This is a genomic window from Arthrobacter sp. 01L42 (assembly GCF_056400005.1).
The window spans coordinates 1-115,343 of record NZ_JBFTSL010000017.1; the positions used below are offsets into that span (position 1 = coordinate 1).

Below are 115,343 nucleotides of genomic sequence, written 5' to 3' on the forward strand. Positions count from 1 at the left end.
AACTGCCGGGCTCTGTACAAACCGCGCCGGCCAACCCTGAACCGCCAAACGCCAGGGACGCCCGCCCGGCAACACAGTGAGTCTGTGAGTCCGTGAGTCTGTAGGCCCGTCCAATTCAGAGGTCCTGCTGGGAACCGCAGCCCACCCTGTACCCTGACACTCCGGACCCCGGAAGTCACGAACTCCGGGAGTCTGTAGGCCAGCAAAGTCAAACGACTCCGTGCCCCTATGTCCACCAAGTTCCAACAGAACGTGACTAAAAGTGCTCGGTGGCCTTGTAGTCAGGGGGCGGATAGCTGTCGGGCGCGATTCATTGGCCTTGAACTGAATCGCGGGGGAGTGGTCTGTTGAGCCCACCAGATGCCTAGGGTGATACAGAAGTACAGAAGTACAGAGTTACAGAGTTACAGAGAAACGAAGTCACTGACTCTGTGCGTCTACGGCGTTTCTTCCGACTGAAGGGGAGTGGGGCTGGTAATTTTGGCGTAGCGCTTGCCGGCGACGTGGATACAGATGTTCTCTGCCTTTGATCGAGCTGACCCATTTTCTCGGGTTGTGAAGCTTTGGTGAGGTCCCAATCCGCCGTCGGTCCGAGTGCCATGGAAACCAAATTTAAGGAAGCACTCATGAGGGTCGTAGCTGTCGTCAACCAAAAAGGCGGCGCCGGGAAAACCACCACGGTGATGAATCTTGCCGCCGTTGCCGCCCAGAGCTCGAAAGTGCTCGTCGTCGACGCCGACCCGCAAGGGTCAGTAACGATGTGGGCAACCAATGCAGAGGAACTTCCTGAAAAGGAACAGCTGCAGTTCGACGTCGCGACTGAGACGGATCCGGAAGCGCTCACACAAATGCGCGATCTCGACTACGACACGGTCTTCGTCGATACCCCCGGTAACTTGGAAAACATTCAGGTACTCAAGGCCATCGTTAGCCAGTCGGACTTCATTGTGATGCCTACAGAAGCAACTCCTTTGGCCCTTCTGCCTCTCGTCTACACATTCGAGAAGATAGTCCAGCCCTCCGGTCGGGACTACAGGGTCGTCGTCACAAAAGCCGATTCGCGTTCCCCGCAAGATGCACTGGATGCACAGGAGATGTTGCGAGAGCAGGGGATCCTCGTATGCAACTCGTTTGTTCGAGCCTATAAAGCACACGAGCGGGCACCCATGTACGGAACGGTGGTTACTTCTTACGAGAAGACCCGCAACTCCGAGAAAGCAACTATGGATTACAAAGACGTCGCCCTGGAGCTGTTTAGTCTCTGGGCCAAGACCAGGAAGGGCTGACCTCGATGGCGCTCAAAGGTGGATTCAAGAACTTTGCCAACCAGACCCGGGAGATCAAAGAAGCCCCTCCCATTGACCTAAGTGGAGTTGCGCCCGTCCTGCACATTGTCCATGAGGCCGCTGCATTGCATAATGGCTCACAATCGCCCTCGACAGCACAAGTTGCCACGCCTGCGCCGGCTGCTGAGCCTGCACGAACTGAGACAAATGGGGGAGTGGAGTCCGAGGTCGCGCCCAGGCTCGAGAATGCCCTGGTGCAGCCCCCTTTGACCCAAGAGATACAAGAGGTTAAGGGACCCGTTGTTTCGAGCCATACCCACTACACAGATCTGGTCCGTAAGGAATTGCGGCTGCACGCAGACCAGGCTGATGAGCTGACAGCGCTCGCTTCGAAGGTTCAACGTGCCCGTAGGGAAAAGGGGGAGCGGATCACCGATAACACGCTGATCCGCGTTGCCGTGGACCTGCTGATGGAGCGCCAGAAGGAACTGGTGGGTTCTACAGAGGATGAGCTCCGCGTTGCCTTGGGCCTGGCCCCACGGGCCTAAAAAATCGCCGTTTCCTGTCCCCAGGAGGACCTGACTCCTGGGGATAGGACCCTAATGCTCTGTGCCTTCGTTTTGGTCCGATCATCCTGCCTGTGTGAACGCCATGTCCGTCAGGGCCCACTCGTCCGGTGGACCCTCAAATGCCTCCCACGGATAGTCCTCACCGGGGGAGAGGAGCTCGGCGACGGTGTTGACGTTCTTGGACAGCCATTCCTTCCACAGGATCCGTTCGATCCGGTAGCGCTGCAGCTGCGCCGCCACAGCTTCCATGACCCCGAAGTGCTCGGCGAGGTCTTTCAGTGACGTCGATGCCACCACCGACCAGGCCCGTGCGTTGTTCCGGGCGATCATGTTCCAGGCGGCCATCACCTCAAGCGCCTCACTGACAGCTGTCCTCGAGAGCCTGGTCAGCTTTACGATCTCGGATGTTGACAGGCCGGGAGAGTGTTCCAGTGCCTCGTACACGAAGGCCGCCGGCAGTCCCAGTTCCCTGAAAACTGGCCGAAGTGCGTGGATTTTCCCCTTCCGCCAAGTCAGGTCTTCAGCCGCCGTCTTCACCTCCTCCGGCACGGTCAGCATGTAGAGGTCTCCCTTGGTACCGCGGCCCCGTTCAACGAGGGTCACCAACGGGTCCTTCTCGTTGCGCAGGGCTCTGAGGTGTGATCCGACCGTGGTGTGGTCGAGGCCGGTGGCCACCGCGATGGACCGGTCACCGAATTCAATGAATCTGGACGCCGTCATGTGTGCTGCCTCCCCCAGCGACCGCAGCACCATTCTCCTGGCCAGCCCTGTCCTTGACTCGGTGTAGGCATGTTCCTTCAACCGCAATGCATTTCGCCAGGTCCGGATGAACCGATGCTCCACATCGGGATTCGATGAAATCGGATTTCCCTGCAGTACGGGGGGCTGTGTATTTGGCTGGCTTGTGGGGGATATACGGGCATTGTTCTTTCCGTCCCTGGTCCCGGCGTTTTTGCTCAGATACGTGACCGCATTCAGCCAGTCCCTGCGCAATGCCGGAACCCGGTGCCGGGAGGCGTAGCGGGCATAGAAAGATGCCAGTCCGGGCCAGGTCCCCTGCATCATCCGGCGTTCGACGTCGACGAGCTCCAGCCCGGCGGCCGCAGCCCCCGTGACAATGGCCTGTCGTGCCTCCGAATCGGAGGCGTACCGGTTCGTGTCGTACAGCCCCGTCTGGGCCATCAGCTGCATGGCCCGGGACATCCGCCCGGCCGGGTGCTGGAATCGGGACGTCTCGGCGGTGGCCGGTGTGACCGCGCCTTCCAGACGGAGCGCCCTGACCGCGGTGATCTCCCCCGCCAGGTCGGCCTTCATGGCTGCCCATGCGGTGGCCGAGTTGGGCCGCCGGGCAACGTCGTAGGCCATCGACAACGACATCGCCAGTTCCTGGTGGCCGCCGCGCTTGTGCGGGGATCCGGGTGTGCGCATGCAGCCATGCAGGAGGTTCTGGTGCGGGGTCTTGTCCAGGCTCCGGTAGCGGGTGCCCAGCGCCTCGACAAGATCACGCGCTTCAGAAAAGGTGACCCGCTGCTCGAGCGGGATGTAGACGTGCCGGCCGCCGTTGGGGGAGTAATCCTCAATCCACCGCGCACCGACCGAGTGCAGCCACGTCTGGACGGCCCGGACATCGGCCTCGACCCAGTCAACACCAGCAACGGACGAGTCAAAGTCAAGGAAAATCGCAGCGCACGTGCCGTCCTTGCCAAAAATCCGGACGGCAGCGGGGAAGGCCGGAAGCGCTGGCGTTAGGGTTCGTTCATGTTTTTGCGGGTAGGACTTTCCGCCGTCGCGGGAAAGGCGCATGCGAGGCTGCCCGGCAAGCAAGAGAGCTAGTGCGGCCCAGGCTTCGGCAGGACGGCATAGTGCATGCGGCGCGCCCGAACTCTGTGAGTCTGTGCATGCGCGCATCTCGTGGGGTACGATGATGCTATTCCTCTCAAGGGATAGGAAGATGCCCGGACCGCAAGGCCCGAGTTGATTCTCAAGGACTCTCTACCTCGTCGCCGGCAAGCAAAAAAGGTAGTGAGTCAAATGCTTAGAAGGCCCGCCTCGTGCGGGCCTTCGTCATTTAAGAAGCGATGCGGCCAATGGGCAGCTCCTCCTGAAACTTAGGGTGGTCGTGACGCTCCAGATCGACTTCAAGCTGCTTTGCTACAACCGAAGCCACGTAGTCCGTGATCGTGACCCCCTCCGCTTCGGCCACCTGCGCGACCTGGTCGGCCATCTCGGCAGGCACACGAAAGCCAATGTATTTGCGGAGGCCCTTACTGGGGCGCCCGCCTCCCCGATGTGCAACAGCAGTCATGTGTCATGTCCTTTGAATCTCGTACAGACTGTCTTCACCTGTACTGGCTTCAGTGCTGTAAATCGTTCGTACCCCTCAACAGGTTTTAGTTACTGTTTTAGGTTCCTCCGAACCTAGCATTCAGGGGACCGCTGGAAGCGGATTTGGTTACTGTAACTACTCGGCGTGTCGCCTTCGTTACATTGCCATTCCCTTTCGGGTAGGCGACGCCGTGACGAGCCGCTTACAGGGTCTGGCCGTCGATTGCCCTCGGTGGCGCGGATGTCGACGGATATGCGGTTCGCGCCGAAAGTAGCGTCTACGCCGCGGGGCCGCACGAAACCTCAACGACCATGTCTGCCTTCTGATAAGCGACGAGTTGCGCGGGGGCGGTCGCTCGCTTCCCGATGACCTCGCTCAAAACGCGTCTCGATCATTGCTGCTCAGGTGTCCAGTTCTGGGTCATCGGGATTCCTGTTCCTTCTTTGACTGCTGCTGTTTTCGGAAGCTTGGTAGGGTGGCTCCTTGCCAAGGCGCGTCTGGCGCTGATTTCATAGTACACATTACTGAAATTTTTTCAGTTGATTACCGGAGCAGCTTAGATATGGAACAGGCCGCACTGACCGCGGACGTCATAGAGACCTTGAATCTTCCGGCGTACCCGGATCTGGGCGACGTGGTGTATGCGGTTGAAGAGAAGTACGGCAAGCGTCTGATCTTCGAGGAAGGCACAGTGGAAAGCCTTGGAGAAGGTGTCACTGGCCAGTGGCTCGATACTCCCGGCTATGGCATCGTCCGTTACCTGCGTGGTGCCAAGGCTTGGAGTGTTCACGTCATTCTGCATGAACTTAGCCATATCCTTTTGGGCCATAAGGGGAAGCCTCTCGACGGCCTTATCGCAGGGTCTTTCTTTTCCGGTATCGGTAAGCGGAACGGTGTCAGCTGGATGTGCCGCGCAGTGGACGTTCCCCTAGACGAGGCGGAGGCTGCAGCCGAAAGATTGGCCTTTGGCCTGGCGCAGGTTCTGCATGCCACGCCCATGAAAGAGGCCACGAAGGCCGAGCGAGTGTTTGGCCTATGATCGCTGCTGCGTTCTGGATCCTGGCAACGGTATTTGTTTTTCGCCTGTATTTTGCCGCTCGGTGGGGCTCTTCCACGGCCTTTGTTGGTGCGATCGGGATCGGTGTCCTCGGCCTCTTTTTTACGGGCGTCGTCTTACCCGAAGAATCCATGGACGCTGCTCTCGGCGGCGTCAACTTTCTGCACCTTGTTCGCAATATGTGTGTCACGTGTGCCGTCTGGCTGGTACGGGAGGGAATCTTCGCTGCCTACTCACCTGACGATAAGTACCGAATCCGCTTCAGCCACGGCCCAATTGCTGCTGGCCTGGGGGCAGTTGTGATCACGGTTCCATTCCTGTTCCAGCAGTTCGTTCCGACGACTTTGAGCTACGTGCCGGAAAATGTCCAGCAGCTGCCGGTCTTCATCTATGCCAGCGTCTACATGGGCATTTTGGCGTTGCTGGCTGTTTCCGTCCTTCGCATTTGCCTCCGGCCTCAGGAAAGCCTGCCCGTCCGTGTGAGTTCCCGGGTTGTCGCATTCGGCATGGCGATGGTCGCACTCGCCTCCTTCGAAGAGATCGCGTACATGACCGCCATGCACATCGATGTGGGCGGTTACTATCTCCATCAGGCTTTGTACGCCCTGTTCAGTCCGCTGTTCTACGGCGGGGTTCTGCTCACCTCTCTCGGTCTGGGCATCCCCCCGCTTGTTAAGGCGTGGCGCCGGCTACAGCTTTGGGACCGGGTCGCCTTGGTCTTTCTTACAGCCACGCTGGGGAGAGCCTACTGGGGGCACTCCCGTGCAGCGTGGTTGGCAGGCATTGCGAGCAGCTTCTACGACACGTGCCCCTCCGCGCGCCTGTATGAGTACGTTATTCGCTCCAGCGATCACAAGGTCGTTCTCTCCGGGCGATCCACACCTATGCTTGCCAGCCGTGTCCTCGACGCGGTCCAAGCCCGATTTGATGGCGGCGTCGGTTCCCTGGAATCGGTGCTGCCGGTAAAGGCACCTCAGTGACAGCAGCAACCACGACCCGAACCACCGCAGAGAGGTCCTCCACAGCCGTTGGGCGTGTGGCCAGGTCCGCAACCGAGATTGCGCAGCCGCCCTTGGTGTTGTCCCTCCTGTTGATATTGGCTTCTCTGCTGAGTGACCGGTGGGCGGTCTCTATCTGGTCGGGCATTATCGCTGCACTCTGCATCTGCCTTGTGCCATTTGCTGTCGTACTGATGCTTGCCAAGAAAGGCCAGCTGACGGACCACCACGTGGGAGACAAGAAACAACGCCGCCCGGTCATGCTCTGGACCTTGGGTTCGTCACTGCTTGGCTGCGCAATCCTCGACGTCATCGGGGCACCCCAGCCCGTCTGGGGGCTAATTGGCGGGATTCTTTGCGGGATTGTAGCCCTCATTCTGGTCAGCCCGATCTGGAAGATATCGGGCCACGCAATGACGTTGGGCGGCGCGACCGTGTCAGCGGTACTGATGTTCGGCTGGCTCGGTCTTCCGTTCGTCGTGGCGGCCCCGCTTGTCTGCTGGTCCAGGGTCTATCTCCGGGATCACTCAGCTCCTCAGGTCATTGCCGGGTTCATAACCGGTGTAGTCGCATTCGGAGCCTCATATACTCTCATTGTCGGTTGATTTTCACGTGGCACTCCACGAAGCCGCCAAGGCCTCACAGGGGGTCTCAACGATGACGGAATTAGAAGGAGGGCTGTGACTTTGCTACCGGTGGCAGAGCGCTTCCCTCGGGATGTGGCCGCCCTGGTTGGCCGGGAGCAGGATTACGCGTGAATTCGAACGTCAACCCCATAGATCCTCGCAGCGATAAAGAGGTTCTCGCGTCGAAAATCCAACTTCTTCTGGACATCGTTCATGCCAAAGACGCCGACAGCTTCACGTACGAAGACGTTCGACAAGGTCTCGCGGAACATGGGCTCACGCTCACCAGAACGCGCTGGCATCGGCTACTGGCCGGTTCCCCTGATAACCGCTGGGATCCGGAGCTACTGAAGGCACTGGCGTACTTTTTTGACGTTGACGAGAACTACCTGCTTCAGCGAAGCGGTCCCATCCCGGAGCGCGTCGAGGCTGAACTCCGCCTGATAGAGGCTTACCGCATCGCCGAGGTAGAACACTTCGCAGCGCGGGTTTTGGGAGAAGTGAACATCGACGCCCTTCGCGCGGTGACTGAAGCACTCCGAAACCTTCCACCCAGGCACGAGAAGAAACGCCCGACGGACTGAAAAATTTTCACTACTGAATTTTTTTCAGTAGACTCAGGGGCATGACATGCTCTAGGCGCCCGCTCCGGCCTGACCATGCGCATTGAGTGGCACTAAAGGTGCGGCCCCTACGACAGGTTTGGGGGGTAGTAGGGGCTGCACCTCCGCGGCGACCGCCGCTCAGATGCGCACTCGGGTCGCAGCCCTCATGGGCCCAAATCTCGTTACCCACGCCCTTGATCTACAGGCTGACGGGGTGGCCCGCCGTCTCGAATGCGGCCACATTGAGCGCTTATTCTCCCGACAGATATCTCATGTAGATGAGGCCCTGCGCCCGCAGCCTGGCCAAGTCTATGGAGTAGTGAACGCGTTGCCCGCTGCGGGCCCCAGCTTCGCCTGCGGCGGAGACGAGCCCTTCAGCCTCAAGCGTCTTGATATGCGCGTAGACCTGCCTGTAGTCCACGCCGATACGTTTAGCGATATTTCCGGTGGTGTCGCCGTCAAGATGCTGGGCCAGGTCCCTGATAACAGCCGCTCTCAGCGTGTTGGCGTTGAACACGTTCAAAGCCCTTCCGGCCTCGTGAGGCGGCGCAGGGAGCGGCTTGTAGATGCGGGGCATTCGTCAATTCTCACGCACCGTCGCAACTTGAAAAAGCATCAACGTATTTTTGGTGATGCTAGCATCATTTTAAAAATGATGCTTCTAGTCCGTTTGAGAGAGCCGAAAGGGGAGCAAGAATGAAGCCGAAAGGGCTAGCGATCGGTGCGGCACTGCTGGTGCCAGCGATGTTCCTGGGGCTGGCCTTGTCGATCGTTCTGCTCTTCAGGTCGCCACCGGCAGCGGCCGATTGCAGCCCCGCGGTTTCCGTCTCGATCAGCGCCGATACCAAGGTCGACGGGTACTCATCTGAGCAGGTGAGGAACGCTGCGGCGATCATGAATGCGGGCAAGTCCCTGAACCTGTCGGTCAAGGGCCAGATGGTCAGTGTGATGGTGGCCCTGGGGGAGTCGGGCCTGCGGGTTTTGGATATCGGCGACGCGGCTGGGCCGGATTCCCGGGGTCTGTTCCAGCAGCGGGATAACGGCGCCTGGGGTTCCTACGCGGACCGCATCGACCCGTCGATCAGCGCGGCCAACTTCGTCAAGGCCCTGCAGAAGGTCGAGGGTTGGGAGCTGCTGGAACCGACGATCGCGGCCAACCGGGTCCAGCGCAACGCGGATCCGTATCACTACCAGCGGTACTGGGACCCGGCAGCGAAGATTGTCCAGGCGCTCTCGGATGCGAAGTTTTCCCCCAGCGGCGCAGGCTGTGCGCTTCCCGGCGTGTCCGGTGAGGGCGATGATCTGCCGTGGGCCACCGCCGCCATCTACCAGCCCAGCGCGCTGGGGATGTTCAACCGTGAGTGCGTGGACTTCGCCCTGTGGCGGGTCAACCAGCAGCTCGGCAGCACCACGGCCCCGTACAAGATCCTGAACAGCACGTTCCGGCCGGACGGGGTGAATCTCGGCTCGGCGCTGTCGTGGCGGGACGGCTGGAACGCCCGCGGCTGGCCCACCGGCCCGGCGCCCCGGGTCGGCGCGGTCGTCTGGTACGCACCAGGTGCCGGGGGAGCGGACCCCACCTACGGCCACGTCGCCGTGGTGAAGGCCGTCAACGCCGACGGGACCTATCTGGAGGAGGGCTACAACGGCAACCCGGCCCCGGAGGACCACAAGTACTACACCCGCACCGTGAACAACGATGTGCCCAGCGCGTTCCTGTACGTGCCGGGCGGACAGGAACAGACATGAAACGCACCCTGACAACCCTGGCCACCGCGCTCCTGTGCACCGCGTGCGCACCGACGGCGCCCACCGGCGGCGGTCCGGAACGCCAGCCCGTCCCCACGTCCCCCGCAGTGGTATCCGTGGCCCCATCCCTGAGTGCCGGCGGCAGGTCCCAGGCCCCGGGCGGGACCGTCCCGCCCACATCCGGCATCGCCTGGGATGACGAGAGCAAGACCGAGGCCATCGCGGTCGCGACTCGGGCCATGGCCGACTTCGCTCGGCCACAAGCGGAGGCGACGCAGTGGGCGAACGACTTCGCCCGCTGGCTCACCCCGCAGGCCACGGCCGACTACTCCACGGTGGACCCGGCCAACATTCCCGTCTCCCGGGTCACCGGCCCGGCGACTATGGCCGTGGATGAATCCAACGGCTACGGCGTCACCGTCACGCTCCCCACCGATATCGGCCCCTACGCCGTCCAGCTGCTCCGTACGTCTAAAGACTCCACCTGGAAGGTCAACCGGATCACGCCGCCGGCCGACCGCCGCTAGTCCCGACTCCTACTCATTAAAAGGAAGAAACTCATGGGTCTCACCCCGACAGAGGTACTGGCTTTCCCCAGGATCCAGGCCATCGTCCGAGACAACGGCACCGCCGACGTCATGGTGGCAGGGAACTCCCGCACCGTTGCACGCGCAGGATCCCTGCAGCAGCTCCGCGAGAACGCCCTGGCCCTCGTGGTCGGGGAAGCCCGGACGCTGAACCGGGCCGTCCGGGTGGCTATCGATGACCCCGAAGGACACGGGGAACTCATCGTCAGCCCCGACGGCAGCAAAGAATCCGTCAGCTACACGCCCAAGCCCGCCAGGCGCCGGGCCGAGGCCCCCACGACCACCGACGCCGCCGCGACGGCCGTCATCGAAACGCCCCCGGTCGAACCCGACCAGCTACAGACCGACACGGCTAACACCACAGCAACAACAGGAACAACGATGACGCCCATCACCGCAACGGCCCCGGCAGTGGAGGACGCCCCGACGCGCCGGAGCCTGAAAGACACCTCCTTCCTGGTCAGCGCCCCGGTCCTGGAACCGGCCACAAAGGGCTGGCGCGGAACCCTTACCCGGTTGGGCTTCCGGATGGACCCCTCGGCGCAGGAGATGGCCGAACGCGAAGACATCCGCACCGTCAGTCAGCACTGGCCCGGCCCCCGCACCATCGCGGTGGTGAACCGCAAGGGCGGGGCCAATAAGACTCCCACCGTGGTGATGCTCTCGGCCATCCTCGCCCGCTACAGCGGCGCGGCCACGGTCGCGTGGGACAACAACGAATCCCAGGGCACCTTGGGGTGGCGGACGGAAAAGGGCTCCCATGACCGGAGCGTCCTGGACCTGATCGATGCCTCCACCGAACTGCTCTCGCCGTCAACGAACGCGGCCGAAATCGCCAAGTTCGTCCACCACCAGACCGCGGACAAGTTCGACGTCCTCCGCTCGGATGAAAACGAAGAAGGCGACCACGAAGTCACCGCCGAGGAAGTCGACATTGCCCACCAGGTCCTCACCCGGTATTACCGGCTCGTGGTCATGGATTCGGGCAACACCGCCCGGGCAGCGAACTGGCGGCGGATGATCGACCACACCAGCCAGCTCGTCGTCCCGGTGACAGCCATCGAGGACCGCGCAGAAGCTGCGCGGCTGACCCTGCAGACGCTGGAATCCCGTGGCGGCCACGACGCGGAGCTGGCACGCAACGCCGTCGTCATCGTCTCCGAATCCACCGACGCCAAACGCAGCATGAGCGGCGAGGCCCTGAAGCGGGCCAAGGACGAGGCCCAGCGGATCGCTGACGGCTTCGCACCCTTCGTCCGGGCGGTCGTCCGGATTCCTTACGATCCGGCCTTGGTCAACGGGCCCATCCGCTACGAAGCCCTCCAGCCCGCCACCCAGAGGGCATGGCTCGCGGCCGCGGCCGCCGTCGCCGCCGGCTTCTAAACCACCCACCACCGGACTCTGAAAGGAGGCAACAATGCAGCAGTCCCTGAACCCCTGGATCACAAGCCCCGCCACCGACAACGCGGAGGAGGAGGCGCAGGACGTGCACCTGCCGCCGGCGGCAGTGATCAGTGCACCGCTGAGGGGAGTGGTTGAACCGGACGCCGCAGACCGCCTTGGCCGCCGCACCGTCGCAGGCTCCGCGGCGCTGTGGGTCACCGGCGCCCATGGAGGATCCGGCGAAAGCCGAATCGCTGACCTCATCGGCGGGGGACGGGCCACCGGTCACTGCTGGCCGGTTCTCCAGGACGGCAGCAAGCCACGGGTGCTGCTGGCCTGCCGTGCAGATATGCGCGGCCTGACAGCGGCCCGGAGCGCCCTGACGCAGTGGGTATCAGGCGCGGCGCCGGCGGTTGATCTGCTCGGCCTCGCTGTCCTGGCGGACGCACCGGGGAAGACTCCCAAAGCCTTGCGCGATTTCGCCGCCATCGTCGGCGGGGGCGCACCCCGGCTCTGGACACTGCCCTGGGTCGAGGCCTGGCGACACGGAGACTCCGCCCCGCCGCCGGCCCGCGAATACCAACGCTTCATCACTGACTTGGCCGCCCTGGCTAGCAACGCCACACCCGGCACCACGCACTGAAAGGTCTCACCATGAACTCCATCTCCGCAATTGCAGCAAGCGTCATCCCCAATCCCACCCCGGTTGTCCCGGCACAGGCAGGTGGCCTGCTCACGATCCTGAACTGGGCATCGGGCATCGGTCTGGTCCTGGGCGTCCTGGGCGTCATCATCGTGGGCATCGGCATGGTCATCCAGCTCCAGCGCGGCGAAGGAGCCCAAGCCATCGGCAAGCTCGGCTGGGTCCTGATGGGCTGCATCATCATCACCGGCGCCGCCGGCATCGTCCGCGCCTTCGTCTAAGCCAGCACCAACCACGGGAGGTTCACCATGAGCCAGTCAACAGAGAGCACCACCGGCAGCAATCCGTTCACCAAACCCGGTTTCATCATTGCTGCCGCGCTGGTGGTCGCGCTGATTGCAGCAGCCATCGTCATCTTCCTGCTCCCCAAAGGACAGGACACCGCCCAGCCCGCGCCGGGAACAGCAACATCCACCAACCCGGCCACAGCCAGCCCCAGCGCCACGACAGTTGCAGGCAAAAGCGTCTGCGGACTGCCCTCAAGCACGGAAACAGCACTGGGAGCAGCGCCTAAATCCAAATGGGACTTGCTCGGAACCATGGCCGTTCCCAGCGATCCATCAACGGCCGGCCCTGGCACTGTGGCAAAAGACGGTCTGAGGTCGTGCTTTGCTCATTCCCCCACAGGAGCCCTGTACGCAACGGTAAACATCTGGGCCGCGTCGTTTAACGGCTATGCAAAACAGGTTTACCTGGAGCTTTCAGCTGATAGCCCTTCGCGGGACAAGGCTGTACAGGCCATAAAGGACGGGAAAGACGTCGGCAGCTCCACCTCACCGAAGGTTCAGATCGCCGGCTTCATCATTCATTCGTACACTCCCGGAACGGCCGTCGTGGAACTGGCCATCAAGAGCGCCGACGGAGGATACGGTGCTTTCTCGACGTCGCTGCTTTGGGAGGACGGCGACTGGAAACTGGATATGCCGGCCGCTGGCGGAGGCGCAGTGCGCCAGATCAGTGACCTGAGTTCATTCATCCCCTGGGCCGGCGTCTGACATGGCAGATAAAGCATGTGAAGTCTGGGACGGGGCCTGCTGGGCCGCAGCAGGGGCCAGCAATATCGCGGCAGGGATTGCAGACGACGCCATCAACAATCTCGCAAAAGCCATCATGGAGGGCATGAGCCAGATGGTGACGACACTGTCTACCTTTTGGGTGTCGATGCCCACGGTGAACCTGGCCAGCTCCGACGGTGCGACGCCGAGTCCCATCGTCTCCATGGTGAACAGCGAATTGATGCTCTGGTCTCTGACGCTGGCTGTCCTCGCGGTCATTCTCGGTGGCATCCGGATGATCTGGGAACAACGCGGAGCACCACTGAAGGATCTGCTCCGGTCCCTCATCACACTGGCTTTAGTCTCGGGCCTTGGGCTGGGGGTCATCTCCATTCTGGTCATCGCCGCGGATGCTTTCTCGGCAGCCATCATCGACCGATCCACGGACGGTAAGGGCTTTGCCGAGTCGATGAATATCCTCGTGCTGACCAACCAGACAGGTGTTGGCGTATTCATCCTCATCGTCCTGGGATTAATCGGTCTGATTGCCTCCCTCGTCCAGGTCGTTTTGATGGTGGTCCGCAGCGGCATGTTGGTGATTCTGGCGGGCATCCTGCCCACCACGGCGGCTTTCACCAACACCGAAATGGGGAGGCAGTGGTTCCAGAAGGTAGTTGGCTGGACTATCGCGTTCATCCTCTATAAACCTGCGGCGGCCATCGTCTACTCGGTCGCATTCCTCCTCATGGGTAACAACAGTGGGAAGGACGGTTTGATCGGCTCCATCACGGGCTTCACGTTGATGATCGTCGCGCTGTTCGCTTTGCCGGCGCTGATGCGTTTCGTGACGCCGATGGTCGGTGCCGTCGCCTCTGGCGGGGGAGCGGGAGCAGGAGCTGCCGTGGGGGCGATGGCCACAGGCGCTGTGTCCATGGGTCGCAGTGGCAGCGGTAAGGGCAATGCCGCGCCGACACCGGCAAGTACACAAAGCAACCAGTCCGGGGCATCTCCGAAGGGCAGTAACGGAGCAAACGGACCCCGGGGGAATGGCGGCCAGCCGACACCGGGGGCTACCGGTCCGGGTGGGGCAGCCGGCTCCGCAACCGCGGGGACAGCAGGCAGCACCGGGGCAGGAGCTGCCGCCGGCAGCGCAGGCGCCGCGTCGGGTGCGGCGAAGGCCGCAGGTCCGGCTGGCATGGCCGTCGCCGTAGGGGCACAAGCAGCGTCCAGGGTTTCTCATGCCGCACAACAGACCGCGCAGGATTCAACCGGCCAATCAGAAATAGTGGAGGGCCCCAGTGGCAGTAATTAATACCGAGTACAAGGAACCGTCCTACGGCAACTGGCGTGTCCCGCGTTCTGCCGGGTTGGGTAACCTCGGCGCGATCGGCACCGGCATTGTTATGGCCGGGTTGTTGGCCGGGATCATCACCTTCGCGTTTCTTGGCCTCTTCCCGGGCCTTGCTGTCCTGGCTGTGGCCGGGGCCAGCGCGCTGTTGCTGACGGTCAAGGACAAGCACGGTCAGTCCGTTGTTGACCGGTTCGGAACACGGATGAGTTTCCGTCTCTCCAGGTCCTCCGGAACGAATCTCTACCGTTCCGGCCCCCTCGGGGTGACGCAGTGGGGCATGTACCAGCTGCCCGGCCTTGCCGCGAAGTCGACCCTGTACGAGTTCACCGACTCCTACAAGCGCCCGTTCGCGCTCCTGCACGTCCCTGCCACCAGCCACTACATCGTGATTTTCTCTACCGAGCCCGACGGTGCGTCCCTGGTGGACCCGGAGCAGGTCGACGCGTGGGTGGCGAACTGGGGCGGCTGGCTCGCCGGCCTCGGGGACGAAGCGGGCCTGGACGCCGCGGCGGTGACGGTCGAGACCGCACCGGACTCCGGCTACCGGCTCCGCAATGAGGTCATGATGAACATCGACCCGAACGCCCCGGATTTTGCCAGGAACGTGCTCAACGAGGTCGTGCAGACGTACCCGGAAGGATCGGCCACGGTCCGGGCCTGGGTGTCCCTGTCCTTCAACGCCTCCCTGCGGGCAGGCTCGAAGAAGCGCACACCGGAGGACGTGGCCCGTGACCTCGCGTCCCGGATCCCCGGCCTGTCGGCCCGGCTGCAGTCCACCGGCGCCGGCATCGCCCGTCCGATGTCCGCGCAGGAACTCTGCGAGGTCGTCCGGATCGCCTACGATCCTCCCGCTGCCCTGATCATTGATCAAGCTCACGCCGCCGGTTCCCCAGTGTCCCTGACCTGGGGCGACGTCGGTCCCTCCGCGACGCAGGCGTCCTGGGATGATTACCGGCACGATGCCGCGTTCTCGGTCTCCTGGACCATGACCGGTGCCCCGCGTGGGTCGGTGAACTCCTCGGTCCTGTCCCGGCTGCTGGCCCCGCACGGGGACATTGACCGCAAGCGGGTCTCGCTGCTGTACCGTCCGATGGATTCGGCCCGCGCCGCCGCCGTGGTGGAGCGGGACCAGAACAACGCCAACGTCCGCATCACCTCCGGAAACCGGCCCTCCGCCCGCGCCCTGGTCGATGCCCGCTCCGCTGTGCAGACCGCGCAGGAAGAGGCTCAGGGCGCCGGGCTGGTGAACTTCGGCATGGTCGTCACGGCCACCGTGACCGACAAGGAACGCCTCCCCGACGCGGTCGCCGCCGTGGAACAGACCTCCGGTACTGCCCGGGTGTTGCTGCGCCGGGCCTACGGCACCCAGGACACCGCGTTCGCCGCGTCGCTGCCGCTGGGTCTGGTCCTTCCCAAGCACAGCATGCTGCCCTCCGAAATCAAGGATGCCCTGTAATGGCCCGCATGAAACTCTTCACCCGCCCTGCCAGGAAAGCTGCAGCACCGGTCAAAGCTGCGCCGAAGAAGAAGGCCGGAAAGGAACCACGTCAGGCCGGGCCGGCTGCCCGGGGCTGGACCGGACGCGGCGGCGGCATGGCCCAGCTCGTTCCGTCCGTGAAGGAATACCGGGGAACCACGGTTCAGGTCTGCGGGCTGTGGCCGTTTTCCTCCGGGGCGTCCTCGCCCATGATCGGCGTCCCGCTCGGACGCCATGAGGAGACTCAGGCCACGGTCTGCTGTGACCCGATCAGCTGGTTCCAGCGCGCACGGCTGATTTCCAATCCGTCGGCGTTTATCCTGGGCAAGCCGGGGCTGGGGAAGTCCACCGTGGTGCGCCGGATGTTCATTGGTCTCTCCGCCCAGGGTGTCCACCCGCTGATCCTGGGGGACTTGAAAGGCGAGCACGTCAAAGCGGTCCAGGCGCTCGGCGGCCAGGTCATCAAGCTTGGCCGCGGTGTCGGGTACCTGAACATTCTCGATCCCGGCCAGGCCGTCGAAGCGGCGCAGCTGCTCGAAGACAGCGGCCACCATGAGGACGCCGCCCGGGTCCGCGCTGACGCGCACGGCCGGCGCCTGACGATGGTTGTCTCCCTGATCACGATCAGCCGGAACAACCCGCCCACCGATCAGGAACAGACCATCCTGGACCGTGCCCTGCGCGTCCTTGATGACCGGTTCGACGGCGTTCCCGTCCTGAAGGACCTGCTGGACGTGATCATCTCCGCACCCGATGAGCTGCGGCAGGTCGCCTTGGACCGCGGCGACATGAACGTCTACTTGCAGGAAACACGGGCCCTGGAAGCAACCCTGCTGGGCCTGACCGGAGGCGGGAAGCTCGGAGAGATCTTCTCCCGGCACACCACCAATCCCATGATGCGTGACCGCGCCGTGGTCTTCGACGTCTCCAGCATTGACGAGACCGAAACCGACCTGCAGGCGGCAATTTTGCTCGCGTGCTGGTCCTACGGGTTCGGGACCGTCAACGTCGCCAACGCCCTCGCGGACGCCGGCCTGGAACCGCGCCGGAATTACTTCGTGGTCCTCGATGAGCTCTGGCGGGCGCTGCGCGCCGGCAAGGGCATGGTGGACCGGGTGGACGCCCTGACCCGGCTCAACCGTTCGGTCGGTGTCGGGCAGATCATGATTTCCCACACCATGTCCGACCTGCTGGCACTGCCGGCGGAAGAGGACCGGATGAAGGCCCGCGGCTTCGTTGAACGCTCCGGCATGGTGATCTGCGGCGGCCTGCCCGCCTCTGAGATGCCGTTGCTGACCTCCGCCATTCCGCTCTCCCGGCAGGAACAGCAGAAGCTCATCTCCTGGCAGGACCCGCCCGCATGGGACTCCCGCGGGCTCGACGTCGAACCTCCCGGACGGGGGAAGTTCCTCATCAAGGTCGGCGGACGGCCCGGGATCCCGGTCCTGGTGGGACTGACGTCTTTGGAACAAGGCCCTGAGGGAGTCAACGACACCGAGGGGAAATGGCGTGATGCCCCGGAAACCCTCCTCGAGCCACTGGCCCCTGACGTACCCCTTGAAGGAGGATCGCTGTGAGTGCGCCGAACCGTAAAGGGATGGGCTTCGGGGATGCCCTGCTTATCTGGCTGGCCATCGGGTTCGTCGTCGTCTTCGGCGGCGGGACCTACGCCGCCGCCCACGTCGGCTCCTGGATGGCCGGCCTCGACGCCCCGCCTGCCCATCCTGTTGATCTGATCGCCGGGCTGATCAAGGGACGGGTGCCCTGGCCTGTCCAGTCCACGGTTGCGGGCGCCCTCATGGCAGGGGTGGTCGTGGTTCTGGCCGTCGTGGTGCTGGTGGCCTGGCGGCAGGGTGCGTCCAAGCGGGCCCGGGTCGATAAGGCCGCCCGGTACCTGGGTCGAGGGAAGTCGCTGGCTGCGTTCTCCGAGCAGGGCGCGAAAGCCACCGCCGACCGGCTGGGCGTGAAAGACACTCCCGGGGTCGTGGTCGGCAAGGTGGTTTCCACCGGGCAGACGTTCATTCAGTCCTGGGAAGACCTCAGCCTCGATATCTGGGGTCCCCGTACCGGTAAGTCAACCTCACGGGTGATGCCGGCGATCCTGGACGCGCCCGGCGCTGTCGTCTCGACCTCGAACAAGCGCGACGTCGTGGACGGCACCCGTGGCGTCCGCGAGGCAACCGGCCCGGTGTGGGTGTTTGATCCGCAGAAGATCGCACAGGACGAACCGGACTGGTGGTGGAACCCGCTGTCCTACGTCACGGACGAAGAGAGGGCCTACAAACTCACGCAGCACTTTTCAGTGGGTTCACGGGTTCCGGGGTCCAAGCCGGATGCCTACTTCGACCCCAAAGCCGAAGACATCCTCTCCTCGTATTTCCTCGCGGCCGCGCTCGGCGGGCTGCCCATCACTCAGGTGTATCTGTGGGTGACGGAGCAGGTCAGCCAGGAACCCATCGAAATCCTCAAAGAGCACGGCTACGAGCTGCAGTACAAGGGCCTGGAGTCCACGCTGAAGCTGGCTGATAAGCAGCGTGACGGGATCTTCGGCACCGCCGAGAAGATGATCCAGTGCCTCAAGAGCAGGAACACGCTGCGCTGGGTCGCCCCGACAGGTGGCGCGAGGGTGGCCAGTGATGCCCGCCCCCGGTTCAACCCGCACGCGTTCGCCGCCTCGCAGGAGACGATCTACATCCTCTCCAAGGAAGGGGCCGGCTCGGCCGCCCCGCTCACGACAGCGTTGACGGTGGCCATTGCCGAGGCGATGGAGGAACGGGCCGAGCGCAGCGGCGGCCGGCTGCCCAAACCTGCGCTGTTCGCCCTCGATGAGCTGGCGAACGTGGTGCGCTGGGCCGGCCTGCCGGACCAGTTCAGCCACTACGGCTCCAAGGGCCTGATCGTCATGGGCATCCTGCAGTCCTGGTCCCAGGGCGTCGAACTGTGGGGCGAGGCCAACATGCGGAAAATCTGGTCCGCGGCCAACGTCAAGGTCTACGGCGGCGGCGTGGCCGAAGAAGGCTTCCTCCGGGCACTCTCGGACCTGATCGGGGACTACAGCTACACCAACGTCTCCATCTCCTCCGGAAAGTCCGGATCCTCCCGCTCCCGGCAGGAGGGAAAGGAACGCATCTTCGATGTCTCCAACCTCGCCGAGCTGGACCGCGGCCGCGCCGTGATCCTCGCCTCCGGTGCCCCGGCCACGTTGGTGCGCACTATGCCCTGGTACACCGGACCGCACAAAGACGCTGTGGAGGCATCCATCAAGAAGTACAGCCCCCGGCCGGAGCAAGACGAAGTGCCCCTCGCTGCAGCAGCCGCCGCCAACCCCTGGGTCACCGGGTAGGAAATTCTGAAATGACCATCAACATCGGCCGATTCAGTGAAGCTCCCGGCACGAGCGCAGAAGAGCCCGCCCGCACGGCTGGAGACGAGCAGAAGCCGCTGGAACTGGTCTACGGCTCAGCCGAAGAGTTCCTGCACGAACAGCTGCTGCCCACCTACGTCCGCGACGTCGACGGCCGCGCAGCCAATTGGTGCATCGAATGGTACTTCCACCCCGAAGCAGTCTCCCGAATAGAAGCGCTGTGGCGGGTCTGGGAACACCTCAGACTCGACGGGGCCACCGGCATCAGCGTGTGGTTCAAAGACCACGCAGACCACCACATGAGCGTGCTCCTCGACCCACGCGGACCGTTCTACAAATGCGACATGCAAAAACACCGCGACCCTGAACACCTTGAGCCAAAAAAGGCCCCGAACGGCTGGTTCCCCGACGTGCGAGTCCAGGAGAGGTAGCTCTGGCAGAACCAGGCGACTCTAAGCTGTCCACGGTTGGGGTCAATCCGGGTTATCCACGGCTGGAAATCGGGAGCCTTTGGGGAGCTCCCTCAGCAGCAGTAGCGGTGGATAACCCATCAGGATCGTCCCCGCCTGTGGGCAGCGGGCCCTGCCTTCACCCCAAAGACCCGCAATCGTGCAACAGGCTGTTGCGCAATTGCCGAATACCTCGGCGTGGCCGGCTGTCAGGTTTGCATCCAAGACCGTTCGGCGGACACGTCCAGGAACTGCTTTCCGGACCCTATTCTGACGAGCATTTCACTCCTGCCTGACGTCAGGATGGGGTGTACTTTAGGTTGGCAGCACGCGGGGGCGCCAGTGCAAGTGCCCCCACTGCGATGAGCGGGTTCGGCGACCCTTCTTCTTAGTGCCTGGGGGTCGACTCAACGCGACTGCCTGGCCGTGCGGATTGCAGGTGCGATTGGGGCTGGTTCCATGTCGCGGCGCGCTTCCCGCAGGTTAAGTTCAGGAATCAAGAGCGGCCATGGCGGCACTACGAGTGTCAATCATTCGCCGGCCCATCCCGGCAGCCGTCCAGATCCAGAAGCAGGACTGATCAGGCATTACTACGTCCACTATGCAGCTGACGATTTCGTGCCCGACCCGTAACCTGAGTTCGATTCCCGCCCTAAGGGTGCTCGGATCAAGGGAGGAATTAAAGGGGGCAGTGTACGCTTTCGCCCCGGCCCTGGCAGAGCCGGGTTGCTAGCTATTTACTGCGCCATGCTGCTGGCGTATCAACCCAAAGGGGACGGCAGGATGGGCGCGTACGATGTATCTGCCGGTGTCGATCCGCGTCACGAGAATCCCTACCCGGTGTTCAGCGGCGGCCTTCTTTATGACCTCTATTGCCGTTGTCAGAACGTCGTCAAGTTCGCTTGCTTGCTCGACCCGTACTTCCACCATGCCGGGTTTTTCTACCCGTGGTTTATTCAATTGCATGCCTGTTCCTGTGACTTGGGTTGCCGCTTGTTGATCCTCCAGTTGCCGGGGGAGCCCGGCCAACGAGAGAGCTCGCATGACGTCCGGCAGTCTGCCGATAGGTCGCGCCTCGATGAACCACCCCTAGTTCTGGCCCAGTGATGCCTAAATGAGGGGCCGCAAGGACTTTGGACGGCGACTGTAAAGCAGTGTCTAAAAGCGCCAGGACTCCAGTGGTGTGTCGGCGCTGATACCCCTGTTTACTATCTGTGCGCTCGGGAACCACTCATGCCAAAGTCCCCCCGCGGTAATGCTGTCTCTGAGAAAAACCACTTCCCCGTGTGACAGGGGCAGTTTCCTCATGTTGCTGCGCGACCATCCTTCTTGATGGCTCGAAGACTTTTTGTTCCAGGAATTTGTTGAGAATCTTGGGAGGCATATTGGCTTCCCTTCCGGGGAATGGTTTTGTAAGAGCTGTTTCTACCCCGGGCCTTGGGCGTCACTGACTCCGTGGTCGTAGCCTTGCTGCGATCCGCTCTAGTGCGTCGTTTACAGGAGCAAATGCCGCGGGCAAGTTCAGGAAGCCGTGGAGCATACCAGGGATCTTTACTTGCTCGACGTCGACGCCACTGGCGGCAAGTAGGGCGCTGAAGGCCTCTCCTGACGCCCTGAGTTCGTCGTATTCGGCGTTCAGGACAAGGGTTGGTCCGAGTCCATTGAGTTCTGCGCCGACTGGCATTGCGTAGCCCGGGACTGCAACGTCGTCTGCGGTTCCCAGATAGCTTTCCTTCACGGAACGCGCCATATCTGGGGTAAGTTTCATGGCACTTGGCAGTTCCATCAAGGCGCGCCGAAGCGACTCAGAAGGTTGGGGGAGGTCAAAGTGCATCATGGGATACACCAGAACAAGGTGCTCGGGTACCCACTTGTCCTCGTCCCGGAGTCGCAGGGCAGCGGCTGCGGCCAAATTGGCACCTGCACTGGCTCCGCCCACCGAAAGTGACGTGATGCCCAAGTCCGTTGTGTTGGCTTGCACCCATCGGATGGCGGCAACGACGTCGTCAAGGGGGACTGGGTACCGGACTCCGTCAACGGCCAGTCTGTAATCTACGCTGACGACTGTGGCGGATGCCCGGTGAACCAACTGCCGGGCTGTCCAGTCTGCCTCGTTCGTGTCGAGGTCCCCGAATTGGAACGCGCCTCCGTGCATCCAGATCAATGCATGTCCTGAATGGTCTTGTTGTTCTTCAGGAGTGTAGATGCGCACCGGTACTGGGCCGTGGTGGCCGGGAACGAAGACCATGCGAGTCCGGGCATACGGAGGGGGCGGCGCATCCGGATAGGCATCGAATGCTTCCATCTGCGCCCTCATTGAGGGCTCGCTGAGGGCGGCCTCCAAGGATGGGATGCCTCCCAGTAAGGGGAGCCGGGCGGCGATGTCGGGGTGAAACGGCATGTGGGGTCCTTTCTTAGGGGCTGGTGACTATTCGCTGGGGGTGATCAGCAGACGGACCTTCACGGCGCTGATGTGCTTGTCGGAAAGGATCTCGAGGCGTTCGTCCCCGTTGAGGTACCGTCCTTCCCGCAGCCCGGTATCGGTCATAACCAGCTCCCGGACTGAATCAAGCTCAACGTCAGCACCTGGCTTGTGGAAATCCACCTGCGCGCCTTGGCCGACGATGATGAACTCAGCCGGGTTGATGGCGAGGACCAGCCCGAACGGACGGCCGTCTCCGGGAGTGGGACCGTGGGTTGCGGCAACCGTTTCTCCGGGGAGTTCCGGCGCCGGTGGAACCCTCACGCCAGCGTCCAGGAGCATGTTTTCGAGGAGCTTCCTGGCGTTGCGAACACTGATGGCAGTGCCGACCAGCTCAGCGCTGATGGAATCCTCGTCCTGGTCAAGGGCGAAACCGAAGATCCGTCCATCGCGCTGGGCATCGGCAATTTCCGGCGTGAGGGAAGTCATGATCCCGCAGGCCGTGCTGAACTGGTTGCCTTCCCTGCCTTCTTCTACACCGAAGACGTTGTAGCCGAAACCTCCAAAGCCGCCGATCGCCAAAAACGCATCTCCGGCGCGGAAGCGGGCTTCAGGAATGAACAACGGGTTAAGGTCGGAGGCGTACTGCCGCATGACTTCTGCAGAGTTGGGAACGTAAATATCGGGTGCCAGGAAGTCGATGGCGGGAGCCGCGGCCCGCCACACCGGGATCATACGGGCGGTCGGTCCCCCGCTGGGGTACTGGCCGGGCAGGTCCTGCCCGCGTTGGGGTCCAAGCCAAGCGTTCGCGTATGCAGGGAGTGGCAGGATCTCTTTTCCGGCAGCCGCCAAGCCTCCCACAAAGGATGCGAATCCCCAGGCCATGAATGTCTCCTCAGCAACGGGGTCGTCATCGCCGAAATGGTCTGCCCAGCTCATGCTAGGGTCTGGATTTGCGCCGAGGACCTGCACAAATTGCGGGTCAAATGATTCCGGTGCATCGGAAACCGCAGCAATGAGTTCCTCGGGGAGCGGTGCATTCCAGGCGGACTCGGCCAGCGCGTTGCGGTCCCTTCCTGCTCCCAACAGACCCACTTCGTTTTCAACCTGGACCATGATGACTGTATGGTCCGGATCGATCATCGCCACATGCTTCATGAAGGCCGTGTAAGCAGTCCGGTCCGCTTCAAACAGGTTGCGCGAGAAGACGGACAGACTTGGCCTAGGCATGGATCCGGGATAGGAGAAGGGCGTCTTCAGGGGTTTGACGCCCCTCTCCGCTCGTGGGAAGCGTTCCCGGTCGGCACGCACCCAGCTGGGGGCATAAGTGGAGGAAGCATTCTTGAACGCCCCAAACCAAATCAATACCAGTCGGACGCCGTTGGACCGGGCGTCTTCCACCAACCCGTCCACGATCGAAAAGTCGAGTTGTCCTTCCACCGGTTCGACTTGTTCCCATGACACAGGAGCGATAACGGAGTTAATGCCGGCCGTTGCCAGTTTGTCCCAGATAGGGGACATGTAGTTCCGATCGGATGCGCTTGAATTATGAAGTTCCCCTCCGATGCAGAGAAAAGGCTTCTCGTCAACGATGAGCCGGGTGTGGTTGCCAATTCGCTCCAGGCGCGGGAGGTTCGGTGCATCTACTCCTGGTCGAGGGGTTACTTCTTCCTGTACTGCGGTGTTCGGGTTTGACATGGTGATTGATCCTCGTTGTTTGTTTGTCCGGAAAGCTGCGGGTATATCAGGGTTCCAATGACCTCTGGGGCTTTTTATGTCAGGAGGGAGTGACTGTAAGGCTGAATCCTTGGGAGGAGACGCCGTCGCCAATCTCTATACGGAACTCGCCTGGCTCCACGATGTATCCGGTGTGGGGATCGTTGGTCCAGAATCCGAGATCATCAAAGCCGACTGTTAGTGACACATGTCGTTCTTGTCCGGCAGGTACGAAGATCCGGTTAAAGCCTCGCAACCGTTTGACAGGCTGGGTCACGCTTGCCACGAGGTCCGAGACGTACAACTGGACCACTTCGTCGCCATCTTTAGTCCCGGTGTTGCGAACGGCCGTGGTGAAAGAAAGTCTCGCTCCGTCTCTAAGCTCATCCAGCGTGACCGAAAGTGCCTGATCGGGCGATGCCTCCAGCTCGAACGACGTATAGCTGAGCCCAGTCCCAAAGCCGAATTGTGGCCCTAGCTTCAAGTCCAGGTACTTCGACTTGTAGTAGTCATCGGTGTTGTTAGGCCCGGTCAGCCCGACGTCGGGCCGCTTGTCAGCAAGACTTCCTCCCGACCGGGCCGGCCGCCCTGTTGACTCGTGGTTGTAATAGATGGGAATTTGACCCACGGAACGGGGAAAGGACATCGGGAGCTTTCCACCGGGATTAACAGCACCGGTGAGAACATCGGAAATCGCGGCCCCGGCCTCGGTGCCCAGGTGCCATGCCACGAGCAGGGAAGGACAGTCATCGATCCAGTCACTGACCACGAGCGGGCGTCCCGTCATTAAGACCACGGCGAAGGGGGTGCCTGTCTGCGCGACAGCCCTGATCAACTCGGTCTGATCGCCGGGGAGGTCCAATGAACTGCGTGAGCTGGCCTCGCCAGAGATCGAACTGGGTTCACCTACAGCGATTATGACCACGTCTGCCTCAACAGCGGCCTTTGCTGCTTCTGCCTGCAAGGCAGGGTCGGAGTCGAAGAATCTTGCACCCGGGAGTGTCGTGATCTCGGAGTCGGGTAGTGCCGTCTCCAGGGATTCGAATATGGAGGTCGTGGTTGGGGAAGCGAAGAATTGCACCCATGCGCCGAGGTGGTCCTTGCTTTCGGAGTAGGGACCCACTACTAGCACGCGTTGTCCCTGTGCAGCCAAAGGGAGGACGGGCCCGTCGTTCTTCAGTAGAACCGTGCAGCGTGCGGCTGTGGTTCTCGCTGCCGACAGCGAGGCTTCGGTAGGGCCGGTCGCGGCCGTCTGTTCGTCGACGTAAGGGTTCTCGAAAAGGCCAAGAGCCTGCTTGAGGCGAAGCACGCGAAGTACGGCATCGTCCAGGCGTGCGCTGTCCAGCTCGCCTTCTTGGATGATTGGCTCACCGTCTACCAGCAGAGAGCCACCCATCTCCACGTCCAGCCCGGCCGAAAGAGCCAGTCGTCCCGCGTCCGCCGGCGAGGTTGCGACACCGTGCTCTATGAGTTCGCCTACGCCACCTGCGTCCGCGACCACAATGCCGGCATGTCCCCACTCCGTCTTCAAGACGTCGGTGAGCATCTGCCGGTTGGCGTGCATGGGAACGCCCGACACCGCGTTGAAGCTCGCCATGATACTGGCGACTCCCGCCTCAACCGCAACTCTGAACGGTTCCAGATACACGTTGCGAAGCCGCTGAACGGAGATGTCCGTGGTGTTGTAGTCCCGTCCTCCTTCGGCCGCGCTGTAGCCAACGAAGTGTTTGGCGCAGGCGGCAATGGAGCTTCCCGAGGAGAGGTCGTCGCCTTGGTAGCCCCGGATTTTGACTTCCCCAAGGATGGCGTTGAGATAGGGATCCTCGCCAAAGCCTTCGACCACGCGTCCCCATCGCGGGTCACGGGAGACGTCGATCATCGGTGAAAAAGTCCAGTTGACTCCGGTGGACCGGGCCTCCGCGGCAGAAAAGCGTGAGTCGGCGGCTGCAACCTCTGGGTCGAAGCTGGCGGCTTGTGCCAGGGGCGTGGGAAAAATAGTGAATTGGCCATGAACGACGTCCAAGCCGATAAGAAGTGGAATGCCATGCGGGCTCTCCTCTATGGCCTGCCGTTGGAGGGCGTTCGTTGCCTCCGCTGTGGCGGGCCAGAAGAGAGCCCCGGCACCCGTCCGTGCGAGGTTTCCGGCATCGGCTGGATCGGGCCTCCAAACGATTTGAAGCTGGGCCAGCTTCTCGGCATACGTCATCGAGGCGAGGATTTGCTCTGGCTGCAATTGTGGTTCCAAGTTTCCGGTCCTTCCAGCAAACGCTGTTTGTCGCAAGTGGGCCTACACCTCATCAACGAGAATGCGAGATGCCCTATAGGGGTCGGTGGTCCATGGGTGTGGTTGAGACGATGATCGGGATCATGCCCCGGCTGGTTCCATCCGCCCTTGGGATCGAGTCTTATCCCGGATGAGATCCAGGGTGTGCATGATGGCGAGGGTGTCATTCAGCGGCATCACAGAACTCTGCGACTGGCCGGTCCTCAAGAGCGTTTGGAACTCGAGAATCTCGTATCTAAGCCCGCTCCCTTCGATTGGCGCGGGCATGGTACGGGGCTCCAGCACGCCGGGACCGGAGCGGTTGTAGCGCAAAACGGTTATGCGGTCGGGACAGTGGTGCGGGGCCGGCAGTTGAATGAATCCCTCGGTTCCCAGGACGCGTGCATCATTCGGAAGGGGCGTCCGAATGGAAGACTTGACGATCCCCGTGCCTCCCGTGGGGTAGGACAGGAGCGCTGCCGTGTCCAGGTCTACGCCACTGGAACTGTAGTGGCCAACGGCTGCAACGGACGGTTCGTTGCCGAGCAGCCAGTGCGTGAGCTGAACAGGATAGACGCCCAGTTCAAGAAGGCTTCCTCCGCCTAGCGCAGGGTCATGCAACCTTGGCCGGCCCTGCGGGCCCGAGTCCGGAATTGGAAATCCAAAGGAGGCTTCCACCGATCGCACTTCGCCGATGGCTCCGTCATCGACCAAGCGCCGAAGCTCCACGTAGGCCGGCAGAAAGCGCGTCCACATGGCCTCCATCAGGGCCGTTCCGGTTCGCTGGGCGGTCCGGGCCAAGTCCAGAGCCTCGGCGTGGTTGAGAGTGAAGGGTTTCTCGACCAGGACGTGTTTGCCGGACTCCATGAACAACGTGGCGTGGGCATGGTGAAGCCCGGCCGGCGTGGACAGGTAGACGGCGTCGATGGCGTCGTCTTCCGCTAGTTCCTGAAACGACCCATGATGCTGTGGGACGTCGAACTCGGAGCAAAACCTAGCCGAAGAGAGCTGATTTCTGGATGCTGCGGCTGCGAGTGACGCGCCGGGCACTTCCTTCAACGCGTGCGCAAACTCCCGGGCGATTGCTCCCGTGCCGGCGAGCCCCCATCTGATGTCTGCTTTATCCATCTTCATCAACTGATCCCGGAACCGTAGACGTACAGCGGCTCCGCGGTGTCTGATGCGACGTCGGGCCGGCTTGCCCGGACGGCGTCCATCGACCGCGGCAGTTCAAAGGGCAGGCTTCCGCGGTGTGCGATCCTTCCCGTGAGGCCATCGAACAACGCCGCGTCGGATGCCCCGAAGTTGGCTACTAGGGCGGTAACAGCGTCGTCGAACGGCGTCAGAATGGCTGGCCGATCCAAGTACACGTCCAATACCACCGGGACTGTGGCAGCAAGGGAAGTAATGTGCTCGATGACCGCAGCAGGGAAGTCGAGGGATCCCTGGTGTGTCATGGCTTCGAGGAAGTAGGTATTCCGGGGTTCAAAGGGTGCCTTGAGGCGAACCACCGCGACGTCTGCCTGCGCCGGGTCGCTCACGACTGTTCCGTATCGGGCGGCGACCGCTGGATCAACTCCTTCAATGTAAAGGTGCAGGCCTGCTGCAAGGGGAAGAATGGCTTCGTTTTTGAGAACCGTCATAGCTTCCGCCTGGGCACGATGGCCCTTTTCCTGGAACTCGGCGGCGCCCACGACGCGCTCAGCTTCGTCCTCGTCCACGAACGGGTTATCGAACAGTCCGAGTTGGAATTTGACCAGGAGTACGCGCCGGACGGATTCATCGAGCCGCTCCTCAGTGATGGTGCCCTGTTTGAGGAGCTCGAGTAGAAGGTCCGTCCGCATTTCACCTCCCATTTGATCGGCACCGGCGCGAAGCAGTGCATCGAGCCGTTCCGCGGGGGAGAGGTGCTCCACGCCCCATGCCTTGGCCGGGAAGGGGAGTCCGAACACCTCAAGGTCGGTGATGAGGCCCCAGTCGGTGAGGACCACTCCGTCGAATCCGAGTTCCTCACGCAGCAGGCCCGTGATAATACGGTGGTTGAAGCCGAACGCGACTTCCTCGACGGGTTGTCCATCCAGCTCCAGTCCCGCGGGCAAACTGTAGTACGGCATGATCGCGCTTGTTCCTGCATCGATGGCAGCACGGAACGGGGCGAGGTGTTCCTGGAACTGGTCTCCCGGGTAGACCTGTTCTCGGCCATATGGGAAATGCGGATCCTCGCCGTCCTTCTGGGCTCCGCCTCCGGGAAAGTGCTTCGTTGTGCAGGCAATGCTGTCCGCACCTACTTTCTGACCCTGAAGGCCCCGGAGGTAAGACGCGACCATGGCACAGACGGCACCGGCGTCCTGCCCGAACGTTTGGGCTTGACGGGCCCATCGCGGTTCGGTTGCAAGATCAACTTGCGGGTGCAGGGCAGCCCTGATCCCGACGGCCAGATACTCACGACGCACAATGTCACCGAATTCCTGAACGAGTTCAGGGTCACCGATGGCGGCCAAGCCGAGTGGTTCGGGCCATTGGGACATGGAGCCCGGGGCCAGCGCCATCCCGACGTTGTCGGCGAACCCATGACGAGGGTCGCTGGAGAAGGTGATGGGGATGCCATGAGGCGTGCTGGCGGCTAATTCCTGGAGCGCATTCTGCCATCTGGCCGCCTCGCGCGGTGATGGCAGGGTGTGGGCATTGAAGTGATTCACCAGCTTCCCGGAGATAACGTCTCGAGGTGTCTCCGGTCCAAAGGGTCCTGGTGTATCGAGATCGCCCGGTTTGCCGGCCGGCAGCACTGTGTGGAAGAGCAGTCCGGCCTTTTCTTCGGCTGAGAGTCGGGGTAGGAGATCCGCGACCCGCTCCTCCGGGGTCAAGCGAGGGTCCTCGTAGGGATCCATCACGCCATTGCCATTGAGGTCCCGGTAGGCGACGCCTTCCAGGGTGGTCACTGTTTCTCGCGACATGAGCTCTCCTTTGACACTTCTTCCGGTCACCGTCGAAAGGATATACTACGGTTCGGAGATTGCTCTCCGCTATGGAAGGAAAATTAATGCCGATTGACCGTTATTCCGGCATGGCGGCCGTTCTTGATGCCATCCGCAGCGAGGCAGGGATAACCCAGCCCGCCTTGGCTGACCGCTCCGGACTAGGGCGCAGCGTGGTCGCAGAACGGGTGGCCGAGTTGGAATCCGTCGGGCTCGTGAATCCTGCGGGCCTCGGTCCTTCTACCGGCGGACGAGCACCGAAGCGACTGAAATTAAATGCTGCCGCCGGATACGTCGTTGCCGTGGATGTCGCCTCCAACGAACTCGTCGTTGCGGCGGCCGATCTGTCGGGAACAATCCGCTCCACCCGACAGGTCCAGATCGATGTCACGGACGGACCCGTGGCGGTGCTCAATCAGGCTACGGAGCTGGTGGAAGAGGTCAGTACTGCGCCAGGGATTAGTGGCCCCCTGCTTGCGATGGGTGCCGGTCTGCCGGGCCCCGTAGCCTTTGACACCGGCGTACCGGCGGCCGTGCCAGTGATGGCGGGGTGGGATGGCTATCCTGTGCGGCAGCATTTGGCCTCGCGCTGGGGGGCGCCGGTATGGGTTGACAACCGCGTGAACCTCCTGGCGCTCGGCGAGATCTGGGCCAATCCCGCAGCGGCGGCGGCAAAGCAAATGCTGTATATCGGGGCGGGGGCCAGCATCGCTGCTGCACTGGTGGTGGACGGCAGACTCTACCGGGGAGCACATGGGCTGGCAGGGGCCATTGGACACGTGGCCGTGGCGGAGGCAGGCATCGCCATCTGCCGTTGCGGCAAGATCGGATGCCTCGAAGCGCTTGCCAGCGGCTCCGCGATGAGCCGGCAGGGCCAGACGTTGGCCGAGAGCGGTCAGAGCCCTGTGCTGGCCGAAATTCTAAGCCGAACAGGCAAGATCCGCCCGCTGGACATCACGCTTGCGGCCGAAGGCGGGGACGATGCTGCCCGCGAACTTTTACGTCGGACGGCCTCCTCTTTGGGCGGGAGTTTGGCCACACTGGTCAGCTTCTTTGCCCCCGAACTCATGATCATCGGAGGAGGTCTCGCACGCGCGGGCTCCTACGTCCTGGAACCAATCCGGCGGGCCGTGCATGAGCGGTTATTGCCGGTATCCGCGGCTGATCTCCTGATTGAGTTGTCGGCGGTCAATGAGGAAGCGGGCGGCGTGGCGGGCGGCGTGCAGCTTGCACTAGGTCAACTCTTTTCGCGCGAGCACCTGCCAGCATTGCTTGAATCGCGCCACGGCTCGTCGGACGCGCTCGTCGAGGCGCATCTGGCCTAGCCGTCCTCCCAGCTACGGCCCTGGACGCCGAGTCGCCCAGGGCCGTTTTGTTTGCCTCCGACTTGTCATTTCCGAATCCCGGTGTTGACTTCTTCCGGACACCGGTAGAAGATAAGCGGGAGCAAAGTGGCTTGGGCCACACCAGGAACCTGCCGTTCCGGCCGATCATCGGCGCCGGATGAGCCATTTCGATTGGATGTAAGTGGCATGACCAGAAGTTTCCCCAGAGCAGTGGATGTGGCCATCATCGGCAGTGGACCCTGCGGAGCTGCCTACGCCCGGATTCTGAGCGAACAAGCCCCCGACGCTACCGTTGCGTGCTTCGAAGCCGGCCCGCTGCTCGCCGATCCTCCCGGAATTCACGTAAAGAACATTGCCGACATCCACGAGAGGGCCACGGCTCAACGCCGATCGGAGGGGCTACCCTCACTCGTCGCGGCAGCGAGTGGAAGCTCCACATCAACTGCGGCCGGAACCGGATCACGTATGGTCCGCCCCGGCACTTTCCTTCTCCCCAAGGGCTACAAACAGCCGGGCGAAGACGGCATGCCCGGTGCAGCGATGTCGTCAAACGTCGGCGGCATGGGCGCACACTGGACCGGCGCCTGCCCCCGACCAGGCGGGAGCGAACGCATTCCCTTCCTCCAGAATCTGGACGGACTGCTGGAGGAAGCGGAGCGCTTACTGCATGTTGCCGACAACGCATTTGATGACGCACCGTACTCGAAGGACGTGCGGCAGCGGCTTGGCAATGCCTTGGATGCTGGCAGGGCCGAGGACCGTCGGGTCCGTCCCATGCCGCTGGCCGTGATGCGGCATGACGACGGCCGCATCACGTGGTCCGGTGCCGACATTGTTTTCGGGGAGGAAACCCGGAACAACCCGAACTTCAGTCTCTTTCCCGAAGCCCTTGTGACCCGGGCGCTGGTGGAAGACGGCCATGTCCGTGGCGTGCTGGTGCGTGATCTGCAAGACGGCACCGAGCATGAGATCCGAGCTGCAAAGGTCGTTGTGGCCGCCGATGCGCTGCGAACCCCTCAGCTGCTGTGGGCCTCCGGTGTTCGGCCCAAAGCCTTAGGGCGTTACCTAAACGATCAGCCGCAGACAGTCTTCGCCGTCCGGTTGAATGAAGTAGCCGTATTGCCGGAAGAACCGCGCCCCGCAGGGGACCGGCCGACGATCCTGCAGCACAGTGGGGTGAGTTGGGTGCCGTTCACCGATCAGGAGCCATTTCACGGCCAGGTCATGCAGCTGGATGCATCTCCTGTTCCGCTGGCCGATGCCGATGTCCCCGCACCTGGAAGCATTGTGGGCCTGGGTTGGTTCTGCGGAAAAGACTTGCAGGAGGCCGACCGGGTCGAATTCGATGCCGACGAGCAGGACGCCTATGGAATGCCTGCCATGCGGATCCACTACCGACTCACCGAACGGGACCATGCCTCCATCGAGGCGTCACGCCAGGCAATCCGCCGGGCCGCTAAGGCACTCGGAGAACCTCTAAACCAGGAACCGCTCACCTTCCCGCCAGGCGCTTCCCTCCATTACCAAGGAACAACTCGCATGGGCCAGTCCGCCGACGGTACGTCGGTCTGCGGGCCAACCGGTGAGGTCTGGGGAGTGAGCGGCCTCTACGTGGCCGGCAACGGTGTCATCCCGACCTCGATCGCGTGCAACCCGACACTTCTCTCCGTCGCACTCGCGGTAGCCGGTGCCAACTCAATCGCCAACCAATTTAACGCAGACAGGAACTGACAACATGCTTGAAAGGGAAACCATCCAGGGGCGGGGGTTCCGGAATGTGACCGAAGGCGGCCGCATCATCGGCTTCCAGTTCCAGCTCCGCAACCCAAATTACAGGGGAACCTCGGCCAGCCTGCTGGACGGAGTTGAAGTAACAATTGACGGGGAGAAGATCCCGGATCACGTCCCCACATGGACCCTCCAGGGGCGAAACTTCACACTTGATGAACTACGCAACTCAACGGACGTGCGTTGGCAGCTGGACGAGACGGCTACCATCACAGTCCCTAAACCGGGCGGACTCAATCCGGGAGTCCACGACTTGGAGGTTACCGTCTTCCTGCGGCGCCCCTACTTCCCGCCGCACGTTGCCCGGTCCCCGTTCAAGTCGACTGCCAAGCCCGTCATCGTGCCGCCGGCGCCGCAGGGCAGCCTGCGCTATGGGGTGTCGACCTACAGCTACTCGGGTGACATCTATACCTCCATGGACCTGGAGGACGTTTTTGCCGATATTGCAGACATGGGAGCCACCGGTATCGAAATTCTCGGGGAAGCCAATGTACCGGGCTATCCCTCACCGTCCACAGCCTGGATTGACAACTGGCACGGGCTCCTGGCCAAGTACGGGCTGACCCCGACCAACTACGGCGCCTGGGTTGACACCGACATGTGGCACAACCGCAACCTGAGCGCATCCGAGGGTGCGGCCCAGATCCAGCTGGACCTAAAGATGGCAAAGCAGCTTGGTTTTACCTCGATTCGACCCAAGTTCGGTGTGACATCCCTCCAATTGGACCCACACCCGATCTGGTCCGAAGCTGTTGAACGGTCCCTGGACTTGGCTCAGGAGCTGGACGTTGTCATCTCACCTGAGATCCATGCTCCTACGCCGATCAAGCACCCTGTCACACAGGGGTACCTGGACTTCATCGGGAAGTCGGGAACCCAGCATTTCAAGCTGCTGATAGACACCGGGATTTTCCAGACCGCTGGCGTAGATGACGGCCATGAGGGATTCGAGGAGGGCAAGAAAAGGCCGGCCCACTTGGAGCCGCTCGCCGTTCCGATGTCGGACCTGATCGAGGTGCTTCCCCACGTGCACTTCATCCAGACAAAGTTCTTTGAGATTGACGACGATCTTCGGGACCTGCACATTCCGTGGGCAGAGATTGTTTCCACTCTTGTGGAATCCGGCTGGAGCGGCTGGCTCTCCAGCGAATACGAGGGCCGGCGTGAACCCTACAGGGGCCGCGACCAGGTCCGACGACAGCACGCTTTGATGCGACAGCTACAAACGGCCAAGGCCAACGACGCCCTCACCAGTGGTTTGACACGATAAACAAACCATCTGTCGCATAGAGCCGCCTCGGTCGCGAGGTGGCTGGGCGCCACTCAATGGACGGCGCTTCAATCCCATTCCCAACAGGAGAAACATGCGTAAGTACCTTATCGCGGCGGCAACCGCCGCAGCCTTGCTCACCACCGCGACCGGATGTGCCGGCGGAAGTTCGTCAGCCAGCTCCCAGCCAACAACCCTGTCGCTGTCCCAGATCGCGGCGCCGGACAGCTTCGCACCCGGCAACTTCGGCACCGGGCCCAACTCCCAGTATCTGCAACCCGTCTATGACTCGCTGCTGCGCAACGACGAAAACGGAGAACCGACCCCGAACGTGGCTACCGACTGGAGCTACGACGCCACCCAGACCACGCTAAGCATGACCCTCCGCGACGGTATTACTTTCACCGACGGCACGAAGCTCGACGCAGCGGCCGTCAAGACCGGCCTGGAGGCCGCCAAGAAGGGCACCGGTGAGGCCGGAGGGCAGCTGAGGGACCTCAAGAGCGTTGATGTGGTTGATCCGACCCATGTGAAGCTCGTCCTTACCGCTCCTGATCCTTCCCTTCTCCCTAACCTGGGCGGAAACGCCGGTATGCTGGCCAGCCCGGCCGCTGTCGGCAAGGAATCCCTGAAGACCGAACCTGTCGGCTCCGGCCCCTACGTGCTGGACAAAGCCCAGACCCAGGCCGGCAACAAGTACGTCTACACCCGCAACACCTCGTACTGGGGCGACAAGAAGTCGTACCCTTACGACACCATCAACATCACAGTCTTCAATGACAACAACGCTATGGAGAATGCTTTGCGGTCGGGGCAGATCGATTCTGCTGTCGTTCCATCCAAGGATGTTGCAAGCCTCAAGTCCGCTGGACTCAATGTTGTCTCCCTCCCGGCCTACACGACTTCCGGTTTGTTCCTTTTCGATCGTGAAGGAAAGCTGGCGCCGGCCTTGGCTGACGTCCGCGTCCGGCAGGCCATCAATTACGCCTTCGACCGCGACGCAATCGTGAAGCAGGCCTATGGGGGTGCCGGGACTAGCACAGCGCAGCTCTTCAGCACGGACAGTTCCGCATACGACGAGGCCCTCAACGGTAAGTACACATACGACGTCGCGAAGGCCAAGCAGCTGCTCGCTGAAGCGGGATACCCCAACGGCTTCGAGCTGAAGATGCCGGATGTTTCCCCCATCTACCCGGCGCAGCAGGCCGCGACGACTGAAGCCCTCAAAGCCATCGGAATCACGCCCGTCTACGAACCCGTGAACGGACAGACCTTCATCTCAGACCTGCTGGGCGGAAAGTACCCGGCAGCAATCTTCGGCCTCGACAGCCACCGCTCCTGGGACATCGCCCAGCTGGCTCTCGCGCCCGAGGCACTGTGGAACACCCTGCATGTCTCAGATCCGAAGGTGGTTTCGCTGATCGGCCAGGCCCAGAAGGAAACCGGAGACCAGCAGGTGCAGACGTTCAAGAAGCTGAACGAGTACGTGGTGGATCAGGCATGGTTCGCCCCTTGGATCCAGCCCAACAACGACTTTGCCATCAGCAAGAAGGTAACCGTCAAGCCACAGAAGTTCTCCACTGCCCTGCCGATCTGGAACTTCGCTCCGGCGAGCTGAGTAACGGGTGCCGGGCCTTCACATTGGGCCCGGCACTACCCTCGGACCACCATGATGACATCGGAGTCAACAAAATGCTGTTATTCATCCTGCGCAGGCTGGCCGCCGGCGTTGCCCTGCTGTTCGTGATCGCTACGGCCACGTTCTTCCTGCTGAACCTCACCGGGCAGGACCCCGTGCGGCAGATTCTCGGTCAGGCTGCCAGCGCAGCCCAGGCCGAGGCCAAACGCCACGAGCTGGGGTTGGATCGGCCGGTCATTGTCCGCTATGGCGAATGGATCTCAAGCGCCGCCACGGGAGACCTGGGCAGCTCATGGTTCAACAACCAGCCGGTCACCGCACTGCTCGCCCAAGCCCTGCCAATGACCTTGTCACTGGTTCTTGGTGCCATACTTCTCACAAGCATTTTCGGGGCGCTCCTGGGTGTACTCGCTGCCGTTCGTGGCGGGGTCATCGACCGCCTCCTGCAGGTTGTGTCGACCCTGGTTCAAGCCATTCCAAGCTTCCTGCTGTCCCTTGTGCTCGTACTGGTCCTTGCCGTGCAGCTCGGGGTTCTGCCCGCCACAGGCTATATCCCGTTCGCGAATTCACCTACTGAGTGGTTGTCGTCGATTGTGCTTCCGGTCGTTGCTCTTGCCATGGGGGCAATCGCGTCGGTGGCCATGCAGATCCGCGGGTCCATGACGGACGTTCTTCAGTACGACTATGTCCGCACGCTGCGCGCCCGCGGTTTGCCGGCCCGAAGCGTCCTGTACCGTCACGCTCTGCGTAATGCCTCCCCACCGGCGGTGACCACTTTGTCACTCATGTTTATTGTCATGATCTCGGGAGCCGTCGTTGTGGAAAAAGTCTTCAATATCCCGGGAGTCGGCACCCAGGCCAGCCTGGCTGCGGGACAGGGCGACCTGCCGGTTGTCCTCGGCGTTGTCCTTCTGACCGTGACCATGGTCGTCATCGTCAACCTCGTGCTGGACCTTGTGCAAGGCTGGCTCAACCCAAAGGTGCGTGTTGCATGAGCGAGAACATCATGGCCAGCGGCCCCCAACCGGTATTGACCGAGGAAGCCAACGTCGCCAGGCACGGCCTGTTCCGCCGGCTGCTGCGCGACCCGGTGGCAGTGATCTGCATTGCTGTTCTGGGAGTGCTCACACTTGCCGCGGTGTTCGCCCCGCTGCTGTCCCCTGGGGATCCTATGACCAGCAAGCTCGCGGATACCTTGGCACCGCCATTCACGGCGGCCCACCCGCTCGGCGCCGACGGCGTTGGACGGGACGTCCTCGCGCAGCTCCTCCACGGCGCCCGTACCAGTCTGATCAGCGCCGTTATTGTCATGGCGGTATGCACCGGCATCGGCGTCCCCTTGGGCATTTTGGCCGGCTACTTCCGCGGATGGTTTGATGCCACCAGCAGCTGGGTGAGCAACGCCCTCATGTCCCTGCCGGCCATAGTGATCCTGCTCGTGGTCCTTGCCCGCGTCGGGCGAAGCACTCCTTTGGCTTTGGCAGTGTTTGGTGTCCTGATCGCCCCTGCGGCATTCCAACTGGTCCGCGGCTCGGTGCGGGCGGTTCGCGAGGAGCTCTACATCGATGCCGCCCGCGTCTCCGGCCTGGGGAATACACGAATCATGGGCAGGCACGTGCTGCCGGTCGTTATTGCTCCCAGCATCATCCAAGCATCGCAAGTTGCCGCCGCCGGTATCGGCATCGAGGCCGGGATCGCATTCCTGGGCCTTGGCACTTCAGACCGCGCCAGCTGGGGCCTCATGCTCAGCGATGCTTCGCAAAACATTTTCAACGCTCCCTGGCTGCTCGTCTGGCCTACAGTGACCATCGTCCTGACCATCATGGTCTTCGCGCTCCTAGGCAATTCCTTGCGGGATGCCCTGGGTGGCCGCATCAGCATCCCTCCCCGGCAGCGCCGCATGCGGACCGAACGGGCACGCAGCACGGCGGCAGTTGCCCACACTGAGCCTGACGCCCGGCAGATTCCAGGCGCCCTGCTGGTCGTGGAAGGACTGCGCGTCGCCTATGACAAACAGGACGGGGGGGAGGCCGTCGTCGTGAATGACGTCTCCTTGGCCGTACGGAAGGGTGAGGTGCTTGGGCTGGTGGGGGAGTCGGGGTCAGGTAAATCCCAAACTGCCTTCGCCATACTGGGACTGCTGTCGCCCGGTGCCACGACAACTGCCAGCAGCCTCGCGTTTGACGGCCATCAGCTCGATGCTCTCTCCGACGATGAGCGTAACCGGCTGCGTGGCAGCCGGATCGGCTACATTCCGCAGGAACCGATGAGCAACCTGGACCCGTCCTACAGGATCGGTTTCCAGCTCACCGAACCCATGCGGTATCACCTGCGCATTTCTGCCAGAGAGGCCAAACAAGAGGCCCTTAGACTTCTGGCCCGCGTCGGCATCACCGACCCGGATCGGGTGTTCAACGCCTACCCGCACGAGATCTCCGGAGGCATGGCCCAGCGCGTCTTGATCGCAGGAGCTGTCTCCTGCGACCCCGACCTGCTCATCGCCGACGAGCCCACCACAGCCCTGGACGTCACCGTGCAGGCGGAAGTGCTGGATCTGATCCGTGATCTGCAGGCGGAGCGAGGCATGGCTGTGGTGTTGGTTACCCATAACTTTGGCGTCGTCGCCGACCTCTGTGACACCGTCGCCGTCATGCGCTCGGGCAGGATCGTCGAAGCCGCCTCCGCTGAGGAACTTTTCGCCAGCCCGAAGCACGAATACACGCGGATGTTGCTCGATTCGACGCTGGAAAACGCTCCCGCCCGCCGTCCGTTGACGCCAACTCGAGTTCATCCCGCCGATGTTGACATGGATCAGGAGATCGCATCATGACCGGCACACCAGTTCCCGGCGCCCCCAATCTCTTGGAAGTCGATGACCTTGTGGTCGAATTCGGCCGCAAAGGTTGGAACCGCAAACCGTTTCGGGCCCTGCATGGCATCTCCCTGACTATTGCCCAGGGCGAGACTCTTGGGCTGGTGGGCGAATCCGGTTCCGGCAAGAGCACACTGGGCAGGGCTGTCCTAGGTCTGGCCCCGGTCAGCGGTGGCGACATCCGATTTAATGGAAAATCGATCTCGCACGCCAAGGGAGCCGAACGCCGCACCCTCAGCCGGGACATCCAAGTTGTTTTCCAGGACCCCTACACCTCACTGAACCCGGCGTTGACTGTCAACGACATCCTTACCGAGCCCTTGCTGGTGACCGGGGTCTCACGTCACGACGCCGAACGCAGGGTCCGGGAGCTGCTCGACTACGTTCATCTGCCGGCAGACGCCGTCCAGCGCCTGCCCCGCGAGTTCTCCGGCGGGCAACGCCAGCGGGTAGCGATCGCCCGCGCCCTTTGCCGGGACCCGAAACTCGTCGTATGTGACGAACCTGTCAGTGCACTCGATCTCTCAACTCAAGCCAGGGTGCTGGACCTCTTTGTAGAAATTCAAGAGCGGACCGGCGTCGCGTATCTGTTCGTCACCCACGACCTGGGGGTGGTCCGGCACATTGGTCACCGTGTGGCCGTCATGAAGAACGGCGAAATTGTCGAAACGGGTGACGCTGAGACCATCACCTCAAGCCCCGGGCACCCCTACACCCAGCGACTGCTGCTCGCGGCACCGGTCCCGGATCCGAAGCGCCAGGCGCAGAGGCGGGGCGAGCGCCAGCAATTGCTGCTGGCCCAGGCCGGCGCCGCAAGCCGCGCCTAGTCACCCACTCGCACATGACAAAGACCCAAGGAATTACTCATGCCGTCCCGAAACACCTTCGCCGATTCGACAGCGCAGGAACCCCGATGACGGCTCTGGATGCCCTGTGGCGAAGCTTTTGTTCGCCGCCGGACGAGGCACGTCCGCGTGCCTGGTGGCACTGGATGGACGGCAACGTCGACCCCGAGGGCATTCGTCTGGACCTTGACTGGCTGCACCGCGTCGGTGTCCGTGGAGTGCAAATGTTCGACGGCGGCATGGGCACTCCACTCGTCGTCCCGGCAAAAGTGCACCACGGGTCGCGGGAATGGGGAGAGGCGGTGAAACTCGCTGCCGGACGAGCCAGCGAGCTGCGGATGGAGTTCGCCGTGGCCACCTCGGCCGGCTGGAGCGCCGCCGGCGGCCCATGGGTCGCGTCCGCCGACGCTATGAAGAAAGTCGTCTGGTCCGAAACCAGGGTGGAGGGAGGGCGTTCGATCAACCAGCGGCTCACGCCCCTGCCCGATGTCCCCGGCCCCTACCAGGACTGTCCGCGTTGGGGTGCTGATCCTGACTCTCCGGGCCGTTTCGCCCAAGACTGGGCCGTTGTGGCGCTTCCGGCCGCCGCGATTCCCTCCGCGTACTTCCCTGCCGCTGTGGAAGCGTCCCACCCCGTTGGAGATTGGGGATGCATCGTCGACGGTGGCTTCTCGGGATCGGTATCCCTACCGAGGGACCCGGGCCAACGGTCTTCGGCGTGGATCGAGCAGGTGTTCGACGAGCCGGTAACGGTAGCCGCTGTTACGGTCGGCCTTCCGGGGCCCAAGGGGTTCGGTTCGCCGCCCGCGGCCGCCGCAGTCCTTCTGGCAAGCGACGATGGTGTCACATACCGTACGGTTGCCACAGTGGATGTTCCGGAGAACCCGGCGGCTGCCGCGCTTGCAGTGCGGACCGTATCCTTTCCCCCGGTGTCGGCACGCCGGTTCCGGCTCGAGCTTACGGGCGAGAGCCTTGAAGCAGCCATGCCCCGCCTCGCTGAGGGCGTGCGCATTCCACCGATCATGCGCCCCGTGAGCGAGTTTCTCGTCTCCGAGTTCGCACTCTTCGCCGGCGGCCGCGTACATCAGGGCGAACTCAAAGCCGGCTTCGCAGCGGCACCGGACTACTACGCCCTGGACACCGATGAGGCTGCCACCGGGAAAACGGACATTGATGTGTCCTGCGTCGTCGATGTCACGGCGTTTGTAGATGACCAGGGCGTCCTTGACTGGGAAGCGCCTGCAGGGAACTGGTGCATCCTGAGGTTCGGGGCGTCTTTGACCGGCCAGACCAACGGTCCCGCCCAGCCTGACGCCACCGGGCTCGAAGTCGACAAAATGGACGCGGCCAAAGTCCGCCGTTACCTGGACACATACCTCGGCCTGTTTGACGCCGCTCTGGGGGAGGAGCGGCTGGATGCCCTGCTCAGCGACAGCATAGAGTCCGGACCACAGAATTTCACCGATCGCCTTCGGGAACGCTTCCTTGATCTCAGGGGTTATGACCTGCTGCCCTTACTGCCAGCTCTGGCTGGTTACGTAGTGGGAGATTCATCGCGCAGCGACCGGTTCCTGTGGGACTACCGGCGCACTCTGGCGGACCTGATTTCAAGTGAGTACTACGGGACGCTCAGCCAAGAGGCCCACAAGCGAGGAATGATCTACTACGCCGAGGCACTTGAAGACCACCGTCCCCAACTCGGCGGCGATCTCTCCATGCGAAGCCACGCCGACGTCCCCATGGGGGCGATGTGGGTCTTTGACGCCGGGACTGACGAGCCAAAACCAACGTTTATAGCCGACCTGAAGGGTGCCTCATCTGTTGCCCACATCTACGGCAAATCGTTCACCGGCGCGGAATCCATGACGGCTTTGCACCGCCCGTGGAGTTACACGCCGCGCAGGCTCAAGCACGTAGCCGATCTGGAACTCGCCCTTGGGGTTACGAGGTTCTGTATCCATACCTCCCCGCATCAGCCCACTCAGGTTCCGCCACCCGGCATAGGCCTCGCGTCCGTCATAGGCCAGACCTTCATTCGCACTGAACCCTGGGCTGAACTCGCCCGACCGTGGATCGACTATCTTGCCCGCTGCTCATGGCTGCTGAACCAAGGAACGCCGGCGGTTGATGTGGCAGTGTTCATCGGTGAAGAGGCACCGCTCACGGCGCTCTTTGGGGAAGAACCTGACCATTCCGTGCCGTCCGATTTCGACTTCGATTACGTGGATCTTGAGGCGCTTGAGTGCCAGTTCACAGCCCGTGATAATGCTCTTGTTGCTGGCAGCACCACGTACAAGGTGCTTTACCTGGGCGGCTCAAGTCATCGCATGACCGCCAGGGCGCTGCGCCGTCTGGTTGCTTTGGCAGAATCCGGCGTTCCCATCGTGGGGCGACGCCCGGAAAGTTCCCCGTCATTGGCCGATGACCCGGGCGAGTTCCAAAACCTGCGCGAGCAGCTATGGCGTTCACCGAGCGTTGTGGACACCGAGGATCTTTCCTGGGCCATGACGCACCTGGGGTTCCACTCCGGCTTCGTAGTGGAGGAGGAGGATGTACTGCGCGTTGGTCGCAGAATTGCGTCGCAGGAAATCTACTTTGTGGCCAACCCCCGGCCTGAGCCGCGAACGGTCACCATCCGGTCAACGGCCAAGGAGCCGATGGTCCTGTGGAACCCGGTCACGCTCCGCCGGGAAGCGTTGCAGCGAACCGACGACGGCGGCACAGCCGGTGGTGGGGGCCGCTACAGGCTCGAACTGCCGGCCCTGGGCTCGGTGTTCCTCGTTCCGGGTGGACAGGCGGATGAACTGCTGTGCGAAGCAGCGGACGCCATCCGCCTTGACGGTCGGTGGCACCTTTCACTCCCCGGTACGCTCGAGACCGAACTGCCGGATGGGGTCTGCCCGTGGACCGATCTAGGGCCTGAGAGCCAGGCTTTTGCGGGCGTGGGCACGTACTCGACGACCTTCGAGGCCACTCCCGAAACCATCGAGGGGCGTGCGCTTTGTCTGCACGTCGAAGACGTTGGCGACATAGCCCGTGTACGGATCAACGGAACCGACTGCGGGATCATCTGGACCCACCCATGGCGGCTCGACGTCACCGCCGCGGTCCAGCCCGGCCTCAATACAGTCGAGATCGAGGTCGCCAACGCGTGGATGAATCGGCTGATCGCCGAGGCAAAACAACCCAGCGGCGAAATCTTCGCTCCCGTGGCCGAGGTGTACGAAGCTGACGCACCCATGGCCGTCTCCGGTCTGACGGGCCCGGTGGTCCTTCTCGCCTTTGAATCGACCGGCAGCAACGGATATCAAGGCTCCGCTCGATGAACCGGCCGCTACACCTGTCCCGCACCTCAGCTGCCACGGCAGCCGCATCTAAGGACCCCTAATGACCGACTTACTCCAGCAGCAGGATTCTCAGCGCCCCCTGGGCGTGGCGGTGATCGGCTATGCGTTCATGGGCAAGGCGCACTCGAACGCCTGGCGGAACGTTGCCAGCTACTTCGACGTCCCCGCCTTCGAACGGCGCGTCCTCGTCGGACGCGACCCGGCCGGAGTCGCCGAAGCAGCCGCCAAGTACGGCTGGGCCGAGTCCGCCACGGACTGGCGCGAGGTGATAACCCGGGACGACATTCACATCGTCGATATCTGCGCCCCGGGCTGGATGCACGCCGAAATCGCCATCGCCGCTTTGGAGGCCGGTAAGCACGTCCTGGTCGAAAAACCCATGGCCAACACGCTGGCAGAGGCAGAGGCCATGACCGCGGCAGCGCAGGCCGCCCGGGAGCGAGGGGTGCAGTCCATGATCGGGTTTAACTACCGACGCGTGCCCGCCCTGGCCCTGGCCCGGGAACTGATCACGGAGGGCCGGCTCGGCACCATCCGACATGTGCGTGCCGCGTACCTGCAGGACTGGCTCGCCGACGCAACCGCACCCATGAGCTGGCGCTTGCGTAAGGAGACCGCCGGATCCGGGGCTCTCGGCGATATCGCCTCCCACGCCATCGACCAGATCCAATTCCTCACCGGGCAAACGATTCTCGAGGCCTCCGGCGTGCTCAAGACCTTCGTCACACAGCGCCCCGGCCCGAATGGGCCCGAAGACGTCACGGTCGATGACGCCGCCTGGGCGACGTTCTGGCTCACCGGAGACATGAGAGCCTCGGTCGAGGCATCCCGTGTGGCCACCGGGCAGAAGAACAGCCTCCGAATCGAGGTCTACGGCACCAACGGCGCCCTGACCTTCGACCTCGAAAACCTCAACGAACTCAACTTCCATGACGCCACGGTGCCGGTCCGGGAACAGGGCTTCCGGCGGATCCTCGTCAACGAACCCGAGCACCCGTACATTGACGCGTGGTGGCCGCAAGGCCACGTCATCGGCTGGGAACACACGTTCATCCACCAGATCCGCGACTTCCTCACCGCCCTCACTGCGGGCGAGGCGCCCTCTCCGTCGTTTGAAGAAGGCCTCCAGGTACAGCGCATCCTCACCGCCATCGAAAAATCAGCCAAAGGCAAGAGCACGCTTACCCAGGTTGAGCACAGGTCGTTGGCCACAGTTGAAGGAGCCTGACATGTCCCGCCCGTACACCCTGTTCACCGGCCAGTGGGCCGACCTGCCCTTCGAGGAAGTCGCGCGCCTGGCCTCCGGCTGGGGCTACGACGGCCTGGAAATCGCCGTCTCCGGCGACCACCTGGACGCCTGGCGCTGGGACGAACCCGGCTACGTCGAGTCCAAGCTGGCCGTGCTGGAGAAGTACAACCTCAAGGTCTGGGCCATCTCCAACCACCTCAAGGGCCAGGCGGTGTGCGATGACCCGATCGACTTCCGGCACGAGGCGATCGTCGGGGCCAGGGTCTGGGGCGACGGCGAGCCCGAAGGCGTCCGCCAACGCGCGGCCGAGGAAATGAAACACACCGCCCGGCTCGCCAAGGCCCTCGGCGTCGACACCGTGGTCGGGTTCACCGGGTCCTCGATCTGGCAGTACGTCGCGATGTTCCCGCCCGTGCCGGAGAAGGTCATCGAGGCCGGCTACCAGGACTTCGCCGACCGCTGGAACCCCATCCTGGACGTCTTCGACCAGTGCGGTGTCCGCTTCGCGCACGAGGTCCACCCCTCCGAGATCGCCTACGACTACTGGACCACCGTCCGCACCCTCGAGGCGATCGGGCACCGGGAGGCCTTCGGCCTGAACTGGGACCCGTCGCACTTCATGTGGCAGGGCATCGACCCCGTCTCCTTCATCTGGGACTTCAAGGACAGGATCTACCACGTGGACTGCAAGGACACGAAGCTGCGCCCCACCGGCCGGAACACCGTGTTGGGCTCGCACCTGCCCTGGGGCGACCCGCGCCGCGGCTGGGACTTCGTCTCTGCCGGCCGCGGCGACGTGCCCTGGGAATCCTCATTCCGCGCACTGGCAGCCATCGGCTACGACGGCCCCCTCTCGATCGAATGGGAAGACGCCGGCATGGACCGGCTCCACGGCGCCCCCGAAGCCCTCGCCAACCTCAAGAAGTTTGACTTCCCCGCGTCCCAGACCAGCTTTGACGCCGCTTTCGGCAGCTAAGACAGGAACCAGATCGTGATATCCGATATGCCCATTGTTCAGACAGCCGAAGGAAGGGTCCGCGGACGTTGGCGCGCGGGTTCTGCGGCTTTCCTTAATATTCCATATGCTCAGCCGCCAGTGAACGACTTGCGCTTTGAGGCACCTGTGCCTCCGACGGCTTGGGGTGGAGTACGTGACGCATTGGAGTACGGACCAACACCTCAGCGGCGCGGGCTGGGCCCGGTGACAACAATTCCTGAACCATCGATCCTTGGCCCAGACATCCTCAACCTCAATGTATTCGCGCCAGGTCCTTTTGAGGTGGCCGGCCCGGGGTCAGGACTTCCCGTCCTGGTATGGATTCACGGAGGCGGCTTCATCGCGGGCAGCCCCGCTAGTCCTTGGTACGACGGCGCAGCCTTCAACCGCAGTGGAGTCATAGTCGTGACTATCTCCTACCGGCTGGGTTTCGAAGGTTTTGGCTGGTTGCCGGATGCACCACTCAACCGGGGCATGCTTGACTGCATCGCGGCGCTGCAATGGGTGCAAAGCAACATCACGGCATTCGGGGGAGACCCGCGCCGCGTCACCGTTGGAGGTCAATCCGCAGGCGGTGGAGCAGTACTGGCACTCATGAAAAGACATGATGCCGTGGGGCTGTTCTCACAGGCGCTAATCATGTCGGGCTCGTCTATGTCAGTGAGTCCGGAATCGGCAATGGAAACAACTGACCGGGTTGCTGAGAGGCTGGGTATTGGGGTGTCAAAACGCGGGTTCGCTTCGGTTTCTGAAGAGGCACTGCTCGATGCCCAGCTAAGTCCACTACCCGCCGGGGACGGAACCCCTGTGGAGCGAGCCATGGCGGTAGCAAGTTTCATCGCGAATTCACGTGAGTACGGACCCGTTGAAGAGGGGCTGGACAAATCGGTCCCTAACGACGTTCCCACGCTGATTGGCGCTACTCGGGACGAATTTTCCGGCTTTATCAGAGGCGTGGCCGCGGATGTGAACCTTATGAAGCCCCAGACAGCGCTTGACAAGCTTGGAGCCAAACCAGCCATCACCGACGCGTACTTGGAAGCATCAAATGCACCGTCTGTCTCCTGGTTGGCAGAAGCATATTTGAACGACTCACTGTTTCGTCACGTCATACCGCGGATGGCGGCACAATCCAAGTCACCGGTCTGGGCATACCAATTTCAGTGGGAAGCACCTACAGGATTCGCCGGACATTGCATCGACCTGCCGTTCGCCTTCAACAGATTGGAATCCATTGGAGTTCGAGAGGTACTTGGGAACGAGCCTCCCGCGGAGCTTGCCGCATGTATGCACTCCTGCATTGCCACGTTTTGTGCGACGGGCAACCCCGGGTGGAACCCCATCACAGGGACCGGCCCAGTCATGATCTTTGACCGCGAATCCGGGGTCACGCTCGAAGACCCGTATGAAACGGCCCGCGTCTTCATTTGACCGAGTAGAGGCCACGGTAAGACCCACTTCAGCCCGGCTGATTGCGCCTAGTCACCAAGAACCTGACAGTGGGCCCGCACATCGGTCACCGTGTGGAGTCATTAGGCTGGCCTCCAAAAATCCGTCACCGGACCAATCACGATCTTTGACCGAACATCCGGCGTTACCACCGTAAACCCTTATACAACAGCCCGCGTTTTCATCTGAGACCATCCGCCCGGAGCCCATCCTGCGCGATGGGTTGGACGGACATGGCCGCGGAATTCTAAATCGTCCGGAAGTCCGGCAACAACGAAGGGATTATTCTATGGAAAACCCAACCGCCCACATGCCAGGAGGGAAGGTCTTGGCAGCACGCGCAGGGGGACTGGAAGGTCAGCGCCGCGCGGACCTCGGAGACGGAACCTACCTCAATCCGGTCTTCGCGGGAGACCACCCGGACCCCGCAATCCTGCGCGATGGGGATGACTACTATGTGACCTTCTCATCCTTCGAATCCACCCCAGGGCTCATCATCTGGCACTCGCGGGACCTGCTGAACTGGCAACCCCTTGGGTCGGCCCTGCCTACGCCGATTGGCAACGTCTTCGCGGTTGACATGTGCAAGGTCGGTGACAGGTTCTTCATCTACATACCGATCATTCCCACCGCCGTATCGCCGGATCCCACTGCCCCTGTGCTGATCTACGTAATCCATGCCGAGAACATGGCAGGACCATGGAGCGAGCCCGTCAGCTTGGGCATCGAAGGGCATATCGATCCGGGGCACGTTATCGGAGAGGACGGCAACCGCTACCTGTTCCTCAGCGGCGTCAGCCGCGTACGGCTCACTGCCGACGGACTAGCCACAAACGGACCGGTGGAGCACGTCTACGACGGCTGGCGCTACCCCGACGAGTGGGTCACGGAGGCCTACGCGCTGGAAGGGCCCAAGTTGACCCGTCGTGGGGAATGGTTCTACCTTACGACGGCGGTGGGCGGCACCTCGGGTCCACCCACCGGGCACATGGTCACAGTCGCCCGCTCCCGCTCCGTGAACGGGCCGTGGGAGGATTGCCCCCGCAACCCCATCATCAGGACCTGGGACGCGGATGAGCCATGGTGGAGCAAGGGCCATGCCACCTTGTTCGAGGGTCCGAACGGTCAATGGTGGAGCATCTATCATGGCTACGAAAACGGGTTTGCGACGCTGGGCCGGCAGACGCTGCTGGAACCCATTGAGTGGGAGGACGACGGGTGGCCCCGAGCAGCCGGAGGAGACCTCTCGACCGCTCTGCCCGCGCCCCTCCCCCCCGCAGCCCTGGCAACCGATCGGACCCACGGCTCGCCGTTGTCCGACGATTTTTCCACAGAGCGTTTTGGTGTCCAGTGGTCGTTCCACGCCCCGGCCAAGGACGAGTATCTCCGTGTGTCCTTTGATGAGGGGCTGGTTCTGCAAGCGCGGGGAGCGAGCCCATCGGACAGCTCACCGCTGACCTGCATCGTGGGCGACCGGAGCTACGAGATCAGCGTGGAGATGGAACTTCGGGACGGCGCCCAAGGCGGGCTGTTGCTGTACTACAGCGACCGCCTCTTCTGCGGAATGGGCCACGACGGTACCCACATGACCAGCTTCCGGGCCGGAAGGGCTATCCCGTACTGGCGGGAACCAGCGCCGGCTTCTCAAACGGTGCACCTGCGCATAGTCAACGACAATCACATCGTCACCCAGTACTACAGCACCGACGGGACCGAGTGGACCAGACATGGGCTGCGTTTCAACGTTGCCGGCTACAACACCAACACCGCCGACGAGCTCCTCAGCCTGCGCCCAGCGCTGTTCGCAACCGGCGCGGGAGCGGTGAGGTTCAGGAACTTCACCTACCGTGCCTTTTAGGCTGAGCTATATTAGGGCGAGTAGCGCTGGCCGGTCGACCGAACCAGGCGGCGGTCAGGACAATAAGTGCGGCGCACGTCCGTAGCAACGATATTGCGCTCCAATCCAAACGCGGTGTCGCCCGGCGCCGGTAGCTACGTCGTAGAGCCTATCCATCGTTCCCTTTTAGGCTTCCTCGGCAGCGGGTAGGGATCTCTGCACGGCAACACGCCGTGATTGCTTCGGCACCCACGGAAGCTTTTGGGGCTTTTCCTAGTCCCACCCGAAGATCTCCTTGCTCGCCTCACTCACTGCTTTGATCCATTTTTTGTGTTTGCAAATCCGGCGGAAGGCATTTGTTCACTATGGCATTATTTTTTCGACCATTCATGAATGGGGTGGGTCCCGACATCACAGGTTCCCCTACTTGGTCCTCGCTGCTGTGGAAGAGTGTTCAAGCATGACGACAGAGTCCACGCTCCGCTTCGGAGCCCAAACGGATGAAGTGACGAGCCTGCTGCGGATCGTCAACATGGTCCGCACTGGTGAGGCGACCACCCGTCCGGAAATCGGCAAAGTGACTGGCCTTGGCCGCGGCGTGGTTTCCCAGCGTGTGGATCAGGCAATCAAGATGGGCCTCTTGGCCGACGGTGAATTCGGAGCCTCTTCCGGTGGCCGCCAACCTCGGAAGCTCCGATTTCGCGCTGAACAGGGACTTATTGTCGTTTGTGCTCTGGGAGCCCTGCACGTCAGGGTGGGCATTGCCGGGCTGGACGGCGACATCCTGGAGCACATGCACCGTAACTGGGACATTTCCCGTGGGCCAGGGGAAACCATTGACATCGTGATGTCGATGGTGGACGACCTGCTGGAGAAGGGGAACAAACAACCCGTGTGGAGCGTTGTGGTGGGGCTTCCCGGACCCGTGGACTTCTCCACCGGACGGCCTGTGGCACCGGCCATCATGCCAGGATGGAACGATTTCGACGTCCGCACACCCTTCGAGGAGCGATACGATGCACCCGTTTGGGTGGACAATGACGTGAATCTCCTGGCGCTGGGTGAAGGCGCCCGCCGCCGGGAGGTGCCTACGGACTTGATCTACTGCAAAATCGGGTTGGGTATGGGCGCCGGACTGTTGTCCGAGGGACGAATGCATCGCGGGGCAAACGGTGCTGCCGGCGACATCGGGCATGTCAGAGTCGCAGGCTCTGATGCCCAATGCCGCTGCGGGAAGATCGGCTGCCTGGAAGCGGTTGCCGGCGGATGGGCGTTGGTGCGCGACGCAGAGTCGGCGATCGGGCATGGAGCACAAGGCCCACTGGCCAGCAGGGCCGGAAAAGCGCCCTTGATACCTGAGGACATTACCTTGGCCGCGGCAGAAGGGGACCCGCTGGCAATCGCCCTCATCCGGAAATCGGCACAGGTGGCAGGAGAAGCCATATCGACCCTGGTGAATATGTTCAACCCCGGAGTCATCGTCATAGGCGGCGTGATGGCCTCTGCTGGGGAAGTCTTCCTTTCTGAAGTCCGGCAGAGAATCTACGAACTATCTCTTCCGCTGGCCACGCGCGACCTCATCGTCCTCCAGTCCGCCAATGACGAACGAGAACCTTTACGGGGCGGAGTCGAACTGGCCCGCGAGCAACTCTTCGACGTAACCTTCCCACGCTGGTTCGCCCACGGCCGGCCGTCCCCAGAAGGAGTAAAAGCCACAGCTTAGTCCTGCATCGATCAGCGCATCTCTTGTCTTCAATCACGGGCTGTGCAGCAGACTTTCCTGGCATGCGCCGTATCAACTCTGAGGGCGAGAATTTTACGGCTTTAGCGCAGTGAAGCGCTGGCTGCGTAGTTAGCAGATTAGACCGAAAGGTTGCAGCCGTGCGCAAATTAGGTGGTGGCATGAGAATCATCAATAGCGTCCACCGAAGGAACGCCGTGCGAAAACACGGGCAATCCGCCAGGCATTTCAGACCTTTGCTTGCATTGCCACATCGGCAGGTTCGATGCCAGTGGCCACAGGTTCGTCGGAAAGGCTTCCATTGGGCAGCATCAACGCTGCAACCAACCCTAGGACATAAACTCCCGCCAACGCGAGGAAGACCGGCGAGAAAACGTTGTGATATATGGTCGCGATCGCGGACTGCACGGCAAAATCGGCAGCGTGAACTGATGCTGGTGTAAGGGTACGGGCGTCAAGTCCGTCTGGAAGGAGCGCCGCGACGCCAAATCCGACGACGCCGCCGACGACGGCTGACCCGATGGTCGAGCCGATCTGGCCGCTAAGGCCCGCGATTGCGGTCGAAGCACCGAGTTCACTGCGAGGCGCAGCGCTTTGCACAATTGCGACCGCCAAGCTCATGAATGCCCCGGTGCCAAGTCCAACAAAAGCCATGATTGCCGCTGGCAACCACAGCGGTGCGCCCTCCGGGAGAACGGACATTGTCCCAAGTCCCAGCGCTCCCATGGCTGTGCCAACGATGGGAAAGGCGCGGTACCGACCTGTCCGGGACACGATCCACCCTGTCAGGAGGTTACTCACCAGCATTCCAAAAACGGTGGCGATGGGTACCAGACCTGAGAGCGTCGCGCTTACGCCGTACGCCATTTGAAAATAGGTGGGTAGGTAGGCTGTGGCGGAGATGAGGCCCGCCCCCATGACCGCCGACAGGCCTACCCCTGCAGCGAAGGTGCGATCGTGAAACATGTGCACAGGGATGATGGGCGTTCCCTGGCCACGCTCTACGACGACGAGCCCGCCCAGCGCAACGGCGCCCACTCCGATGGCGATCCAAGCTGATAGCTCTGCTGTGCTGAACCATGCTACGGCGACAACGACCGACACTAGGACGACCGTGAGCAGTAGAGCGCCGATCAGATCGAATGGCCGCCCCCCGACCGGTTGAATGTGGGGGACGGCGATCACTGCCAGGAGGAGTGCGGCGAGCCCCGCGGGGACGTTAATCCAGAACACCCACTGCCAGCCCCAGTGGTCCGTGATCAGGCCCCCCAGAAGCGGCCCGATGAGGATTGCGACGGGGAACGCGGAGCCAATGAGAGAAAGATATCGCGGGCGTTGTCGTGCGGTCGTGACTTCCGCAACAATCGTTTGAGACATGAGTTGCAGGCCAGCAGCGCTCATCCCTTGGAGGACTCGCGCACTTACGAGTTGCATCATGTCGTGTGCGAGGCCGCACGCAAATGAAGATACGACAAAGGCGGCAAGGGCAATGAGGAACACTCGTCGCGGTCCGGTTCGGTCACCCAGCCCGCCGAGGATGGGCACAAGCACCGTGCTGGCGAGCGTGTAGCCCACGACGACCCAGCTCATTCGCTCAAGGGCTCCTAGTTCACCGGCGACAGTAGCAAGCGATGTCGAAACGATGGTGTGGTCGAGTGCACCGAGGAATGATACAGCTAGCAGCGCCGCGATCAGCAGCCGTAGGCGGGTGGAAGAGAGGGGCGGTGTGCCGGGGCCCAGCGCGAGCGAACGGCCAGGTGATGGAGTGGAAGCGGACATGACGGGTCCTTTCGAGAGTTCAGAAAGGTCCTTGGGTTTCCAGCCCGGATCGTGCCACCGAACCACGGGAGGCGGCACAACCGCGCCGACAGAGGGTCGGCCAAGACGAATGTCAGGAATACTATGCGAAGAGAACGCTGGCGGGCAAGTCAGCGGGCCCGGAAATCCGCGGAATTATCCGCCTAGGGGGTACCTCAGACCCGTCGACCATTCCACGGGCCGTGCTGTTGCCCGGCGCGGCGCCGAACAGGCCCGGATCCCCGTAACGGCGCGGACTTCAGCGTCCAGGCAGCCGAAACCGGGGGATGCGTATCAACGGATCTAATCTGCAGATTCTGCAATAGGATCCTCCGCTTGTCATAATCGCTGCTATCGCAGCGATTTCGTAAAGCTGGCGGGTTTCAGCTGCAGCGTGAGCGGCCTGCCTGGCGGGGGAGAGGTTCAGGCCTGTGTGACCTGGCGGAGGTACTGCAGGGGTGGTGACGTCGACTTTCCATGGCTCTTGGTCGTTGGATGATTCCTCGGTCACCTCGGCGGCAGTCCAAACTCACGGCGCAGGTCATCGCCGCTGACCGTGTTCCCTTCTGCGATGTCGCGCCCGGCCTGTTCCATCTCTGTCCTGATGTCCAGCTGCGACAGCCGAAGTGTGCCGCTGACGGTACCCCTTCGAGTCCTATGCGCTGTCCGCGCAAGCATTCGGGCGTTATGCGTCATGTTGGTTGGGCAGGACTCGGTCCCGGGTTCGTAGGTGACTCTTAGGAATTGAATACTGAGGTCATAAGACGGGATGAGGCGCCCATCGAGAAGGAGTTCAGGCCTCTCGTTTTCCCGCTGAAGCCCGGGTAGGCGCCAGGCTTCGGGCCGGAGAGTGATGAGGGTGGCAGCGGTATCAGGCAGGTGTAAAGGGGGTGCTCTGTCTGGTTGTGTCGGCGTTTCATCCATGTCGAAGCGGATGGTTCGGGCCGCCGCTTACGCGGCCTCCTTGTGGGACTTAGCGCGGGCCTCGATCTCCTTCACGGTGTGGTGGAACGCCTTCACGAGGACGCTCTTGCCGATGGTTCCGAGAACGACTTCCAGAAACCGTCCGCGCAGGTTCTTACCCTCACGGGTCACTACTGGCGGGTGTCGCGCTCGGGCGGGGCATCGGGTACCTACTCGTCCCGACTTAGGGGGTATGAGTCTGCTGATGGCACGGTTAGGCACTCGTCTCCGCTCTGGGGCTCCTCCAAAGCGATGACTTCAAGGGAAAGAGGAAGCTCCGCGCGTGGGAACAGGCCGCCGCCCGTTAGCGGGAAGGAAGCGCTGGCTTCCGCTTCATACAAATTGCAGGACACAAGTCCTCCTTCAATAGGTTGACCGGCGAGTACGCACGGAATTGCCGTTTACGTGGTTTCTGCCAGATCCCACGGCCTGCTTACAGTTCTCGTCTGGTACAGCGGAAGCTTCCACCCGACCGCACATAGCGTTGATTGCTAGCGCTGGTCCTGCAAGGAGTTCCACGGCCGGCCGAGGGGCGTCAATCTGGGGTGTGATCCACCAGCCGGGCGTGCTCCGGAAGTTCTAAGCCATGGACTCACTGGATTGAACGGTGGTCGGTTGAGGTTTCAGCGAAAGCCCGGCGCCGACGGGAAACAGGGGGTTTGCAGTGTCGGATCCTACGTCGGGATGGCTCGCTCTTACTTCTTCCATTGAGCTGGGCAGCTCGAACGGAAGTCGTCCCACCGGTTCGATGCGGCCGGTCAGAGCATCCAGAACTGCTTTATCGGAGGCACCGTATTCACCGACGATCGCTGCGCAGTGGTCTACGAGCGGTGTAAGAATCGCGGCACGTTCCAAATGAACGATGAGGATGACGGGTACTTTTGCGGCCAGTTCTGCGATGCGGGTGACCGTTTCGGCCGGGAAGTCGAGGCTGCCTTGATGGGCGCCGGCTTCGAGGAAGTAAGTTGAACGTGGCTCGTATGGCGTGTTGACCCTTACGAGGGCAACGTCGGCTTCTTCCGGTGCGCTTACCGCGACAAGTCCGGCGTCAGCTGCGGCGGTCACGCCGACACCGTCAAGGAACGTTCTCGTGCCTGGGAGCAGGGGCAGGGAAGCGTCATTGGCAAGTACCGTGACCGATCGGGCCTGCGCTTGATGCCCGGCGGCGATGGCATCTGCAGCGCCGACGGCCAGCGCCACGTTCTCTTCGTCGACATAGGGGTCATCAAAGAGCCCTAGCTGGAATTTGACGTCCAGGATGCGACGGGCCGATTCGTCGATGCGCGCTTCGGTCAGTCGTCCCGCTTTAACGAGTGACTGGAGCACCTCCACGGCAGTTTCCCCGCCGAACTGGTCGACTCCGGCATGGAGGGCGAGCTCGGCGCGCTCTGCGCGGTCGAGGTGTTCGACGCCCCACGCCTTTGCTGGCCAGGGCAGTCCGCCGACTTCGATATCGGTGAGGATCGCCCAGTCTGTGACCACGACTCCGTCGAATTTCAGTCGTTCGCGTAGGAGTGTGGTGATCATGGTGCGATTGAAGCCGAAGGCCACTTCTTCGACCGGGATGCCCTCCCATGTAAGGGCTATGGGCATCCCGTAGTAGGGCATGATGGAGCATACGCCTGACTCAATTGCTGCGACAAAGGGTTGGAGGTGGTCGTCGAATCTGCCGCCCGGGTAGACCTGCTCGCGGCCGTAGGGGAAGTGCGGGTCCTCGCCGTCTTTTTGGGGACCTCCGCCGGGGAAATGTTTGGCGATGGCGGCAACGCTGTGCGGGCCCAGTTTCTCTCCCTGCAATCCGCGCAGGAAGGCTTGAACGAATGCGCTGACCTGTTGCGGGTCCTGCCCGAACGTCTGCAGCTGACGTGACCACCGGGGGTCGGTTGCCAGATCGATCTGGGGATGGATTGCGGTGGATATACCGATTGCGCGGTACTCGCGCCGGACGATTTCTCCAAGGTGTTCGAACAGGCCCGGGTCGCCGATGGCGGCAAGGCCGAGGGTTTCGGGCCATTGTGACAGGTCTCCGGCCGCTTGTGCCATTCCCTCCGTTTGGGAGAACCCGTGGCGCGGATCACTGGAAATGGTCACCGGGATTCCGTGCGGGGTTTGCTCGGCCAGTTCCTGCAGCGCGTTGTGCCAGCGCGCAGTGTCGCGTGCCGACCTCAGGTGGGTCACATTGAAGTGATTCATGAACTTGCCGTGGACCAAATCACGGGCAGAGCCTGTTCCCACATGCCCTGGGTCGTCGTGATCCCCTGGCTCCCCGACATGAATCACCGTGTGGAACAGCAGCCCAATCTTCTCGTCAAGGCTCAATCGCCCCAGCAGGTCAGAGACGCGCTTTTCAACCGGAAGCCGCGGATCCTCATAGGGATCCATTACCCCGTTGCCGTTCAGGTCGCGGTACGGCGTTCCGTCGGGGGAAAGGAGGTTGGGGGTGCGCATAGGAAGTCCTGTCAGATCATGAATCGCCTATCTGCGATCTCCACATCAGCTTAGCAGGACTTATGTGCGCGAAGCACAAATGCCTAAGCTAGAAGAGCTTGCAACTCGGCGGCACGGGCCCCCGGGCTTCCAGCCGGAAGCCACCGCGCCAAGGCTTCGGGTTGCAGCACGCCATCGAGGGCAAGCCTGCCTGCACCTGAGAGCCCGTAGTCGTATGGCAGGGCAGAGGCACGCACCGTGAGCTGTTCGGTGGACAGCGGAGTCCCGCGCCGTTTGATCATGGCGGTGAACTCCTCAAGAATCTGCCCTCCTGTGCGAAGAATGCCCCCTCCGAGGACGACTTCGCCGGGGTTCACGAAGTTGACCAGGTCGGCGATGACGCCTCCCAGCGAGTTGGAGGCATCGCGAAGGACCTTCAGGACTGTTTCGTCACCGGCGCGCGCCCGCAGGCCAAGTTCCTCCAGCGTTGGAGTTATCGGGTTTTTAGATGAGCCCGGCGGCGCCACCGAATCTGCCGCGGCGACGCGTGCTAGGACGGCCCATCCTCCGGCAACGGCTTCCAGGCATCCGGTAAGGCCGCACCGGCACTGCGCGCCGGGGTCCTCCGTTACTCGGATGTGCCCGATTGCGCCCGCCCCTCCACGGTCACCGCGGAGCACGCGCCCGCCTGAAATGACACCCGCTCCTACATCCACTCCAACCTCCACGAAGAGCATGTCCCGCCGGGAACCACCGCCTGCGTTCCACTCGGCCAATGCCATGAGGTGCACGTGGTTATCGACCCACACGGGTGCGTCGATAATGCTTCGCAGCCACATTCGGGGATTGAACCCGTCCCACCCCGGCATTACTGACGGAGCTATGATCCGCCCGGTGCTGAATTCCACCGGTCCGGGCACTCCAATGGCCACCGCCCATGGCCGATGTGAAGAAGAGCGAATTCGACGGCGCATCAGGGACGCGAGGCGCTGCATGGTTTGCTCAGGTCCTTTTTCGAGTCGCCACGCCTCCTGCTCGGTACCCGTTATCGCCCCTGCCGCATCAACGGAGGCCACGGTCAGTTCGGTCGAACCGATTAATGCGGCCAGTACGGTACCAGCCCTCGGGTTTACCGAAAGCGTTTGGGGCTGTCGGCCCCCACCCGACGGAGCCAGTCCCGTTTCTTCAAGAAGGCCAACCTCCAGCAGTTGCGCCACGCGCTGCGTAACGGCCTTCCGGCCCAGTCCGCTGTCTGCCACCAGCTGCGGACGCGTTTTGGACGCACCGCGCCGGATCAGGTCCAGCAGCATGGCACTGTGGGAAACGTCCGGATCGGCAGGCCACAGTACGGCCGTGTCCTGACTCAAAGGGTTCTGCATGGATCCTCTGCTCTTGGAAGTCTTTTGGGGGAGGTGCGCGTAGGCAGCACAAGCGTATGTCAGGCATCAGTGGAGAGAGATATGCGTATCAGGAATACTAATGCGCGTTGAGAACAAAAGTGTCATCATGGAAAACAGGCCCTAGGGAGTGTTGCCATGAGGGCACGCAGGTTCCAGCGGTAGCCGATCCGGCGGTGTTCAGGCATCTGGGTCTTCTAGGGTGGCGACGCGGCATGTGATCATCTGCCGCACTGTTTCTGCTTGAAGTCCGACGATACCGATGCGTGGAGGCCGATGGTCGAAGAGTACGAGTGACCGACCTGCGTCTGCACGCACGCCGGATGGTTCCGTCGTCATCGCCGCAACAGCTGCCTCACCTGAGGAAACGCCCGATTTCGTCAAGGAACGGGGGTCTCGCAGCTACATCTACTCCCGTGGTTTAAGAGCCGATAATGAAGATTCCGTCAAGCTACAGCGACGTCCGGATATGGCGCAACGACGGACCCGGTGAGGAAAGGGCGATAGCCGGCAGTTCGACGATCTGTACTCGGTGTTGCTACTGAGTGTCCACATTCTGACCATTTCGCGGCCACGGCTTTTCGGGTGCCGGGCGCTGAGGTTCTAGCCCGCGCAGATTTGTCAGAGTCGTCGAAGCAGCACCGTTCAGACTCGTTGGAGCCGGCCAGGGCGTAGCGCTGATGTTTACTTAGTGTTGCGATTGCCGTAGATTGATGTTTACTTAGCATCATCAGTAGAGGAAGCATCATGTTCGTAGCACCAGCGCTCGACGAGAAAGAGCTTGCTGTTCGAGCCGAGATCGAAGATCTCGCTCTGCAGCTCCGTATGCACGTTCGCAGCGGCAACCGTTGGACGGGTGCGCTGCGCAGGTCTACCTTGGCGCGCAACGTTCAGGGCTCGAACAGCATCGAGGGAATCCTTGCCAGCGTCGATGAAGTCGGCGCGATCGCCGCGGGGGAGATTCCAGCGACTGTAGACCAGGAGACTGAGAAGGCTCTCGCTGGATACCAGCTCGCGATGACATACGTGCTGCAGCTTGCGAAGGGCGAGTTTGAGCTGGACTCGTCTCTGATCCGGAGTCTTCACTTCATGACGACGTCGTACGACATGACGAAGTGGCCGGGCCGGTACAGAGTTGGTCCCGTATACGTGATCCAGGAAGCGACCGGAGACATTGCCCACGAGGGTGCGCCCGGCGAAGGGCTCACAGAGCTGATGAAGTCGTTCGCGGCCGCAGCTCTCGGCGGTGACGATCCGTTGTTCGCGGCCGCGATGGCACACCTGAACTTCGTGCTCATCCACCCGTTCAAGGACGGTAACGGCCGGATGGCGCGCATCATCCAGAGTCTAGCTCTGGCGCGCGAAAGCGAAGTGGCTCCTGTGTTCATGGGGATCGAGGAGTACCTCGGTCGCCGGACACAGGCGTACTACGATGTGCTCGCGAAGGTGGGCCAGGGTGACTACAGCAAAGCCGACTACGACCCTGAGCTTGCAAGACCGTGGGTCCGGTTCATGCTCACCGCGCACCTGAACCAGGCGCTCGAGATCGAGCAGCGCATCATGTCGGCAGGGAAAGCCGCCCAGGCGATGGAGACGCTAGTCGAGCACACGGGCCTTCCTGAACGAGTGGTGCAGGCTCTGTACAGTGCTATGTTCGGCAACACGGTGACGCGGGCCCGCTACATGGATGCTCTCGACGAGGCCGGTGAACCGGTCTCGGAACAGACTGCCTCGCGTGACCTCGGCGCTCTTGGCAAGGAGGGGCTGCTCATCGCCCACGGCGACAAGCGCGGCCGCTACTACGCTCCGAGCGAGATCGTCAAGGCGGCTTCTCGTGAGGCCGGGCTCGGCTACAGGTGGCGAGACATCGACCCGTTCGAGGTGAAGTAAGCAGCGCGCCAAAACACAGAACCCCCGCAGTCTCCGAAGAGGCTGCGGGGGTTCTTGGGTTAGTCGGTCATTTGCGGGGCCTGCGGAAACACCGGATTCGTTGATGCACGGGAGTTCTCGGACCTACTTCTACTCCCGTGGGTTTAACGCCGATAACGGACGTTACGTAAAGTAAGCAGGCTGATAGTTGCATGCAACGCACATTTCATTGGAGCTGGCTGCCCGTCATATGGCACGGCGGGCCCGCCGGCGCCGTTGCGGCCACCATCGATGTGCACGGAGTCCAGGCCGCGCAGCAACCCCTCCAACACTGCGAATATCCAACTATTTTTGCAGGAAGTCTTGCAAAAATCTGAGTACTACTGCAATATTTATTGCAGTTGCTCTTGGGGGAGGAACCCAGCTCACAGCTCATTTTGCTTCGACACCGTTCAGGTGTTCCTATCGCGCCGTTCAGGCAATATATAGAGAGGTTGCCATGACAACCACCCGAGCAAGTGATTCACCTACCGTCGAGACAATGTCGCTCACGGGGACCAGCCGCCGGCGCGTTATTGCCGCATCTATGGCGGGCACCTTCGTCGAGTGGTACGACTACGCCGTCTATGGCTACTTCGCAACCTACATCGCGGGGACCTTTTTTACGAAGGCGAATGCCGATACGGCGCTGCTTGAAGCTTTTGCCGTTTTCGGAATCGCTTTCGCTGCACGCCCGATCGGCGGAGCCATCGCCGGACACTTCGGAGACCGGGTCGGTCGCAAGCACACACTCATGATCCTCGTTGTGACGACCTCCGTGGCTACTGCAGCCATCGGGCTGTTGCCGACGTATGACCAGATCGGCGCCGGAGCGGCTGTCCTGCTGGTTGCCGCACGGCTCCTGCAGGGCCTGGCCGCCAGCGGCGAATATGCCGGCGCCGGTGCACTCGTCATTGAGTACGCTTCCCCAAAATGGCGCGGCGCACTGGGGGCCACGATCGAACTGGCGACCCTGGTCGGGTTCCTTGTCGGCTCGCTCACCGCAACCGTCATGCAGTTCACCCTCGGGGCCGAGGCTATGCAGGAAGGCTTATGGAGGATCCCGTTCCTCGCCGCACTGCCCCTGGGCCTGATCGGACTGTACATCCGGCTCAAGCTTGACGACAGCCCGGCCTTCCGGGCGCTGAAGTCCGACGATAAGGTTGCCAAGATCCCGGCAGCCGAGTTGTTCACTAACCGCAGGTACCTCGGCCAGATGGCGCGGATCATGGGAATTGGAGCCAGCGGCTTCGTTTCGTACTACACAATTCTCACTTTCTATCCGGCCTATGTAGCGAGCCAGAAACTCGTTCAAGGTCCGGAAGCCTCGCTGTGCACCACATTGACCCTGGCCTGGATGATCGCCATACAGATACCGGCAGGCGCCCTTTCTGACATCGTTGGACGCCGGCGGATCATGATGGCTGCACAGGGACTGTTTATCGTGGCGGGCGTGCCGCTCTTCCTTCTCATGATGCAAGGAGGATTCGCCGCCGTCCTCCTCGCACAGATGGCACTGGGCACGATCCTCGCCCTCGTCCTGGGTGCGCAGACAGCCACCTATCAGGAACTCTTCCCCACCCGCGTGCGGGTCAGCGGAGTCTCCATCGGACAGGGACTGACCGCGGCACTCTTTGGCGGCACCGCCAGCTACCTCGCACTGTGGCTCACCGTCCAGTTCCACACGCCTTTGGCCGCCGTTATCTATATGGCGCTCGTAGCCGCCCTCTCCTTCATGACCTGGGTCTTCACGAAGGAAACCGCACGACAGGACCTGCAGGCCACGTAAGCCTGACCAGCCAACACACACCAGGAGCAGCAATTGAGTTCGACAACAGCAGTAGTCCATTCCGCCGAAGAATTCCGGGTCGGTGTGGATGCCGGCGGCACCTTCACCGACATTTGCGCCATTGAGGTCGCAACGGGAAAACTCCACACACACAAAGTGCCAAGCACCACCGCGGACCCCTCCCAGGCGGTCGTCACGGGCGTACGGGAACTGCTGACTAGGATCGCAGGCGAAGAATGGGCATCCCGGATCGGCTTCCTCGCCCACGGCAGCACGGTAGCAACCAACGCTCTTCTGGAAAAGAAGGGAGCGCGTACCGGCCTGATAACGACAGCGGGCTTCGGCGACCTGCTGGAAATCGCCCGGCAGCGGCGCCCCAGCCTTTATGACCTCACGGTGGCCAAGCCCGAACCGCTCGTCAAACGCCGGCACCGCAAGGAGATCTCGGAAAGACTGAACTACGAAGGAAGAACCCTCCGGGAACTGGACGAGGCAGAAGTGCGGGCCGTCGTCAGCGAACTCGCCCGACTCGACCTGGAGGCTGTCGCGATCTGTTTCCTCTACAGCTACGTCAACCCAGCCAATGAAAAAATGGTGGCCAAGCTCCTCGCAGAACTCGCCCCGCACCTCTACGTCAGCACGTCACACGAAGTCGTACCCGAGTTCCGTGAATACGAACGCATGTCCACCACCGTCCTGAACAGCTATGTCGGGCCCGTCGTCGGAAAATACCTGAAAAACCTGAAACGTGACATCCGGGAACTCGGCGTCGACACCGAGGTGCACATCACGCAAAGTAACGGCGGAATAATCTCCCTTGATACCGCCTGCCAGCAACCCGCCCGGATGATGCTCTCCGGGCCCAGCACAGGCCTGGTCGCGTCAACCCACATCGGCGCCCTGATCAACGAGCCCAACATCATCACCTTCGACATGGGAGGCACCTCAACAGACGTCTCCCTGATCCACGCCGGACGGGTCGACCTCGCCCAGGAAAGCGAAATCGACGGCTACCCCATCCGGACGCCGATGCTCGACATCAACACGGTCGGTGCCGGCGGCGGATCTATCGCCTGGGTGGACTCCGGCGGCGCGCTTAAGGTTGGCCCCCAGAGCGCCGGTGCCGTGCCCGGACCCGCCTGCTACGGAAAGCAGAACGAATTCGCTACCGTCACCGACGCCAACGTGGTCCTCCAGACCCAGAACCCCGAGTACTTGCTCGGAGGCCGGCTCAAGATCGACGCCCAGGCCTCCCGTCGCGCCGTGGAGGCGTTGGCCGGCAAGCTGGGCCTATCTGCCGAATACGTCGCGGACGGCATGCTCCGGGTCGTGACAGCGAACATGGCCAAGGCCATCCGCGTCATCTCGGTCCAGCGCGGCCACGACCCCCGCGACTACACGCTTGCCGCCTTCGGCGGAGCCGGGCCGCTCCACGCCGGACGGCTCGCCCGTGAACTGGACATCCGGCGGATCATCATCCCGCCCTCCCCCGGCGTCATGTGCGCCTACGGGCTCATGGTCACCGCCCTTCGCACCGACCTGTCCTTCACGAAGATCGTGAATTTCGACGCCACGAACCAAACAGAGCTAAACGACGCCGTCGAACACCTGAGCTCGGAAGCAACGCGGTGGTTTACCGCCGAAAAAATCCCGGACGGTCAGCGCACTCTGCGGATCACCCTCGACATGCGCTATGCCGGACAGAACTACGAACTGGGCATTAGCCTGGAGGACCACAAGCTGGACCCGGCAGGCATCAACGCCGCAATTGCCAGCTTCGAATCCGAACACCACGCCCTCTACGGCTTCACCGTCCCCGGTGAACGCATCCAGGCTGTGACCTTCCGCGCAGAAGCGAGCGGAAAGGTCGTCAAGGCGGCCACACCGCTGCACGACGACGACGGCGACGACCCGTGGCGCGCCCTCATCGGTGAGCGCGATGTCTACTTCGGGGCAGAAAACGGCTTCACACCGACGCCGATCTACGCCCGTGAAAAGCTCCGCACCGGAAACACCGTCGCCGGACCGGCCGTGATCGAACAAATGGACACCACCACCGTGGTCCTTCCCGGCCAAACAGCCCGGACAGACGGCTACGCAAATCTCATCATCGAGGAGAACGAGAAGTGAAACGACAGACGCAACCAGCCATGACCCCCGCCCCCGCCGCCCTGGACCCCGTGACGCTTGAGGTGATTGGAAGTGCTCTCCAGTCCATCGTGGAGGAAATGGGAGAAACACTCATCCGGGCCGCATACTCGACCAATATCAAGGAACGCCGTGACTGCTCCACAGCGCTCTTTGACACCTCCGGAGACACCATCGTTCAGGCGGCACACGTCCCGGTTCACCTGTCCTCCCTGATGGGCGTCGTGAAGGAGGTCTTGGGCCGCTACCCCGCGGCGAGCCTGAACCCTGGCGATGTCTTCATCGGCAACGACCCCTACACCGGTGGCGGAAGCCACCTTCCGGACATCGTCGTCGTGACCCCGATCTTCAACGGCAATGAGCTCATCGGATGGGCCGCCAACACGGGCCACCACGCCGACTTCGTCGACAGGGGCATCAAACACATCTTCCAGGAAGGACTGCGGATCCCCCCTGTACGCCTCTACATCGCAGGGGAACGGCAAAACGATGTCTGGGACCTGATTCTCCTCAACTGCCAGGTCCCCGAGGAACGACTCAACGATGCCCGCGCCCAGGTCGCAGCCAACCGCGTCGGCGTGACCCGTGTCCTGGAAATGTGCGCCAGATACGGCTCCGGGATGTTCAGCGTCGCAGCAGCGGAGCTGCAGGACTACGCCGAGCGGCAAACACGGGCCGGCATCGCCGGATTGCCTGACGGGATCTACTCCTTCGAGGACCGCTTCGACTGCGACGAATTCGACGGCGAGCTGCTTCTCAAGGTCGACGTCACGATCAGCGGCGACGAAATGACCTTCGATTTCTCCGACAACCCGGCCCAGCTTGAGTGCAGCGTGAACATGATCCGCACAGCACTCCTGGCCACGGTCTACTACGCGGTGAAGACAATCGTTAATCCGGCGATCCTTCCCAACTCGGGAATGTACCGGCCCATCACAGTGCTCGCAACCGAAGGCACGGTCCTGTGCAGCGTCAGTCCCGCCGCGGTGAACCAGCGATGCCAGACCACCCAGCGCGTGGTGGACCTCGTCTACGGCGCCCTGGCCCAGGCCGTCCCGGAAAGAGTCATCGCGGCATGCAATGGCGCCAACGCCTCCATTTCGCTCAGCGGTGTGGATCCCCGCTCCGGGAAGTACTACGTCTACCAGGAAACACTCGGCGGCGGCTTCGGTGCCGGTTTCAACCGGGACGGACTGGACGGGGTTCAGGTACACATGACCAACACCAGCAACCTGCCGATCGAGTCCTTGGAACAGGAGTACCCCCTGTTCGTCGAACGCTATGAGCTCGTCCCGGACTCAGGCGGTGCAGGCCGCTACCGCGGAGGGATGGCCATCCGCCGCAAACTGCGGACAGTGGACCACCGTGCCGAGCTGAAAATCACCACCACGCGACGGCTCTCCTCCCCTTGGGGCCTGGACGGCGGCCGGGAGGGCTCCCGCTCAAGCACGTCAGTCGCTGGAGGCACCATCACCGCCGTCCATGGAATCTGCACCCTGCCCGCCGGCGAATCAGTGGAAATGATCACCCCCGGCGCCGGGGGCTACGGCAACCCCGCCGACCGCGACCACCACCTGCTGGACGAGGACCTCCTGGAAGGCAAAGTCTCCCCCGCCGCGGCCCGCCTGGCCTACGGCATCCACTCCTTGACGGAAACCTCCGGCGGCGCCAAATGATGGCCTTGGACCATGTGACGCAGTTCGTCGCTGACAGGCACCGGTCCAGCGACAGGCTGCGCACCCTGGGCCTGCACGCAGTGGAAGGCGGCGTCCACGAGGGATTCGGAAGCGCCAACGACCTGTGCCACTTCGGACTGTTCTACATCGAACTCCTCGAGATCACCGACCCCGCCGCGGCAGCAGCAGGCGGCTCCGAAGTCTGCCGCTACGCCGTGGACTTCCTCCGCCGCGGCGAGGGGCTGGCAACACTGGCCATGGAAACTGACGACCTGGATGCTGCGGCACGGCGCCTCCGCCAGCACGGTTACACGGTCCCGGAAGCAATCGAGATGACACGCGTGCACGCCGACGGATTCCAGTCACGATCACGGATCATCTACCCGCAGTCAGACAGCAGTCCCATCCGCCCGCCCATCGTCATCGAGCGCATCCTCACACCCCGGCAAAGAGAAACGGCGCTGGCGTCCCAAAACATCATCGCCGACCATCCAGCCGGAAGCATCACCATCGAATATGTCGGAGTGGCCGCCTTGGACGCGGTCGCCACTGCGACGGAACTGGCCTCCGCCTACGGCGCCAGCGCCGACAGTCTCCTGACACCGTTTCCGGTCTGGGATGCAGGCTATGCAGACGTTCACTTCGAACGCGCAACCCTCAGGATCTTCCAAACCACAGGGCACGGCAACCCGATAGCCGGGCAGCTGAAGCGGCGAGGGCCTGGCCCGTTCATCATCGGCGCTTCCGGCGCTGGACTCAAGGCTGCGCTTCACGTGGACGCGGCCGGTATCGTACCGGCCGACTCAACGGGATTCATGTGGGGACTCTCATGAACGGCGCTACGTCGGCTCTGAGCAGTGTTTTGGCCGACCGCCGGCGCGCAGCACACGCCCTGCTGGACGAGACCCCCAAACGGCTTTTCATCGACGGCCGGTTCACCGATTCCCAAGCGGGCGCGCGGATACCGGTCGCCAATCCTGCCACAGGCCAGACCATCGCGGAGGTCGCTGAAGCCCGGGCGGAAGATGTCGGCGCCGCCATCAACGCGGCAACCCGTGCCTTCACGGACGGTGAGTGGAGCCGAATGACCCCCAGCCGCAGAGGAACGCTCTTGTGGCGGCTGGCCGATCTGCTGGAGCAGCACGCCGATGACTTCGCCTTTCTGGAAACCCTCGACAACGGCAAACCGCTGTTCTTGGCGCGAGGCGACGTCGACGCATCAGTTGAGGTCTTCCGCTACTATGCGGGCTGGGCAGGCAAAATCGACGGACGCTCCGCGCAACCCGTTTCCCTGCAGGGATGGCAAGCCTTTACCGTACGGCACCCAGTCGGCGTCGTCGGGCAGATCATTCCCTGGAATTTCCCCCTGAACATGGCGTCCTGGAAACTTGCCCCTGCCCTCGCGGCCGGCAACACCGTTGTCCTCAAACCATCGGAGCTGACTCCGCTGACAGCGCTGCGGCTTGGAACACTGATCGAGCGCGCCGGCTTCCCGGCCGGCGTCGTCAACATCGTGCCCGGCTATGGCCGGTCCGCCGGTGAGGCACTCGCCCATGACCGCAGAGTAGCGAAGATAGCCTTCACCGGGTCAGTGGCCACCGGACAGGCCGTTGCTCGGGCGGCCGTCGAGTCCCTGAAGAGGGTCACCCTGGAACTTGGCGGCAAGTCACCCTCAGTCGTTCTCTCAGACGCAGACCCACAGGAAGCGATTGATGGGATATGCCGCGCGATCTTCACCAACCAGGGCGAGGTGTGCACTGCAGGATCACGGGCGTATGTCCACCAGAGCATCTTCGAGGAAGTTGCCGAGGGAGTCGAGCAGCGGGCAAAAACCATGCGGATTGGCGACGGACTGGATCCCGAAACGCAGATGGGACCACTCATCACAGCCGGCCATCGCGCCCGTGTCCACGGCTTCGTAGAACGCGGACGCAACGACGGGGCCCATGTCAGCACGGGAGGAAGGATCCCGGAAGACGAAGGCTTCTACTACCCACCGACGGTAGTGCGGGACGCCGCGCACCTCTCCGAAATTGTCCAGCAGGAAATATTCGGTCCTGTGCTCCTCTTGAACTCATTCGACTCCGAGCAGCAACTGATCGGGCTGGCGAACGGCACAGACTTCGGTCTGGCCGCAGGTATCTGGGGCAAGGATGTCAGCACAATCCTCCGCATAGCCGATCAACTGCACGCCGGAACTGTCTGGGTCAACGGCTACCACGCCGTCGATCCTGCCCTGCCCTTCGGCGGATGGAAATCATCCGGCTGGGGGCGGGAACTCGGTCCCGATGTCCTTGACCACTACACAGAAACGAAGAGCGTCTACGTGGCAAACACATGACCGCCGAGGACGTAGCCATCCGGCATTGGAGTCCTCACGCCGCAGCCATCCGCCAACGCGCCCGCCAGGGAACCTCAACGGCGCTTCTGGTCAAGGAGAACATTGAAGTCAGCGGATTCCCATTTGAATGCGGCTCAGCTACACGGCTGGGACACTCCGGCGACCGGGACTCCAGCTCCGTACAAGCCCTGAAGTCAGCAGGGTTCGAGCCTGTCGCTTCGACGCGTTGCGATGAATTCGGCTACGGATGCACGGGCGAGGCCAACACCGCCGGGCCCTGCCGGAACCCCCACGACCCGACAAGGGTATCCGGAGGGTCAAGCGGGGGTGCGGCCGTGGCGGTCTCCCTGGGACTGGCCGGCAGCGCGTTGGGAACCAACACAGCCGGTTCCGTCCGCATCCCTGCCGCGCTCTGCGGGGTATACGGCTTCAAGCCGTCATACGGGAGCATCAGCGTCCAAGGAGTCTTCCCCTTGTCACGGTCCTTGGACCATGTCGGTCTGATCACCGCCTCTTGTCAGGACCTTATACGGATGTGGGACGCATGATCCGGTACCAGGGGTGCCCATCATCGGGTTTGCCAAAGAGTCCCAAGCCTACGACCCGGACAAGCACGTCACTGAAGCATGGAAACCCGTCTACAACGCACTGGGGACGCTGCCCGCAGCTTCCCTGCTCGGCTGGGACGACTGCCAGACCGCTGGCAATATTGTGCAGGCGTACGAAGCCTTTCAAGTGCACAGGGGGCGCCTCGACCTGCACCGCAGCGGTTATCACCCCGACGTCCTGGCCCGGCTTGAAACCGCAGGCCGCATCTCCGTCAACGAATACATCACTGCCCGGGAGGCAATGACCCATTGTCGCAGACACGCCGAGGAAGCCCTAGGAGACGGTGATGCCATCGTCCTGCCAACGTGCCCAGTAGTCGCTCCAACAATCGGAGCGACTATTGTGCACCTCGCAGACAAAAGCTTGACTCCCCGGTCGGCGCTGCTGCGCAACACCCGAGTAGCGAACTACTCCGGCCTGACAGCACTGACCATGCCGCTGAGGACGGCCGGGCTGCCCGTCGGAATTCAAATAATAGGAAGAAACAACGACACGGTACTGCGGGCCGGTAACTTCATCCGGACGCTGGGTGTAGTCACTCCGTCTGGTAGAAAGTCCCCGCCTGATCCCAGTTTTTCTCCAGCCTGGCGAGAGACGACTGAGAACTTTCGGGACGCATGATGCTGCACACGGTCAGGAGTGCATCGACCACGGAAATGACCGGCGCAGTGGACTGAAAGAAAGTCTCCCCGGACTGGGCGGTTACCAGAGCCAGATTTGAGCGTACCGCTGTCGGACTAAGCACATCATCGGTGATCGCCACTCGGGTCATCCCGATCTCCTGCGCCATCTCAACAACGGAAACCGTGCTCGAGTTGTATCTGTGCATCGACACACTGATGAGCACGTCATTCTCCGTTGCTTTATGCAGATGCAGCGCACTGTCCGCCCCCGATGACTCAACCAATGTCGCTGGCATGCCTATCATCTGGCAGCCGCTCCACAGCAGGTGCGCCGCAGGGTAAGCCATCAGATGGCCGACAACGAAGATGTGCCCTGCCTTCAGCATGGCATCTGCAGCTGACGTCACCTGAGCCGCATCGAGTGTTTTCGCAGTCGCACTCAGGGCCTGCGCGTCCTCGAAAAGACAGCGTTCAACGACGGATTCAGCCGGGCCCAGATTCCTTAGCGTTGCCTCGAAGCGTCTGACCGTCGTCACGTCCCGAACCAGGGCCCTCTGCATGGACCGCTGCATATCAGGGTAGCCCTTGTAACCCAACGCCTGTGCGAACCTGACCACTGTTGCCTCACTGACGCCCACAGCTTGCGCAATGGTCGCGGCGGTTAACAAGCCAGGCGTCGAGTCCTGAGCGGTTACATACTCAGCGATCCGACGGTGGCTCTTCGACAAGTGCTGCGCCGCCGATCGAATACGTTCGTCAAAGGGCTTCGTATCCACGTCGGCTCTGCTCCTCATGTCTGCAAGAATTTCATTCCAATGCAAGAATTATTGCATGGAGCGTTGTGATTCTCGCCTGAGCGTTCGGGCCGATGGTCGATGACCCTGATTCCGTCAAGGTGGCCGGGCGCTCGTCGACACCCAATTCACTCTAGTTGGTGGTTCATCGAGAGGCTTTGGTTTCTGGCGTCCATGGCTTGTGCTCGTGCGTGAGCCAAACCATTGCAGGGTTTAGAGTACGCACGAGTAGCTGGCCCTCCGTGCGGGGGTTATCGAGTTCGTCGAACCAGACTGCCGTGTCTCCAGCGATGATCGTCGGGCCTTCATCTCCGTCGATGACAACGACTTGTGAGCCCCGGGTGTGGCCTGGCGCTGAAAGGAGTCGTAGCCCGGGAAGCAGTTCCAACTCGCCGTTGACTGGAACGTAGTGCATCCCGGGCGGGTCCACCCATTCAGGGATGGTGTAGTCGTTCTGGTTGCGGGCGTCGTCGAGTTCCTGACGCTGGACGTAGATGGGCTTGCCCGCGAAGAGGTGATTGCCTCCGCAGTGGTCGAAGTGCAGGTGGGTATTGACGACGATGTCGACACTTTGGATGTCGAAATCCTGTTCCTTCAACGGGTAAAGTCGGGGATCCATGTCGGCGACCGCGGGATGAAGCTGCGTCATGCCCGTGTCCACCAGCACACGCGCATCGGGGTGGTCAATGATGTGCACATAGACCGGCATCGGCTCGCCTTCGGGAAGCAGCTCGGCCACACGAACGGCGGTAACAGGGATTGCAGCGGTGGAATTCACTTCTTTACCTCAGTTCCAAATGATGGCCTTGACGTGTCCCGGAGCAACAGACCGATGAGCCGAGGCTGCCCGTCTGCTGCCCTGGTCTAGAATCCCATCCGCTGACGCCTCCGTCGAGCAGGTGCACCCAGAACTCCTGAGCCGGCGCGCGCAGGGCAGCTGATCTTCACATCGTTGGCGTGACCGCGGGCCATCAGCTGCTGCGCTCATCACAGATCAACTCAGGGGGCCCTGAACTCCGGGCGTGACAGCAGGAACCAGAGCTCCAAGCATCAGGCCGTAGCCCAGCGCAATCCTCAATTGCAGCCACTCCGCCGGCCATTTTCGAACGCCAATAACCGATGTTGTGTCAACCTCGGTTGACGAAAGGTAAATTATCGGCCCTTCCAAAAGTGGTGGGGGCGGCGGTCGTGGAAGTCGCCAGTCCACGAACTGACGTCGCATTTTAATTGGGCTTCGTGGCTTCTATTGCTTTCGCGTCCCCAAGTACAGCGGGGCCACCCTTCCGGTGAGGGCGGCGCCGCTGTACTTGTAACGCTGGTATTCGCGCTGGGATGAGGACCAATACTGGTGCCCAGGTTCAGGGTCAGGTGCCTACTGAGCCTCGGGAGGAGGACCATGGTTTAGCCCTTCACACCGGACATGGCGACTCCCTTGATGACGTGCCGCTGGAAGAGGATATAGACCAGGAGCGGCGGGATCATGGCGATGAGCATGGCCGCGAAACGTACTCGGGGGTCGACGTAGAAGTTCGGGTTGAACATGTTGGCGATCGCGACGCTGAGCGCCTGTACGTCCTGGCCGGTTACCAGCGAGGGCCACAGGAAGGCGCCCCATACGCTGAGGGCAAGCAGAACCGTGGCTGTGATCAGACCGTTCCGCAGCATCGGGACGACGATGAGGAAGAAGATACGGAAGTGGCCCGCTCCGTCGACTTGGGCCGCTTCGATGAATGACCGCGGCAGGTCTTCCATGAACTGCATGAGGATGAATACCGAGAGCGGGGACACCATGAGAGGCAGGGCTACGCCAAGGTATGAGTCAGCCAGTCCCATGTTGAACACCTGCCGGTACAGGGGTACGACGTACAGAACGAGCGGAAGCATCATCGATCCCATGAGGATGGCGAACAGGAACCTTTTCCCTGGGAAATCAAAGAAGGTGAATTCGTAAGCGGCCAGCGAGCTGGTGAGGGCCATTCCCGCGATTGCGATCAGTGTAAAGATCAACGTGTCCCGCAAGGTGGTGCCCAGATCGAGTGCAGTGAAGGCTTCGACCACCTTGGACCATCCGTTGTTGAGGTCGTCGGGTACGAGCGCTGTGCTCATGTTCGTTGAGTCTGCGGAGAAGGTGGCGCTGAGGATCATCCACAGCGGGTAGAGGCTGGCCAGCAGCCAGATGAGTGCGAGCACGGCCATCAGGATCGTTCCCGTACGCGATCTTTTCTTTCCAGCGATAGGTGATCGCATAATCACACCTTCTTCCGGCGCAGTTTGAACATGATGAATGTGACGGCGATGATGATCACCATCAGGATCACGCCTTCAGCGGCTGCCCGGCCGAGGGCGGCTTCGCCGCCTATCCGGACGTTGCGGACCATCTCCATGACGGGGAACAGCATGACCTGGTTTGGACCGCCAACCGAGTTGGGATCCGAACCGCTGGTGAGAATTTGCGGGATGTCGTACACCTGCAGGGCGCTGATAAGTGAATAGGTGATGACGAAGAAAATGATGGGCTCCATCATTGGTATGGTGATGCGCATCATCTTCTGGAAAACGTTCGCGCCGTCCAGGTCGGCAGCCTCGTAGAGGTCCTCCGAAATTTCCTGCATGCCGGTGCTGAAGATCACGAAGTTGAACCCGACTGAGTGCCACACGTCGATGAAGATGATGAGTGCGATGGCCCAGCCTGCTGTGTTGACCCAGTTGACGTCCACTGCGATTCCAAGCTTGGCGAGGCTGGAGGCGACGAGCCCGTTGTCAGAGTCCATCAGCCACAGCCAGATGCCCACGCACAGGAACAAGGGAATCGCGGTGGGCACGAAGAACCCGCTGCGCAGAAACGACTGGAACCGTCGGGGCAGGTTGTGCACGATGAGGGCCAGACCCAGGGAGACGCCAAGGCCGATGACGACGGTGATGGGGACATAAATGGCCAGGTTGAGCAGTGATTTGAGGAATCGGGTTGATCCGAGTCCCTCACCGCTCAGAATGTAGAGGTAGTTTTCGAGTCCCACGAAATGAAGGGTGCTTCGGCTCGAGACGGACCAGTCCGTGAAGCTCATGGCGAGGCCGTACACCATGGGCGCGCCGACGAAAACGATGAGCAGGAGGAAGAACGGAGCAAGGCCAATGTAGATCGGCAGGCTCCGGGCAAGGCGGGTTTTCAAGGGGAGGCGACGAATAGGTGCCGGTGCGTTGCGACTCCCTGGCGAGGCCCGATCGAGGCTCGGTTTTAAGTCCGTACTCACGTGAGTACCTTTCTTTTCTTGCGGTCGTGATACCTGTGCCCAGAGTGTTACCCCTGGGCACAGGTCCTGTTTCGGTTACTCGCCAGCCTCGGCATAGAGGCTGTTAATTCCCTTGACGAACTCTTCTGCGGTTTGCTTCGGCGTGAGCGCACCGGCGCCCAGCTGCGCCACCGGGTCGGTCATTGCAGTGGGCCAGAATACGCCTGACTTCATGAAGTCCATCTGTGGCATGCCGCCCTTGAGGCCTTCGGAGGACACTTTCGCCATTGCGGAGGAGCTAACGACGGCCGGATCGTCCATGACATCCTGGCGCAGGGTGGGGCGACCCGTTTTGAGGGTCCATTCCTTCTGCACGTCGTACGATCCGAGCTTTTTCATCAGTTCTGCAACCAGTTGGTTGCGGCTGTCGTCCTTGCTCTGGACGCCGTAGAAGAAGTCCCAACCCTGAAGCCCGCCGGTCCTGCCACCTTTTTCATAAGGAGGCGTGAGGACGAAGTCGTACTGAATCCCGCTCTGCTTAATCGCTGGCTCACTCCAGGGGCCACCAATCATGTAACCGAGCTTGTTCGATTTGAACGCCTCCATGGTGCTGTCAGCCTTGTAGATCATCGATTGGTTACCGAACTTGTCGATGGCCTTTACGGTCTCAAAGGTGCGCTCCAGCTCCTCAGGCTTGATGGTCGTTTTCCCGTCCTTGACGCCCTCAGTGATCTTGTCAGCGTCGGCGGCCATGATCGCCCCCGGCCCGAAGTAGTCATCCTTGGTCCAGGAGTGTGTAGCTGTCACACCCGAGGCCTGCACCTTTGCAAGCTGATCGAGGAACGCCTGCTGAGTGGGGATACCCTCGGCAGGGTCAACGCCGGCGTTCTTGAGCACGGTGAGGTTGCGATAGATGACGGGTGTGTAGCTGATAAACGGGACCGCCCAGACGCCATCGTCCTGGGAGACAGTCTCCAAGGCCTTCGGGTAGAAGCCCTTCGCGTAGTCCTCGTCGAAGACCGGCTTGAGATCGAGGAGTCCAACGGCATCGCGGTACTTCTTACCATCGCGGGCGCTTGCACTGAACGCATCGGGAAGTCCTACCCCGGACATCAGCCCCGAAAGGAGGTCTGCATCATTTTTGGGCACCAGCGTCACTGCGCCCACGTTGGCGTGTTCCTGCTTGAAATCATCAACGATCTTGTTCATGACAGCACCAGCTTCACCCTGCGTGAAGTCCGAGTACACCCAGAGAGTGAGATCTTGTTTCTTGTTTGGATCAGATGACTCGCTTGAGCCGCATCCTGTGAGAAGTCCAGCTGCGACAGCTAGCGCCGCCACTGCGCCGAGTGCTTTCTTCATCAAAGCTCCTTGCTTACTGAACTGGTTCCAGTTCATGGCTTTTGGGGTTGACCGGAAGACATCTAAGTCGAAGCGCTCAAAGTGAGGGCCGTCACTGCCTGTCGGTGTTAGTTAACCAGATAACCTTACTAATGCTGCCGGCGTCAACCCTCTGTCCCAAATGGAGGAAGATGGGGGCGCATCTATGAGAATTCCCTGCTGCTGCTGAAACCGCAGGGGCTCCCGATGGATTATTCCGTCATGGCGAATCAATTGAAAGCGATTCACCCGCAGCGGCTCCGCTTGCTCGCGTAATGATGCACGGGCCAGTTAGAGGCCCCGCATCAGCTCCAGGGCGGCACTGATTCTCTCCGGCCGCCCGCGGAGGATTGTCGGCTGGTTCGCGTCAGAACGACTTAGGCTGACGTGAGTCCTCGCACGCTGCGTGACCGGTCCGCGTCAGCAACCGTGGCAGCAGCGTTCTGGGTGGCAAAAATGACGGTCGTCCGATCGTCCAAGCGCCGCTTGTACCGGGATCCCAAGAGGCCGGAGAGGGCATGGTCAAGGGTGAGGGCGACTGCGCCTTCGACCGTTGCGTCCTCCCCCAATGAACCGGCAGTCACTTGCACCTCAGGCTTTACGCTTTGAACCACACCCCGGACACCTTCCAGGAGGTACGGATTCTGTCCGACCCCGCCGCCTAGGAGGATCAGCGCTGGATCGAGCACTGCTGCAAGGGAGAGCGCCAATTGCCCGATGTCGCGGGAATGCTGGTCAAGGGCTTCAACCGCCCTCGGAACGCCCGCACCGGCGTAGTCAAAGAGCTGGGCAACCGTAGTGGGTACAGGGCCCTGCCGGACGTCCCAAGTAGAGGTCCACCGGTCAAGGAACTGGTTTGCACCGAGATAGTCCTCAAGTGCGAAGCGGTCAGAGTTCTCGGGCTTCGCAGGCCATCCCGTGGGAAGGGAGGAGACTTCTCCCGCTCCCCCTCGTGCCCCGCGAACAACCCGCCGGTCCGCGACAATGCCCGAACCTATGCCGACGCCTACTTGAAGGAAGACGAAATCATCGACCTCCTGCGCGCTTCCCAGTTCCATTTCCGCAAGTGCTGCGCAGTTCACGTTGTTCTCGAGCAGCACGGGGACGCCCTCATCCAGATCGAGGGCTGCGAGGATGTCGGCCAGCGCGGGCCTGCCGACGGTCCGGCTGGACGATTCGTCGTTGAGATATTGCGAAATGACACGGGGCACAGCGACGCCCACCGCGCGTAAGGGGCCGGCCACGGGAGCCAACTCGTCAATCATCCGGGTGACCAGGCTGCTGACCAGGTTCAGGATTTGTTCATTGCGGCTCCCTGGACCGCTGAGGCTCTCACTAACACTCTTCAGCTCACGGCCATCCAAGCCTCGCGAAAGGACTTTGACCCGGGTGGAACCGATGTCAAGGCCCAGGAGCCATCCTGCAGATGCGGCGATCGCATAAACGGTTGCAGAGCGACCAAGCGAGCCTTGCCGAGCGCGGACCGGCGCTATCAGGCCAGCATTCTCCAGCGCGCTGACCGCGAGACTCACCGTCGGTTTGGATACGTCCAGGGAAGCACTGATGTCGGGACGCGTGCACTCCCCCTTTGCGTAGACAACCGAAAGCACAGTGCGTTCGGTCTCGGTGAGCTCAATCTCGAAAGGAGAAGTAGCCATCGGACCTCCTAGGTTTCTTTATTAACTTACCTTCCAAATGCTCCGCAGGGTTGACCGCCAGGCATTAGTAAGGTTATCTGGTTAACTAATGCACGCACTGAAGAAGGAAGATCGAATGACAACCACTCGACCATGGCTCCATTTTGACGAGGGCATCGCGGCACAGTCGGCAGGGCTCACCGAGTCCGTGCAGAAAGTCCGCGAGTGGCTGTCCGCAGGCGCAGCCGAACCCATCAAGGGAAAGAGCCTGCTTTTTGCCGGGATCGGGGCAAGTTACGCAGCCGCCGCAACCCCTGTTTACTTCCTGCGCGAAGCAGGTATTGCTGCCTTCCGGTCATCCTGCGCTGACGTCCCGGACGAGGGCACTTCCCTCGCTGAGGTATACGTAGGAATCTCGCAGGGAGGCCGCAGCCGGGAAACCATTCAAGCCCTGCTGACCGTGCCGCGGGAACGCCGCATGGCTGTCGTCAACAACTCGGATTCACCCCTTGCCAGCGAGGCCGGGGTGGTTCTCAGTGTTGGTGACCTGCTGGACAGCCGCATGTCCTCCATCGGCTTTACGGCCACCGTCGCGGCCCTTGGCCTGCTGGCCGAGTGGATCACGACCGGAACGACGGACGCTGGATGGGACGACATCGGGCCACTGACCGAAAAGGTCATGGCCGAAAATGATGAAGTCCTTCGGCTCTTTGCGGCCGAAATTGCTGAGCGCGGAACCGTGGATGTCGTTGCCGCGGCTCCGAACCTGACATCCGCAGAACAAGGAGCCTTGCTGTTCCGTGAGGGACCCTTCGTTCCCTCGATGGCCATGGACACCAGGTCCTACCTGCACGGTCCGATGGACTGCGCCGGACCCTCTACTGCTCATGTGCTGTTCGGCCGCGAAAGAGAGGGCTTGCTCGCTGATCAGCTTTCGGAGAAGAAGGTTCCGATCCTTCTGATTACTGATGAGGATGTGACGGCCTCCGCGACAATCATCCGCATTCCCCAGCTCACCGCCGTGCAGCGCTCCGTCCTGGAGGTGGCACTGATGCAACGCCTCGTCCAGCACACGGCCGATGCTTTTGGGCGGAACATTGAAGACCGTGCCTTCACGCGATACGACACAAAGGTGGACAGCGTGCGGCAGGTTATCGACGGAACATTGTGACCACAACAGTTGTAGGAGTCGACGTCGGCGGCTCCAAAACCGCAGTTCGGGCCGCCGACGCCGGTTCCGGAAGCCTCTCAACCGATATAGCGGTCCCGACGCAGTCCTGGAGAGGCGAAAGCTTCCCCACTAAAGCGCGCGTCATTCTGGACCTAGTGGACCTGCACGTCGGTAGCGATATTGCGGCTCTCGCTGTTGGTGCTCATGGATGCGACACCCAGGAACAATGCGACGCCCTCCAAAGGGCCATCGCCGAGATGGCGTCCTTCCCGGTACGGGTTGTCAATGATGCACATTTGCTTTCATACGCTGCCGGCTACCCCGAGGCCATTGGTGTAATTTCCGGGACAGGATCCATAGCCGTCGGCACCACCCCTGAGGGGAAGGGGATCTCGGCCGGCGGATGGGGCTGGCTTGTTGGCGACGATGGTGGTGCTACCGGCCTGGTCCGAGAAGCGGTCCGCGCGGCTCTTATCGCATCGGATTGCGGCCACCGAGATCCCATATTGGAAACCGCGCTGATAACAGCAGCTGGGGTAACCAGGATCGGGGAGGTCAGCATGAAACTCATGCTTGAACGACCCGAACAATGGGCGCTCCTCGCACCCGCCGTGTTCACAGCCTCCGCGGCCGGTTCAACCATTGCTAAATGGGTGGTCAACGCAGCCGCCCGTTCCCTGAGTGACCTCGTGGATTCCCTCGCAAAGCGCGGGGCAGCGGCCGAGCAGATCGTGCTCGGCGGTTCGGTCATCGCTTCCCAGCCGGAATTCGCTGCCGAAGTGCGCTCACTATTGGCGACTTCCCATCCACACGCCACGTCGGTCGTGCTGGATCAACCGCCGGTCGCCGGGGCTCTGGTGATCGCCCACATGCTTCACTCAGACCGCGAGAATGAAACCGGGGATGTCGTGGCGGAGCCTGCACCGCGCATATGCATGTAGTTCGAGGCGTTGACTGGTTCGGCGGCGTGGATCAATCCGCGCCACGCCGCCGAGCTGCAACGACTCGTGCCATCCTCCGCGCCCGGCACACCGCTTCGCTGCTCTCCGCGGACTAGGAGCTGATCAGCGATGGAGCATGGACCAGCGCGCCCATAGCCGCTGATGGCGCGTGAGAACTGCAGGCCGAGCAAATTCCTAAGGTATTGCTCGGCCGGAGAGCCGCCGCTCCCGCCACAGTGGCGGCACTCCCGCGGTGTCCCTTGCTTACCTACGGCTCGCGACCCTTCCGCAGCAGCCCTCTAGATCCACCGTGAAGCAGGACTATCGTTGGGCCAGTTCAGCTTGATGGAATGTTGCGTGGAGGGCCGTGAGGTGCCGGGACAGTGCTTCACGGCCGGCGTCAGTCAGGCTCCGCCAGGCGCTCGGGCGTTTGCCGACGTAATCCTTCTCGACTGCTACGTATCCGACGTTTTCCAGTACGCCAACCTGTTTGCTCAGCACGGGATCAGCGACTTCGATAGTGTCCCTGACCCCACCCAATTCGGCTTGGTCCACCTTCGCAAGGGCGGCCGCGATGGTAAGCCGTACTGGCAGGCTCAGATACTCGTCCAACTCCAGCCGGGGATGAACCGGCACCTTCTCGAGGCTCACTTGCCGCGCCGTCGTGGAGCAGCGGCAAGTAACGGAGGGCCGTTACCGCCGCATACGGTACTCAGAGCGACCAATCGTGGTTCCCGGTGATGTCCAGCAATGCAATCCCGGCCCCGAACAGCCCTGCGGTGACCGCGAACGCTATTGATTATCGTCTGGCCCACGGGGGACTGGAAGCCCGGCGGGTGCGTGCATTACCAGCGGCATGTTGCCACCAAGGTGACAACAAGGGCCACCGTGGCCGAAGTGTTGTGTTGCAGGTAGAGGTAGACGACGACCAGAAGATTCGCCGCAACCTGGGCAGCCACGAGGATGGTGTATCGGCCGCCGAGCGTCTCAGCGGCGCGCGAGATGCGCACCCCTCCCCTGTCGCCGCTTCGGCCGTCAGGAGTTGTTCGCCGCAGGGTGTCGTTCACATGAGTGACACGGTCATTGTTCATTGTGTCCCCTGTCGGATCGTTGAGAGGTATTTGCATCCACCCGTCCGGGGCCCGAGTAATCGTCTGGCCTATGACAGGTGCGGGTTACTCGGGGCCGGCCGAAAAGCGCGCTTAGCGCACCGGCCAGCGCCGGCGACGTGAGCGTCCGGTCCGCCCGAGACCGCGGATGCTTCCCCCGTCGCCGGCTTCACCAGCGCGCCGAATCCCGCCACCGTTTCCCTGAAGTCAGGCTGACCGAATATCCCTTCTCGGCGTTCGGACCCCGGTTGTCAGTAGGTGAGGGATTAGCGCATCTCGTACGAGTCTTACCGAAGATTTGAGGGAGGCGGAGAATCGCCCGTTAGCCGGTTCGGCACGCGCTCGGACATCAATCGAGCTTGGGCGGTAACCAGGGGGCAGTCTGGGTGACAGAACTCGGTGAGCGCTGAAATTGCGGCCCCCGGCCCGCAGTGCCCTAGGGGACCCCGCGGGTTGATCTAGAGACCAATTCCACGATCTTCAGGGCCTTCGAGTCCGTCATCGAAGGTTCTCGATGGCTGGCTTCGCCATCTCATTGATTATCAATCCTATAGAATCGCTTGACTTCCCCATCGGGCCACCTCAGACTGTGACTTACGTCATATACAAAGTTCACACCAACTGAGGAGGACCCTTGGTCCAGCAGCGCGTAACGATCATCGGGGCAGGTATCGTCGGGGCGTCGATCGCCTACAGGCTCGCGGCGGAGGAAAGCCTGGACGTGAGAATTGTTGACGGTTCATCCCCGGGTTCGGGAACGACCTCGGCCAGCATGGCTTGGCTCAACGCGAGCAATAAGCGCCCCGAAGACTACTTCCGGCTCAACCACGCCGGCGTCCGCGAATACGAAGCCCTGAGGAAGGAGCTACCGGCGGAATGGCTTCATCAGGTGGGTTCGCTTGCCGCGGACTCGTTCACTCCGAGCCTGGCCGATCGCATTGCCGAACTCAGGAAGTGGGGCTATGGGGTGGAGAGTCTCACGGCAAGGGACGCGTATGGTCGTTTCGCTCCGGGAGCAACCGTTACAGACCCCGAAGAGCTTGTCGCCCATTACGCGGAAGAGGGATGGATCGAGACAACCAAGGCCATCTCCGCCCTGCTTCTGAATGCAGCCCAACACGGGGCCGTATTTCAACAGGGATGCACCGTCATCCGCATTGATGAACTGAATCCCGGTTTCCTGCTCACTCTCTCCGACGGGACGACGTTCAAGAGTGACATCGTCGTCAACGCGGCGGGCCCTCGAGGGGACCGGGTTGCGTCACTTCTCGGGCGGCACCTGCCGCTGGCGCCCACGAAGGGCATCACCCTCAGGCTGTATGCCCCGGAACTTGAGCTGAAGAAGGTACTGCTCACCGGGCTGGCGGAAGTTCGTCCTGATGCCGACGGCTACGTGCGGGTACACGACGACGCCGTGGACGGAACCATGGCTCAGGGCGCGGCAACTGACCGCAACGAGATCATTCAAGAGCTCCAGGCAAATGCAGGAAGGCTTTTCCCGGTCTTGGCAAAGGCCCCTATCGCGTCCGTGTTCATGGCGAACCGTCCGATTCCTGCAGACTCGTATTCGTGCATCGGACCCGTGCAAGAAATGGACGGGTATTTCGAAGCCATCACCCACAGCGGTGTGACTCTGGGCCCGCTGATCGGCAGATTGATCCGCGAGTTCATCGTCGACGGTACTAAGAACGAGCTGCTCACCTCCAGATTCTCCCCGGACCGATTCTCTGACTTCTAACCCTTCGTCCAACGAAAGTAGATGCTTCATGAAAAAAATAGTCACGTTCGCAGCACTTGTGATGGCAGCCGGACTGGGGCTCACCTCCTGTGCAAACCCCGACGACGCAGCCTCGGCTGCCAATGACGTCAAGGCGACTCAGACTGCGGTCGCAGCCGATGACGCCATCGCCGCCATGGTGCCTGAAAACATCCGAAAAAACGGCACATTCACGGCAGCAGTCAACCCGGATGTTCCCCCGGTGAAATTCGTAGATGCTAACGGCAAGATCACCGGGCTCACACCGGAGCTACTGGAAGCAGCAGCCCAAGTCATGGGACTGAAGATGGAGCTGCAGCAATCACCGTTCGATGCGCTCGTCCCAGGACTGAACGCCCAGCGCTTCGAAGTTGTGCTCTCAATCGGAGACTTCAAAGAACGACAGGCGCAAATCGATTTCATCGACTACATCCGCCAGGGAACGGCAATCCTGGTTCCGGCTTCGAGTAAATCCACAGCCCTAACCCCTGACCAATTATGCGGGCTCAGAGTCGGGCACGCGCGCGGCACACGGGAAGCAGGACTCCTCGAGAAGGCCACCGCCGCATGCGCCGCGGAAGGAAAACCCGCGCTGACAGCCTCGGGGTACCAGGATCTCGCCTCGGCCATCATCGGCGTGAAGAGTGGCCAGGAAGACGCCGTCTGGGGCGATTCCGTAGCGATGCTCTATAACGCCGGCCAGAACCCGGATCTCTACAAGGTCGTCTACACAGCCCTTGAGGGCCCCTACGGGATTGGGATCAACAAGGAAAATCACGAATTCAGGGACGCGCTCCAGGCTGCCTTGAAGAAGCTGGCCACAGACGGAGTCTACGATGAGCTCCTTGCGAAGTGGGGCCTGACCGATCTCGCAATGCCTGAGTTCCCCCTCAACACCGGACCATACCAAAATGGGTAAGTTGGCCTCTGCCGCGGCGGCACCACCAGCTGGCACACCCGAACTGCTCAGTGGCGCCCAGCTACCCATCAGGCGGCAAGTCAGCAAAGCCAAGTGGGTAACAAGCGCGGTGGCCGTTTACGTGGCACTTGTGTTGATCCAGTTCTTTGTCTTCAACGAAAACTGGCACTGGGAGGTAGTGCTGTCCTACATGTTCAGTGAGCGCATACTGACCGGCCTCCTGAACACTATCGTCCTGACGATCCTGACCACCTTGCTTGGCCTGTGCCTTGGGATATTAACAGCGGCGTGCCGCATGTCGCCGCTACCCATCCTCCGCGCCTTTGCGGCCCTCTACGTGTGGGTCATCCGAGCAACTCCCCCCTTGGTAATGCTGCTCTTTGTGTTCTTTTTGGGAGCGCTGGTACCGCGGCTTGAGTTCGGCATCCCCTTTGGGCCGTCGTTCTTCGGGATTCCTACCAATGACGTTATTTCGCGATTTTCCGCAGCCATCGTCGGGCTCGGGATATATCTGGGAGGATATTCCGCTGAAGTCTTCCGCGGTGGAATAACGGCAATCCCCAGCGGTCAGTTTGAGGCCTGCAAAGCCCTGGGAATGTCGCCTTGGGCCGCCTACACCAAGGTTCTTGGTCCACAGGCAATCAGAGTGATCATCCCCCCGATGGCAAACGAAGTCATCACCATGTTCAAGGCCACTTCCCTCGTGACCGTCATTGGGTACTCAGAACTGTTGACTACCGTCCAGTTGATTTACGCGCGCAACTTCCAAACGATACCGCTGCTCACGGTCGCGGTTATCTGGTACCTGGTGCTGACAAGCATCGCCATGTTCGGACAATCCAAGCTGGAGAAGCGGTTCGGCCGAGGATTCAACCGTCGCGTCATGAAATCGCCCGACAGCGAACTACAAACCGGGTTGCAACAGGTCGGAGAACCGAGATGACGAATAGCCACGTAGGTTTTCTTGAAATCGTTGGACTCGAGAAGAAGTTCGGCGACTTCAGGGCCCTCCAGGACATCAACCTTTCCATCGAGAAGGGCACCGTGACGTGCATCGTTGGGCCGTCCGGTTCCGGCAAAAGCACCCTTTTGAGAACCATCAACATGCTGGAAACTATTGACGGCGGCGCCATCTTCTTCCAGGGAGAAATGATGGGTTTTCGAGTCAGCGGAGACCGTAGACACCCCGTGTCAGCAGCAAAAGCACGGGAGCAAACACTCAACTTCGGCATGGTGTTTCAAAGCTTCAATCTCTTCCCGAACTACACGGCCCTCGAGAACGTGATGCTGGCTCCGACGCTGGTGGGAAAGACCAGAAAGAAGGAGTTCCGCCAGAGGGCCGAGGAGCTGCTTCGCCGGGTCGGACTCGCCGACAAGACAAACAACTACCCCAGCGAACTATCCGGAGGACAGCAGCAGCGGGTCGCGATCGCACGCGCCCTGGCCATGGAACCGAAGATCCTGCTCTTTGACGAACCAACGAGTGCCCTAGACCCGGAACTGGTCGGCGAAGTCCTGGCCGTCATGCGTGAACTGGCGCTCAAAGGTTCAACCATGCTGATCGTCACCCATGAAATGAAGTTCGCCCAGGACGTTGCCGACACGATCGTCATGATGGACGGAGGCCGCATCATCGAACGCGGAACGCCGGACCAACTACTCAACCGACCTGCAACAGAGCGCACCAAAAAGTTCTTCGCATCCGTCAACGACTAACAGCCAACAAAGGATACTCGTGTCTACTGCAACCCTCCAGGAATATGACCCCTACACGCGCCTTACCGAGTTGGGGCTCTCCCTGTCCGTCCGGAAGATGAGGGCTGACTGGTTCGCACCCACCATGCGTTCCGGGGATCTCCTCTTCACGTCCGGGCAAGTGTCCGTCGACGAAAACGGCCCCGTTGCCCGTGGCCGGCTCGGCCAGGAAGTGGGAGTGGAGGAGGGACAGGCCAGCGCCCGGGTGGCCATGCTCAACGTCCTGTCGCTCGTACACCAGAGCACTGGCGACTTGAGGCTATGGCGCCCGTTCAAGATCGTGGTCTACGGCGCCACCACACCCGAGTTCGAACAGCTCAGCGAAGTGATCAATGGCGCATCGCTTCTCCTAGTCGACGTATTTGGACCCGAGTACGGGACGCACGCACGGACCGGCGTCAGCATGGTCACGCCCGCGCACGGCGCCGCTGTGGAAGTCGAAGCAATATTCCAGCTTCGCACATCACCTGACAACCGACCAGGAACTCCAAACGACCTTTCTTAAGGACATACGTTGACGATGAACCGTGTGGAAACGAAAACAACATCGCGCCTAATGGCGCATTCGAGCCTGGCCGACAACGTCTACCTCGAGCTACTTGACCGCTACATGCACCCTGATTTTCCTCCGGACGCTGTGATCAGCATTGACAAACTCGCCAAGGAGTTCCAAACGTCCCAGACACCTGTGCGGGAAGCCCTGACCAGACTTGAGCCCCTTGGTTTGGTCCGCAGAACTGCGCTTAGGGGATACAGGGTCGCTCCCCTGCTTAGCATCGATGAGCTCACGCAGCTGGTGGATGCAATCCTTCTCATTGAGCCAGACAATATGTTCCGCGCGGCGACCAAGATGAACAAGAACGAGCGTGCCCTACTGGAGTCCAAGTTAGCTGGGCTGACTCACCACGATCCGCGCATCTCGCTGGACAGGTATGTTTCATATCTCCGCGAGATCCGGGACATCAACGAGTTCCTGAACACAGCCTCGGGAAATATTTACCTGGCATCCAGCGTGCAGATTCTTAACAGTCGCATCGAGCGTTTCCGGCTGACCACCTCGCAGACGCTTAACACCGTCGAATCAGAAGTAGGTGAAATTTCAACGCTTGTAGCGTTCCTTGTCGACGGAGATGCCAATGGCGCACGAGAGGCATCAAGAAGCTATCTAAAAAATCTGAAGGGCCGTCTGGTCCGACAGCTGATGACCATGTTGCGAGCTTAATAACCCGTGACAACAAAAGATGCGTTGGCGACTCCCCCTCCCACCCTCAACCAACGGATCCTGCGCCTGGCGGTGCCCGCATTGGCGGCCCTGCTGGCCGAACCCCTGTTCCTACTTAGTGATCTGGCGATCGTAGGTCACCTTGGCACCGGGGAGTTGGCGGGAGTGGGGCTTGCCTCAGTTGCATTGCAGACAACCATCGGATTGCTCGTGTTCCTCTCTTACTCGGTCACTCCTGCAGTCGCCAGACTATTCGGCTCCGGAAGCTTGAAAGAGGCGCTTGCCTTGGGGCGGGATAGTCTCTGGTTAGCTGTAGGCCTGGGGGCAGCACTGGCATCCGTTTGGTTGGTTTTCGCGGACCAAAGTCTGAAAATCATCAGCGTGGACCCTGAGCTCAGGGTCCACGCGTTCCAATACCTGATCTATTCGCTTCCAGGCTTGCCGGCAATGCTGGTTGTCCTGGCAGGGGCAGGCGTGCTCCGGGGGCTGCAGGATGCAAAGACACCGCTTCTTATCGCCGCTGTGGGTTTCGGGGGAAACATTGGGCTCAATGGCCTACTGGTCTATGGTTTCAACTTATCCGTTGCCGGGTCGGCGCTCGGCACGAGCGTGGCGCAGTGGGGCATGGCTGCCTCCTACGTCATCGTCATCGCGAATCGCTCACGTTCACTGCCTCTGAGTGCTGGTCCCCGGGGGCATGGGGTGCTTCGACTGTGCCGTTCTGGAGGATGGCTGTTCCTTAGATCAGTGACGCTCCGCTTCTCGATTTTGGCGACCGTCTGGGTAGCCACCGGCCAAGGAGTGGTGAATTTGGCGGCGCACCAGCTTGCGATGACGATATTCACCTTTTTCGTATTCACCTTGGACGCCATAGCTGTCGCTGCCCAGTCACTGATCGGCCTGGAGGCCGGTGCCGGCAGTCCTTCTGGTATCTCGGCCCTAGCACGACGGCTCGTTGCGTGGGGAACGGTGTTCGGAGTGGCCACTGGCGGTCTCGTGGCCCTGATCGCGCCATGGATTGGGTGGGCCTTTACAGTGAACCAGAACGTCCATCAAGTGCTTGCCACTGCCCTGCTGGCGATGGCGCTCGGACAGCCCCTGGCGGGCTACGTTTTCGTGCTCGACGGAATCCTAATGGGGTCGGGAGACGTCCGTTACCTAGGACTGGCCGGGATCGGCTCGCTAGCCGTCTATCTTCTGTATCTGCTCTGGCTAGGATCATCAGGATTGAACGGACGGACGGGTATGTTTTTCCTCTGGCTCGGCTTTGCCCTTGTCTTTATGCTTTCCCGAGCCTTGACGCTCTGGCTGCGAATACGGACTGGTCGATGGGTCGCTCGGGCATGATTACGGCGTCTTCTGATACCCGCGCACCGGCATTCCAATGTCTAGCCAGGCTCGTAGTTGAGTGAAAACTTAGAGCTATAGATTGCGGGAAAGGTGACAGACCGTGGACTCGTGCATGACGTACCTGCCGACGGGTCTGTCCTGTGGCTAATGCACGACGGAGCATCATAGAGAACCAGACAGGAACCTGCATTCTGCATTCGCCTCTGCTCAGCATGACCGGCCTCAAATAACCCTTCAGGTACAAGTACACCCCAGACTGACGTCAGGCGGCCAACCAAATATTGTCAGATTAGGGTCCAGCGGGCGTCTCCTGCACCCCACCGGTTGCCGGTCTTGGATCCCAATCTGACAGAAGGAGGCGGAAACGCAGCGCCGGCGCAGCTGGACATCGCTGCCATCAATCACGAATTGGCACTGCTCTTCCCGTCCGTTGCTGTCAACGGGCCGGATCCCGGCAGCCAGTGAGTGCTCCAAGAACTGATGCATCGGCTGCCTCCGGGCATCCGCCGCGAGTTCCGCTCCTACCTGGCCGGGGCAGGCCTTGACGGGCAGGCACTGGTGGAAAGGGAGTCGCCGAGGCGATGGCTCCTTACCGCTGGCTCGCCCGCCGCATCGGGCCCGAGGCCTAGCCCTCACCGCTGCGAGGATGGCGGCCGCCGGCCGAGGTCCATGAGGCAATGACCGAACTCGACCGGGTCCGGGACTGGATCGGCAAAGGCAACCGCGAGGACCAGACCGTGCCCGGGCTCCTGCTGCGTGAAGGCGCCCAGCAGCTCGGCCTGATCCGCAAGATCAAAGGCAGGCTCGTCCGCGGCGAAGAGGGTGGTGATGACCCGCGCAGTTGTGGCTGTTCTTCGCCCGAGCCATTGGCCGGGCTTGGTTGGGCACCTCAGGCCGCACCTCAAGCTGTCCTCGCCGCCCGGAACCTGGACGAAAGCGCCCGTGCGCTGCCCCGGGGTCCTTAATGGCCGTGCGCGCCGCGGCCGTCAGCCGTCCGCACGGTTGAGCCCCGTCAGGTTGATTTCTTGTTATCCAGGTCACATTGCGTCTATCGTTGTCGGGGGCCACAGCGTGGTGGCCCCGTTTTAGAGCGGAGAACTGTGTGAACGAGAAGCTGCGGGTGCTGGTCCGTGTGGACCTCGATGGCGCCAAGGCCCACGTCAATGTCCAGGGTCACGTGACGGTTCAGAACGTCCATGGCCTCTACGGTGTGGTCCAGCGCGCCGGCTCGCTCGCCTCAGGACTGTCGCTGGAACTCGATGTGACACGCGCACAGACTGACTCCGACGCCATGGGAGAGCTTCGTGCGTGTGCAAAGTCGCATCATCTGCCGGTGCACGTCGACCCTCGCCAGCGTGACTACCAGATCAGCCTCCTGACGCAGAACACCGCGGTGTCCGCGGCCCTGTCGCCAGTCCTGGCAGCCTGACGCGCAGCACTGGCTACTGGGGTTGGCCGTGCCCTTGGCTCACAGCTTGGGCCTGTGTGCCTGAATCTGATGTCCGTGCAGGGCGCGGAGCATGCGGTGTGAGAGAGCGCGTTGGACTTTCATTTGTAGCATCGCTCCCTTGCGTGACCGGGCAGCTGGCGGCATGTCTTATCCCGCGCACTCGATGCAGTACGGATGGCCGTCCCGTTCGCGCGCGAGCTGGGACCGGTGCCGGACCAGGAAGCAGGAGTAGCAGGTGAACTCGTCTTTGGCCTGGGGAATGACCTGGACGATGAGTTCCTCGGCAACGAACTCCCCGCCGGGGGTCATGGCCTCATCCAGTGCGTCGGCTTCGTCCAGTTCGCGGACGACGCTGCGGGCATCGGGTGCGCTGGCGGACTGCAGCGCTTCCAGGGACCTGTCCTGGGATTCCTTGACGTCGGAACGTACTTCGTCGTAATCAGTTGCCACTGAGGTGTGTCTCTTTCTGGTGTTCTTCTCTGACGGAACTGCAACGTACACCATCGGCCGGGTATTCCTTGGCCGGGAGGACCTGCTGGGCGGGTCCGGCCCCGGAGGAGCGCCGGTTGGCGGAGAGGCGCCCCAGGCGTTGCGGGCTTCGGCATCCGCGTCGGGTTCGGTCCGTTCCAGCGCCGCGACGATGCCTCTGGGGATGTTTGTTGGTTGACGGGGAGTTTATCGCAGGCAGGCGGCCAGAGGGAGGTGAGGCGTCCCAGGCTGCACCGGTTATTGTGGTCGTTCCTGGCTTTGTGGAGGCGGATGCCGGTGGCTTCGCTGCGCCGGTCACGTTGGAGTCCATCGCCGATCAGGCCGGCACAGAAGTTGGGTTTGACGGTTTGACGGTGTTCCGGGCAGCAGCGCACGACCGGGGTGCCCCGGTGTTGAGCTTGCCGGTCTTGGGCTTGATGGCGCAGTGGCCCGTTGACTGCTCTCCTGGTGGCCCTGCCTGACCGCATGGCGGGAGGGGTGGCAGCGCGGGGTCCTGTCGGGGGATCGCTCTGCGTGGGTGCATGGGCGCATCCGGGCTGGCAGGGCCCGCAGGTGTTGGGCGGAGAGTCTTGACTTACTCTTCCTCCGGCGAGACCCTGCAGGGATCCGGCAAGTTCCATCGACGAAGGACACCGCCATGCCCGCGGCAAACCACGAAAATGTCGGCGAGGACCTCTCACTGGTCGCTGAACTCGCTGCGCAGCTCCGGGTGGATTCCATCCGGTCCAGCACGTCCGCCGGATCCGGCCATCCGACGTCGAGCATGTCGGCCGCAGACTTGCTGGCTGTCCTGGTCAGCCGTCATCTGCGCTATGACTGGGACAACCCGGGCCTGGACACCAATGATCACCTGATCTTCTCCAAAGGCCATGCCTCTCCCCTGCTGTATTCGGTCTTCAAGGCCGTCGGCGTCGTCTCCGATGATGAGCTCATGACCGGCTACCGCCGGTTCGGCCAGCGCCTGCAGGGACATCCGACGCCGGCACTGCCGTGGGTAGATTTCGCGACGGGCTCGCTGGGGCAGGGACTTCCGGACGGCGTCGGCGTGGCCCTCGCCGGGAAATACCTGGACCGGCTCCCCTACCGGGTGTGGGTGCTGTGTGGCGACAGCGAAATGGCGGAAGGCTCGATTTGGGAAGCCCTGGACAAGGCCTCCCACTATGGCCTGACCAACCTGGTCACCGTCGTTGACGTAAACCGGCTGGGACAGCGGGGCGAGACCGAACTCGGCCGGGACATGGAGTCCTATGCCCGCCGGGTCCAGGGTTTCGGCGCCCAGGCCATGATCATTGACGGCCACGATCTCGACATGATTGACACGGCTTTTTCCACTGCGGCGAAAGCACCTGAAGGCAAGCCCGTGGTCATCCTCGCCAAGACCATCAAGGCCAAAGGCTTCCCACAGATCGAAGACAGTCCGGATTGGCACGGAAAACCCTTACCGCCCGACATGGCCGAGAAGGCTATTGCAGAACTCGGCGGTCAACGGACACTGACCTTGCGCGGCCCTCTTCCGGAAGAAGGGTCAAAGGCACGCATCGACGCTCCCGGCGCAACCTTCCCCAGCTACGCAGTGGGCGAAGAGGTCGCTACGCGAAAGGCTTACGGCGACGCTTTGGCAGCACTCGGCGGCATCGATCCCGCCGTTGTTGCCCTGGACGGCGAGGTCAGCAATTCCACCCATGCGGACGAATTCGCCAAGGCATTCCCCGACCGGTTCTTCGAGATGTACATCGCGGAGCAGCAGCTCATCGCCGCCGCAACGGGGCTGAGCAGCCGGGGATATAAAGCCTTCGCCTCGACTTTTGCGGCATTCCTCACCCGCGCCTACGACTTCATCCGCATGGGGTCCGTCACGGGCGCCGATCTTCGCCTGTGCGGCTCGCACTCCGGCGTCGAGATCGGCGCCGATGGTCCATCCCAGATGGCGCTGGAAGACCTCGCGATGATCCGGGCCGTGCATGGTTCGACCGTCCTCTACCCTGCCGACGCCACCAGCACGGCCGCCCTGGTCCAGCGCATGGCGGAAACCTCCGGCATCAGCTATCTCCGGACCACCCGCGGCGCCTACCCCGTCCTGTACAGCGCTGCAGAGCAGTTCCCTGTCGGCGGTTCCAAGCTCCTGCGGTCCTCCGGCAACGACGACGTGACCCTCGTCGGGGCAGGGGTCACCCTTCACGAAGCACTCAGGGCAGCAGACATCCTCGGCGCTGACGGAATTCAGGCCCGCGTCATCGACTGCTACTCCATCAAGCCCATAGACGCAGAAACACTGCTCACCGCCGCCGGCGAGACACAGGGCCGCGTCATCATCGCCGAAGACCACCGCCCCGAGGGAGGCCTGGGATCAGCGGTCAAGGATGCCCTGCTCACGGCACCGCCGAGTGACCTGTCCATCACGCACCTGGCCGTGCACGGCATGCCCGGGTCCGGAACCGGGCAGGAGCTCCTCGCCTGGGCAGGCATCGACGCCGAACATATCGCCGAGGCCGCCCGGCGCCTGGTCGGGCCAAACCCGCACCGGTCTTGAAGGCGCGGCACTCCGGGACCAACACACCCCCCGACACCAGCCCGAACTCACCGGTGAACGCGCCGCCATGATCGTCGGATCATTCGTCTTCATTTCCGCGGACCCCTGCCTTGTCGGCGTCTTCGTCCACCAAGAATCCACGAGCTGGCCACAGCTGAACAAAGCCACGGTGCTCGGTATCACAACTCAGACACAGTCCTGCCGCAAAGTCGGCAAGAAAGAAGCAGACCGCTTCGACGGACGCTTCTGGACCAAGGGGAGTTCGGTGCCCCGCTGGTCTCTGGTTCGGTTGCATCCATGGAATGCCAGATCGAGAACGTCACCACGGTAGGCGATCACGACTTCGTCCTGGCCCGTGTCCTCGGACTTAACAGAGGTAACACCAGAGATCCCCTCGTCTTCCAAAACCACGAATTCGCAGGCCTCCGCCCCTGCCAGCGACGGTCGGCCACCCGGGCGGTTACATCCCGCCGGAATCGGCCACTGTTCCTTGCTCGAGCGCCGCAGTGATCGCCTCCGGGGATGGCAGCGCGGCTCGCTCCTCCGGCGGAAGGGAGTCATAGGTGTACGAGCTGACGGCGACAGGCTGGGATGAGCCGTCCAGTGCGTACCTGACCGTGGGTTCGTGTTTTGAACTGCAAACAAGGATTCCCACCGTTGGGGCCATGCCCGGGAACCTGACTAGGTTGTTCACGGCCGCGACATAGAAGTTGAGCTGTCCCAGGTGTTCCGGCCTGAATTTTCCTGCCTTAATCTCCACGACCACAAATCTGTTGGTGGGTACGTGTACCAGGAGGAGGTCGATGTAGAAGTTCTCGCCTTCTACATCGAGGTGATACTGGCGGCCATAGAAAGCAAACCCCCGGCCGAACTCTGCCAGCGTTTGGGACATGCGCTGTGTCATGGCCTGTTCGATGGCCAGTTCCTGAGCCTCTGACGTCAGACCGAGAAAATCGAGTACTAAGGGGTCTTTGGCGACATGCCTGGCCAGTTCAGCCCCGTCGCCGGGCAGACGTTCCTCGAGGTTGTTTGGAGCGGCGCCGAGGCGTCGGTGGAGTCCTGTGGCGATTTGATGCTCAAGGACTTCAAGCTTCCAATTGTGTTCTACGGCTGATTCGGCGTACCAGTCGCGGAGCTCGGGGTCCTTGAGCTTGAGCAGCTCGACGATGTGTCTCCATGGGAGCACGCCGACTCTGCTGCGGACTTCTGCCTGTGACAAGTCCCAGGCGGCGGCGAACGACCGCATGTAGAAGAGGTTTGATCGGGAAAAACCGCGCATGTTCGGGAAGGACGTCTTTAAATCTGCCGCGAGGCGCTGCAGCACTTTAGCCCCCCACGGTTCCTGGGCCTGTTGCTGCAGGATCGTTGCTCCAATGGCCCAATACATTTCGACCATCGCGCTGTTCGCCGCTTGCTGTGCACGTAGTTGGGCGGAAGCAACCAGTGTCTTCAGGGATGCGAGGGTTCCGGCGTAGCTGCTGGGCAGGTCAGGCTCAATTGTGGGCACGCCCCCACCCTAACTGTTCCCCCCGACGGGAGCCGGATCGAGGCTGTAGCTAATTGTCCAGAGTTCTCTGGACAATTGACGCTGGGGCGGTTTCGACCCGTGTCGGTTCCTAATAGTCCAGAGAACTCTGGACTATTAGGAACGTTGCGGGCTCGCCGGGCGGGCGGACGGCGCCCCCGCAGCTGACCGGCAGGGCCGCCCGAGTGACCGTGTCTGACCTCAGGCGTCGGGGTCGTGGCCAAGGACGCGGAGCAGGTCACGGGTTGTCATGCTCAGCTGTTCGAACCAGTGCTGGTAGAACAAGGCCGTCATCTGCTGTGGAGGGGTGTCATCGAGTTCGTGGAGCAGCTGCAGGGCCTCGCGGATAACAGCCTCGTCTGACGCCAGCTCAGGATCAGGCCGGCGTTCCGGTTCCTCCGGGTGTTCCATGCGGGCGACTCCTTCCGTCGTGTATGGCCACAGGTTTTGCCGCCCGCCCCCGGCACGAGTCGGGTTCGATCCTCTTGACCGGTACCGGGCTGGCGCGGCAGCAGGGAGCCACTAGCGGCTGGGGCCGTTCCGGGTTTTCTGGGCCCCCATTGCTGCGCCCCTGATTGTTTTCCGCGCCTTCGCCGGATCTTTGCCGCTGACGAGTGCGGCGCTGGGGTGCGTGCCCTCGCTGCGGGCAGCGGCAAGGCGTCCCTTGACACGTTCCTCGCTGGCGGTGCCGGAGAGGGTGACGGCGAACGCCTGGTGATGGTCCGCGGAACCATATTCTGCGGCCGAGCTGGTTTCGGCCTTCCCGCCCTGGTCCTTCAGCCGTTCGCTGTCGTCGGCGGCGACCCTGCCCTCCAGCTCGCGGCCGAGCTCGGCGATGCGTGCGAAGAGGTCCGCTTCGGTGCGTTCGTAGCGTTGTTCAAGCGGCTGCTCCCGGGAACCCGTGAATCCTCCCTCGGCAAGGAGTTTCGCGTCGTGCCATTCCTTGGCGGCGTCCACGAACCCGGCGTCGTTGAAGTGGTCCTCGCCGGCCCCGGTGAAGTTCGCCGTGGTTTCTTCGCGAAGCTTCTCGATGGTGGGACCGTTGATGCCGTCTTTGCCGATCAGGTACAGGCGTTCCTTCACCGTAGTGTCGGCGGCCTCGATGGCCGCGGGCGTCGTGGCGTCATGTGCGCTCTGCAGCGCCGCCGACAGGGCGGGGTTGTTCAGGTATTCGAGAGGCACCTGGTGCCGCTCCATTTCCGGGGCCAGCGTCCGGGCCTTGGCGCGGAGCTCTTCGGCCTGCGCCGCGGCGATGAGTGCCATGCCCTTCCGGTGCTCCGCCACAGCGGCGCGGCGGGCCTGTTCAGCGCTGATGGTTTCGATTCCCGATTCCAGGTACGCGGCACCCGTGCCCACGTCGCGGGTGTCGATGCCGTAGCGGCGCTGGACTTCGGTCCGGATCCGTTCTGATGCGGCGAGGGCGGCCGGATCAGTATCCTTCCAGCCTTCTGCGACGGCGTGTGCCGTGGCGATGTCTCCGGGCCGCGCCTTGTCCCACCACTGGTCCTTTTCCACAGGGGCCAGTGCCGCGTGGGCGGCACTGCGTTCGGCGGCGAGGCGTGCCCGGGCTTCGTGCGCTGTCTGGGTGTCCTGGTGTTCGATCTGGCGCTGGCTCTCCTGCCGTCGGCGTGCCAGTGTCTCGGCAACGCGTGAGGCGATCATCAGCGACTGCCGCAGACCGCCGTCCAGGACGTCATCCATTCCATCTGATTCACTCATGCTGTTCCCCTTGCAGTTTGGGTGGTGGTCTATCGGTCAAGGCCCGGACCGGCGTCGCGCCGGCTGGGCTGGTAGGTCCTTGCCGGCGTCGCCGGTGTTGCCGGTGTTGGCGTTGTGGGCAGCACTGATCCGGGACGGATGGGAACCATGCCGCGCCGGGCGATATCGATCGCCCGCGGCGTTACCCCGGCCTCGGGGGCCGGCTGCTGCCCGGCACCCACCAGAACCGCCCTGGGCATGGTGCCGGTGAACGGGGCCAGCCGCTCCTCGACCACGGACCGGATACGCTGAGCCTCACGGCTCCGTCCGGACTGGGCATGCATTTCATACACGGCGAAGGCGGTGTTAATCAGTTGCACCATGAGGGCCGTTTGCGCGGCCGTCTTGTCCTTGCTCGACGCGGCCATGAACAACATGGCCGTACCGGCAATCGATGGGAGCACGACAGGTTTGCTGTGCTGCCGTGGTAGACGCAGCTGGGCGGTGCGGGACAGCTCGGCGGCGGTGGCCGCCAGCGGACCCGGGGTTGGTTCTAGCCGGTACGACCATGCCGCGAACGCCCCGGAGACGTCCCGTGCAGCCTTCGCCCAAGTTGCGTGATCATCCCTCGGGATGGTGCGCAGCTGGTCGGCCAGGGCGGCCGCGTTGCGGGTGTATTCCACCCACGCCTCCGCCGGCGGTGTCGCATGCTCGGGGCCGCTCCTGGAGACCGCGCGCTTGTTCCGGGCGGCTGCGTTCCACTCCGCAGCGGCTTCCGTGGCCTGGTGCGGGGTGTCGGGCCATTCCTCACGAAGTGCACCGAGTTTCAAGTCGGAGGCGAGAGTCCCGCCGCCGAACCAGATGGGACGTTCTCCCCGGGCCGGACGTTCGGCCACGGAGTACCCGACAATGACGTCGGTGGTGTTCTTGGCGTAGCGCGGACGCACGAGCAGTCCGGTGTCGCGGGCCCGGCGGACGAACTCCGCCTCGGACCCGGAGGCGCTGGCGCTGGCCCGGACTTTCCGTGCCAGGGATGAGCGGTGCATTTCGCGCTCGTCCCGGATCGCGGTGGCCTTTTCGGCCTGGTCGTAGCCGCGGCTGGCGTGGACCGTGGAGAGTTCTTCCAGTCCGTGCTTGGTCTCCAGGGCGCGGCAAGTTTGCTGTGCTCGTTTGTAGTCGCCGTGGGTGGAGGCTTTGGTGCCGTCTTCGCGGACCAGGGACACGGCGATGTGGATGTGGTGGTTGCCGTTCTCACTCGTGCCGTGGTTGATCGCCGCCCAGCGGCACTGGGCCTTGCCGCTGGCTTCGGTGAAGCCCATGGCGTCGACAAAGTCATTGGCAATGTCTCCCCACTGCTGGTCCGTCAGCGGACCTTCTTCGGCGCGGAGGCTCAGCGAGCAATGCCACACATCGGCCGGTTTGTGGCCGTTCTCCACACGCTGCTTCGATGCCGCGTCCCAGCGGAAATCCTTCTGCACGATCTCGACGCCAAAGGACTTCCGGGGCTGGTCCAGGTGCTTCGCGATCGCCACGGCGTCATCGCGGTTCAGGACGCCGTCGTCGTACCAGGCCATGATCGCCGCGTTCCCGGCCACCAGGTGCGGATCGGTGTGGGAGTTCCTCGTCTTGTCCGCATCGGTCGATGCCAGATACAGCAGCAGTCCGGACATCCTGGAGCCGCGGGTGATGTTGGGAATCATCGGCTACATCAGCCCCTCAATGGTCCGGTCAATCCGCATCGCGACCTCGCGCACATACGCCAGCGCAGCCTTCGCGTCCTGCGGGAACTCATCCCCGGCGTTCGCGTGGCGGGCGATCTGGTTCACGTTGTTCGACACCCGCGCCAGGAGCGTGTGCAGGGCCATCAGTTCCGCCATCGCCGCCTTGCGCTCCGTGGGCGTCTCAGCAGTTTCGGACAGGGCCGCGGTGATCAGCAGGTTCGGGACAGTCACCTTCTCCCGGGCAGCCCGGGCAACCAGCGCCGCCTCTTCCCCGGCGGTCACCCACACCTCCCGGCGCTTCTTCGTCCCCGCCGGCGAATTCTCACGACGGCGCTTGGACAGCCGCGGACGGGACTCATTCAGCTCAGACAAAGCCCTCCCCCGTCCCCTCAAAAGCCCAGCGCAGCGACCCCAAAACCGGGGACCACACCAACGAGTGTGCCAAGCAAACCGCCAAAGGCCCGTGAGCGACACGCCATTTACACCCGTGTAAATGTATAGCTTGCTCCGGCGTCATTCCGGATCGCTGTCTGCGCGGCGGTTCGTCCCGTGGATTCGGAATGTGGTGGTTAGGGTGGAGGCATGGCGAACCTCGACATTGAAAAGACACGAAACCAGGCCCGCGCGCTGCTCGACTCGCGCATCGAATCCGTCACGCAGCTGGTCAAGGCCCGGCAGCGGGTCGCTGACCTCAAGGAACAACTCGCGGATGCTGAACGCGACGACAAGCGCTCATACGTCCGGGCCACCAAGGATGGGTGGAGCACCGAGGAGCTGAAGAAGCTTGGACTCGAACCAGGGGCCGTCTCACGCCGGCGGAAAGCCTCCGCGTCAGAGACCGCAGGTCAGGCGTCCACTCCCCCGCACGGTGACATCCTGGACACCGCGTCCACACAGTCCTAAGGAGCGGCGGGGTCCTTCCCCATGGTCTAAGACGGTGCGCCCGGCACACCCCAGGTCAGGGCCGGCTTTCTTCAGCCAAGGACCACAAGAACACCCGCAAGCGGGTGCACCGCACCCACTGATTGGCCGTCAACCTTTGGGTGGCGGCCAATCCGCGTTGTCTTGCCTCGACGTGTTCCCTGCTGCCCCGAAGGGGAGGCCGGGCGGGGGTCAGGTGGGCGGATCGAGGAGTTCGGGTCCGTTATTGCGGACGCTGTTCACCCGGTCCGTCACGACCCGCGGCGTCAGGACCGGTTCGGGCATGGCGTCCAGCAGCTCCTGCACATCGTTCTTTCCGGTGGTGCCCGGGTTGAGCCAGGCCCCGTACATCTCCGGCGGGACGATGACCGGGGCCCGGTCGTGGACGTGGCCGAGGGAATCGTGGGCCGTGGTGGTCAGCACGGTGCAGCTGAGCAACCACCGGTGCGGGTCACCCTCCGGCAGGGACGGGTCGGGCCAGAACTCGTAGAGTCCCGCAAAGGCCAGCAGGTCATTCTTCTCGGAATAGAAGTAGTGCGGGATCTTCTTCCCATCCTCGGTTTTCTCCCACTCGTAATATCCCTCGGCCGGAATCAGGGCGCGCCGCGTGATGGCTGCCTTTCGGAACGAGGGCTTGTCCAGGATGGATTCACTCCGGGCGTTGATGAGCTTAGAACCGATCTTGATGTCCTTGGCCCAGGACGGAACGAGACCCCAGCGGGCAATCAGCAGCCGACGCTCCACGGAGTCCTCATCCAGCTTCTCGGTGATGATCGGGACGTCCTGCGTGGGCGCGACATTCCAGCTCGGCGGGGGCGGGCTGCCCTCAACCTCCTTGGCCTCGAAGTGACTCAGGAGATCACCGGTCGCCTTTGACATCACGTATCTGCCGCACATGCTTTCATTCTGCCCCAGCACCGGGTCCAGGGAACCCCAGGCGGGTCAGTCCTCGGCGGTGGTTTCCTCGGGGATCTGCCCGGCCGCGATCCGGTGCGCGGTCTTCTCGTACGCTGCGTCGATGTAGGCCAGCAGGTCATCTTCCCGGACGCGCCAGAGGTTCCGGCCGCCGAACTGCGCGGCCCGCAGCTCCCCGCTGCGCACCAGCGCATACACCAAAGGCGTGTTGACGTTCAGGACCTCCTTCACCTGATCCAGGGTCAGCATTCTGGGCAGCGCAGGACCAGCCGCCGGCGTCGGCGGCGCGTCGGTGTCCTCGGTCCGTCGTGCCATCATCAGGTTCCCTCGTTCCGGTGTTGCAGTTCATCCTTGGTGCGTTGTCCGCGGCGCAGTCCACCGGCCGGGACAGGGGCCCATGCCCGGCCGGCGTTGTGGCGGCGCTGCAGCCGCTTCACCTCCCGCATCGTGGCCCGCACGATGAAGTCCGACACGCTCGCGTCGCCCTCCAGGTGGCCGGCTGCCAGGAACGCCGCACGGACCTGCCCGGCTTCGTCCTCTGTGAAATACGGCGTGAATGCCGCGATCTTCTTCATCCCGTTGATCTTCCCTCACGCAGTGCCCGGCTCATGAATGCTTGCTTCCGGCGTGGCTCCTGAGGGCCGGTATAGAGAACGATCCGGACGGCCAGAAGACCGGCAGGAACACACCTGCTAACGCCAGCACGACATCGGGCCGGCTGAACCCCTTCTCCGAAGGCCGGGATGCGCGCCATCTAGAGGGCCGGCTCAGTCTCGGGGGCCGGGACTTCAATGTTGCCGGTGGGATTGGCTGCGAGACCGAACCACGCATCCTCATCCCCATAGTCCCGGGGAGACAGGCTGAACCTGTCCGGCGGGTGCTCCTCGTCCTGCTCTGGGCCGGGACCGGTACGCGTAACTTCCGCGGTGGTGTGGCGCAAGGACGGGCCGATGTCCTCGACCTCGAGCTCGACGACGGTGCGCTGTTCCCCCGCAGTCGTCGTAGGACCGCTGCTTCAGGGCACCGGTGGCGATCACGCGCTTGCCCTTGGTCAGGGACGCGACGGCATGTTCGGCAACGCCGCGCCATGCCGTGGCGGACAAGAAAAGCGTGTCCCCGTCGACCCACCTGCCGGTGCCGGCGTCGAAGGTCCTGGGGGTGGAGGCGATGGTGAAGCGGGCGAAGGCCGTCCCGGATGCCGTGGACCGCAGCTCAGGGTCGGCGGTGACGTTGCCGATAACGGTGATGCTATCTCCGCGACTCATGTGAAGGCACCTTGGCGCACGGCGGCTTCGATCTCGATGACCCGGGCGATCTTGGCCGGGTTCAGCCCGGACCAGTGGTCTTCGCTGCTCTCCTTGTCGTAGACCACGACGGGCACCTGGGAGTAGCCGAGCTCTTCGGTGATGTACTCGAAGGCGGCCTGGTTGGTGGTCACGTCGACCTCGGTGAAGGCGATGCCTGCCTCGGTGAACTTCTGCCTAGTCTTCGTGCAGCCGAAGCATCCGGCGGGCTTGGTGTAGATGGTGAGGGTCATTTCAGCACCTGGTTTCGTATCTCGATAAGTTTCGTTCGTCTGGCTGACCTGCTATGTCCATTCTAGCAATCATTCAACTGAATGAGTAGTCCTAATTCTTTGAATTCTAGGCACTTTTGCTTGAAATTTTAACAGCCATACTGTGGTGGGGCTGTCATCTCCAGTCGTTAGCCGGCCCGTTCCCAGTCAGCGGAGAGCTGCGGTGGACCACCGGCTTCCGGACCGCAGGCGGCAGGCTAATGGCCCCCGCCAGCTTCCGCCTCCGGGCCGGTTCCTCACTGGTGACGGCACGCCGGTTAGAGTGTTGCCATGACGCTGGGGGACGCGGCCGCGGAGCCGCTGGTACACATCAAAGACTTCCGGATGGACTTCGGGGACACGACGGTCATCAAAGACCTGTCCTTCGATGTCCGGGCCGGGGAAACGTTCGGGTTCCTCGGCAGCAACGGGTCCGGGAAGACCACGACCCTCCGGGCGCTGCTGGGGATCTACCAGCCGACCGCGGGGACCCTGCATATCGGAGGCAAACCCTTCGCCCCGCAGGACGGGGCCCGCCTCGGCTATTTGCCCGAGGAACGCGGCCTGTACAAGAAGGAGTCCGTCCTGGACGTCATGGTCTACTTCGGCCGCCTCAAAGGCCTGGACAAAATCCACGCCAAAGCCTGGTCCCGGGACTACCTGGAGCGGGTGGACCTGGCCGACAAGGCCAGCACCCGGCTGGATAAGCTCTCCGGCGGGCAGCAGCAGAAAATCCAGCTCGGCGTGACCATCATGAACGACCCCGAACTGCTGATCCTGGACGAACCGACCAAGGGCTTCGACCCGGTCAACCGGCGCCTGCTCATGGACATCATCGAGGACCAGAAACTCGCCGGCGCGACCGTCATCATGGTCACCCACCAGATGGAAGAAGTCGAACGGCTCTGTGACCGGGTGATCCTGCTCAAGGACGGCACCTCCCGCGCCTACGGCACCGTCTCCGAGGTCCAGGAACAATTCGGCGGGACCGTCTACCGGCTCACCTACACCGGGACCCTGCCCTCCTCGGCACTGTATGACATCGTCAGTGCCGGCAGCGGGCATGCCGAGCTCTCCCCCCGCCCGGGCGCGGACGAAGCCGCCGTCCTGCGCGAGCTCATCGGCCATGGCGTCGCGGTCAGGGCGTTCACGACCGCGAGGACGTCCCTGGACGAGGTCTTCATCAAGGTCTACGGCGAAACCCACGACATGGCGGAGGCATAAAAACCCCATGACACAGAAAACCTCCACGCAGCTTCCCTCCCCCGCCCCGGCACCGGCCACCCCGCCGCCGACGCCGAAGCGCGCCTTCGCCGGTCATAACCTCGGCACTGTCGTCGGGTTCGAATTCACCCGCACCGTGAAAAAACGCCGTTTCTGGATCGCGACCCTGGCCATCCCGGTGGTGATGGCGATCGTGTTCGCGCTCATCTACCTCAGCAACTCCTCCACGGCCGCCAGCGCCGACGCCCAGAAGACCGCGGCCGTGTCCTTCACCTACACCGACGCCTCCGGACTCATCACCCCGGCGATCGCCACAGCCATGGGCGGCCGGGAAGCCAGCGATCCGGACAAAGCGCTGCAGGACGTCAAAGACGGCGCAACCGACGCCTACTTCGCCTACCCCGCCGATCTGGCCACCCAGCCGGTCAAGGTCTACGGGCAGGACCAGGGGATCTTCGACAACGGCAAATACGACGCCGTCGCCAAACAGCTCCTCACCGCCTCAGCCCAGGCCACGATCGGCTCCCCCCAACTGATGGCCGCGGCCAGCGGCGACGTCAAAACCGAATCCCAGACCTTCAAAGAAGGTCAGCCCGCCGGCGGGCTCGGCTCCGCCGTCCCGCCGCTGATGTTCCTGCTGATCTTCTACGTCTCGATCATTCTGCTCTCCAACCAGATGCTCAACAGCACCCTGGAAGAGAAAGAAAACCGGGTCACCGAAATGATCCTCACCACCCTGAACCCGACCACCCTGATCATCGGCAAAATCATCGCCCTGTTCATGGTCGGCCTGGTCCAGATCCTGGTCTTCCTCACCCCCATCGCCGTCGGCTACGCCTTCTTCCGCGACAAACTCGCCATGCCCGACCTCGACCTGTCGACCCTGAGCTTCGACCCCGGCACGATGATCATCGGGGCGCTGCTGCTGCTGGGCGGCTTCACCGTCTTCACCGGTGTCCTGGTCGCGATCGGCGCGGTCATGCCCACCGCCAAAGACGCCGGCACGATCTTCGGGCCCCTGATGGCGCTGATCTTCGTCCCCTTCTACGCCATGACCCTCATCATCTCCGACCCTAACGCGCCCATCGTGCAGATCTTCACCTACTTCCCGCTCTCCGCCCCCGTGACCGCCCTGCTCCGCAACGGCTTCGGAACCCTCTCCCCCGTCGAAGCAACCATCGTCATCGCCGAACTCTTCATCATCGGATTCCTCATCCTCCGCCTCGCCGTCCACCTCTTCCGCTACGGATCCATCCAATACTCAAGCAAACTCTCCATCGCCGGCACCTTCGGCAAACGCACCATACCCGGCGTAAATGACCCCGGCGGCACACGGCTGTCGTGCTAGGCGCGGGAGGCACCTGCGGCTAACTGTGGCCGACACACATTGCCCACCCGTCAAAAACCCTGCAGCTCACGTTTTGACTGGCTTTCTTTCCGGAAACGAGTTCTGACCACTGCTGTTGGGGCATTCGGGTCGTTTTCGGAGGCCTGCCATGGGCAGGTCAGAAACGGTCGTTTTTGAGTGGGCTCGGTGCCGTTTCGTTGCGGATACCTAGACCTCTTTCAAACGGCAGGGCCTTGCAAAGCACTCAGCTTGCCCGGTGAAGGCGATAGTCTGCGATCGTGCTGAAGACTCTCGATCCTTGCCGTTTGTTCGTCATGGGCGCCAGTGGATCCGGAACGACGACGCTCGGTCGGGCAATCGCCGACAAATGGGCAATACCCCACGCAGACGCCGACGATTACTTTTGGCGGCCGACATCGCCACCGTACAGAGAGCAGCGGACACCAGTCGAGCGCCTCTCGTTGATGAGGGAAGTCTTCGTTCCCCGGAGCACGTGGGTGCTTTCTGGTTCCATCATGGGCTGGGGCGAGGACCTTCTGGCGAAGTTCGACGCAGTCGTGTTCTTGACCCTCGATCCTGAAACGAGGATGACTAGGCTGCGGGCAAGGGAGAGGACCAGGGTGCTGGAGCTAGCCAAGACCGGCGGCTTCGACGAAGCGGTCCATCAGGAGTTCATGTCCTGGGCGCAGGGATATGACAACCCCGACTTCGCTGGCCGGAATCGCAACCGCCATGAACAATGGCTGGCAATGCTTTCCTGTCCAATACTTCGCCTCGACAGCTCGAGGCCCGTCAATGACTTGGTTCAGGCGATTACGGGATAGTCCACGGTCAGCCCCACGGCGCGCACCTTCGTTTTGGACGTGTCTGTGCTTGGAATGCTTTGTAAAAAGAACCGTCGCGACCATGAAGGTATGCCAAGGCTCGTTACGGCGCTGCCTCATAGTCAGCGACCTTGCCAAGAGTGTCCAGGGCGTCGAGGACTGCGGGGTGATCCATGGTTAGAGAGTCGTAGCGAACGAATTCGAGGGGCACGGATTCACGGTGGCCCACCCAGAGACCAAAAATCGTCCAATGCGGACGTTGCAATGACCACCAGCGCACCCCCGCATACTTTCTCCTACCTGTGTGACTCCGTTCCCCGAAGATCCGGCGCGCCCATTCTTGGCTGACCGATCGTTGGCGCCCAACCACCTGACTAGGCCGCAGGCCGTTGTCCAAAAGGTTTCGGGCATCATCCAGATCCAAGAAGGGCAGGCTGTCACTAATGCGATAGACACCGAGGACCCTTCGTCCATTCGACAAAAATGGCACCTCGAACATGGAACTAGACCACGTGGAAACACTGTAGAAGGTTTCACCTACGGCCGCTTCGGGCTGTAGTGCTACGTACCAGACGTCATAGAGATCCGGGTTATCCAAGCGTCCTGCGCCATTCTGCGGGTGCATGTACTCAGGGTGACCGGGTTGGCCAGGCAAGGCAGCGGGATCGTAAGCAATTACGCGATAAACGAGCATTCCTCAGAGTATCCACACCCCTATGCGGCATCAAGGGCGCGACCAGCGATTTCGAGCGGCTACTTTACGCATAGTCCGGTGGCATCTATTGGCCAGACTCTGATGGACACAACCACGAGCCGGCATCAGAACCAGAAAGGGGTCCTCACTCTTATCTCGAGGGAACGAGGCTTGTTCCTCCTATGGCTTTGCTCTAACGGTCGTTTTGGACCTCAAAGGCAGCACTGGGCGCACAGGGGACGTGGGCTACCAATGTGGTTCCACGGAATGTCAGTCCCGTGCGGTAACTTGACCTGGGTCTACTTAGGCAAATACACAAAATGGGGGTCAGCAATGGATTCGGTGTTCGGAGAGCTATTGGAAGGGTCTACTTGGCATCGATGTGCGTTGCAGGTCAACCCGTTTTCCTATTTGGCGGTCAACAACAAAGAATCGCTAGAGCACCCGGACGAAGAGTCCTACAACAAGGCCATCATTGCCGCGCTTCAGGATGCTTCGGTCAGCGTCATAGCGATTACAGACCACTGGTGTGTGGACTCCAGTTCTGAGCTTCGCGCCGCCGCGATTGAGGCTGGCATCACGGTTTTCCCAGGCTTCGAAGCGACCGCGAAAGACGGAGTGCATCTCCTAGTTCTATTCGATCCATCCGTAACTGCCGCCAGCATCAATAGGCGCATCGGGGAGTGCGGGATTCCCGAAGATTGCCGCGAGTCACGACCCGGAAACCTCGACACAATAGAACTTTTATCTGCGGCTCAAAGGTGGGAGGCAGTCGTTGTCGCTCCGCATGTGACGACAGGAGGAGGGCTGTTCGACAAACTAAGCGGCCAATCAGCCATTCGTGCATGGACCGACCCTTTGCTCCACGCCGTTGCGCTAGGAGGAGTCCAACCAAACCAAGGACAGGCTGGCATTCTGGCGAACAAGACGCCCGACTACAAGCGTGACAACCCAGTCGCCATCCTAAATGCGGCGGACATCAGCAAACCAGGGGATGTTCAAAAATCAGGAAGCACCAGCTGGATCAAGCTCTCCAGCCTGACGATCACGGGACTCGACCTGGCTTTCAGGACACCCGAAACCCGCGTATCTCGTGTGGACCCGTCAGCGAACGTACACGCTCGAATCGTTGGCGTGTCTTGGCAGGGCGGGTTCCTGGACGGTGTGAAAATTCGATTCAATGAGTCGCTCAATGTACTCATTGGGGGCCGAGGATCAGGTAAGTCCACTGTTCTCGAGAGCATTCGATATGTGTTGGATATTGCCCCGCTTGCAAAGTTGTCCAAGGAAGAACATTCAGCGATGGTTAAGAATGTCCTTGGACCCGGGACGAAGATTCACGCACAGATCGAAGTCCGGAAACCCTCACCATCCGCGTATACCATCGAACGCATTGTCGGTAGCGCCCCAGTCGTTCGCGACAGCACCGGGAAGCTTCTGAGCTCCACTCCGGAGGATTTGATCGGTGGAACAGAAGTCTACGGACAGCGGGAGCTTGCCGAATTGGCGAGGGACCCGCAGAAATTGACGCAACTCTTGGCTCAGTACCTCCCTGGCCCATCGGGTCCCAGCCCTGCATCCTCCAACAACCTGCCGGAACTATCGAGGTCTCGTGCGGACATCGTCCGTGTCCAAGAAGACATAGCTGGCCTTGATACAAAACTTGCCCGGATGCCGATCATCAAAGAAAGACTGGCCAGGTTTGACGAAGCCGGCGTAGCGGACAAACTGAAGGTTCAAGAACAAACACAGCAGGAAGAAGCCCTGCTCGAACGCAGCGCAGGACTCCTCGATTCAACTGCCCAAGAAGCTCTTTCAACCATTGAAACGGGTTTTCTGAGCGATGATTCGACAGTTGATTTGCCCAATAAGCCCCTCCTTGCTCGCGTAGAAACTGCCATCACTAAATACAATCTGGCAGTCGAGACGGCCCTTGGTGTGCTCAAGTCGGCAAAGGAGCAGGCCGACGCGGCCATCGCGGAAGTTAGGACCGAATGGGAGTCGGCGGCGAACCCCACACGGGAGGAACTCGCAAAGGTGCTACGCGAGCTCCAACCAGGAGGCATCGATGGGAGTGAGTACCTAAAGCTCCGTCGAGAGTTGAATGAGCTCACACCACTGCAGAAGAAGCGAGATGACGAAGATGCTGCTCTGGTAGTCCTGCTGAACGATCGAGAGCGGCTGCTCGTCGACGCGGAGAACCACCGCGCGGAAAGGCTTCGCGAGCTCAAACAGGAAGCGAAGAAGGTCGGACGAAGACTGAAGGGGACTGTCCAAGCGAGCGTGCTCGACGGGGAGGACAGGACACCCCTTGTGGCAATTCTAGAGAAGGAAGTACGTGGGCGTTTAGACCTCGTACGTGCCGCTATTTCGGACGCTGACCTGTTCTCCCCCCGAGCTTTTGCGGGACTGGTCAGACAAGGTGCAGACGCCATCAAAAAGGAATATCCGTCCATTTCTCCCGCACAGGCAGCAACCCTAGCTGGAGCTTCGGAGGATACTTTGATGCTCATCGAAGAGGTGGACCTACCCATAAGCACAGACTTGGAGCTCAATGTCGGGCTGAAGACAGCTCCGACTTGGCGAAGCCTGGACCATCTTTCGACCGGTCAAAAGGCGACTGCTCTGCTCCTGCTGCTGATGCACAGAGGTGACGGACCGCTGATCATCGACCAGCCTGAAGACGACCTCGACAACCGATTCATCTACGAGGACATTGTGCCCAAGTTGCGTGAAACTAAAGGCAGCCGTCAAGCAATTTTCTCTAGTCACAACGCAAATATTCCCGTCCTCGGGGATGCCGACCAGATCGTTTCCCTGGCGGCAGAAGACGGTCCAGCGGGAGTTGCAGGCAACATCGTGCCAGATGGATTGGGGTCTATTGACCATCCCCCAGTACGAATGATGGTGGAGGAGCTGCTTGAGGGCGGCCGGGACGCCTTCAATGCTCGCCGATACCTCTACGGCTTTTAAGCGAGTGCGGACACACCTCTCGGCCAGGCATGGGTACTACACCGATTGTTAGGGCTGAGCTGGCCGTGTTCATTCAGCCGTCCTTGAGCCGCCGGCCTCCGGGCAGATTCTCACCCCAGGACGGGTACATCGCACCGTCGTTGTGTTCGGCTTCACCGCGGGCTGTCTCTGCTTCAATGGCTTTCGCCACGAAATGGCTCCAGGCACTTCGTGGCGCACAAGCCGTCGTTTTGAGTGTAGAAAGGGCCTCACTACTGGCCGGCTTGCCGGCAGGCTTGGCATGAAAAGAATGAGCCGTGTGACCCTGCTCTAGGCTGCGAATTCTGCTCCAGTCCGCCCGTTAAGGCTGCGGACACGCCCAGGCCCTAGCCCACGAGTGCAGCATAGGCCGGCTGCGCCGCCGCACGCGCTACGGGTGGCACGGATCGGTGCACAGGTCGCGTTCGCCTGCCCCAGTCCTTGCCCGCCAGGGCTCTCTGCCTGGACAGCTCTGGCGGGTTAGCTAGGGAGGCTCTTTCGAAACAGCTTCCGCGCTTTTCTCCCAGCCCACACCACCAGAGGAATCGAGCCGAGGCCCATTGAAAGCAAGGTGTGTCCCCCTACCAGGGCGAGGACCGCGGCCAGAGGGGCAGCGACCAATAAGACGCAGCAGGCGACGGTGATGATTAGTGCCTGGAGCCTTGCTGTTCTCTGCTGGTCGTCCAAGGCACGATCAACTACGCCTAGCCATGATGGGTCGCGGTGCTTACTCATACTCACACCATCACCGTCCCGCTGAATTGGTCGGGGGAAGGCACAGAAGTAAAGCCCGCAGGGGGAGTGATCTTGCCGGCACCGACAGCCAGCAGCACCTTCTTTCGCAGTTGATACATTCGGCGCTCAACCGTCTTTGGCGTCAGCCCCAGTGCCCTGGCTGCGTCCACCTGCGAATACCCCTGGTAGAGGAGCCCGAGGACAGGCTTTTGGTTGGGCAGGGCCAGAGCAAAGACCTGGGCGACTGTCTCGGAAATCTCGACCTGATCCGTGAAAGACCGGGCGTAATTAGGGTCCAGCCACGGAGCAGCGGCCGTTTCGTAGGCGGTGAACCAACGGCGGTCGCGGGCATTTGCCCATGCAAGGTAGGCGCCCTTGAATGCTTGCTTGCACGCACCTATGAAGTAGGTGGGCAATGCAGCCCCTTTGTCGGGGTTCCAGTTCTTCACGTTCTCGAAGAAGATCCCGTCCGCTCTAAGCAGGACTTCGGCGGCCAGCTCGTCCCGCAACTCTTCCGATTCACGTAGAAGCCTCTGGTCGTCGAACTTCCATTCGACGGGCCGGCCCATGGCGGCGGACGCCTGGGCCAACTCTCCCGTGCGGAGTTGCTTCTTGATGGTCTTGAAGCCGAGTGTCCAGAAGTACTCACGGACCAAGCTGCGTTCGGCAGGGGTCAAACGGTCTTTCGTGATCGCTTCGGAAAGCTCCACCTGGCACCACTTGCGGCTGCCGACGGGGAGTAACGGCAGCCCGGCTGCACCCGTCTCCAGCTGTTCGTTCTCGGGTTCTGTCTCACTTGGGGCCACAGCCCCTCCAATCTATCGGTTTTTGCGTTATACGCCTCGACGGCGTTATATGCGGGAACTTTGGATTACCCCCCAAGCCGGAAAAACCGGCTAATAAGGCCGCTATTGAGGGCCTGATATTCCTCGGAATGGGTGGGAATCGGGATTTACCAGGGGCGCTAGGAAGTCGGCTAGCCGTCGCCCGGCTAGGTTGGATGCATGGATGAGTCGTTTTCTAGTGCATGCCGGGTCTTCACTGTGCTTCATGCCCGTTGGGTAGCGGAGCAGGGAAAGTTGCGTAAGACCGTTGCCAAGATCGGGCACGTCGTATGGAACGAAGATGGCACCGAGTGCAGCATCTACATTCCCGCAAGGTTGCAGCACGAGACGCTGCCGGGCGTTGTCGAATCGCTGAGTGACTATGTGGGCGCGGAACTGGTACTGACGTCTGCGGAAACCCTGCCCTGGGTTATGACTCGTCCAGAAACCCTCAAGCTTGCTCCTTCGGACTGCGTTGCGCTGGAGCTAGGGAAATGGAGCACAGGGATCGGGTGGGGTGAACCGGGCCGACTCTTAGAGAGTGATGAAGTGGAGACGGCCTGGCGGCATATTCTCAGCCAGATCGGTGAGGACAAAGCTCGTTGGCAAACATACTCGCCAGCCCTTCCAGGATTTGGCTGAGCACGGATGGCGGGGCGAGCGTCGTCATACTATGATCGAGTTCTTTACTCATGCTGCTCTGATACAAACAGTGGCTCTCCGGTGAACTCTTCAGGCCCTCCCATTACTTCGATCTCCTTGTCCCTGGGGTGGGGCAGATCATATGGAACAAGGTGTGCATCGTCGGGGTGATGGAAGATCCATTGACGGGCGTTGTCGATGGCGGCGTCGTTGAACAGGTTGGCCGCTGCAGTAGACGGAGCTTGGGTCATATCAAAGCGACCTGTGGCGACCTCTTCAGCATCCACGTTTCCAAAAAACTCCTCAGGGTTGCCTAGGAGTAGACCAATTTTGCGGGTGAGTGGGAAAGTGATGCCCCAGGCGGTCATGAGACCAACGCCTTCTTCCATTGCGTCAGCATGACCCATTTGCCTGTTCACGTGGGAAATGAGGCTAACGGGCGTATCACACGTCAGGAGCGAACGAGCTGAGAATCGATAAAGCATCCACGGGCGAAACAGGAAGTAGCGGACAAGCTTGGGTGTCAGCTGCAGCATCTGATTGATGTGACCGATGGGCGCTAGGCGGATGGGAGGTCCCCCAGGTTGCGTTGCCCCGTCCCAGATTCGCGCCGCTTGCTCCTCTGAGACTGAAAGCCCATGTTTCCGCTTGACCCATGCGGCCACGTTGGCTTTCCCCCCGTACCCAATTTCCATTCGGGTAACGAGAGCGCTCGTCTCTTCCATGTGCCGGCGCTGTTCTGGGCCTCGCAGGAACTGTACGGTCAGAAAGGCTGCAAGCAACTCCCTGTCCTCTGGTGAGAGCGGCCATACGTGCTCTTCGGTAATCCTGCGAATTACGCGTGCCGCCTCCCCTTCCATTCGCGACAGGCCTTTCTCGAAAGCATCAGGTCCTTCCTCGTGCCCTGGAACGGCATAGAAGTCGGTGTGCGCTGAGGCCTTGCTAGTGGATTGCACAAACCTCTTGGTCCCCGGAAGCTGCACAGTGCCTATCTGGCGAGATCCTGTGGCAAAGCCTTTCAAATAGAACTGCGGCACCGTGTGATGCTTGCGTGAAACGTCTGCCATTTAAACCACTCCCCCACCGTTACGGGTTTTGGCTGCGGATCGCCGCCATTGTCCACCCGAAGACATTGCCTGTTTGCAGTATGCAGGAAGGGCCGACACCACACGGTGTCGGCCCTTCCTGGTTTTCCCTCTGCAAAGGAAATCTATGGTTCAGCGTAGCTGAATTGTCGGTGTTGCTGCCACGAGGCTGGGGAACGTCGTTGTTCCTGGCCACGCGGGTAAATGGTTTCTGGGCATGTGTCGCGTTGTGCGGCGGTCCGTCGCTGGTGAGTGGCTGCTGTGGTTCGCCCCTGAGCGGCGGACCGCCCGACGTCCGGAAGGTTCCCGGCCCCTACAGGGTGAGTGGCCGGGCGGTTGCCTCTGGGGTACAGCCGCCCGGCTCACTGTCCGTTACTCGGTGTCGGTGGTGTGCCTGTCGAGGATGATCTGCTCCACGGCGCTTGCCGTGTATCCCCAGGTGGTGAGCTGGTTCAAGTAGTGGAAGTGCCGCTTCTCGGCGGACCGCCATGAGTCTTTCTGGATGGTCTTTTCGTACCCGGCGCAGATCAAGGCGATCAGGGAGAACTCGGGCCGGGCGGTGGTTTTGGCGGTGTGGTCCCGCAACGGGTTCCAGCCCCACCGGTCGGTGTCCTCCCCGGTCTTGGCCCCGATCATGTCGGTGGCAACCTTGCCGTCGTAGCCACTGGCGGTTTCCGGATCGTGGGTGATGGCGTGGACGGTGAAGTACTGCCAGCCCTTCGGCGCGGTCTTGCGGGAAAGCAGGGCCTTCACGAACTCACGCCTGACCGTCGTTGCGCTCTCCATCTCGCGGTTGTTCGCTATCAGGGACTTCCGTTCGGCTTTCTGTTCCTCGGTCATCGGGCCTTTCTGGGCCTGCGTGCCGCCGTCGTAGCGTTCGTACTTCGGGGTGAAGCCCAGTTCCTGCCAGCCGGTGATGACGGGCGTGGCGTTGTGCTGGCCCCGGTAGTCGGTGCTGATCAGGTAGGCGTTGGCGTCCTCGTCGGTGGCCGGTTCCCCGTCGGCCCGCTTCGCGGCCGAGACGTACAGGTTCTCCTCGTTGGCGTAGTGCCCGGCGTCCTCGACGACGGTCTTGCCGCCGGCCTCGAGCTCGGCGATGAGTGCGGCGAGGGCGGCGGCGCGGTCGCGGCGGTCGCGCAGCAGCTGGGCGACGTGGAGGAGCTGATCGGGTTCGTCCGCGATCACGGATTCGAGTTCCTCGGTCGCGTCCTGGTTCCCTTCAAATTCGGCCATGATGAGCGCTTCGTCGATGGTGTATCCCTTGCCGAGGGCGGCGGCTCCGGCGTTCGAGGCTTTGGCTTTCAGTGCCCCTTCCACGGTGGTCTTGGTGCGCCCGGTCTTCTTGGCGATCGCGGCGGCTGAAACGCCGATCAGGGACAGCTGGTGGTAGGCGTCGGCTTCGTCCGCTTCGGTCAGTTCGGCGCGCTGGATGTTCTCCACGACCTGCGTCACGATGCGTTCGGCTTCCTCGGGGGATCCGATGATCATGACCGGGATGCTGGTGCGTCCGGCTTCGACGGCGGCGCGGGTGCGGCGCTGTCCCATCAGGACATGCACGCCTCCGTCGTCCTTGCGGTGGGCGATGACGGGTTCCATCACGCCGTGTTCCTTGATGCTGGCGATGAAGTCAGCGGTCAGGGCGGCGTCCTTGCGGACGTTGATGTCCACGGTCAGGGTGGCCGGGTCGAGCATTTCGAGGGTGGGTGTGGTGTTCATGGTGTTGCTCCTTTTGCAGAGGATTCCGGTGGGTGGGGCGGCTCAGGTGACCGGCCAGCTTCCCCTCTCCCCCCGTTGTTTTTTGGTTGCTGGCAAGCTCGCTTGCTCGGCGGCCGACGGAGCCCTGTCTACCCGCAGGGCAAGGGCGGACGCCCCAAAGGGGTGCGAGCCCTGCGAGCATGCCTTTCCTGCGTAGGGTGAGTGCATGACTGAGCCGGCTCCGCGTGATAACCGCCCGGGCCTTGCGGGGCACGGTGCTGGGCTGGATTCTCCGCGGGTCCTCCGGGTCCTGGCCGTGGTGTTCACACTTGCCGCAGCAGGAGCGCTGGCGCTGGTGGTCCTCGATCTCGTGATCGCCCGGCCGGCGGCGGGCGATGTCTTCATCGCCGTCCTGAATGCCCTGGCGGCATTCGTGTTGTGGCGCCGGGCGTTGGAACACACCCGGGCATGAGGAAAGGCCGGCACCTGGGTGCCGGCCTTTCCGGGTTTTCCCCTCTGCAAAGGAAATTTGGGTGGGCAGCGTCTCGCTGCCTGGTGGTTAGAGGTTGTGGTGTTCCTGGGCCCAGCCGATATTCGCGGGCCCGGTCGGTTCGCCGGCGGTGAGCAGACGAATTTCGATGATGTCTTCAGCCAGGCTGGGGTCGGCGTCCGGTTTGTCGTCGTCGGTCAGGATGTATTCGGTTCCCATGCTCACGCTTCCTGGTCGGTGCAGTGGTCGTGGGTTCACTGTAGCCGTGGTTTCTACACGCTAGCTGGAGTTCCGGGCTGCGCCCGCGCGAGCGTCAGGCGGCCGGCGGAGCGAAGCGGGGGAGGCCGCCCCGCCACCGGCAAAAAGGCCGGGCCGGGATCATTGGGTGATCCCGGCCCGGCCCTGTCCGTTTAGTTGTTGTGGCGCTGGTAGGAGGTTTCCGGGTCGCGGGCGACGTCTGCGACTGAACCGCGGTTGATCAGTTCCTGCAGCAGCCCGGCCAGCCGGAATCCGGGTGCGTCCGTGTCCGCGTGCTTGAGGTAGCGGCCTGCCTGGGTGCCGTTGCCTTTGAGCCATTCCAGCCAGCCCATCAGGGTCAGCATCGGTGCGCGCTGGCCTGCCGGGACTGCCTTCATCAGCTCGAACGCGATGGCCTGGGCCCGGTCCACCCGGTTCCAGTCCGGTCGGCCGGTGAAGGTCCCGAGGATGACGTCGGCGAAGTTGCCGTTCTGGGTGGTGATGGTCTCGCGGAACAGGAAGTCCCGGACCATTTTGTGCTGGAACGCTCCCGCGAGGTCCCGGGCGGTTTCGCTGTTCGGGGTCCCGGTGCTGTCCAGCACGGCCGCCCACGCGGCGCATGCTTCCTCAATGTCCGCTTCGGTGCCCTCGGGTGCTTGTACCGGCATGGCCCAGGTGCCCAGCAGGGCGGGGTTGTAGACGTCGATGTCCTTGGCGCTGCCGAAGAAGGTAAACGCCGCGTTGGCGTGGCTGTCGGTGATCTGCTCCAGCGGGTGCTCCTCGTCCGTGCCGAACTCCGTCCAGTGAGTGGAGGTCACGAGCCAGACGTTCCGCACGGGCATCCGGGCGGCGGCCAGCTCGCTGACCAGCGCGGCGACGTGCGCGGCGTAGGGGTAGCTGTCCTGATCCTCGTCGGTGTAGACAACGACGTAGGAGGCCGTTGCCTTTTCATCGTTGGCGGCGTGGCTGGTCAGCGTCTGCGCGTAGTTCAGCGCCTCGACGTGTTCGGGTGCGTCCACCCGCAGCGTTGCGCCGAGGGCACCGGCTTGGGCGGTGAGGACCACGAACGATTCCGAGGGCGTGATGCCCAGCAGGTGGGGGATGGTGGCCAGCAGGTCAGCGGGACCGGTGAGGTTGAGTTTTTCAATCATGGTGTTGCTCCTTTTGCAGAGGATTCCGGTGGGTGGGGCGGCTCAGGTGACCGGCCAGCTTCCCCTCTCCCCCCGTTGTTTTTTGGTTGCTGGCAAGCTCGCTTGCTCGGCGGCCGACGGAGCCCTGTCTACCCGCAGGGCAAGGCGCGCCAGCGGACGCCCGAACGGGTGCGAGCCCTGCGAGCATGCCTCTGGCTTCGTCTCCCCGGGATCCGCCCATGCCGGCCCCGCCCCTTGGGCATGCCGGTACACGTGCTGTTCCGCCTTCGGTTCTTGCCGGAAATGGCGGTCCGCCGCCGGTGACCACCGACGGCAGCCAACCACCGGCGGCGGACCGCCCGAACCCTGTCGGCCGGTCCTGGTCCCTTGGTGGGGAGGGTGGACCTTGCCGGGCGGTGGTTCCGCCCGGCAAGGTTTCAGCACGTTTTAGGCGACGTTGGCCATGTACGGCATGCGGTAGCGGCTGGGGAGTTCTGCGGCGGCTTCGGGCAGGTCGTCCGGGCCGTGGGCCTGGCCGTTCGTCCAGTGGAAGAATGCCTGTTCGGTGATTGCGTCCCATTGCCGGGCCTTGGTCCGGTAGTAGGTGCAGGTCACGTCTCCCTCGCAGTAGGTGGCGACGCCGAAGAGGTTCCCGATGCTGTCAGCGGTCCGGGTTGCGGCGACCATGACGTAGGGCCAGCTGCCGAGGTCCCAGCCGTCACAGCCCCAGCTGGGGATCACGGCCCAGCCGTGTTCGCCGATGAGTTCCATCCAGTCGTAGCCGCCGTTCACGTGGTAATCGCCCAGCACCGTCGCGCCGTCGATGGTTTCCCCGGTGTCCTGGGTGGTCACCGTCTTGGTGGTTATTGCGTTCATGGTGTTGCTCCTTGTGCAGAGGATTCCGGTGGGTGGGGCGGCTCAGGTGACCGGCCAGCKTCCCCTTCTCCCCCCGTTTGTTTTTTGGTTGCTGGCAAGCTYGCTTGCTCGGCGGCCGACGGAGCCCTGTCTACCCGCAGGGCAAGGGGCAGGAAATTCCCTCAAGGAAATCAGCGACGCAGGAGCGCCGGAGGGACATTTCCTGCACCGCAGGCCCCGGTGGAGCTTGCGGAGCCGGGGYTAGACGGGGTGGAGCGGACGCCTAGAATCCGGAGGACAGCAACCAAAAAACGTCGAAGACGTGGATACGGGCCAGGGTCTCCGGAGCCCTGCGACGGAGGCACTGGACCCMACAGCCGGCCGCGCCAGCGGACGCCCGAAAGCGCTGTCTGTGGAATCCGCGGTGGCCGCCCGACTTGTGGAGGGGTCGTGGCAGGATGTCCATCATGGACAGGCGGTTGCGGCGCGCTCCTGACGCGGAATGGGTGCTGATGTACCGGCTCGGGCTGAGCCGGCAACGCATCGCTGCCCTCGTCGGCGCCGAGCCCGCCACGGTCGGATACCACCTGGTCATCGCGCGCCACCAGGACCCCCACCTCGAGGCCGAACACCAGTCCGCAGCCGGCTCCGCGCCCGTTCCGCACCCCTCCCCCACGGATCTCGGCCGCATGGACGAGCTCATCGCCTGGGTCAAGGCCGAAGGCCGGCTCCCGCGTGACCGCTCCGGGCAACGGGGCGAAAGGTCGATGGCGCGCTGGCTGTCCGGGCGCCGACGCGAAGCGGCCCAAGGGACCCTGGTCCCGGCCTACCGTGACGGTCTGGCCCGGGTGCCCGGGTGGCTGGGGAACCGCAGGGAAGCCGAGGACGAGGCCCGTTGGCACCACCGCCTGGCCCAGCTCGAGGACTTCCGACACGAGGGCAACGATTGGCCCCGCCACAAGGGCTGCGATTCTGAGCGGGAACACACCCTCGGCGTCTGGATCCACACCCAGCGGTACAAACACCGCCGCGGCGACCTCGACCCTGCGAAGGCCAAGCTCCTGGACGACACCGTTCCCGGGTGGCAGGCCGGAAGGACCAGGGGCCGCCCTCCCCGGCGGTGACCCGAAAGGCAGCGTTTCCCAGCAGGCCGCCGGCCAGTAGAATTACCGAGGTTCTCCAGTCCCCCCAGCTTGGAGAACCGGGAGCCTCCGCGCTTGAGTCCTTGGATTCGCGCGGAGGCTTTCCTCACGGCTCGCAGCAAGGACCCTCTTCCCGGTTGTGCCCATTGGGGGCAGGTGGAGCCCTCCGCACAGCTCAGGCTGTCCCCACTGGGTGCAAACCGTTTGATTGTCGGACCCCTCCCCCATGCTCAAACCTGCACATCTATTCGAATAAAATTACTAGGCTGGAAATTTGTTATCGAATGTCAGTTCTAAACTGAGGATATGAACCCGGAACAGGCGGCCCGGTTGCAGGCGCGGTATGCGAGGCGGGCCGGCCCGATCGGGCTGACGGTGGAAGAGCTCGATTTCGAGCACTTCCCCGCCAGGAACGGCTTCCCCGGGATCCCGGTGAAGGCGTGGATCCGGTTTCCGAACTGCGCCGAGCTGGTCGACGGCGAGGTCTATGCCTGGACGGCCAAAGCCGCCGAAGTGACGTGGAAGGACGGTCCGGTGACCTACCGGACCTGGGTGTGGAGTTCGGCGGTCACCCGCCGGGAAGACATGATGAGCAGGAACTTGGGAAAACGCGTAGAACGTGACAGCAGTAGCGAATGAAACAACCCTGGACGTTGACGTCGACGTCCGCTTCACCCCGGCCGGCACGCCGCTCGCCGTCCGGCACGAGGGCCGCATCTGGGCCGTCGCGGCCGAGCCGGTGCACTGGTTCGACCGGGACGCCTGGTGGGACACGCAGAGCACGGCTGCCGTCGGCAGCGGCGACCTGGTCAGCATCGAGTTCTGGAGGGTGCAGGTCCGTCTCAGTTCGAGCTCGGCGTTGCGGACCTTTGAGCTGCGCCGCAACCCGCTCTCGACCCGGTGGCTGCTCGAAGGCATCAGCGATTAGGGCCTCGGCGGCAGGGAACCCCCAACCGATCAGCGATCAGACATGGGCGGCGATCCGGGCAGAATTCACGCTCCCGGCCCTCGGGCAGGTGCACCGCCGGCTCTCCGAACTGATGGAAGACCCCGGACCGGTGCTGCGCCGGCTCGTCCGCGATCATCGACGACGGCACCTACTGCCCCGGATTCCAGTTCCTCCCCGGCGGACAGCTCCACCCGACCGTCGTTAAGCTCTTTGACCGGGCGATGGAACTGCAGATCCCGCACAACTTCACCCTCTGGATGGTCACACCCTCCAGGGACCGTAACGGATCCCGCCCCGTTGACCGCCTCAAAGACGGCCCCGCTCCCTTGGTGGGCGCGCTGGACTCCTGCCGCTGGCGCTAGCACCGGCCCTTGACCGCACCCGTCGGGTGCGTAGCGTAGGTCCATGGGACTCATCTACGACGACCCGGACCTCGCGGCCCTGACACTGACGCGGCTCGCCGCGGAAGAATCCGAAGGCCCCGGCGCCCTGGAAGTGCGCATGCGCGACTATCTCGGCGGCCTGGCACAGCGCAACGGGGGCGATTATCTGGAGCTGCTGGCCATCACCCTCGCCCGGGACCATTTCAAGTCCCTGGATGATCTGGCCCGGGCCACCGGGGCAGAGTCAGCAGCGCTGCTGGACGCCGCCGAGATCGACGCGCTGGAGGCCGTGTAGGAACGGGTGCGCATAGGGTGTTCAGGTGGAGATTACAGGCACGATCCAGGCCCCTGACGGCAGCAACGAACGCATCAGCGCCGAAGGCAACACCTGTGAAGAAGCCCGCAAAGCCCTCACGACACAGATCCCGGAGGACCACAAACTCCTCGCGATCCGCACAGACCAATAACCTCTTGCGCCAATAGCCTCTTGCGGGTCCTTCCAGCCCTGGCGGGGAAAAACGGAGCCGGACACCCCAGCTGCCATCGCTTCCGTGACGTCCCCGGTCAGGGGGCAGGATGCGGACGGCGGGAAGGGCCTAGTCGTTCCCGCCGGGAGCCTGCTGTGCCACCGGCCCTGTCCCGGGCATGATGCGGGCCAGCAGCGCATCATGCGCCGTCTGCAGCGTGTCGGCGCGCGCCTCTGCCGCCGCCAGCCGGGCCCGGTCTGCCGACGCTTCCCTGACAGCCTCCTGCGCCGCGGCCCGGGCCTGCTCCAACTGCTCCCCCGCCGCAGCAACGTCGGCCTCCAACGCGGCGATCCTGGCCGTGAGCTCCGCGACCGCCGCGTCCTTCTCGGCGCTCACCCGGTCCAGGTCCGCGACCAGTTCGGCGACCTCCACGGTCACGTCCTTCTTCTCCTGCAACCAGGCTTTCTCGACCGCGGCATGGCGCTCATCGGCCAGCACGGTCGCCTCGGCCCAGCAAGCCCCGGCCAGGCGTGCGGCCTGCTCCAGCAGCACCGCCGGCGCCACGGCGACCTGCCCGCCCGCGGCCCGCTTCTCCTCCGAC

The 115,343-nt window shown here is 62.3% G+C and carries 101 protein-coding genes and 2 pseudogenes (1 of these 103 running past the window's edge); 63 read left to right on the plus strand and 40 right to left on the minus strand.

The annotated features are described in order from the left end of the window. Window positions 1–626 precede the first annotated feature (626 nt). On the plus strand, window positions 627–1,286 hold the full coding sequence (locus AC1DN2_RS15190) for a ParA family protein (protein WP_476850955.1): 660 nt from the start codon (window positions 627–629) through the stop codon (window positions 1,284–1,286). Between the two features lie 5 nt (window positions 1,287–1,291). Continuing rightward, entirely contained in the window at window positions 1,292–1,834 is a 543-nt protein-coding gene (locus AC1DN2_RS15195) for a hypothetical protein (protein WP_476850956.1), read from the plus strand. An 81-nt stretch (window positions 1,835–1,915) separates the two neighbouring features. On the opposite strand, the gene AC1DN2_RS15200 is transcribed toward AC1DN2_RS15195, so the two are convergent. Together AC1DN2_RS15200 and AC1DN2_RS15205 are read right to left on the minus strand one after the other, a co-directional pair. Then, entirely contained in the window at window positions 1,916–3,658 is a 1,743-nt protein-coding gene (locus AC1DN2_RS15200) for a MarR family transcriptional regulator (RefSeq protein ID WP_476850957.1), read from the minus strand. Window positions 3,659–3,923: 265 nt separating this feature from the next. After that, entirely contained in the window at window positions 3,924–4,160 is a 237-nt protein-coding gene (locus AC1DN2_RS15205; RefSeq protein ID WP_116768077.1) for a hypothetical protein, read from the minus strand. 583 nt (window positions 4,161–4,743) lie between these two features. Here AC1DN2_RS15205 and AC1DN2_RS15210 point away from each other — a divergent pair. The 4 genes from AC1DN2_RS15210 to AC1DN2_RS15225 all read left to right on the plus strand — a co-directional run bounded on the left by AC1DN2_RS15210 (window position 4,744) and on the right by AC1DN2_RS15225 (window position 7,446). After that, complete coding sequence (locus tag AC1DN2_RS15210) at window positions 4,744–5,220, plus strand: hypothetical protein (RefSeq protein WP_476850958.1); 477 nt, start codon at window positions 4,744–4,746, stop codon at window positions 5,218–5,220. Beyond that, on the plus strand, window positions 5,217–6,218 hold the full coding sequence (locus AC1DN2_RS15215) for a hypothetical protein (protein WP_476850959.1): 1,002 nt from the start codon (window positions 5,217–5,219) through the stop codon (window positions 6,216–6,218). The genes AC1DN2_RS15210 and AC1DN2_RS15215 overlap by 4 nt, the downstream gene beginning before the upstream one ends. Further along, complete coding sequence (locus AC1DN2_RS15220) at window positions 6,215–6,841, plus strand: hypothetical protein (RefSeq protein WP_476850960.1); 627 nt, start codon at window positions 6,215–6,217, stop codon at window positions 6,839–6,841. The genes AC1DN2_RS15215 and AC1DN2_RS15220 overlap by 4 nt, the downstream gene beginning before the upstream one ends. Window positions 6,842–6,990: 149 nt before the next feature. Then, entirely contained in the window at window positions 6,991–7,446 is a 456-nt protein-coding gene (locus tag AC1DN2_RS15225; protein WP_476850961.1) for a hypothetical protein, read from the plus strand. Between the two features lie 271 nt (window positions 7,447–7,717). On the opposite strand, the gene AC1DN2_RS15230 is transcribed toward AC1DN2_RS15225, so the two are convergent. After that, entirely contained in the window at window positions 7,718–8,044 is a 327-nt protein-coding gene (locus AC1DN2_RS15230) for a helix-turn-helix domain-containing protein (RefSeq protein ID WP_476850962.1), read from the minus strand. A gap of 119 nt (window positions 8,045–8,163) precedes the next feature. On the opposite strand from AC1DN2_RS15230, the gene AC1DN2_RS15235 reads away from it, so the two are divergent. The 11 genes from AC1DN2_RS15235 to AC1DN2_RS15285 are packed head-to-tail and all read left to right on the plus strand — an operon-like array spanning window position 8,164 to window position 19,507. Continuing rightward, entirely contained in the window at window positions 8,164–9,216 is a 1,053-nt protein-coding gene (locus AC1DN2_RS15235; RefSeq protein ID WP_476850963.1) for a CHAP domain-containing protein, read from the plus strand. Further along, complete coding sequence (locus AC1DN2_RS15240; protein WP_476850964.1) at window positions 9,213–9,743, plus strand: hypothetical protein; 531 nt, start codon at window positions 9,213–9,215, stop codon at window positions 9,741–9,743. The genes AC1DN2_RS15235 and AC1DN2_RS15240 overlap by 4 nt, the downstream gene beginning before the upstream one ends. A 33-nt stretch (window positions 9,744–9,776) precedes the next feature. Then, the gene (locus AC1DN2_RS15245) at window positions 9,777–11,186 is read left to right on the plus strand and encodes a MinD/ParA family ATP-binding protein (RefSeq protein WP_476850965.1); all 1,410 of its coding nucleotides are present in this window, start codon (window positions 9,777–9,779) and stop codon (window positions 11,184–11,186) included. A gap of 34 nt (window positions 11,187–11,220) precedes the next feature. Then, the gene (locus tag AC1DN2_RS15250) at window positions 11,221–11,829 is read left to right on the plus strand and encodes a DUF6668 family protein (protein ID WP_476850966.1); all 609 of its coding nucleotides are present in this window, start codon (window positions 11,221–11,223) and stop codon (window positions 11,827–11,829) included. Window positions 11,830–11,840: 11 nt separating this feature from the next. Then, window positions 11,841–12,110 carry a hypothetical protein gene (locus AC1DN2_RS15255; protein ID WP_476850967.1) on the plus strand — a complete coding sequence of 90 codons (270 nt, stop codon included), beginning with the start codon at window positions 11,841–11,843 and terminating at the stop codon, window positions 12,108–12,110. 27 nt (window positions 12,111–12,137) lie between these two features. After that, window positions 12,138–12,884 (plus strand): DUF8175 domain-containg protein, encoded by a 747-nt coding sequence (locus AC1DN2_RS15260; protein WP_476850968.1) that lies wholly within the window; start codon window positions 12,138–12,140, stop codon window positions 12,882–12,884. A gap of 1 nt (window position 12,885) precedes the next feature. Then, the gene (locus AC1DN2_RS15265; protein ID WP_476850969.1) at window positions 12,886–14,196 is read left to right on the plus strand and encodes a TrbL/VirB6 family protein; all 1,311 of its coding nucleotides are present in this window, start codon (window positions 12,886–12,888) and stop codon (window positions 14,194–14,196) included. Further along, on the plus strand, window positions 14,183–15,691 hold the full coding sequence (locus AC1DN2_RS15270) for an SCO6880 family protein (protein WP_476850970.1): 1,509 nt from the start codon (window positions 14,183–14,185) through the stop codon (window positions 15,689–15,691). Before AC1DN2_RS15265 ends, AC1DN2_RS15270 begins: the two co-directional genes overlap by 14 nt. Further along, complete coding sequence (locus AC1DN2_RS15275; protein WP_476850971.1) at window positions 15,691–17,289, plus strand: ATP/GTP-binding protein; 1,599 nt, start codon at window positions 15,691–15,693, stop codon at window positions 17,287–17,289. Before AC1DN2_RS15270 ends, AC1DN2_RS15275 begins: the two co-directional genes overlap by 1 nt. Then, the gene (locus AC1DN2_RS15280) at window positions 17,286–19,055 is read left to right on the plus strand and encodes a type IV secretory system conjugative DNA transfer family protein (protein WP_476850972.1); all 1,770 of its coding nucleotides are present in this window, start codon (window positions 17,286–17,288) and stop codon (window positions 19,053–19,055) included. Before AC1DN2_RS15275 ends, AC1DN2_RS15280 begins: the two co-directional genes overlap by 4 nt. Window positions 19,056–19,066: 11 nt before the next feature. Next, the gene (locus AC1DN2_RS15285) at window positions 19,067–19,507 is read left to right on the plus strand and encodes a DUF4913 domain-containing protein (protein WP_476850973.1); all 441 of its coding nucleotides are present in this window, start codon (window positions 19,067–19,069) and stop codon (window positions 19,505–19,507) included. Window positions 19,508–20,254: 747 nt separating this feature from the next. On the opposite strand, the gene AC1DN2_RS15290 is transcribed toward AC1DN2_RS15285, so the two are convergent. The 6 genes from AC1DN2_RS15290 to AC1DN2_RS15315 all read right to left on the minus strand — a co-directional run bounded on the left by AC1DN2_RS15290 (window position 20,255) and on the right by AC1DN2_RS15315 (window position 28,814). After that, window positions 20,255–20,491 carry a hypothetical protein gene (locus AC1DN2_RS15290; RefSeq protein WP_476850974.1) on the minus strand — a complete coding sequence of 79 codons (237 nt, stop codon included), beginning with the start codon at window positions 20,489–20,491 and terminating at the stop codon, window positions 20,255–20,257. Between the two features lie 478 nt (window positions 20,492–20,969). Then, on the minus strand, window positions 20,970–21,926 hold the full coding sequence (locus AC1DN2_RS15295) for an alpha/beta hydrolase fold domain-containing protein (RefSeq protein WP_476850975.1): 957 nt from the start codon (window positions 21,924–21,926) through the stop codon (window positions 20,970–20,972). A gap of 27 nt (window positions 21,927–21,953) precedes the next feature. Continuing rightward, window positions 21,954–23,645: a DUF5597 domain-containing protein gene (locus tag AC1DN2_RS15300; RefSeq protein ID WP_476850976.1), complete on the minus strand. Its 1,692-nt coding sequence runs from the start codon at window positions 23,643–23,645 to the stop codon at window positions 21,954–21,956. Between the two features lie 79 nt (window positions 23,646–23,724). Then, window positions 23,725–25,869 carry a glycoside hydrolase family 3 N-terminal domain-containing protein gene (locus tag AC1DN2_RS15305; protein ID WP_476850977.1) on the minus strand — a complete coding sequence of 715 codons (2,145 nt, stop codon included), beginning with the start codon at window positions 25,867–25,869 and terminating at the stop codon, window positions 23,725–23,727. Between the two features lie 159 nt (window positions 25,870–26,028). Then, on the minus strand, window positions 26,029–27,060 hold the full coding sequence (locus AC1DN2_RS15310) for a Gfo/Idh/MocA family protein (protein ID WP_476850978.1): 1,032 nt from the start codon (window positions 27,058–27,060) through the stop codon (window positions 26,029–26,031). Then, window positions 27,060–28,814 (minus strand): glycoside hydrolase family 3 protein, encoded by a 1,755-nt coding sequence (locus tag AC1DN2_RS15315; RefSeq protein WP_476850979.1) that lies wholly within the window; start codon window positions 28,812–28,814, stop codon window positions 27,060–27,062. Before AC1DN2_RS15315 ends, AC1DN2_RS15310 begins: the two co-directional genes overlap by 1 nt. 152 nt (window positions 28,815–28,966) lie before the next feature. Here AC1DN2_RS15315 and AC1DN2_RS15320 point away from each other — a divergent pair, with 152 nt between their 5' ends. The 13 genes from AC1DN2_RS15320 to AC1DN2_RS15380 all read left to right on the plus strand — a co-directional run bounded on the left by AC1DN2_RS15320 (window position 28,967) and on the right by AC1DN2_RS15380 (window position 49,263). After that, window positions 28,967–30,226 carry an ROK family transcriptional regulator gene (locus AC1DN2_RS15320; protein WP_476850980.1) on the plus strand — a complete coding sequence of 420 codons (1,260 nt, stop codon included), beginning with the start codon at window positions 28,967–28,969 and terminating at the stop codon, window positions 30,224–30,226. 207 nt (window positions 30,227–30,433) lie between these two features. Beyond that, the gene (locus AC1DN2_RS15325; RefSeq protein WP_476850981.1) at window positions 30,434–31,978 is read left to right on the plus strand and encodes a GMC oxidoreductase; all 1,545 of its coding nucleotides are present in this window, start codon (window positions 30,434–30,436) and stop codon (window positions 31,976–31,978) included. A gap of 4 nt (window positions 31,979–31,982) precedes the next feature. Further along, the gene (locus tag AC1DN2_RS15330) at window positions 31,983–33,305 is read left to right on the plus strand and encodes a C-glycoside deglycosidase beta subunit domain-containing protein (protein WP_476850982.1); all 1,323 of its coding nucleotides are present in this window, start codon (window positions 31,983–31,985) and stop codon (window positions 33,303–33,305) included. A gap of 94 nt (window positions 33,306–33,399) precedes the next feature. Further along, on the plus strand, window positions 33,400–34,923 hold the full coding sequence (locus AC1DN2_RS15335) for an ABC transporter substrate-binding protein (protein WP_476850983.1): 1,524 nt from the start codon (window positions 33,400–33,402) through the stop codon (window positions 34,921–34,923). Between the two features lie 74 nt (window positions 34,924–34,997). After that, window positions 34,998–35,939: an ABC transporter permease gene (locus AC1DN2_RS15340; RefSeq protein WP_476850984.1), complete on the plus strand. Its 942-nt coding sequence runs from the start codon at window positions 34,998–35,000 to the stop codon at window positions 35,937–35,939. Next, window positions 35,936–37,774, plus strand: a complete 1,839-nt coding sequence (locus AC1DN2_RS15345) for a dipeptide/oligopeptide/nickel ABC transporter permease/ATP-binding protein (protein WP_476850985.1) — start codon at window positions 35,936–35,938, stop codon at window positions 37,772–37,774. Before AC1DN2_RS15340 ends, AC1DN2_RS15345 begins: the two co-directional genes overlap by 4 nt. After that, window positions 37,771–38,643 carry an ATP-binding cassette domain-containing protein gene (locus AC1DN2_RS15350; protein WP_476850986.1) on the plus strand — a complete coding sequence of 291 codons (873 nt, stop codon included), beginning with the start codon at window positions 37,771–37,773 and terminating at the stop codon, window positions 38,641–38,643. The genes AC1DN2_RS15345 and AC1DN2_RS15350 overlap by 4 nt, the downstream gene beginning before the upstream one ends. 86 nt (window positions 38,644–38,729) lie before the next feature. Then, the gene (locus tag AC1DN2_RS15355; RefSeq protein ID WP_476850987.1) at window positions 38,730–41,987 is read left to right on the plus strand and encodes a glycosyl hydrolase; all 3,258 of its coding nucleotides are present in this window, start codon (window positions 38,730–38,732) and stop codon (window positions 41,985–41,987) included. Window positions 41,988–42,048: 61 nt separating this feature from the next. Further along, the gene (locus AC1DN2_RS15360) at window positions 42,049–43,236 is read left to right on the plus strand and encodes a Gfo/Idh/MocA family protein (protein ID WP_476850988.1); all 1,188 of its coding nucleotides are present in this window, start codon (window positions 42,049–42,051) and stop codon (window positions 43,234–43,236) included. Between the two features lies 1 nt (window position 43,237). Further along, the gene (locus tag AC1DN2_RS15365) at window positions 43,238–44,233 is read left to right on the plus strand and encodes a sugar phosphate isomerase/epimerase family protein (RefSeq protein ID WP_476850989.1); all 996 of its coding nucleotides are present in this window, start codon (window positions 43,238–43,240) and stop codon (window positions 44,231–44,233) included. Between the two features lie 27 nt (window positions 44,234–44,260). After that, window positions 44,261–45,685, plus strand: coding sequence for a carboxylesterase/lipase family protein (locus AC1DN2_RS15370; RefSeq protein ID WP_476851105.1), 1,425 nt, complete (start codon window positions 44,261–44,263; stop codon window positions 45,683–45,685). 346 nt (window positions 45,686–46,031) lie between these two features. Further along, window positions 46,032–47,561, plus strand: coding sequence for a family 43 glycosylhydrolase (locus AC1DN2_RS15375; RefSeq protein WP_476850990.1), 1,530 nt, complete (start codon window positions 46,032–46,034; stop codon window positions 47,559–47,561). Window positions 47,562–48,000: 439 nt separating this feature from the next. Then, window positions 48,001–49,263, plus strand: a complete 1,263-nt coding sequence (locus tag AC1DN2_RS15380; RefSeq protein ID WP_476850991.1) for an ROK family protein — start codon at window positions 48,001–48,003, stop codon at window positions 49,261–49,263. A gap of 246 nt (window positions 49,264–49,509) precedes the next feature. Here the strand turns inward: AC1DN2_RS15380 and AC1DN2_RS15385 are convergent, their stop codons facing one another. The 4 genes from AC1DN2_RS15385 to AC1DN2_RS15400 form a co-directional block, all read right to left on the minus strand. After that, window positions 49,510–51,060, minus strand: coding sequence for an MFS transporter (locus AC1DN2_RS15385; protein ID WP_476850992.1), 1,551 nt, complete (start codon window positions 51,058–51,060; stop codon window positions 49,510–49,512). A gap of 969 nt (window positions 51,061–52,029) precedes the next feature. Continuing rightward, on the minus strand, window positions 52,030–52,173 hold the full coding sequence (locus AC1DN2_RS15390) for a hypothetical protein (RefSeq protein WP_476850993.1): 144 nt from the start codon (window positions 52,171–52,173) through the stop codon (window positions 52,030–52,032). A gap of 447 nt (window positions 52,174–52,620) precedes the next feature. Then, window positions 52,621–54,489: a glycoside hydrolase family 3 protein gene (locus AC1DN2_RS15395; protein ID WP_476850994.1), complete on the minus strand. Its 1,869-nt coding sequence runs from the start codon at window positions 54,487–54,489 to the stop codon at window positions 52,621–52,623. Between the two features lie 83 nt (window positions 54,490–54,572). Next, window positions 54,573–55,778 carry an ROK family protein gene (locus tag AC1DN2_RS15400; RefSeq protein WP_476850995.1) on the minus strand — a complete coding sequence of 402 codons (1,206 nt, stop codon included), beginning with the start codon at window positions 55,776–55,778 and terminating at the stop codon, window positions 54,573–54,575. A gap of 834 nt (window positions 55,779–56,612) precedes the next feature. Here AC1DN2_RS15400 and AC1DN2_RS15405 point away from each other — a divergent pair. The 8 genes from AC1DN2_RS15405 (at window position 56,613) to AC1DN2_RS15440 (ending at window position 66,957) form a co-directional block, all read left to right on the plus strand. After that, complete coding sequence (locus AC1DN2_RS15405) at window positions 56,613–57,755, plus strand: Fic family protein (RefSeq protein ID WP_476850996.1); 1,143 nt, start codon at window positions 56,613–56,615, stop codon at window positions 57,753–57,755. 478 nt (window positions 57,756–58,233) lie between these two features. Further along, complete coding sequence (locus AC1DN2_RS15410; protein WP_476850997.1) at window positions 58,234–59,562, plus strand: MFS transporter; 1,329 nt, start codon at window positions 58,234–58,236, stop codon at window positions 59,560–59,562. A gap of 33 nt (window positions 59,563–59,595) precedes the next feature. Next, window positions 59,596–61,692 (plus strand): hydantoinase/oxoprolinase family protein, encoded by a 2,097-nt coding sequence (locus AC1DN2_RS15415; protein WP_476850998.1) that lies wholly within the window; start codon window positions 59,596–59,598, stop codon window positions 61,690–61,692. A 20-nt stretch (window positions 61,693–61,712) separates the two neighbouring features. Next, a complete protein-coding gene (locus tag AC1DN2_RS15420; protein ID WP_476850999.1) occupies window positions 61,713–63,386 on the plus strand; it encodes a hydantoinase B/oxoprolinase family protein in 1,674 nt (557 codons plus the stop codon). After that, window positions 63,383–64,219 (plus strand): VOC family protein, encoded by an 837-nt coding sequence (locus AC1DN2_RS15425; RefSeq protein WP_476851000.1) that lies wholly within the window; start codon window positions 63,383–63,385, stop codon window positions 64,217–64,219. Before AC1DN2_RS15420 ends, AC1DN2_RS15425 begins: the two co-directional genes overlap by 4 nt. Next, the gene (locus tag AC1DN2_RS15430) at window positions 64,216–65,727 is read left to right on the plus strand and encodes an aldehyde dehydrogenase family protein (protein ID WP_476851001.1); all 1,512 of its coding nucleotides are present in this window, start codon (window positions 64,216–64,218) and stop codon (window positions 65,725–65,727) included. Before AC1DN2_RS15425 ends, AC1DN2_RS15430 begins: the two co-directional genes overlap by 4 nt. Next, window positions 65,724–66,275, plus strand: a complete 552-nt coding sequence (locus AC1DN2_RS15435) for an amidase family protein (RefSeq protein ID WP_476851002.1) — start codon at window positions 65,724–65,726, stop codon at window positions 66,273–66,275. Before AC1DN2_RS15430 ends, AC1DN2_RS15435 begins: the two co-directional genes overlap by 4 nt. Window positions 66,276–66,462: 187 nt before the next feature. Further along, complete coding sequence (locus AC1DN2_RS15440; protein WP_476851106.1) at window positions 66,463–66,957, plus strand: amidase family protein; 495 nt, start codon at window positions 66,463–66,465, stop codon at window positions 66,955–66,957. Here AC1DN2_RS15440 and AC1DN2_RS15445 read toward each other — a convergent pair. From AC1DN2_RS15445 to AC1DN2_RS15470, 6 genes are all read right to left on the minus strand, one after another. After that, a complete protein-coding gene (locus AC1DN2_RS15445) occupies window positions 66,872–67,735 on the minus strand; it encodes a MurR/RpiR family transcriptional regulator (protein WP_476851003.1) in 864 nt (287 codons plus the stop codon). The two genes, AC1DN2_RS15440 and AC1DN2_RS15445, sit on opposite strands and share 86 nt — an antisense overlap. Window positions 67,736–67,898: 163 nt before the next feature. Next, window positions 67,899–68,531 (minus strand): MBL fold metallo-hydrolase, encoded by a 633-nt coding sequence (locus AC1DN2_RS15450; RefSeq protein WP_476851004.1) that lies wholly within the window; start codon window positions 68,529–68,531, stop codon window positions 67,899–67,901. A gap of 623 nt (window positions 68,532–69,154) precedes the next feature. Further along, window positions 69,155–69,943, minus strand: coding sequence for a carbohydrate ABC transporter permease (locus tag AC1DN2_RS15455; RefSeq protein WP_476851005.1), 789 nt, complete (start codon window positions 69,941–69,943; stop codon window positions 69,155–69,157). 59 nt (window positions 69,944–70,002) lie between these two features. Continuing rightward, window positions 70,003–70,923 (minus strand): carbohydrate ABC transporter permease, encoded by a 921-nt coding sequence (locus AC1DN2_RS15460; RefSeq protein ID WP_476851006.1) that lies wholly within the window; start codon window positions 70,921–70,923, stop codon window positions 70,003–70,005. 156 nt (window positions 70,924–71,079) lie between these two features. Then, on the minus strand, window positions 71,080–72,345 hold the full coding sequence (locus AC1DN2_RS15465; RefSeq protein ID WP_476851007.1) for an ABC transporter substrate-binding protein: 1,266 nt from the start codon (window positions 72,343–72,345) through the stop codon (window positions 71,080–71,082). A 395-nt stretch (window positions 72,346–72,740) separates the two neighbouring features. After that, the gene (locus AC1DN2_RS15470) at window positions 72,741–74,021 is read right to left on the minus strand and encodes an ROK family transcriptional regulator (protein WP_476851008.1); all 1,281 of its coding nucleotides are present in this window, start codon (window positions 74,019–74,021) and stop codon (window positions 72,741–72,743) included. Window positions 74,022–74,136: 115 nt separating this feature from the next. On the opposite strand from AC1DN2_RS15470, the gene AC1DN2_RS15475 reads away from it, so the two are divergent. Both AC1DN2_RS15475 and AC1DN2_RS15480 read left to right on the plus strand, forming a co-directional pair. Further along, a complete protein-coding gene (locus AC1DN2_RS15475; protein ID WP_476851009.1) occupies window positions 74,137–75,171 on the plus strand; it encodes an SIS domain-containing protein in 1,035 nt (344 codons plus the stop codon). Beyond that, window positions 75,168–76,112 (plus strand): N-acetylglucosamine kinase, encoded by a 945-nt coding sequence (locus tag AC1DN2_RS15480; protein ID WP_476851010.1) that lies wholly within the window; start codon window positions 75,168–75,170, stop codon window positions 76,110–76,112. The genes AC1DN2_RS15475 and AC1DN2_RS15480 overlap by 4 nt, the downstream gene beginning before the upstream one ends. 321 nt (window positions 76,113–76,433) lie before the next feature. Here AC1DN2_RS15480 and AC1DN2_RS15485 read toward each other — a convergent pair whose 3' ends face one another. Next, on the minus strand, window positions 76,434–76,763 hold the full coding sequence (locus AC1DN2_RS15485) for a transcriptional regulator (RefSeq protein WP_476851011.1): 330 nt from the start codon (window positions 76,761–76,763) through the stop codon (window positions 76,434–76,436). 194 nt (window positions 76,764–76,957) lie between these two features. Further along, entirely contained in the window at window positions 76,958–77,203 is a 246-nt protein-coding gene (locus AC1DN2_RS15490; RefSeq protein ID WP_476851012.1) for a hypothetical protein, read from the minus strand. Between the two features lie 652 nt (window positions 77,204–77,855). On the opposite strand from AC1DN2_RS15490, the gene AC1DN2_RS15495 reads away from it, so the two are divergent. The 9 genes from AC1DN2_RS15495 (at window position 77,856) to AC1DN2_RS15535 (ending at window position 85,652) form a co-directional block, all read left to right on the plus strand. Next, window positions 77,856–78,959 carry an NAD(P)/FAD-dependent oxidoreductase gene (locus tag AC1DN2_RS15495; protein WP_476851013.1) on the plus strand — a complete coding sequence of 368 codons (1,104 nt, stop codon included), beginning with the start codon at window positions 77,856–77,858 and terminating at the stop codon, window positions 78,957–78,959. A 28-nt stretch (window positions 78,960–78,987) separates the two neighbouring features. After that, window positions 78,988–79,896: an ABC transporter substrate-binding protein gene (locus tag AC1DN2_RS15500; RefSeq protein ID WP_476851014.1), complete on the plus strand. Its 909-nt coding sequence runs from the start codon at window positions 78,988–78,990 to the stop codon at window positions 79,894–79,896. Next, window positions 79,889–80,839, plus strand: coding sequence for an amino acid ABC transporter permease (locus AC1DN2_RS15505; RefSeq protein ID WP_476851015.1), 951 nt, complete (start codon window positions 79,889–79,891; stop codon window positions 80,837–80,839). Before AC1DN2_RS15500 ends, AC1DN2_RS15505 begins: the two co-directional genes overlap by 8 nt. Then, on the plus strand, window positions 80,836–81,612 hold the full coding sequence (locus tag AC1DN2_RS15510; RefSeq protein ID WP_476851016.1) for an amino acid ABC transporter ATP-binding protein: 777 nt from the start codon (window positions 80,836–80,838) through the stop codon (window positions 81,610–81,612). The genes AC1DN2_RS15505 and AC1DN2_RS15510 overlap by 4 nt, the downstream gene beginning before the upstream one ends. Before the next feature lie 19 nt (window positions 81,613–81,631). Beyond that, window positions 81,632–82,156, plus strand: coding sequence for a RidA family protein (locus AC1DN2_RS15515; protein ID WP_476851017.1), 525 nt, complete (start codon window positions 81,632–81,634; stop codon window positions 82,154–82,156). A 15-nt stretch (window positions 82,157–82,171) separates the two neighbouring features. Further along, window positions 82,172–82,873, plus strand: a complete 702-nt coding sequence (locus tag AC1DN2_RS15520) for a GntR family transcriptional regulator (RefSeq protein WP_476851107.1) — start codon at window positions 82,172–82,174, stop codon at window positions 82,871–82,873. A gap of 6 nt (window positions 82,874–82,879) precedes the next feature. Next, window positions 82,880–84,220: an MATE family efflux transporter gene (locus tag AC1DN2_RS15525; protein WP_476851018.1), complete on the plus strand. Its 1,341-nt coding sequence runs from the start codon at window positions 82,880–82,882 to the stop codon at window positions 84,218–84,220. Between the two features lie 680 nt (window positions 84,221–84,900). Continuing rightward, on the plus strand, window positions 84,901–85,188 hold the full coding sequence (locus AC1DN2_RS15530) for a hypothetical protein (protein WP_476851019.1): 288 nt from the start codon (window positions 84,901–84,903) through the stop codon (window positions 85,186–85,188). Window positions 85,189–85,325: 137 nt separating this feature from the next. Continuing rightward, the gene (locus AC1DN2_RS15535; RefSeq protein WP_028277932.1) at window positions 85,326–85,652 is read left to right on the plus strand and encodes a hypothetical protein; all 327 of its coding nucleotides are present in this window, start codon (window positions 85,326–85,328) and stop codon (window positions 85,650–85,652) included. A gap of 168 nt (window positions 85,653–85,820) precedes the next feature. On the opposite strand, the gene AC1DN2_RS15540 is transcribed toward AC1DN2_RS15535, so the two are convergent. Further along, window positions 85,821–86,123 carry a DUF4193 domain-containing protein gene (locus AC1DN2_RS15540; RefSeq protein WP_243178671.1) on the minus strand — a complete coding sequence of 101 codons (303 nt, stop codon included), beginning with the start codon at window positions 86,121–86,123 and terminating at the stop codon, window positions 85,821–85,823. Between the two features lie 676 nt (window positions 86,124–86,799). Here AC1DN2_RS15540 and AC1DN2_RS15545 point away from each other — a divergent pair. Further along, on the plus strand, window positions 86,800–88,692 hold the full coding sequence (locus AC1DN2_RS15545; protein ID WP_476851020.1) for a transketolase: 1,893 nt from the start codon (window positions 86,800–86,802) through the stop codon (window positions 88,690–88,692). A 246-nt stretch (window positions 88,693–88,938) separates the two neighbouring features. Beyond that, on the plus strand, window positions 88,939–89,202 hold the full coding sequence (locus AC1DN2_RS15550) for a flavin reductase (RefSeq protein ID WP_476851108.1): 264 nt from the start codon (window positions 88,939–88,941) through the stop codon (window positions 89,200–89,202). On the opposite strand, the gene AC1DN2_RS15555 is transcribed toward AC1DN2_RS15550, so the two are convergent. From AC1DN2_RS15555 to AC1DN2_RS15575, 5 genes are all read right to left on the minus strand, one after another. Next, on the minus strand, window positions 89,153–90,199 hold the full coding sequence (locus AC1DN2_RS15555; RefSeq protein WP_476851021.1) for a PDDEXK nuclease domain-containing protein: 1,047 nt from the start codon (window positions 90,197–90,199) through the stop codon (window positions 89,153–89,155). The genes AC1DN2_RS15550 and AC1DN2_RS15555 overlap by 50 nt on opposite strands. A 219-nt stretch (window positions 90,200–90,418) precedes the next feature. Next, window positions 90,419–90,628: a hypothetical protein gene (locus tag AC1DN2_RS15560; RefSeq protein WP_476851022.1), complete on the minus strand. Its 210-nt coding sequence runs from the start codon at window positions 90,626–90,628 to the stop codon at window positions 90,419–90,421. A 111-nt stretch (window positions 90,629–90,739) separates the two neighbouring features. Further along, window positions 90,740–91,936, minus strand: coding sequence for a hypothetical protein (locus tag AC1DN2_RS15565; protein WP_476851023.1), 1,197 nt, complete (start codon window positions 91,934–91,936; stop codon window positions 90,740–90,742). 29 nt (window positions 91,937–91,965) lie between these two features. After that, on the minus strand, window positions 91,966–93,615 hold the full coding sequence (locus AC1DN2_RS15570; protein WP_476851024.1) for a relaxase/mobilization nuclease domain-containing protein: 1,650 nt from the start codon (window positions 93,613–93,615) through the stop codon (window positions 91,966–91,968). 3 nt (window positions 93,616–93,618) lie between these two features. Next, window positions 93,619–94,008: a MobC family plasmid mobilization relaxosome protein gene (locus AC1DN2_RS15575; protein WP_476851025.1), complete on the minus strand. Its 390-nt coding sequence runs from the start codon at window positions 94,006–94,008 to the stop codon at window positions 93,619–93,621. A 210-nt stretch (window positions 94,009–94,218) separates the two neighbouring features. Between AC1DN2_RS15575 and AC1DN2_RS15580 the strand changes: the two genes are divergently transcribed. After that, window positions 94,219–94,539 (plus strand): hypothetical protein, encoded by a 321-nt coding sequence (locus AC1DN2_RS15580; protein ID WP_476851026.1) that lies wholly within the window; start codon window positions 94,219–94,221, stop codon window positions 94,537–94,539. A 210-nt stretch (window positions 94,540–94,749) separates the two neighbouring features. Here the strand turns inward: AC1DN2_RS15580 and AC1DN2_RS15585 are convergent, their stop codons facing one another. From AC1DN2_RS15585 to AC1DN2_RS15605, 5 genes and pseudogenes are all read right to left on the minus strand, one after another. Further along, window positions 94,750–95,454 (minus strand): SOS response-associated peptidase, encoded by a 705-nt coding sequence (locus AC1DN2_RS15585; protein ID WP_476851027.1) that lies wholly within the window; start codon window positions 95,452–95,454, stop codon window positions 94,750–94,752. A gap of 45 nt (window positions 95,455–95,499) precedes the next feature. Beyond that, entirely contained in the window at window positions 95,500–95,790 is a 291-nt protein-coding gene (locus AC1DN2_RS15590; RefSeq protein ID WP_476851028.1) for a helix-turn-helix domain-containing protein, read from the minus strand. Beyond that, on the minus strand, window positions 95,790–96,047 hold the full coding sequence (locus AC1DN2_RS15595; RefSeq protein ID WP_028278114.1) for a ParB family protein: 258 nt from the start codon (window positions 96,045–96,047) through the stop codon (window positions 95,790–95,792). Before AC1DN2_RS15595 ends, AC1DN2_RS15590 begins: the two co-directional genes overlap by 1 nt. A 179-nt stretch (window positions 96,048–96,226) precedes the next feature. Then, window positions 96,227–96,737: pseudogene (gene ssb, locus AC1DN2_RS15600) on the minus strand (single-stranded DNA-binding protein). Beyond that, window positions 96,734–97,009 carry a glutaredoxin family protein gene (locus tag AC1DN2_RS15605; protein ID WP_476851029.1) on the minus strand — a complete coding sequence of 92 codons (276 nt, stop codon included), beginning with the start codon at window positions 97,007–97,009 and terminating at the stop codon, window positions 96,734–96,736. Before AC1DN2_RS15605 ends, ssb begins: the two are co-directional and overlap by 4 nt. Before the next feature lie 309 nt (window positions 97,010–97,318). On the opposite strand from AC1DN2_RS15605, the gene AC1DN2_RS15610 reads away from it, so the two are divergent. The 3 genes from AC1DN2_RS15610 to AC1DN2_RS15620 all read left to right on the plus strand — a co-directional run bounded on the left by AC1DN2_RS15610 (window position 97,319) and on the right by AC1DN2_RS15620 (window position 100,423). After that, entirely contained in the window at window positions 97,319–98,251 is a 933-nt protein-coding gene (locus tag AC1DN2_RS15610; RefSeq protein WP_476851030.1) for an ABC transporter ATP-binding protein, read from the plus strand. A 7-nt stretch (window positions 98,252–98,258) separates the two neighbouring features. Further along, a complete protein-coding gene (locus tag AC1DN2_RS15615; RefSeq protein ID WP_476851031.1) occupies window positions 98,259–99,599 on the plus strand; it encodes an ABC transporter permease in 1,341 nt (446 codons plus the stop codon). Window positions 99,600–99,877: 278 nt separating this feature from the next. Then, window positions 99,878–100,423, plus strand: coding sequence for a P-loop NTPase family protein (locus AC1DN2_RS15620; RefSeq protein ID WP_476851032.1), 546 nt, complete (start codon window positions 99,878–99,880; stop codon window positions 100,421–100,423). A 253-nt stretch (window positions 100,424–100,676) separates the two neighbouring features. Here the strand turns inward: AC1DN2_RS15620 and AC1DN2_RS15625 are convergent. Beyond that, window positions 100,677–101,117 (minus strand): annotated as a pseudogene (locus AC1DN2_RS15625) (RES family NAD+ phosphorylase); the annotation flags it as partial. A gap of 333 nt (window positions 101,118–101,450) precedes the next feature. On the opposite strand from AC1DN2_RS15625, the gene AC1DN2_RS15630 reads away from it, so the two are divergent. Next, complete coding sequence (locus tag AC1DN2_RS15630) at window positions 101,451–104,090, plus strand: TrlF family AAA-like ATPase (RefSeq protein WP_476851033.1); 2,640 nt, start codon at window positions 101,451–101,453, stop codon at window positions 104,088–104,090. Window positions 104,091–104,845: 755 nt separating this feature from the next. Here the strand turns inward: AC1DN2_RS15630 and AC1DN2_RS15635 are convergent. Then, a complete protein-coding gene (locus tag AC1DN2_RS15635; RefSeq protein WP_476851034.1) occupies window positions 104,846–105,649 on the minus strand; it encodes a sigma-70 RNA polymerase sigma factor region 4 domain-containing protein in 804 nt (267 codons plus the stop codon). Window positions 105,650–105,847: 198 nt separating this feature from the next. On the opposite strand from AC1DN2_RS15635, the gene AC1DN2_RS15640 reads away from it, so the two are divergent. Next, window positions 105,848–106,309, plus strand: a complete 462-nt coding sequence (locus AC1DN2_RS15640) for a hypothetical protein (RefSeq protein ID WP_476851035.1) — start codon at window positions 105,848–105,850, stop codon at window positions 106,307–106,309. A gap of 44 nt (window positions 106,310–106,353) precedes the next feature. Here the strand turns inward: AC1DN2_RS15640 and AC1DN2_RS15645 are convergent, their stop codons facing one another. Both AC1DN2_RS15645 and AC1DN2_RS15650 read right to left on the minus strand, forming a co-directional pair. Continuing rightward, complete coding sequence (locus AC1DN2_RS15645) at window positions 106,354–107,376, minus strand: DUF4238 domain-containing protein (protein ID WP_476851036.1); 1,023 nt, start codon at window positions 107,374–107,376, stop codon at window positions 106,354–106,356. 390 nt (window positions 107,377–107,766) lie between these two features. Further along, window positions 107,767–109,110, minus strand: coding sequence for a ParB/RepB/Spo0J family partition protein (locus AC1DN2_RS15650; protein WP_476851037.1), 1,344 nt, complete (start codon window positions 109,108–109,110; stop codon window positions 107,767–107,769). 205 nt (window positions 109,111–109,315) lie between these two features. On the opposite strand from AC1DN2_RS15650, the gene AC1DN2_RS15655 reads away from it, so the two are divergent. After that, window positions 109,316–109,561: a hypothetical protein gene (locus AC1DN2_RS15655; RefSeq protein ID WP_476851038.1), complete on the plus strand. Its 246-nt coding sequence runs from the start codon at window positions 109,316–109,318 to the stop codon at window positions 109,559–109,561. A gap of 87 nt (window positions 109,562–109,648) precedes the next feature. Here the strand turns inward: AC1DN2_RS15655 and AC1DN2_RS15660 are convergent, their stop codons facing one another. The 3 genes from AC1DN2_RS15660 to AC1DN2_RS15670 all read right to left on the minus strand — a co-directional run bounded on the left by AC1DN2_RS15660 (window position 109,649) and on the right by AC1DN2_RS15670 (window position 111,822). After that, complete coding sequence (locus AC1DN2_RS15660) at window positions 109,649–109,804, minus strand: hypothetical protein (protein ID WP_476851039.1); 156 nt, start codon at window positions 109,802–109,804, stop codon at window positions 109,649–109,651. A 185-nt stretch (window positions 109,805–109,989) separates the two neighbouring features. Then, a complete protein-coding gene (locus tag AC1DN2_RS15665) occupies window positions 109,990–110,967 on the minus strand; it encodes a DUF4192 family protein (protein WP_476851040.1) in 978 nt (325 codons plus the stop codon). Window positions 110,968–111,393: 426 nt separating this feature from the next. Beyond that, a complete protein-coding gene (locus tag AC1DN2_RS15670; protein ID WP_476851041.1) occupies window positions 111,394–111,822 on the minus strand; it encodes a hypothetical protein in 429 nt (142 codons plus the stop codon). Window positions 111,823–112,268: 446 nt separating this feature from the next. On the opposite strand from AC1DN2_RS15670, the gene AC1DN2_RS15675 reads away from it, so the two are divergent. From AC1DN2_RS15675 to AC1DN2_RS15695, 5 genes are all read left to right on the plus strand, one after another. Further along, a complete protein-coding gene (locus AC1DN2_RS15675; RefSeq protein ID WP_476851042.1) occupies window positions 112,269–112,925 on the plus strand; it encodes a helicase associated domain-containing protein in 657 nt (218 codons plus the stop codon). A gap of 324 nt (window positions 112,926–113,249) precedes the next feature. Next, window positions 113,250–113,582 carry a hypothetical protein gene (locus AC1DN2_RS15680; RefSeq protein ID WP_476851043.1) on the plus strand — a complete coding sequence of 111 codons (333 nt, stop codon included), beginning with the start codon at window positions 113,250–113,252 and terminating at the stop codon, window positions 113,580–113,582. Next, window positions 113,563–113,871, plus strand: coding sequence for a hypothetical protein (locus AC1DN2_RS15685; RefSeq protein WP_476851044.1), 309 nt, complete (start codon window positions 113,563–113,565; stop codon window positions 113,869–113,871). Before AC1DN2_RS15680 ends, AC1DN2_RS15685 begins: the two co-directional genes overlap by 20 nt. A 426-nt stretch (window positions 113,872–114,297) precedes the next feature. Continuing rightward, window positions 114,298–114,570 carry a hypothetical protein gene (locus AC1DN2_RS15690; RefSeq protein WP_476851045.1) on the plus strand — a complete coding sequence of 91 codons (273 nt, stop codon included), beginning with the start codon at window positions 114,298–114,300 and terminating at the stop codon, window positions 114,568–114,570. Between the two features lie 25 nt (window positions 114,571–114,595). Further along, window positions 114,596–114,742, plus strand: coding sequence for a hypothetical protein (locus tag AC1DN2_RS15695; protein WP_476851046.1), 147 nt, complete (start codon window positions 114,596–114,598; stop codon window positions 114,740–114,742). 129 nt (window positions 114,743–114,871) lie between these two features. Here the strand turns inward: AC1DN2_RS15695 and AC1DN2_RS15700 are convergent, their stop codons facing one another. Next, window positions 114,872–115,343, minus strand: partial view of a DNA-binding protein gene (locus AC1DN2_RS15700; RefSeq protein WP_476851047.1) — the 3' portion only. 134 nt of this gene lie beyond the right edge of the window; 472 of the gene's 606 nt are visible here — the last part of the coding sequence; its start codon lies off the right edge, out of view; it ends in the stop codon at window positions 114,872–114,874.

What these genes read in the sequence shown, in the direction of transcription:
- AC1DN2_RS15505 (WP_476851015.1), top strand. Translation starts at nt 79,889, where the DNA reads ATGGGTAAGTTGGCCTCTGCCGCGGCGGCACCACCAGCTGGCACACCC.
- AC1DN2_RS15655 (WP_476851038.1), top strand. Translation starts at nt 109,316, where the DNA reads ATGACTGAGCCGGCTCCGCGTGATAACCGCCCGGGCCTTGCGGGGCAC.
- AC1DN2_RS15290 (WP_476850974.1), bottom strand. Translation starts at nt 20,491, where the DNA reads ATGCAATTGAATAAACCACGGGTAGAAAAACCCGGCATGGTGGAAGTA.
- AC1DN2_RS15405 (WP_476850996.1), top strand. Translation starts at nt 56,613, where the DNA reads ATGTTCGTAGCACCAGCGCTCGACGAGAAAGAGCTTGCTGTTCGAGCC.
- AC1DN2_RS15675 (WP_476851042.1), top strand. Translation starts at nt 112,269, where the DNA reads ATGGACAGGCGGTTGCGGCGCGCTCCTGACGCGGAATGGGTGCTGATG.
- AC1DN2_RS15605 (WP_476851029.1), bottom strand. Translation starts at nt 97,009, where the DNA reads ATGACCCTCACCATCTACACCAAGCCCGCCGGATGCTTCGGCTGCACG.
- AC1DN2_RS15520 (WP_476851107.1), top strand. Translation starts at nt 82,172, where the DNA reads ATGAACCGTGTGGAAACGAAAACAACATCGCGCCTAATGGCGCATTCG.
- AC1DN2_RS15585 (WP_476851027.1), bottom strand. Translation starts at nt 95,454, where the DNA reads ATGTGCGGCAGATACGTGATGTCAAAGGCGACCGGTGATCTCCTGAGT.
- AC1DN2_RS15595 (WP_028278114.1), bottom strand. Translation starts at nt 96,047, where the DNA reads ATGAAGAAGATCGCGGCATTCACGCCGTATTTCACAGAGGACGAAGCC.
- AC1DN2_RS15475 (WP_476851009.1), top strand. Translation starts at nt 74,137, where the DNA reads ATGACAACCACTCGACCATGGCTCCATTTTGACGAGGGCATCGCGGCA.
- AC1DN2_RS15205 (WP_116768077.1), bottom strand. Translation starts at nt 4,160, where the DNA reads ATGACTGCTGTTGCACATCGGGGAGGCGGGCGCCCCAGTAAGGGCCTC.
- AC1DN2_RS15500 (WP_476851014.1), top strand. Translation starts at nt 78,988, where the DNA reads ATGAAAAAAATAGTCACGTTCGCAGCACTTGTGATGGCAGCCGGACTG.
- AC1DN2_RS15235 (WP_476850963.1), top strand. Translation starts at nt 8,164, where the DNA reads ATGAAGCCGAAAGGGCTAGCGATCGGTGCGGCACTGCTGGTGCCAGCG.
- AC1DN2_RS15380 (WP_476850991.1), top strand. Translation starts at nt 48,001, where the DNA reads ATGACGACAGAGTCCACGCTCCGCTTCGGAGCCCAAACGGATGAAGTG.
- AC1DN2_RS15340 (WP_476850984.1), top strand. Translation starts at nt 34,998, where the DNA reads ATGCTGTTATTCATCCTGCGCAGGCTGGCCGCCGGCGTTGCCCTGCTG.
- AC1DN2_RS15570 (WP_476851024.1), bottom strand. Translation starts at nt 93,615, where the DNA reads ATGATTCCCAACATCACCCGCGGCTCCAGGATGTCCGGACTGCTGCTG.
- AC1DN2_RS15640 (WP_476851035.1), top strand. Translation starts at nt 105,848, where the DNA reads ATGGATGAGTCGTTTTCTAGTGCATGCCGGGTCTTCACTGTGCTTCAT.
- AC1DN2_RS15465 (WP_476851007.1), bottom strand. Translation starts at nt 72,345, where the DNA reads ATGAAGAAAGCACTCGGCGCAGTGGCGGCGCTAGCTGTCGCAGCTGGA.
- AC1DN2_RS15320 (WP_476850980.1), top strand. Translation starts at nt 28,967, where the DNA reads ATGCCGATTGACCGTTATTCCGGCATGGCGGCCGTTCTTGATGCCATC.
- AC1DN2_RS15590 (WP_476851028.1), bottom strand. Translation starts at nt 95,790, where the DNA reads ATGATGGCACGACGGACCGAGGACACCGACGCGCCGCCGACGCCGGCG.
- AC1DN2_RS15245 (WP_476850965.1), top strand. Translation starts at nt 9,777, where the DNA reads ATGGGTCTCACCCCGACAGAGGTACTGGCTTTCCCCAGGATCCAGGCC.
- AC1DN2_RS15630 (WP_476851033.1), top strand. Translation starts at nt 101,451, where the DNA reads ATGGATTCGGTGTTCGGAGAGCTATTGGAAGGGTCTACTTGGCATCGA.
- AC1DN2_RS15300 (WP_476850976.1), bottom strand. Translation starts at nt 23,645, where the DNA reads ATGTCAAACCCGAACACCGCAGTACAGGAAGAAGTAACCCCTCGACCA.
- AC1DN2_RS15545 (WP_476851020.1), top strand. Translation starts at nt 86,800, where the DNA reads ATGCCCGCGGCAAACCACGAAAATGTCGGCGAGGACCTCTCACTGGTC.
- AC1DN2_RS15400 (WP_476850995.1), bottom strand. Translation starts at nt 55,778, where the DNA reads ATGCTGCTGGACCTGATCCGGCGCGGTGCGTCCAAAACGCGTCCGCAG.
- AC1DN2_RS15470 (WP_476851008.1), bottom strand. Translation starts at nt 74,021, where the DNA reads ATGGCTACTTCTCCTTTCGAGATTGAGCTCACCGAGACCGAACGCACT.
- AC1DN2_RS15560 (WP_476851022.1), bottom strand. Translation starts at nt 90,628, where the DNA reads ATGGAACACCCGGAGGAACCGGAACGCCGGCCTGATCCTGAGCTGGCG.
- AC1DN2_RS15530 (WP_476851019.1), top strand. Translation starts at nt 84,901, where the DNA reads ATGACCGAACTCGACCGGGTCCGGGACTGGATCGGCAAAGGCAACCGC.
- AC1DN2_RS15315 (WP_476850979.1), bottom strand. Translation starts at nt 28,814, where the DNA reads ATGGATCCCTACGAGGACCCTCGCTTGACCCCGGAGGAGCGGGTCGCG.
- AC1DN2_RS15255 (WP_476850967.1), top strand. Translation starts at nt 11,841, where the DNA reads ATGAACTCCATCTCCGCAATTGCAGCAAGCGTCATCCCCAATCCCACC.
- AC1DN2_RS15345 (WP_476850985.1), top strand. Translation starts at nt 35,936, where the DNA reads ATGAGCGAGAACATCATGGCCAGCGGCCCCCAACCGGTATTGACCGAG.
- AC1DN2_RS15325 (WP_476850981.1), top strand. Translation starts at nt 30,434, where the DNA reads ATGACCAGAAGTTTCCCCAGAGCAGTGGATGTGGCCATCATCGGCAGT.
- AC1DN2_RS15410 (WP_476850997.1), top strand. Translation starts at nt 58,234, where the DNA reads ATGACAACCACCCGAGCAAGTGATTCACCTACCGTCGAGACAATGTCG.
- AC1DN2_RS15690 (WP_476851045.1), top strand. Translation starts at nt 114,298, where the DNA reads ATGGGACTCATCTACGACGACCCGGACCTCGCGGCCCTGACACTGACG.
- AC1DN2_RS15510 (WP_476851016.1), top strand. Translation starts at nt 80,836, where the DNA reads ATGACGAATAGCCACGTAGGTTTTCTTGAAATCGTTGGACTCGAGAAG.
- AC1DN2_RS15615 (WP_476851031.1), top strand. Translation starts at nt 98,259, where the DNA reads ATGACACAGAAAACCTCCACGCAGCTTCCCTCCCCCGCCCCGGCACCG.
- AC1DN2_RS15425 (WP_476851000.1), top strand. Translation starts at nt 63,383, where the DNA reads ATGATGGCCTTGGACCATGTGACGCAGTTCGTCGCTGACAGGCACCGG.
- AC1DN2_RS15230 (WP_476850962.1), bottom strand. Translation starts at nt 8,044, where the DNA reads ATGCCCCGCATCTACAAGCCGCTCCCTGCGCCGCCTCACGAGGCCGGA.
- AC1DN2_RS15305 (WP_476850977.1), bottom strand. Translation starts at nt 25,869, where the DNA reads ATGACGTATGCCGAGAAGCTGGCCCAGCTTCAAATCGTTTGGAGGCCC.
- AC1DN2_RS15250 (WP_476850966.1), top strand. Translation starts at nt 11,221, where the DNA reads ATGCAGCAGTCCCTGAACCCCTGGATCACAAGCCCCGCCACCGACAAC.
- AC1DN2_RS15610 (WP_476851030.1), top strand. Translation starts at nt 97,319, where the DNA reads ATGACGCTGGGGGACGCGGCCGCGGAGCCGCTGGTACACATCAAAGAC.
- AC1DN2_RS15430 (WP_476851001.1), top strand. Translation starts at nt 64,216, where the DNA reads ATGAACGGCGCTACGTCGGCTCTGAGCAGTGTTTTGGCCGACCGCCGG.
- AC1DN2_RS15190 (WP_476850955.1), top strand. Translation starts at nt 627, where the DNA reads ATGAGGGTCGTAGCTGTCGTCAACCAAAAAGGCGGCGCCGGGAAAACC.
- AC1DN2_RS15295 (WP_476850975.1), bottom strand. Translation starts at nt 21,926, where the DNA reads ATGCCGTTTCACCCCGACATCGCCGCCCGGCTCCCCTTACTGGGAGGC.
- AC1DN2_RS15265 (WP_476850969.1), top strand. Translation starts at nt 12,886, where the DNA reads ATGGCAGATAAAGCATGTGAAGTCTGGGACGGGGCCTGCTGGGCCGCA.
- AC1DN2_RS15490 (WP_476851012.1), bottom strand. Translation starts at nt 77,203, where the DNA reads ATGAACAATGACCGTGTCACTCATGTGAACGACACCCTGCGGCGAACA.
- AC1DN2_RS15565 (WP_476851023.1), bottom strand. Translation starts at nt 91,936, where the DNA reads ATGAGTGAATCAGATGGAATGGATGACGTCCTGGACGGCGGTCTGCGG.
- AC1DN2_RS15210 (WP_476850958.1), top strand. Translation starts at nt 4,744, where the DNA reads ATGGAACAGGCCGCACTGACCGCGGACGTCATAGAGACCTTGAATCTT.
- AC1DN2_RS15360 (WP_476850988.1), top strand. Translation starts at nt 42,049, where the DNA reads ATGACCGACTTACTCCAGCAGCAGGATTCTCAGCGCCCCCTGGGCGTG.
- AC1DN2_RS15665 (WP_476851040.1), bottom strand. Translation starts at nt 110,967, where the DNA reads ATGATTGAAAAACTCAACCTCACCGGTCCCGCTGACCTGCTGGCCACC.
- AC1DN2_RS15275 (WP_476850971.1), top strand. Translation starts at nt 15,691, where the DNA reads ATGGCCCGCATGAAACTCTTCACCCGCCCTGCCAGGAAAGCTGCAGCA.
- AC1DN2_RS15395 (WP_476850994.1), bottom strand. Translation starts at nt 54,489, where the DNA reads ATGCGCACCCCCAACCTCCTTTCCCCCGACGGAACGCCGTACCGCGAC.
- AC1DN2_RS15195 (WP_476850956.1), top strand. Translation starts at nt 1,292, where the DNA reads ATGGCGCTCAAAGGTGGATTCAAGAACTTTGCCAACCAGACCCGGGAG.
- AC1DN2_RS15680 (WP_476851043.1), top strand. Translation starts at nt 113,250, where the DNA reads ATGAACCCGGAACAGGCGGCCCGGTTGCAGGCGCGGTATGCGAGGCGG.
- AC1DN2_RS15365 (WP_476850989.1), top strand. Translation starts at nt 43,238, where the DNA reads ATGTCCCGCCCGTACACCCTGTTCACCGGCCAGTGGGCCGACCTGCCC.
- AC1DN2_RS15645 (WP_476851036.1), bottom strand. Translation starts at nt 107,376, where the DNA reads ATGGCAGACGTTTCACGCAAGCATCACACGGTGCCGCAGTTCTATTTG.
- AC1DN2_RS15200 (WP_476850957.1), bottom strand. Translation starts at nt 3,658, where the DNA reads ATGCGCCTTTCCCGCGACGGCGGAAAGTCCTACCCGCAAAAACATGAA.
- AC1DN2_RS15650 (WP_476851037.1), bottom strand. Translation starts at nt 109,110, where the DNA reads ATGAACACCACACCCACCCTCGAAATGCTCGACCCGGCCACCCTGACC.
- AC1DN2_RS15435 (WP_476851002.1), top strand. Translation starts at nt 65,724, where the DNA reads ATGACCGCCGAGGACGTAGCCATCCGGCATTGGAGTCCTCACGCCGCA.
- AC1DN2_RS15240 (WP_476850964.1), top strand. Translation starts at nt 9,213, where the DNA reads ATGAAACGCACCCTGACAACCCTGGCCACCGCGCTCCTGTGCACCGCG.
- AC1DN2_RS15215 (WP_476850959.1), top strand. Translation starts at nt 5,217, where the DNA reads ATGATCGCTGCTGCGTTCTGGATCCTGGCAACGGTATTTGTTTTTCGC.
- AC1DN2_RS15355 (WP_476850987.1), top strand. Translation starts at nt 38,730, where the DNA reads ATGACGGCTCTGGATGCCCTGTGGCGAAGCTTTTGTTCGCCGCCGGAC.
- AC1DN2_RS15260 (WP_476850968.1), top strand. Translation starts at nt 12,138, where the DNA reads ATGAGCCAGTCAACAGAGAGCACCACCGGCAGCAATCCGTTCACCAAA.
- AC1DN2_RS15370 (WP_476851105.1), top strand. Translation starts at nt 44,261, where the DNA reads ATGCCCATTGTTCAGACAGCCGAAGGAAGGGTCCGCGGACGTTGGCGC.
- AC1DN2_RS15310 (WP_476850978.1), bottom strand. Translation starts at nt 27,060, where the DNA reads ATGAAGATGGATAAAGCAGACATCAGATGGGGGCTCGCCGGCACGGGA.
- AC1DN2_RS15330 (WP_476850982.1), top strand. Translation starts at nt 31,983, where the DNA reads ATGCTTGAAAGGGAAACCATCCAGGGGCGGGGGTTCCGGAATGTGACC.
- AC1DN2_RS15670 (WP_476851041.1), bottom strand. Translation starts at nt 111,822, where the DNA reads ATGAACGCAATAACCACCAAGACGGTGACCACCCAGGACACCGGGGAA.
- AC1DN2_RS15385 (WP_476850992.1), bottom strand. Translation starts at nt 51,060, where the DNA reads ATGTCCGCTTCCACTCCATCACCTGGCCGTTCGCTCGCGCTGGGCCCC.
- AC1DN2_RS15335 (WP_476850983.1), top strand. Translation starts at nt 33,400, where the DNA reads ATGCGTAAGTACCTTATCGCGGCGGCAACCGCCGCAGCCTTGCTCACC.
- AC1DN2_RS15350 (WP_476850986.1), top strand. Translation starts at nt 37,771, where the DNA reads ATGACCGGCACACCAGTTCCCGGCGCCCCCAATCTCTTGGAAGTCGAT.
- AC1DN2_RS15285 (WP_476850973.1), top strand. Translation starts at nt 19,067, where the DNA reads ATGACCATCAACATCGGCCGATTCAGTGAAGCTCCCGGCACGAGCGCA.
- AC1DN2_RS15580 (WP_476851026.1), top strand. Translation starts at nt 94,219, where the DNA reads ATGGCGAACCTCGACATTGAAAAGACACGAAACCAGGCCCGCGCGCTG.
- AC1DN2_RS15420 (WP_476850999.1), top strand. Translation starts at nt 61,713, where the DNA reads ATGACCCCCGCCCCCGCCGCCCTGGACCCCGTGACGCTTGAGGTGATT.